We start from the raw sequence: 110,984 nt of genomic DNA on the forward strand, positions 1-110,984 counted from the left end.
AGGTCCTCCACCGGCACCTTGACGTCGTCGAAGAAGAGTTCGGCGGTGTCGGAGGTCTGCAGCCCCAGCTTCTCCAGTTTGCGGCCCACCGTGTAGCCCTCGGAGGAGGTGTCCACCACCAGGATGGAGATGCCGCCGCGCCGGTCCTCCGGCGTGGGAGGCGCGGTACGGGCGCAGACCAGCACCCGGTCGGCCTGGACGCCGCCGGTGATAAAGGTCTTGGCGCCATTGAGGACATAGTGGGTGCCGTCCTCGGAGAGCCGGGCGGTGGTGCGCATTCCGGCCAGATCGGAACCGGTGCCCGGCTCGGTCATGGCGATGGCGGTCATCATCTCGCCGGTGACAAAGGGCGGCAGCCAGCGCCGCTTCTGCTCCTCGGTGGCATAGGCCAGCAGATAGGGCAGGCAGAGCGCGGTGTGCACCCCGCTGCCGCCGAAGCTCACCCCGGCGCGGGCGCACTCCTCGACGATCACCGCCTGGTATTTGAAGCCGGACTCGCCCGCGCCGCCGTACTCCTCGGGCACCTCGATGCCGAACACGCCCAGCTCGCCGAGCTTTTTGTAGAAGTCACGGGGCACCAGGCCGGCCTCGCGCCACTCGTCGTAGTAGGGAACCACCTCGGCGGCGATGAAGTCGCGGATGGTCCGGCGGAACGCCTCATGGTCGTCGTTGAACACGGTGCGACGCACAACTACCCCCTTGGGCGGGCCGGTTCACCGCGACCCGGTGCTGGTGCTAAGCGCTTGCTCAGTAACTCACCGGGAAAGCTACCGGCCGGTCACCTCAACTGTCCAGGATGGAACCATTATTGGGGCACGTCGGCGGACTCGGCGGGCTCTACCGCTCCGGCGGGCTGCGCGCCGCCTGCGGAGAGCGCGGCCAGCGCGCCATGCGCCAGCCGCCGCAGCAGCGCGGCGGTGGCGTCCCGGCCGGGCAGCGCGCCCGGACGGCCCAGGTGCGGGGTGGAGTTGAGCAGGCCGAACACCGCGTGCACCGCCGCCCGGGTGTCGGATTCGGCGACGTCCGGATGCAGCCGCCGCACCACCTCCACCCAGAGCTCCACATACTGCCGCTGGAGCGAACGGACCAGCTTGCGGTCGCTGTCGCGCAGCTGGCCCAGCTCCCGGTCGTGCAGCACGATCAGCGCACGGTCGTCCAGCGCGAAGTCGATATGCCCGTCGATCAGGGAACCCAGCACGGCGGCCGGGCCGTCACCCGCGCCGGTGGCGGCCGCCACCCGCTGCCGGCCCTCGGCCAGCAGCCGCCCGCTGATCCCCACCAGCAGCTCGGCCAGCATGGCGTCCTTGCCCGCGAAGTGGCGGTAGAGGCCGGGGCCGCTGATCCCGACGGCCGCCCCTATCTCATCCACCCCCACCCCATGGAACCCGCGCTCGGCGAAGAGCCGGGCGGCCTCCTGGAGGATCCGCTCACGGCGGCTGGGGGCGGGGGCGGCGGGGAGCAGCGCCCGGGCTCGGCTGGCTTCGTCGTTCACGGAAGAAAGTGTAGACAGTTCCGTTAGCGCGCGTTAACCTGAAGGCGGAGTTAACGCTCATTAACAGAGCTGATCGGCTGATCGTCCGGGCAAGGGGGCTCGTGTCATGCAGCAGGCACCGGTGCTGGCCGGCACCGCAGATCCGGCGTCCGACGCCTGGCGGGCCAATGAGGCCGCCCATCGAGAGCTGGTGGCCGGCCTGCGGGAGAAGCTGGCCAAGGCCCGGCTGGGCGGCGGGGAGCGGGCCCGGCAGCGGCACACCGCCCGGGGCAAGCTGTTGCCGCGGGAGCGGGTGGACGCCCTGCTGGATCCCGGCTCGCCCTTCCTGGAGCTGGCCCCGCTGGCGGCCGAGGGGATGTACGGCGGCGAGGCCCCGGCGGCCGGGGTGATCGCCGGCATAGGGCGGGTCTCCGGCCGTGAGGTGGTGATCGTCGCCAATGACGCCACCGTCAAGGGCGGCACCTACTACCCGATGACGGTCAAGAAGCATCTGCGCGCCCAGGAGGTCGCGCTGGAGAACCGCCTCCCCTGCCTCTATCTGGTGGATTCCGGCGGCGCCTTCCTGCCCATGCAGGACGAGGTCTTCCCCGACCGGGAGCACTTCGGCCGGATCTTCTACAACCAGGCCCGGATGTCGGGGGCCGGCATCCCGCAGATCGCCGCGGTGCTGGGCTCCTGCACGGCGGGCGGCGCCTATGTCCCGGCGATGAGCGACGAGGCGGTCATCGTGCGCGGCCAGGGCACCATCTTCCTGGGCGGGCCGCCCCTGGTGAAGGCGGCCACCGGTGAGGTGGTCACCGCCGAGGAGCTGGGCGGCGGAGAGGTGCACTCCAAGGTCTCCGGGGTCACCGACCACCTCGCCGAGAACGACGCCCACGCCCTGCGGATCGTCCGCACCATCGTCTCCACCCTGGGCCAACGCGCCCCGCTGCCCTGGGCGGTGGAGCCGGCCGAGGAGCCCAAGGCCGATCCCGCCGGGCTCTATGGTGTGGTCCCGGTGGATTCCCGGACGCCCTATGACGTCCGCGAGGTCATCGCCCGGGTGGTGGACGGCTCCCGGTTCGCCGAATTCAAGGCCGAGTTCGGGCAGACCCTGGTGACCGGCTTCGCCCGGATCCATGGCCACCCGGTGGGCATCGTCGCCAACAACGGCATCCTGTTCTCCGAATCCGCCCAGAAGGGCGCCCACTTCATCGAGCTCTGCGATCAGCGCGGCATCCCGCTGGTCTTCCTGCAGAACATCTCCGGCTTTATGGTCGGCAGGGATTATGAGGCGGGCGGGATCGCCAAGCACGGCGCCAAGATGGTCACCGCCGTGGCCTGCACCCGGGTGCCCAAGCTGACGGTGGTCATCGGCGGTTCCTATGGCGCGGGCAACTACTCGATGTGCGGCCGGGCTTACTCCCCCCGCTTCCTGTGGATGTGGCCCAACGCCAAGATCTCGGTGATGGGCGGCGAACAGGCCGCATCGGTGCTGGCCACCGTCAAACGCGACCAGCTGGAGGCCCGGGGCGAGAGCTGGACCGCCGAGGAGGAGGACGCCTTCCGCGCCCCCATCCGCGAGCAGTACGAAACCCAGGGCAACGCCTACTACGCCACCGCCCGGCTCTGGGACGACGGCATCATCGACCCGCTGGAGACCCGGCAGGTGCTCGGCCTCGCCCTGACCGCCTGTGCCAACGCGCCCTTGCCGCAACGGGATCCTGCCTCTCCCGGCTATGGCGTCTTCCGGATGTGAGGGGACAGCTGACCATGTTCGAGACCGTTCTGGTGGCCAACCGAGGCGAGATCGCCGTCCGGGTGATCCATACGCTGCGCAGACTGGGCATCCGCTCGGTGGCCGTCTTCAGCGATGCCGACGCGGACGCCCGCCATGTGCGCGAGGCCGATACCGCGGTGCGGATCGGCCCGGCGGCCGCCGCCGAGAGCTACCTCTGCATTGACCGGCTGCTGGAAGCCGCCGCCCGCTCCGGAGCGCAGGCCGTCCACCCCGGCTATGGCTTCCTCGCCGAGAACGCCGCCTTCGCCCGCGCCTGCCGGGAGGCGGGCCTGGTCTTCATCGGTCCGCCCGCCGAGGCGATCGAGCTGATGGGCGACAAGATCCGGGCCAAGGAGACGGTGCGGGCGGCGGGCGTGCCGGTGGTGCCGGGCTCCTCCGGCAGCGGGCTGAGCGACGCCCAACTCTCCGAGGCCGCCCGGGAGATCGGGATGCCGGTGCTGCTCAAGCCCTCGGCCGGCGGCGGTGGCAAGGGCATGCGGCTGGTGCGTGACCAGGCGCTGCTGGGCGAGGAGATCGCGGCCGCCCGGCGGGAGGCCCGTGGCTCCTTCGGCGATGACACCCTGCTGGTGGAGCGCTGGATCGACCGGCCCCGGCATATCGAGATCCAGGTGCTGGCCGACGGCCATGGCCAGGTGATCCACCTCGGCGAGCGCGAGTGCTCGCTCCAGCGCCGCCACCAGAAGATCATCGAGGAGGCACCCAGCGTCCTGCTGGACCCGGAAACCCGGGCCGCGATGGGCGCCGCCGCGGTGCAGGCCGCCCGCTCCTGCGGCTACACCGGTGCGGGCACGGTGGAGTTCATCGTGCCGGGCAATGACCCCTCCTCCTACTACTTCATGGAGATGAACACCCGGCTCCAGGTGGAGCATCCGGTCACCGAACTGGTCACCGGGCTGGACCTGGTCGAGTGGCAGCTGAGGGCCGCCGCGGGCGAGCCACTGGGGCTGACCCAGGAGGAGGTCACCCTCTCCGGCCATGCGGTGGAGGCCCGTATCTGCGCGGAGGTCCCCGCCCGGGGCTTCCTCCCCTCGGCGGGCACGGTCCGGCTGCTGAGCGAGCCCCGGGGCGAGGGCGTCCGGGTGGACTCCGGCCTGGCCGAGGGCACCGAAGTGGGCACCTCCTATGACCCCATGCTCGCCAAGGTGATCGCCTATGGGCCCGACCGCCCGACCGCACTGAGGCGGTTGCGTGCCGCGCTGGCGGAGACGGTGGTGCTGGGCGTCGAGACCAATACCGGCTTCCTGCGGCGCCTGCTGGCGCACCCCGATGTGGTCTCCGGCGACCTGGACACGGGCCTGGTGGACCGGGACGGGGCCGCGCTGGCCGAGATCCCGGTCCCCGACGAGGTCTATGCGGCGGCCGCGCTGCTACGGCAGACGGAGCTGGAGCCGGCGCCCGGCCCCGGCTGGACCGACCCCTTCTCGGTTCCCAGCGGCTGGCGGCTGGGCGGTGAAGTGGCCTGGACAGCCCATGAGTTCAGGGTTCCCGGCCAGGAGCCGGTGACGGTGCGAGTCCAGGGCCGCGCCGGCGACGCGGAGGTCCTGGTGGAGCCCGGGTCCGGGCAGGCGGGGCCGGGTGCGCACTCGGAGGCAACGGGCGGCGCCGGCTCCCCGGCGGCGATGCGGGCGGCCCTGCGGACCGGCAAGGGCAACGCACCCGGCGCGGCAGCCCACCCGCACCGGCTCGTCCTCGAACTGGACGGTGTCACCCACCACTTCACCAGCGCGCCCAGCCCCATGGGGACCTGGCTCGGCCGGGACGGCGACGCCTGGCATATCACCGATCACGACCCCATCGCCGCCCTCACCGGGGGAACCGCCTCCCATGCGGGGGCGCTCACCGCACCGATGCCGGGCACCGTCACCGTGGTCAAGGCCGGGGTGGGGGACACCGTGACCGCGGGCCAGAGCCTGCTGGTGGTGGAGGCGATGAAGATGGAGCACGTCATCGCCGCCCCCTATGACGGCACCGTGACCGAGCTGGATGTCACCCCCGGAAGCACGGTCGCGATGGACCAGGTCCTCGCCGTGGTCACCGCCACCGCCCCCGAGGAGGAGTCATGACCGAGGGACTGCCCATGGCCGTACCCGACCCGGCCCTCCCCCGCAGGGTCCGCATCCATGAAGTGGGGCCCCGGGACGGGCTGCAGAACGAGCAGGCCACCGTACCGACCGAGGTAAAGGCCGAGTTCATCCACCGGCTGGCGGCGGCGGGTCTGGACACCATCGAGGCCACCAGCTTTGTCCACCCCAAGTGGGTTCCCCAACTCGCCGACGCCGAGCGGCTGATGCCACTGCTCGGCGATGTCGGGGCACATCTTCCGGTGCTGGTGCCCAACACCCGGGGTCTGGAGCGGGCCTTGGCCCTGGGCGTCCGGGAGATCGCGGTCTTCGGCAGTGCCACCGAGTCCTTCGCCAAGGCCAATCTCAACCGCACCGTCGATGAGTCCCTGGAGATGTTCGCCCCCGTGGTGGCCGCGGCCCGGGAGGCCGGGGCCACCGTACGCGGCTATCTCTCCATGTGCTTCGGCGACCCCTGGGAGGGCCCGGTCCCGCCGGCCCAGGTGGTCAGGGTCGGCCGCCGGCTGCTGGAGCTCGGCTGTGACCAGCTGAGCCTGGGCGACACCATTGGCGTCGCCACCCCAGGCCATGTCACCGCACTGCTGACCGCCCTCAACCAGGCGGGAGTGGCGACCGGGCAGCTGGCCGTCCACTTCCATGACACCTATGGCCAGGCCCTGGCCAACACCCTTGCGGCGCTCCGCCATGGCGTCACCACCATCGACGCCTCGGCCGGCGGACTGGGCGGCTGCCCCTACGCCAAGAGCGCCACCGGCAACCTCGCCACCGAGGACCTCGTCTGGATGCTGCACGGCCTGGGCATCGAGACCGGGGTCGATCTCGGCCGTCTCACCGCCACCAGCGTGTGGATGGCCGACCGACTGGGCCGACCCAGCCCCTCCCGCACCGTGCGTGCCCTCTCCCACCAGGAGTCCTAGCCATGCCGCTGGATCACCGCCTCACCCCTGAACACGAGGAACTCCGCCGCACCGTGGAGGAGTTCGCCCACGATGTCGTCGCGCCCAAGATCGGCGACTTCTATGAGCGCCATGAGTTCCCCTATGAAATCGTGCGCGACATGGGCCGGATGGGCCTGTTCGGCCTGCCCTTCCCCGAGGAGTACGGCGGCATGGGCGGCGACTATCTGGCCCTGGGCCTGGCGCTGGAAGAGCTGGCCCGGGTGGATTCCTCGGTGGCCATCACCCTGGAGGCCGGGGTCTCGCTGGGTGCCATGCCCATCTACCACTTCGGCACCGAGGAGCAGAAGCGCCAGTGGCTGCCCCGGCTCTGCTCCGGCGAGATGCTGGGCGCCTTTGGCCTGACCGAGCCCGAGTGCGGTTCGGACGCCGGCGGCACCCGGACCACCGCCCGCCTGGACGAGGCCACCAATGAGTGGGTGATCAATGGCACCAAGTGCTTTATCACCAACTCCGGTACCGACATCACCGGTCTGGTGACCGTCACCGCGGTCACCGGCCACACCGAGGAGGGAAAGCCGCTGATCTCCTCGATCATCGTCCCCTCCGGCACCCCGGGCTTCACCGTCGCCGCGCCCTACTCCAAGGTCGGCTGGAACGCCTCCGACACCCGTGAGCTCTCCTTCGCCGATGTCCGGGTGCCTGCCGCCAATCTGCTCGGCGAACAGGGGCGCGGCTACGCCCAGTTCCTGCGCATCCTGGACGAGGGCCGGATCGCCATCTCCGCCCTGGCCACCGGTCTGGCCCAGGGCTGTGTGGATGAGTCGGTGGCCTATGCCCGTACCCGTATGGCCTTCGGCCGTCCCATCGGCGCCAACCAGGCCATCCAGTTCAAGCTGGCCGATATGGAGATGCGGGCCCACACCGCACGGCTGGCCTGGCGGGACGCCGCTTCCCGGCTGACGCATGGCGAGCCCTTCAAGAAGGAGGCCGCGCTCGCCAAGCTCTACTCCTCGGAGATCGCGGTCACCAACGCCCGGGAGGCCACCCAGATCCACGGCGGCTATGGCTTTATGAACGAGTACCCGGTGGCCCGGATGTGGCGCGACTCCAAGATCCTGGAGATCGGCGAGGGCACCAGCGAGGTCCAACGAATGCTGGTCGCCCGGGAATTGGGACTCACCGGCTGAGCTGCCGCCTGCCGTCGAGTCCGTATCGTCACAACTCGCCCGTCCTGCAAGAATTCCCCCATGGCTGAGATCTTGCAGCGGGACGGCAGTTGGACCTTTGACGGCAGCGCCATACGCATCGTCCCGGGCCGGGAGCGGGGGGTGCACCTGCTCCGCCAGACCCTGGGCGAGCTGGTGGTCCCGCTGGCCGCCCTGGCGGGCGTCTCCTATGAGCCCGGCCGCAAGGGCGGCCGGCTCAGGCTGCGGCTGCGCGAGGGCGCCGACCCGCTGAGCCAGGTCACCCGCGGCCGGCTGCCGGAGGCCGCGGATCCGTACCAGCTGAAGGTGGAGGCCGACCGCTCCGGCGTCGCCGAGTACCTCGCCGAGGAGGTGCGCAACGCCCTGCTGCTGGAGCAGGTGCCCAGCGGCCCGCTGGACCGCTATCTGCTGCCCGGCCCCGCCCTGCCGCTGTCGGTGGCGGCCGGGGACGGCACCGTCTCCTTCGACGGCGAGCGGGTCCGTCTGGAGTGGAACTGGCTCACCGAGGAGAGCAAGTCCTCCGGCGGCCCCCGCACCCTCTCCCTGGCCGAGATCACCGCCGTGGAGTGGGCGCCCGGCGCCGGACTGGAGAACGGCTACCTCCGCTTCCTGGTCCCCCAGGACGCCGGAAAGCTCCCGCCCAAGCACGACCCCCATGCGGTGGAGCTGTTCGGATTCAAGAAGGACGGGCTGATGGCCCTGGTCGCCGCCGCGGTGACGGCCCGGCTGCCGCACCCCCGCCGGCCCCGCGAGGAGCCGGTCTTCCTGGTGCCGCCGCTGCCCGCCGCGCCCTCCGGCCCGGGCCAGGACGGCGGGGCCGGCGGCTCCGATCATGACGCCCTGCTGCGCCGGCTGCGCGAGCTGGGTGAGCTGCATCACAGCGGAATCCTCACCACCGAGGAGTTCACCGCCGCCAAGCAGGCCATCCTCAAGCGCTTCTAGCCCGCCCCGGCCCCTGCCCCCGATCCCCGCAAAGGTCCAGACCTGCCCGAAATCGGGCAGAATTCTTGCGAAAGTAACGCCTACCCCTCAGGATCAACGGGTGCTCGAACGCCGTATGTCCCATGACGACCTGGTGGATCACCTGGTGCGCAGCACGCCGCTTCAGCGCGGCGAGGCCGCCCGGGTGGTCCTGGACGTCCTGGCGTACTTCGACGAGACGACCGAGGAGTTTGTCCGCCGCCGCCACCGCGAGCTGCAGTCCGGCGGCATGGTCAACGCGGAGATCTTCGAACGGATCGCGGCCGAGCTGCCGCACCGCGCGGTGTCCCCGCCCGAACTCTCACTGCGGCAGCTGCGCCGCATCGTCTACGGCTGAGACCGGCGGTCCGTGGCGCCGCACCGCCGCGGACCGCCAGCGAGCACCCCTGAACGCCTGCCCTGGGAGGGTCACCTATGTGTGGAATCGTCGGATACATCGGTAAGCGCGATGTCGCCCCGCTGCTGCTGGAGGGCCTGCAGCGGCTGGAGTACCGCGGCTACGACTCCGCGGGCATCGCCCTGCACTCCGGCGGCAAGACCGGCGGCCTGAAGGCGGCCAAGGCCAAGGGCCGGGTCCGCGAGCTGGAGGCCCGGCTCCCCAAGCGCTTCAACGGCACCACCGGCATCGCCCACACCCGCTGGGCCACCCATGGCGTCCCCAATGACGTCAACGCCCACCCCCACCTGGACGCCGAGGAGAAGGTCGCGGTCGTCCACAACGGCATCATCGACAACGCCGCCGAGCTGCGCACCCGCCTCACCGCCGAGGGCGTCACCTTCCTCTCCGACACCGACACCGAGGTCCTGGTCCACCTCATCGGCCGCTCCCAGGCCGAGACCCTGGAGGAGAAGGTCCGCGAGGCGCTGCGCCACATCGAGGGCACCTATGGCATCGCGGTGCTGCACGCCGACTTCCCGGACCGCATCGTGGTGGCCCGCAATGGCTCGCCGGTGGTCCTGGGCATAGGCGAGAAGGAGATGTTCGTCTCCTCCGACGTCGCCGCGCTGGTCAGCCACACCCGCCAGGTGGTCACCCTGGACGACGGCGAGATGGCCACCCTCAAGGCCGATGACTACCGCACCTACACCACCGAGGGCTCCCGCACCTCCGCCCAGCCGACCACCGTGGAGTGGGAGGCCGAGTCCTACGACATGGGCGGCCACGACACCTATATGCACAAGGAGATCCACGAGCAGGCGGACGCGGTGGACCGCGCCCTGCGCGGCCGGATCGACGACCGCTTCTCCACCGTGCACCTGGGCGGCCTCAACCTGGACGCCCGCGACGCCCGCGCGGTGCGCCGGGTGAAGATCCTGGGCTGCGGCACCTCGTACCACGCCGGCCAGATCGGCGCCCAGATGATCGAGGAGCTGGCCCGGATCCCCTCGGACGCCGAGCCGGCCTCCGAGTTCCGCTACCGCAACCCGGTGGTGGACCCCGACACCCTCTACATCGCGGTGTCCCAGTCCGGTGAGACCTATGACGTGCTCGCCGCCGTCCAGGAGCTCAAGCGCAAGGGCGCCCGCGTCCTGGGCCTGGTGAACGTGGTCGGCTCGGCGATCGCCCGGGAGACCGACGGCGGCATCTATGTCCACGCCGGCCCCGAGGTCTGTGTGGTCTCCACCAAGTGCTTCACCAATATGGTGGTCTCCTTCGCGCTGCTCGCCCTGCACCTGGGCCGCATCCGCGACCTGTCGGTGGCCGACGGCAAGCGGATCATCGAGGGCCTGCGCAAGCTCCCCGCCCAGATCTCCGAGATCCTGGCCAACGAGGAGCAGATCGAGAAGCTGGCCGAGGAGTACGCCGACGCCAAGTCGATGATGTTCATCGGCCGGGTGCGCGGCTACCCCGTCGCCCGCGAGGCCTCGCTCAAGCTCAAGGAGGTCTCCTACATCCACGCCGAGGCCTACCCGGCCTCCGAGCTCAAGCACGGCCCGCTGGCCCTGATCGAGCCCGCCATGCCGACCGTGGCGATCGTGCCGGACGACGACCTGCTGGAGAAGAACCGCGCCGCCCTGGAGGAGATCAAGGCCCGCAGCGGCCGCATCCTCGCCGTGGCGCACCAGGAGCAGGAGAAGGCCGACCACACCATCGTGGTGCCCAAGAACGAGGACGAGCTGGACCCCATCCTGATGGGCATCCCGCTGCAGCTGCTCGCCTACTACACGGCCAAGGCCATGGGCCGCGACATCGACAAGCCGCGCAACCTGGCCAAGTCGGTCACCGTCGAGTAGCCCACCCCCAGAGCCGGGGTGATCGTTTCAGGAGCGGGCCTGTCCCCCGCGGCGATGAACGGTCACCCCGACGGCAGACGGCGCTCCCCGCGCGTGCCACCAAGCGCGCGGGGAGGCCGCCTCCCCGGTGCCGGCGCAGGGCGCCGGCGGTGATGCCGCCGGTCCCGGGAACCGTCACCTCCCGTCCGGCAGCACGCACTTGGCGGAGTTCTACCCGCGACCGGGGCGGCATCCACCCCTACGCACGGGTAGGTTGAGCATCGCGTCATTGACGCCTCGGATCATCACCCTTGCCGCATGGGCAGGTTGACGCCCCGCTCCCCAATGAGCAGGCGCCGGCAGGGAAATACCCCGTCAGGGAATGACGACCACGGGCCGCTGCGCACGCCGCGCCAGCCGCCCCGCCACCGAGCCGAAGATCCGCCCCACGATGCCATGGGTGGTGCCGACCACGATCGCGTCGGCCGCGTACTCCCGCCCCACTTCCTCGAGTTCATGGCAGATGTCGCCGCCGCGCTCCACCAGGATCCAGGGCACCTCGGAGAGATGGTCCGCGCACGCCAGCTCCAGCCCCAGCACCTCGGTGCGGTGATCGGGCACATCGACGAAGACCGGCGGCTCACAGCCCGCCCAGACAGTCGTCGGCAAGCGGTTGGCGACATGGACGATGATCAGCCCCGAGCCCGAGCGCCGGGCCATCCCGATTGCATACGCAAGCGCTCGTTCGCTCGACATGGAGCCGTCGAAGCCCACCACGACACCGTGCTGGAACGCCGGATCGCAGGAATGACGTGATTCTTCCGCCGCTTCGGGGTGCGCCGTCTGATCGGCGACCCGCTTGCGGTCCGCGGGTTCGGGGAATTCGTGACCGGCCATGAGGTGTCTCGGCGAGGGAAGTCCTCTTGCGGAGGGAATCGGCGGTGGACTGTGTGCTGTTGTCGGGCACCCGGTGCGCGACGGACGGCAGGGAGAAAATCCGTCCGGGATTCATCTTTTCAAGCGCTTACCCCCCAGGGTACGGCGCCACTCCTCGGGTGCCCAGGGGCGTGACGGCTCGCGAAGGACGAGCCGGCGGCCCCCCGGGGCCCGTGGCGCCGCCCGGCCGGGGACGCCGGAAGGAGCCGTCGCACCGGCTGCGGTGGGCGGCGGACGCCGGGCCGGCGACTGTGGCACACGGTCCCCCTCGGCGGTGTGTGGGCAGTGACGAGTGAGCGTTCACCGGAGCATGCACGAGCCCGACGCGGAGCGCAATGCCCCGGTCTCACCACCCCTGCCCGCCTCCCGAGTGACCCACACGCCGGGCGGCCGTTGTACTACCGCCAGCAGCCGCCAGCAGGGAGCCGATTGAGTGCCCGGAACCCGTGATGACGCCCAGGACGACACCGCCGAGCGGGAATCGCCCGATCCGGTGAGCGACGTGGTCCGCTGGGCAGTCTTCAGCTGTGTCCTGGTGCCGGTGGTTCTGCTGATGTGCGGTCAGTCCTTCGGTGGCGCCGCCGGCTGCGCGGCCGGGCTGGTGGCCGTCACCTGTGCCTGCCGGGCGCTGCTGCGCCAGGCCGAGCGCGGCGCCGGACGGTCCTGGGCCGAGCAGGCCGCCCCGCACCGCGGCCGGCACGGCCGCACCGGCAATGGAAGCCACCGCGGAGCCCGCCATCCGGGCTCGGGCACCGCATTGGACTGAGCCACCGGCCCCTTCCACCCATAGCTTTTCGGCCAACTTCCGGCCGGTGCCCACAGCTTGGCCCAAGTGCCCCCCAGCAGCCCCTGGACCAGGGAGTAAGGGGCCGTATCGGGCGGTTGCACCCTACGGGGATTGGGCAGGGGCGAGAGGCGTACTTTTCAGCGAGCCCTGCAAGTGCAACGCTTCGTGATCGAACGCTTCGCGCCAAGTTGCCATATCGACATAGAGCCGGGTGGTGAACTGGTCACCGCGACTTCGTCTGACCCAGTAGATTCGATCTTGGCCATGACCGGCGGGGGAACCGTTCAGGACCGAGGGGAAACGTGCAGGACCGAGAGGACTCGACCGCCGAGGGGGGCTTAGCGCCATGAGCCAGGACTCCACGTCCGTACCGGAGACCGTGCGCAAGCTCTCCGGACGCCGCCGCCGTGAGATCGTCGCCGTACTGCTCTTCAGCGGCGGCCCCATCTTCGAAAGCTCCATTCCGCTCTCCGTGTTCGGAATCGACCGGCAGGACGCCGGGGTTCCGCGCTACCGCCTGCTGGTGTGTGCGGGTGAAGATGTGCCATTGCGAACAACCGGCGGCCTGGAGCTGACCGCACCCTATGGGCTGGAGGCACTCGCCAGGGCCGGCACCGTCGTGGTTCCGGCCTGGCGGTCCATCACCCAGCCGCCACCGCCCGCCGCGCTGGACGCACTGCGCCGGGCCCATGAGGAGGGCGCCCGCATCGTCGGGCTGTGCACCGGGGCCTTTGTACTGGCCGCGGCGGGTCTGCTGGACGGCAGACCGGCCACCACGCACTGGATGTACGCACCGACGCTCGCCAAGCGCTATCCCTCGGTCCATGTGGACCCCAGGGAACTGTTCGTGGACGACGGTGACGTACTGACCTCCGCGGGCACCGCGGCGGGCATCGACCTGTGCCTGCACATCGTCCGCACCGACCATGGCGCGGACGCCGCAGGGGCCCTGGCCCGCCGGCTGGTGGTGCCACCGCGGCGCAGTGGCGGCCAGGAGCGCTATCTCGACCGGTCTTTACCGGAGGAGATCGGCGCCGACCCGCTGGCCGAGGTCGTCGCCTGGGCGCTGGAGCATCTCCACGAGCAGTTCGATGTGGAGACGCTGGCCGCCCGTGCCTATATGAGCCGCCGGACCTTCGACCGGCGCTTCCGCTCGCTCACCGGCAGCGCTCCGCTGCAATGGCTGATCACTCAGCGGGTGCTCCAGGCCCAGCGGCTGCTGGAGACCTCGGACTACTCGGTGGACGAGGTCGCCGGGCGCTGTGGTTTCCGTTCGCCGGTGGCACTGCGCGGGCACTTCCGCCGCCAGCTCGGCTCGTCCCCGGCCGCCTACCGGGCGGCCTACCGGGCGCGCCGGCCACAGACCGGGGAGGGCCGGGCGGAGCGGGGGGAACGGGCGGAGCGCGCCGACCGCGCCGAGCGGGGGGAGCGCTTCGACCGGCCGGAGATCGGTGAGCCACGCTCCGGTGAGTCCCCGGCGCTGCCCGGCCGGCGGGCCGCGCTGGCCGCCGCGCACTCCGCTCCCGGGGCACCGCTGGCGGGGCAGCAGCACCACGGCGGGCATGGCCTCCACCCGGGCCAGGGACCGCATGGTCCGGTGCATGGGCTGGGCCATGGAACGAACCCCATGGAACCCGGCAAACCGGATTCCGATCTCTATAGCCCGCACCTGCCCGGCCAGCGAGAACGCCCCGTAGGGTGAGCCATATGAACGATCGCATGGTGTGGATCGACTGCGAGATGACCGGGCTCTCGCTGTCGGACGACGCGCTCATCGAGGTGGCCGCCCTGGTCACCGACTCCGAGCTGAACATCCTCGGCGACGGTGTGGACATCGTCATCCGCCCGCCCGCCGAGGCCCTGACCACCATGCCCGAGGTGGTGCGCCAGATGCACACGGCCTCCGGGCTGCTCGCGGAGCTGGACGGCGGGACCACGCTGGAAGAGGCGCAGCGCCAGGTCCTCGAGTACGTCCGTGAGTATGTCCCGGAGCCGGGCAAGGCCCCGCTGTGCGGAAACTCGGTCGGCACCGACCGCGGCTTCCTGCTGCGGGACATGCCCGAGCTGGAGCGCCACCTGCACTACCGGATCGTCGATGTGTCCTCGGTGAAGGAACTGGCCCGTCGCTGGTTCCCGCGCGCCTACTTCGCCAGTCCCAAGAAGGCGGGCAACCACCGGGCGCTGGCCGACATCCGCGAGTCCATCGCCGAACTGCGCTACTACCGCGAGGCGGTCTTTGTGCCGCAGCCCGGCCCGGACTCCGACACCGCGAAGGCGATCGCGGCCAGGCATGTGGCGGCCGTGCCCGGCGAGTGACGTAGCTCGCTCCCGGCTTGGGCGAAAGCCGGGAGCGAGCACCCCCAAAGACCCTGTAGACTTCTTCTCGGCCGGTGGGAAACACGGAAACAAACGCCGGACATGGTGGGTATAGCTCAGCTGGTAGAGCACCTGGTTGTGGTCCAGGATGTCGCGGGTTCGAGTCCCGTTACTCACCCTGATCAGACCGAGGCCCGGTCCGCACTCGCGGACCGGGCCTCGGTGTTTGCGCGGTGAGGGACCGTCAGCCGCGGACGGCCTTCCCCCAGCGCTGGGACTGGAACTTGTGGCCGAAGGTTCTGCTGAGCTCCCGCTGGCCGTGCCCGGGCGCCAGGGTGAGTGAGCGGCCCTTGAAGTCGCGGTGTTCGAAGACGGTCACCGGGCTGTGGCCGTGGTTGTAGAGCGATTCCACATGGGCCAGGGCGCGGTCGCGGGTGAGGTCCTTGCTGTCGCCGGTCAGCCGGGTGACCGTGCCGGTGTAGCGCAGACCGCTGTAGGCACAGAGGCTGCCGGCCGGGCAGTTGGCCGGGGCCTGCTCGGCCCCGTCGGCCGCGAGGGCGGCGGGACCGGCGGACAGCAGCAGGGTGGTGAGGCCGAGGGCGGCGGCGGTGCGCCACCGAGAGTGATCAGTCATAAGGCAAGAGTTAGCAGAACCGGTTCCGGGGAAACGGTTCGCCGGTGTCCGGTGTTGACCGTGTCACACGTCCGGCCGTCGCGTCCTTGACTCTCCGCCAGGATGCGGCAACCTTTCAGAGCAGATTTCAGAGCAGACCAAGAGCCGCTCCCCAGCAAATCTCCCCGCCCCCAGCCCAGTTGACCGCCCATGCGCCCACCGGGCGCCGGGAAGGACGCCATGCGCGGCAGCATCCGCATCCGCCGGGCGGCGCTGCTGCCGGCCGTGCTGCTGACCGCCGCGCTGCTCGCGGCCTGCGCGCCGGGCGGGGCGGACGGCCGGACGACCACCCTCACGGTGGGCACCTTCGGGGTCTTCGGCTACCGGCAGGCCGGGCTCTACGCCGAGTACGAGCGGCTGCACCCGGGGATCAGGGTCCGGGAGAGCGTGATCGAGCGCAATGACGTCTACTACCCCCAGTTGCTGACCCACCTGGCGGCGGGCAGCGGGCTGGCCGACATCCAGGCGGTGGAGGTGGGTGGCATCCACGATGTGGCGGCCGCCCGCGGTGATCTCTTCGAGGACCTGGGCAAGGCCCCGGGGGTGCGCCGGAGCACCTGGCTGGACTGGAAGTGGGCCCAGGCCACCACCCCGGACGGCCGGACCATCGGGCTGGGCACCGATATCGGCCCGGTCGCCGTCTGCTACCGGAAGGACTACTTCCGGAAGGCCGGGCTGCCCACCGACCGGGCGGCCGTGGGCCGGCTCTGGGTGGGCGACTGGGGCGGCTACCTCCGCATCGGACAGCGGTACCGCGACCGCGCCCCGGCGGGCACCGTCTTCACCGACTCGGCGGCCGGGCTGTTCAACGCCGTGCTGCACGGCTATGCCGAGCGCTACTACGACCGGTCCGGCCGCCCGCGCTTCGCCGACAGCCCGGCCGTACGGGCCTCCTGGGAGCTGGCGGTACGGGCGGTGCGCGAGGGGCTGACCGCGCGGCTGAAGCAGTTCGAGAAGCCCTGGGACCAGGCCTATGCCAATGGCCGCTTCGCCACCGTGGCCTGTCCGCCCTGGATGCTGGGCTATATCAAGGAGAAGTCCGGGGCGGCGGGCCACGGCCGATGGGATGTGGCGGCCGCCCCCCGCCCGGCCAACTGGGGCGGCTCCTTCCTCACCGTGCCCCGGGCGGGCCGGCACCGGGCCGCGGCCATCGCACTGGCCACCTGGCTGACCGCCCCCGAGCAGCAGACCAGGCTCTTTGTGAAGCAGGCCGCCATCCCCTCCACCCCGGCCGCCTACGCCATGCCCCAGGTGGCCTCGGCCCATAACCCCTACTTCGGCGACGCCCCCATCGGGCAGATCTTCGCGGCGGCGGCCCGGGGAGTGCCGACCCTGGTGATCGGGCCGGACGAGCAGCAGATCGGCTCCGCCTTTGTCGATGTGGGCATTCCCCAGGTCGAGCAGCAGGGCAGATCCCCGGCGGCGGCCTGGGCGGCGGTCCAGCGGGAGATCCACAACGCGGTGGACCCATGACCGCCACCGCCCCCGCCCTGGAAGAGCCCGCCGGACCCGGCGAACGGCCCGCCGTCCGGCCACCGGACGCGGCCCCGTCCCGCCGCCGCCCCGGCCGCGCCCACCGGTACACCCCCTATGCCTTTCTGGCCCCTTTCTTCCTCTGCTTTGCCGCCTTCGGCCTCTTCCCGCTGCTCTACACCGGCTGGACCTCGCTGCACCGGGTGGAACTGACCTCCCCGGACCATATGGAGTGGGTGGGGGCGCACAACTATCTTCGACTGCTCCAGGACGACTTCTTCCTCAATGCGCTGCGCAACACCTTTCTGCTGGGGGTGCTCTCCACCGTCCCCCAGCTGCTGATGGCGCTGGGGCTGGCCCAGTTGCTGCACTACCGGCTGCGGGCCGCCACCTTCTGGCGGGTGGCGCTGCTCACCCCGTACGCCACCTCCGTCGCCGCCGCCTCACTGGTCTTCGTCATGCTCTACGGGCGTGACTACGGCCTGGTCAACTGGGCGCTGGGAGCGGCTGGTCTGGGGCCGGTGGACTGGCAGAACGGCACCTGGAGCGCCCGGCTGGCGGTGTCCTCGATCGTCATCTGGCGGTGGACGGGCTACAACGCGCTGATCTATCTGGCGGCCCTGCGGGCGGTGCCCGAGGAGCTCTACGAGTCCGCGGCGCTGGACGGGGCCTCGCGCGCCCGGCAGTTCATCCACATCACGGTGCCCGCCCTGCGGCCGGTCATCGCCTTCACCCTGGTGGTCTCCGCCATCGGCGCCACCCAACTCTTCGGCGAACCCCTGCTGTTCGGCGGGGCGGGCGGCCAGAAGGGCGGGCCCTCGCGACAGTTCCAGACCCTGGGGCTCTATCTCTATGAACAGGGCTGGTTCGACTACCACTTGGGGCGCGCCTCGGCCGTGGCCTGGGCGATGTTCCTGATCCTGCTGGCGGCCGGCGGGCTCTACGCCCTGGCGGCCCGGCGGCCCGCCCGGAGCGCCGGACGATGAGCGCCCGCCGCGCCGGCCGCCGCGCCACCGCCCTGGTCTACGCCGTGCTGGGCCTGTTCACCGCGGGCTCGCTGTTCCCGCTGCTGTGGACGGCCGTGGCCGCCTCCCAGGACAACGCCCGGCTGGCCGCCACCCCGCCGCCGCTGGCCTTCGGCGGCCGGCTGCCGCACAACCTGGGCCGGGCCTGGAGCGAGGCCGGTCTGGGCCGGGCGCTGCTGAACACCACCCTGGTGGCCGGGACCGTCGCGCTGAGCACCGTGCTGTGCTGCACCCTGGCCGGTTTCGCCTTCGCCAAGCTGCGCTTCGCCGGGCGCCGGGCCCTGCTGGCCGTGGTGATCGGCACCATGATGGTGCCGCCCCAGCTCGCCGTGGTCCCGCTCTTTATGATCGTCGCCCGGCTGGGCTGGGCCGACCGGCTGCCCTCGGTGGTGCTGCCCTCGCTGGTGAGCGCCTTCGGGGTGTTCTTTATGCGGCAGTACCTGGTCCGGGCGCTGCCCACCGAGCTGCTGGAGGCGGCCCGGATGGACGGCGCGGGCAGCCTGCGCCTGGTACGGCATGTGGTGCTGCCCGCCGCCCGCCCGGCGATGGCGGTGCTGGGCATGCTCTCCTTCGTCCAGTCCTGGAACGACTTCTTCTGGCCGGTGATCGCCCTGACCCAGCAGAACCCGACCGTCCAGGTGGCGCTCACCGGGCTGGGCCGCGGCTATGTCCCCGACCAGGCGGTGGTGATGGCCGGTGCGCTGCTGGGCACCCTGCCGCTGCTTCTGGCCTTCGCCCTGCTGGGCCGCCATATCACCGGCGGCATCATGCACGGCGCGGTCAAGGGCTGAACCATGTTCCCCCGTCCTCTCCCCCGACCCTCCGGAGCATCGCCATGCCCAGCCAGTTCCCGCACGGTTTCGTCTGGGGCGCGGCCACCGCGGCCTATCAGACCGAGGGGGCGGTCCATGCGGACGGCCGTACCCCCTCCATCTGGGACACCTTCAGCCACACCCCCGGCAGGGTCCGGGCCGGGGACACCGGGGACATCGCGGACGACCACTACCACCGCTACGACCAAGACGTCCGGCTGATGTCCCAACTGGGGCTGGGCGCCTACCGGTTCTCGGTTTCCTGGCCGCGCGTCCAGCCCACCGGACGGGGCCCGGCCAGCCAGGCCGGGCTGGACTTCTACCGGCGGCTGGTGGACGACCTGCTGGCGCATGGCATCCAGCCGGTGCTCACCCTCTACCACTGGGACCTGCCCCAGGAGCTGGAGGACGCCGGCGGCTGGCCCGAGCGGGAGACCGCACACCGCTTCGCCGACTACGCCCAGCTGGTCGCCGGGGCACTGGGCGACCGGGTGCAGGAGTGGATCACCCTCAACGAGCCCTGGTGCAGCGCCTTCCTGGGCTATGCGACCGGGGTGCACGCCCCCGGCCGTACCGATGCCGCCGCCGCGCTGCGCGCCGCCCACCACCTCAGTCTGGCGCACGGCCTGGGCGTCCAGGCGCTGCGCGCCACGCTGCCCCGCCGGGCCAGGGTCGCCGTGGCGCTCAATCCCAATGCGGTACGGGCCAGGAGCGCTTCGGCCGAGGACGAGGACGCCCGGCGCCGGATCGACGCGCTCGCCAACCGGATCTTCACCGGGCCGATGCTGCATGGCGCCTACCCCGCCGACCTGTTCACCGACACCGCCGCCATCACCGACTGGTCCTTTGTCCAGGCCGATGACGCCCGTACCATCCGGCAGCCGCTGGACTGGCTGGGCATCAACTACTACACCCCCTCGGTGGTCTCGGCCGCCACCGGCGACCGGCCGCCCTCCGGCCCCACCGCCTACCCGGGCGCCGAGGAAGTGACCTTCCACCAGCCGCCGGGCACCCGGACCGCGATGGGCTGGACCGTGGACCCCAGCGGGCTCTATGAGCTGCTGATGCGCTTCTGCCGGGAGGTGCCCGGACTGCCGCTGGCGATCACCGAGAACGGCGCCGCCTACGACGACAAGCCCGACGACCGGGGGGCCGTGCACGACCCGGAGCGGATCCGCTATCTGCACACCCACCTGGAGACACTGCTGCGGGCGCTGGCCGACGGGGCGGATGTCTGGGGCTACTTCGTCTGGTCGCTGCTGGACAATTTCGAGTGGGCGCACGGCTACAGCAAGCGGTTCGGGGTGGTGTATGTGGACTACGAGACCCTGGAGCGCGTCCCCAAGACCAGCGCCCGCTGGTACCGGGAGGTCATCCGCACCGGCCAACTGACCGTGGGGAAGCAGAAGTTCAGCTGAACGCCGAGGGCGGGGGCGGCGGAGAGGGACGGGCGGTGGCGTCGGTCACCACGGCGGCGCCACCGGTGAAGTCGTCCAGGGCACGGCCGTGTTCCACCCGGCCCTGCTGGGGGTCGCTCGCACAGCGGCGGGTGAGCTCGGCCACCGGCAGCGGCTGCCCCGCGGCCAGCAGCACCGCGTTGCCGAAGCGCCGGCCGCGCAGTACGGCCGGGTCGGCGGCCAGGCAGAGCTCGGGGAAGACCGAACGCACCGTGGCGATCTGCGCCTTGAGGTGGGCCAGCGGTGGCCCGTCCGCCAGATTGGCCGCATAACGGCCGTCCGGGCGCAGCACCCGCCGTACCTCGGCGGTGAATTCGGCGCTGGTGAGATGGGCGGGGGTACGGGCGCCGCCGAACACATCGGCGATCACCAGGTCCGCCCAGCCCTCGGGGATCCGGGCCAGTCCCGCGCGGGCGTCGGCGGTGCGTATCTTGATCCGCCAGGCGGGATCCAGTGGGAGCTCGCGGCGGACGAACTCCACCAGCGGGCCGTCGATCTCGATGATCTGCTGGGTGGAGCGGGGGCGGGTGGCGGCGATATAGCGGGCCAGGGTGAACGCCCCGCCGCCCAGGTGCAGCACCTTGACCGGGGCGCCGGGCGGGGCGATCAGGTCGGCGATATGGCCCAGCCGCCGCTGGTAGGCGAAGGCGAGGTGCGCGGGGTCGTCCGGATCGACATGGGACTGCGGGGCCCGGTCGATCAGCAGAGTCCGGGCCCGGGGCCGGTCACGATCCGGTTCGAGTTCCGCGAGACCGCCGTTGACCTGGGCGGATGCTATGCCCTCGGCCGGGCGGGCACGTCGTCTTGCCATGCGGCAAGTATCGCCCGTCCCCGGCCGGGGTGGCTCAGCGGCAGTGGTGGCTCAGCGGCAGCGGTGGCTCAGCGGCAGCGGTCCACGGCCTCGATGGTGCGGGCCGCCTCGCCCAGCGCGGCCCGCAGCACCACCGGGTCGGTGGCGGCGGAGAAGGCGGCGTCCGGCGCCACCAGCCAGCCCGTGCCGGAGACCGGCGGCTCGGCGCGGCCGGTGCGGGAGGCCCGGCCATGGGTCTGGGTGCAGGCGCTGCCAGGCACATCCCAGCCGGCGGCGGTGCCGGGCGGCACCAGGAAGCCAAGGGTGTGACAGTCCCCGTCGTGCAGCACGGGGCCCACGCCGTCACGCAGCCGCAGGATGTCAACCGCTTCCAGCCCCTGCCGGGCGGGCACGGTCACCAGGTCACAGGGCGCGTACTCGTCCTCCGCCAAGGGAAACCCCTCCTCCGCACATTTCGCTGCGACTGCGCTTACGTGCTTCAACTGCCCTGGGCCGTCAATGGCTACGGGCTTGTGCCGCCGCAAAGGATGGCAGTTCATGGCGGATGGCGAGTGGGATATCCGGTTTGTAGCCAAACCGGGCGGAGCGGGGGCCGGGAAACCGGTACGGTCGTCTCCGCCGCACCGCCGGTCCGGGCGGCGTCAGCCCGGACCGAAGCAAGAGAGGCGTCCGGCCATGGCTTCCTCCCCGGTCTCCCCGGCTCCGGTACCCAATACGGCGTTCCGTGCCCTGCGCGGGCAGCGCTCACCAGGGGAGTTCGCGGCTGCCGTACGGCGGGCGGCCCGGGAGATCGGAGAACAGGTCTCCTGCGACGCCCGGTACATCGGGCGGGTGGAGTCCGGGGAGATCCGCTGCCCCAACTACGCCTATGAGCGCGTCTTCCGGCATATGTTCCCCGGCCGGGAACCGGCCGATATGGGGTTCCTGCCCCGGGAGGCAGTGCGCGGACGAGGGGCGCGCAACAAGAGGAACGCGCCACCGCCGCGCACCGAAAGCCCTGTGGATGGCCATGCGCCCTTTCCCGGGTACCAGGAAGGGGACAGGGCCCGTCCCGGCGGCGAGGAGAGCGAAGTGTTGCGTCGCGCGTTTATGACCGGCGGCACGGCCGCCATGGCCGCCGCCTCGCTGGGCGGCCTTCCGGGCCTGCCCGGCATTCCGGCCCCCCGCCGGGCCGGGGAGAGCGAGGCCCGGGCGGTGGAAGAGGCAGTGCGGCAGATCCGGCTGCTGGACGACCGGCACGGGGCGGACGCGCTCTACCGGCGGGCCGCGCGTCCGCTGCGGGCCGCCTATGAACTGCTGGACGCCGGGATACGCCGCCAGGAGGTGGCCGACCGGCTGCATATCGGGGCCGGTGAACTGGCCATTTCCGTCGGGTGGTTGGCCCATGACTCGGGGCGGCCGGCGGATGCCCGCTCGCACTACGCGGAGGCGCTGGCCACCGCGCGGGTCGCCGGGGACGCGGGGCTGGAGGCCCATGCCTTCTGCAACACCGCCTTCCTGGCCCGGGATGCCGGGCGCCCCCGCGAGGCGCTGCGCGCGGCACAGGCCGCGCAACAGGCGGCGCGCGGGCTGGGTTCCGCGCGGCTGCTGTCCCTGGCGGCACTGCGGGAGGCCGGGGGCTGGGCCGGGCTGGGCGACCGTACGGCCTGCGAGGGGGCGCTCTCCCGGGCCAGGACCCTCTTCGGCCGCGGCCCGGACGAGGCGGACCCCGAGTGGATGAGCTTCTTCGGGGAGGCGGAGCTGGAGGGGCTTCAGGCGCAGTGCTGGTCCGCACTGGGGGACTGGCCACGGGCGGCGGCGCACGCGGAGCGGGCGGTGGCCCTGCAGGATCCCCACTTTGCGCGCAATATCGCTTTGTACACCGCGCAGTTGGCGGGGGATCTGGTGCGGGCGGGCGAGGTGGAGGCTGCGGCGGAGGCGGGCGGGCGGGGGCTGGATCTGCTCGCCGGTGTCCGGTCGGCTCGCATCCGGGCGATGCTGGCCGATACGACGCGGCGGTTGCGCAGCTATCGGCGCAATTGCCGGGTGGCCGACTTCTTGGAGCGTGCGCCCCTTTAGGGGGCGCGGAGTTGAGGGGTGCCCCCTCCGGGGGCGCGGGGAACTGCGCGCCCAGCCCGATGCGGCCCGCACCCGAAATGTGACGGAGGCACCCCCGAGGGGCGCGGGGAACTGCGCGCCCAGCCCGATGCGGCCCGCACCCGAAATGTGACGGAGGCACCCCCGAGGGGCGCGGGGAACTGCGCGCCCAGCCCAGTGCGGCCCGCACACAAGATGTAACTGGCGCCCAGCGGCGCTGCGTTGTTTTCCGGGTGCGGGCCGCACTTTGGCCGGTCGCGCAGTTCCCCGCGCCCCTGACGGGCACCGGTCGAGTTCCGGGTGCGGGCCGCACGTGGCTGGGCGCGCAGTTCCCCGCGCCCCTGGCGGGGCGGGCGGTCAGCCGAAGTGGCCCGTGTCGTTCCAGCGTTCGATGGCCGGCGCGTCATACGCCCAGCCCAGAATGGACAGCGAGGTCGGGTCCAGGCGGATGCGAGCCGCGAAGGACGCGTCCAGCCCCAGCCAGCGCGCCCCGATGGTGCGCAGAATGTGACCGTGGGCGAAGATCAGCACATCGCGGTCCGCCGAGCGCGCCCAGGCGATCACCTCGTCCGCCCGGGCGGAGAGCTCGGCAAGGGTCTCCCCCTCCGGCACCCCGTCCCGCCAGATCAGCCAGTCCGGCCGGTCCGCCTTGATCTCGGCCGGGGTCATCCCCTCGTACGCCCCGTAGTCCCACTCCAGCAGCGCGTCCCACTCGGTCGCCCGGTCCCCGAAGCCGGCCAGCTCGCAGGTCTCGGCCGCGCGGAGCAGCGGGCTGGTGCGTACCTCCACGTCCGGCAGGCCGTCCCAGGGGGCCCGGTGCAGCCGCTCGCCCAGCAGCTTGGCGCCGCGCCGGCCCTCGTCCAGCAGCGGGATGTCGGTACGGCCGGTGTGCTTGCCGGACCGTGACCACTCGGTCTGCCCATGCCGGGCCAGCAGGATGCGGGGTGCGGGTGCCGCGGACGCCATCGGAGAGTGCCCCCTGGAGCTTGGTGATGTTTGCTACGGACCGCCGCCAAGGAAACGCCGCGAATCATGACATTCGGCGCGGGTCCGTTCAGCCTCTATCATCACTCACTTGCCCATCGGACAACCTCCGGGGCCCGAACGGGCGTCCTAAACCCATGCCCCTCGCCAGCGGGCCGCCAACGGCGGACGAACTCGGCATTTCCGGGAAGCCGCGGGGCGGTGTGCGACCAATGTGGCGTACACCGTACGGTTGCTTGCGCGCTACTGGCCGCCTGAACACATGGAGAGCGTTTCGGATGTACCGCACCGCACCACTCGGGAAGCGGCCGCGCTGGTGGACCGAACTGCCCCTGATAGCCGTCGTGTACGGGATGTACTCGGCAGGCCGGCTTCTCGCCCGGGGGGACGTACAGTCGGCGGTCGGCCATGGTCTGTCGATCCTCGATCTTGAGAAAACGTTTCGAATAAACCTGGAGCACCCGCTCAACCGGGTTTTCACCAACAACCCCGTGCTGGGTGTGCCGGCCGACTTCGCCTATGCCTCGCTGCACTATGTACTGACGCCCGCCGTCCTGGTCTGGCTCTTCCGCCGCCATGGGGAGCACTACCGCAAGCTGCGCACCTGGCTGCTGATCTCCACCATGATCGGGCTGATCGGGTTCACCCTGCTGCCCACCTGCCCGCCCCGGCTGCTCGACCCGGCCAATGGGTTTGTGGACACCATGCAGCACTACTCCTCGTACGGCTGGTGGGGGGCCGACGCCAGTGCGCCGCGCGGCTTCGGCGGGCTGACCAACCAGTACGCGGCCATGCCCAGCCTGCACGTCGGCTGGGCGCTGTGGTGCGGGGTGGCGCTGTGGCGGCACGCCCGGCACACCTGGGTCAAGGTGGCCGGTGCGGCCTACCCGCTGCTGATCGCCCTGGTGGTGATGGGCACCGCCAATCACTACTTCCTGGACGCCGTCGCCGGGGTGGGCGTGATGGGCCTGGGGTATCTGCTGGCCGCCCCCGCGCTGCGGCTGGCCGGCGCGCTGCGCTCCCGGCTGTCCCGCTCCGGGACCGGTGAATCCGCCCGCTCCGGGACGGGTGAATCCGCCGGGACGCCCACGACTGTCGGTGCCGGATGCGAGACTGCGGCTCATAGCGCTCGTAGTGCTCCCGGTGCTCCTGGTACTCGTAGCGCTCGTAGTGCACGTACCGCACAGCCGGAGACCCTTCGCGAGGCGGATCCCAGTGACCCCATCCCTCGACAGCTCCCCCGCCAGGCCGTCCGGGGCGAGGCCGCCGACAACACCCCCGACGGCAGCCCCGACGGAGCTGCTACGGCGGCTCGCTGAGCTGCGCGGCCCCGCCGTGCCCCCGCGTCCGCTGGACGCCCGGGCGCTGGCCGCGCTGGCCGCCAACCCCGGCTGCCGGCGCCGGGCGCTGCTGGACGGCGCCGGGGTGGACAAGGGGGCGCTCGCCCAGGCGCTGGGCGCCCCGGCCGCCTTCGGCCGCTCCCAGTTCGCCTTCGTCCGCGGCCATGCCTTTGAGTCCCGGGTCAAGGCGGACGGCGGCGCCGAACTGGTCCGGCTGCTGAGCGAGCAGCTGGGCCACAAACCACCCGAACCGGATGAGGTGGATGTACCCGAGCTGACCGCGGCCGGCCCCGAGGGCCGTACCGCCCGCACCGCGCTGGCCCTGCGCCAGGCCACCGGGGCCGGCCGCTGGGCCCTGCTGGACCACCCCATGCTGGCGCTGACCATCGCCGGCACCCCGGCCTATCTGGAGCCGGACGCGGTGGTGGTCGGGCCGGACGGCGGCTGGACGGTGGTGGAGATCAAGTCCTTCGCCATGATCGACGGCGCCGCGGACGCCGCCAAGGTGGGCGCCGCCGCCCGCCAGGCCGCCGTCTACGCGCTGGCCCTGCGGGGCGTGGCGGACCGGCTGGCCGCCGGGCGGGTGAGCGAACAGGCCCTGCTGGTCTGCCCCAAGGACTTCTCCAACCTGCCCACCGCCGCCCTGATCGACCTCCGCAAACCGCTGGCCACCACCCGCCGCCAGCTCTCCCGGCTGGTCCGGGTGGAGGAGATCGCCGCCGGACTGCCGGAGGGCGTCTGCTTCGACCCGGACCGCCCGGCCGCCGAGCTGGCCGCCGCCGTGGCGGCGGTGCCCGCCGCCTACGCCCCGGACTGCCTGGCCGGCTGTGAGCTGGCCTTCCACTGCCGGGAACGGGCCCGGCAGGCGGGTCTGGTGGAGCGGCTGGGCCGCTCGGTACGGGCCGAGCTGGGCGGGCTGGCCACGGTGGAGTCGGTGCTGGCCGCCGCCGGGGGCGACGGGGGCGACCCGGACGACCCGGCGGTGGCCGCCCTGCGCCGGGCCGCCGCGCTGCGCGCCGAGGCGCTGGGCCGGGAGGCGGCGCCATGTCGCTGATCACCACCCTGGCCCGGTTCGAGGCGGTACGGGACGGACGCGCCCGGCCGGTCGCCACGGTGCGGCACCGGCACCTCGCCGAACGGCCGTTGGTGCTGGTGCCGCTGACCACGGCGGGCGAGACCGGCGCCCCGCTGGGCGCGCTGGTGGGCACCGAGCGGACGGCGCCCCGGCTGCTGACGGTCTGCCAGCCGCGCGACCGCGACCAGCGCGCCGCCTTCCTGGCCGCCCTGGCCGAGGAGGTGCTGCCGCATATCGAGGGCTTCGCGGCGGAGGTGACCACCGAGGAGCGCACCGAGACCGACCCGGCCACCGGCCGGCGCACCCCGGTCCGGGTGGAGCTGTGCACCGACGCCCCGCAGCTGCTGGTGCCCAGCGCGGCGGGCGTGGAGTATGTACGGCTGCTGGGCCGCTCCATGCGCTTCCGGCGCACCGCCGAGCAGGACCCGGCCGCCGCCTTCCCGGCCCCGCCCCGGGTGCCGATGCTGGGCCGCTGGCTGACCCACTTCGCCGAGCGCGCCCAGGTCCCCGGGTCCTCGCTGCTGCTGTCCATGACCGGGCTGCTCACCCGGCACTGGGCCACCGGCCAGAGCCCGCTGGAGGACCAGCATCTGGGCTCGCTGCTGGCCTGGATCGACCCGCCGGACGGACTCTCCGGCGCCGAGGCCGCGCTGCGGGTGGAGCTGGAGCGGGACGCCGAGGGGCTGCTGTGCCACCCGCCCGCCGGGCCGGCCACCGACCCCGCCTTCGACAACAAGCGGCTGGCGCCCGCGCTGGCCCGTTACGACCGGGCCCGGGCGGTGGGCCGGGGCGTGGAGCGGGCCGCGGCGGAGATGGCGGAACTGCTGGCCACCCAGCTGCGCCCGGCCTGGGACGCCGTCTGGCACGGCCTGGATCTGCTGCGCGCCCTGCCGGAGGGGGCGCATGTGGCCGAGCGCTGGAAGCGGGACCGCTGGTCCTACACCGCCCACCGGGACCGGATCCGGGCCGGGGAGCCCCCGCAGCCCCGGCGCGACGACGCGGTGACGGCCGCCCGCAAGCTGGCCTCCCGGGAGACCGCGCAGGCCCGGCTGGAGGCCCAGGAGGCACTGGACGATCCGCTGGTGATGGCCGGGCGGCGGCTGGCCGGCGAGGCGTTCGCCGGAGAGGTCACCGCGGTGGTGATGGAGTACACCGAGGCCAAGGTGCCCCGGCCGCGCCCGCTGGTGACGGTGCGCACCGAGGACGCCCCGCATCTGGCGGAGGGCGCCCGGGTGCACCGGCTGCTGGCCGATGGCCGGACGCAGACCGGTGAGTTCACGGCGGCCGGGCCGGACAGGCTGACCGTCCGGCTGACCGGGGGCATGGGGCGCGGCAGACAGCCGGAGCCGGGCACCGTGCCGGAGCCCGGCGAGCGGGTGTGCTGGACGCTCTTCGAGCATGCGCCCAGGGGCGGTCCGGCGCTGCCCGAGCCGGAGCACACCCCCTGGACCCATGGCGGCCCGCCTGGCGCCATGGCCGACGAGCCCGACCCGGTGACCGCGGAGGACTACCTGTGACCACCGTGCCCCAGGCGCGCACCGGCGGCTTCGACCCGGCCGCGGCGGCCTCCGCCGCCACCGAGGCCATCCTGCGCGACACCCTCGATCCCCGGCACCGCGGTGTGGTGGTGGACTCCCCGCCCGGCGCCGGGAAGTCCACCCTGGTGGTCCGGGCGGCGCTGGAGCTGGCCCGGGCGGGCCGTCCGCTGATGATCGTCGCCCAGACCAACGCCCAGGTGGACGACCTGGTGCTGCGGCTGGCAGAGCAGGACGGCCGGCTGCCGGTGGGCCGGCTGCACAGCAGTGAGCCGCACCCCTACGACCCGGCGCTGGACTCCCTGGAGTCGGTGGTGACCTCGGCCAAGGTCGCCGAACTGGCCGGGCTGGAGGTGGTGGTCTCCACCGCGGCGAAGTGGGCGCACACCAAGGTGGCCGAGCCCTGGGGCCAGGCGATCGTGGACGAGGCGTACCAGATGCGCTCGGACGCGCTGCTGGCCGTGGCGGGGCTGTTCGAGCGGGCGCTGTTCGTGGGCGATCCCGGACAGCTGGATCCCTTCAGCGTGGTGGGGGCCGAGCAGTGGGCGGGGCTGTCCTACGACCCCTCGGCCAGCGCGGTGTCCACCCTGCTGGCCCACAACCCGGAGCTGCCGCAGCACCGGCTGCCGGTCTCCTGGCGGCTGCCCGCCTCGGCGGCGCCGCTGGTCTCGGACGCGTTCTACCCCTACACCCGGTTCCGCAGCGGCACCGGGCCGGGCGAGCGGCGGCTGGCCTTCGGGGTGCGCTCGGACGGTTCCGGGCCGGACCGGGTGCTGGACGAGGCGGCCGAATCCGGCTGGGGCCTGCTGGAGCTGCCCGCCCGCAATACGCCGCGCACCGACCCGGAGGCGGTGCGCGCGGTGGCTCTGGTGGTGCGCCGGCTGCTGGACCGGGGCGGGGCGGTGACCAGTGAACGCTCCCCGGACCCGGTGCCGCTGACCGCCGGCCGGATCGCGGTGGGCACGGCCCACCGGGACCAGGCGGCGGCCGTCCGGGAGGCGCTGCACGGGCTGGGGGTGTCCGGGGTCACGGTGGACACCGCCAACCGGCTGCAGGGCCGGGAGTTCGATGTGACGGTGATGCTGCACCCGCTGTCGGGGCGCTCCGACGCGACCGCTTTCCATCTGGAGACGGGGCGGCTGTGCGTGCTGGCTTCCCGGCACCGGCATGCGTGTGTGGTGGTCTGCCGGGCGGGGGTGGACCGGCTGCTGGACGAGCATCCGTCCACGGAGCCGGTGCGGCTGGGGGTGGCGGTGAAGTTTCCCGATGGGTGGGAGGCGCATCATGCGGTGCTGTCCCATTTGGCGGAGCACCGGGTTTTCTGGCGCCCTTGAGGGCGCCGGGCTGCTTGCGGCTCCGCCGCGGGTCCGGCTGTCTTTGACCGTTCGCGGGTTCCCCACGCGCCCGCGTCTGCCGACGACCGCCGTCGCCCGTCCACGGGCCGTGGGTGGTTGCTCGCGCAGTTCCCCGCGCCCCTGACAGGGCGCACCCGGCAAGAAAACGGCGTCTGCCGACGACCGTTGCCGGTCGGCCGCAGGCCGTGCGTGGCTGGTCGCGCAGTTCCCCGCGCCCCTGGGCGGGGCGTCCCGCCGTCGATCGGCCGCAGGCCGGGGGCTGGGCGGGCAGTTCCACGCGGCGTGGCGAGCGCTCTTGCGTGGGGCGCGACAATGGATGGCGGCTGACGATCCTGGAGGTAAGTACATGTGCGAGCCGAAGCAGGCTCCCGGCGCGAACGACGGCGGCCGTCGCCGCCTGAGGCCCGCCCCCCTGCTCTTCGAGCCACCCGAGTCCGTGGCCGATGCCGAGCACTTCTTCGACCTTGAGTCCATCGAGGACCCGCGCGAGCTGCTGGCCCGTTCCACCGAGCTGGCGCTGGCCTTCCGGGCCGCGGCGGACCGGGCGACCGAGTACCAGGCGGTGGCGGCGGCCCAGCTGGCCGACCCCCGGCGCTTCGACCGCCTGCCCACCTCCGTGATCGCGGAGCGCGCCGAGTGGAGCGAGGACTACGCCAGGAAAATGGTCGAGTTCGGCCGCGATCTGATGCGCGGCAGCAGGACCCCGGACTGAGCGGACCGGAAGGTCCGTACCCCCAGCACGGCTCATGGCCCGGAACCATGAGCCGTTGGCATATGCGGCGCGTAATTTAGCGCACCCCGCTCCGCCCTGTCCCGAGTTCCGGCAACAACGCCGAACGCCCCCGGCCGCCCCGCCGACCATGGGTTTATGGACACCAGGCCGCGCATCCCCCACCCCGCGTTCCCCGCCGCCGCCCGGGTCAGCCCCGCCGGCGCCGACTGGCTCGCCTCGGCCAGCCCCTTCCCGCGCAGCGTGCTGGCCCTGTGGGCGGACAACCCCCACGCCCCCATGGTGCTGCCCTGCGGCCGGGCCTTCGATGTGATCGCGATGCCGGCGCTCTTCGGGCGCCGGGTGCTGGACCGGCTGTGGTCGGCCGGTCCCGGGTCCGGCCCGGTCGCCGCCCAGCAGGGCCGGCTGCTGCTGTTCACCGCCCCCGGCACGGCCCAGCGGCTGCCCGCCCTGCTGCGCTGGGAGGAGTGGGGCGGCAGGGAGCGGCCCGAGGTGCCGCCGCTGCTGTGCCATGGCCCCGGCGACGCGGTGACCGTCCCCCCGCTCTGGCCGCCGGACGAGACCGAGCCCACCCCGCCCGCCACCCGCTGGCTGGTCGCCCCGGAGGAGCGGCGTCCCCGGCTGCCCGGCCCGGAGACCCTGCTGTGGGCCTGTGTACGCACCGCGCGCACCGCCCGCCCGCGCCCCCGCACCACCCCCCTGACCAGCGCACCCGCGCTTCCCCGGGGCTGAAACATACGGATTTTCATTCCCCCGGAAGGGGGTGCTACAGTCTTCCACGTCAGCAGGCGCCGCTAGCTCAGTTGGTTAGAGCAGCTGACTCTTAATCAGCGGGTCCGGGGTTCGAGTCCCTGGCGGCGCACAGACAGCGAGAGGCCCCTCACTTCGGTGAGGGGCCTCTCGCGTGCTCCGCTCAGTCCCGGCTGACCCGCACCGTCCAGGCCCCGCCCGGCGTGTGCCCGGTCACCGTCACCCGTACCCCGTCCATCCCGCTGGACAGCGACTCCCCCACCCCCAGCGGCGCGTCCGCCAGCGGCGGATAGACCGCCTGGCCGGGGCAGGCCCGGCTGCCGGGGTGGCCGTTGAGCACCTGGATCGGCCCGGCGCCGGAGGGGGTGTCGCTGCGCACCCGGTAGACCAGCACTCCTTCCGCGCAGGTGGTGGTGTCATTGCCGGAGGCGGTACGGGCCTCCATGGCCAGCGCGCTGGTCAGGCCGGTGCGCACCACCACCAGCCGGGTGCGCTCATCGCTGCCGGGCCGCATCGGGGCCTCCAGCGGCTCGATGCCGTGCTCGCTCTCGCCGCGTCCGGTGACACAGGCCACCTGGCGCCGGCTGATCCAGCCGAGCTTCCACTTGTGCCAGGCGAAGGGGTCGGCCGCCAGTCCGAACTGGCTGCCCATGAGGTCCCAGTCGCCGACATGGGTGTCCCAGTCGCCCTTGCCCTCAGTGGGCCGGTGATAGAGGTCCGGCAGGTCCAGGACATGGCCGGTCTCATGGGCGAGCACATTGCGGTCCGGCGGATGGTGCTCGAAGACGGTGACCACCCGGCGCAGTTCGGTGCCGTCCACCCGCAGCGGCCGGTCCAGGTTGACCACCTTGGTGGCGTCCGAGTCCACTCCCGGGGCGTCCGGGTCGGCGACCAGGTAGACCAGCCCGTAGTCGGAGAAGTCCACCCTGCCGCGCACGGCGGCGATGGCGTCCCGCAGATAGGCGGAGCGCAGTTCGCCGTCCCAGTCCCGCTGTATGTGGTACGCAGTGGACGGCCGGGGCATCCGGAACCAGCGGTTCAGGGGGTGCGGGCGCACCGAGAACCGCCCGTAGGAGGCCCGTTCGAAGAACCGTGAGGTGGCCGGGAAGTGGTCGGCGACCAGCTGGCCGGGGGTGGTGACGGGCCGGGAGTCCGGGAAGGCCAGGAAGACCATCAGCGCGTCCAGCCGTCCGTCGGGACGCGGATAGGCCGGGTTCCAGCTGTCCAGGCCCTCGGAGTGGTGGGCCTGGGTGCGGGGCAGCGCACAGGGGCCGCCCGGCGCGATGGCCCGAGCCGGGCCCGCCACCACGGTCGCGGCGATGGCGCTGAGCGCGGTGAGCACGGCCCCGGCACGGCGCAGCAGAGGCCGGTCCACTCCCAGGGGTGTCGGGGGACGCACCACATCGACCTCCGCGGACGGATTGGGGACGCCTCACCCACCCTCCGGCGATTTGTGGTGCTATGCCCTGTTCCAGTCCCCCAGTCGAGTGACTGGGCCGACTTCTGGGTACATCACACTCAGTCACGGATGGTCAATCAACAAGTCGCGGCCGGACAGCCTCAGACGGGAGCGCACATGGCCGTGCAGGGACGCACAGAAACGGTCAGACCCGGGACGGCGGCCCCACCGGGCGCGGCCAAGCCGCTGGAACGGTCACCGCGCGAGCTCTATGATCGCCACATTTAACAGCATGGAATCCCCCCAACAAGCAGCCAAATACGGCCATTTCGACCACGCGCAGAACAACCGTGAAAGCCGCACCCTCACAGTGCGGACCGAATGCCACGCGGGAGCGAGCGGTGAGCGGAACCCTCGACGGCCAGGGCGGTGCACCGGCGTCGGCCGTCACAGATTGTGACGTCAACTCGAATGATTTCCGTGCCGCCTTCCAGGCCGCGCACCTCGGGATGGCCCTCGTCGGCCGCGACGGCCGGGTACGCATCGCCAATGAAGCGCTGGGCGCGCTGCTGGGCACCGAACCGGCCCGGCTCCAGGGCTGCCCGGTAACCGAGTTCGCCGGGCTGCGCGAGGATCCGCGCAGCCGGCTCGCCTGCCGGGAAGTGCTGCTGGGCCGCCGGGAACGGCTCAGCTGCACCCGGCGGCTGCGCCGGCCCGGCGGCCGTACGGTCTGGGCGGAGGTCAGCCTGGCACCGCTGCCGGACAGCTGTGATGTCCTGCTGTCGGTGGCCGACATCACCGAGCAGCGCGAATTACGGGCCAGGCTGCGGCACTTGAGGATGCACGATCCGGTGACCCGGCTGCCCAATCGCAGCCTGTTCTTCGAGCGGCTGGCCGCGGCGCTGACCGCGGCCGCCATGAACCGGCGGGACGGCGGCCGGATCGGCCTGTGCTACCTGGACCTTGACGGCTTCAAGGCGGTCAATGACACCCTGGGCCACCGGGCAGGCGACCGGCTGCTGAGCGCGGTGGCCCGCCGGCTCACCGAGTGCGCCGCGTCCGGCGGGCATCTGGTGGCCAGACTGGGCGGTGATGAATTCGCCCTGCTGGTCGAGGAGTCCACCGGCACCGATCAGCTGGTGCGGCTGGCCGGCGCGGTCCAGGCCGCGCTCCAGCGGCCGTTCGAGGTGGCCGGGCAGCGGCTGTCGGTCTCGGCCAGCATCGGCGTGGTGGAACGCCCGGCCGCCGGCACCCATGCCACCGAGCTGATGCAGGCCGCTGATACCACGCTCTACTGGGCCAAGGCGGACGGCAAGGCCCGCTGGGCACTCTTCGACCCGGAGCGCAACGCCCACCGGATCACCCGCCAGGCACTCTCCAGCACTCTGCGCCCGGCGGTCGAACGGGGCGAATTCGCCCTGCACTACCAGCCCTTGGTAGGCCTTGGCGACGGCGTGGTACGAGGAGTCGAGGCGCTGGTGCGCTGGCGGCACCCGCAATTCGGCACGCTGGCCCCCAACCGCTTCATCGGGCTGGCCGAGGAGACCGGGGCCATTGTGCCGCTGGGCCGCTGGGTGCTCAGAACCGCCTGCCGTCAGGCCCGCGCCTGGCAACTGGCCCGGCCGCACAGACCGTTGGTGGTCTCGGTCAATGTCGCGGTGCGGCAGGTCTGGGACTCCGACCTGGTGGCCGATGTGGCGGCGATCCTGGCCGAGACCCAACTGCCGCCCCGGCTGCTGCAACTGGAGCTCACCGAGTCCGCGGTGATGGGCTCCTCCGGGCGCCCGCTGCAACAGCTGCGCGCGCTCAGCGAGATGGGAGTGGCCATCGCCATCGACGACTTCGGCACCGGCTACTCCAACCTCGCCTACCTCAGCCGGCTGCCGGTCTCCACGCTCAAGCTGGACGGTTCCTTTATGCGCGGCTTCCGGGCCGGCGAGCCGCCGAATCCGGCGGACGAGACCATCGTCGAAGCACTGGTCCAGCTCGCCCACCGGCTGGGCCTCACGGTCACCGCCGAGTGCGTGGAGAGCGCCGAACAGGCGGAACGCCTGGGCCGCATCGGCTGCGACACGGGCCAGGGCTGGTTCTACTCCCGCCCCCTCCCCCCGGACCGCATCCCCGAACTCATGGGCCCCCCTTGAGCGCCGCGCGCCCCCTCAAGGGGCGCGGGGAACTGCGCGAACAGCCACGGGCGGCCCGCACCCGAAACGCAGGAGCCGCGCACCCTCACCCCCGCGGCAGCCCATACGCATCCGCCACCAAGTCATAACTCCGCAACCGCGCCTCCACACCATGCACATTCGCAGTGAGCATCAGCTCATCCACCCCGGTCCGGGCGACCAGCGCGTCCAACCCGGCCCGTACCTCGTCCTTCGTTCCGAAGACCACCGTGCGCAGCCGGTCGTCGAGGAACTCCCGTTCCACCTCCGTGGGCTGGTAAGCCTCCGCCTCCTCAGGCGAAGGCACCAACCCCGGCCGCCCCATCCGCAACCGCAGCATCGCCAGTGCCCCCGTGAGCACCTGCCGCCGCGCCTGCTCCGCGCTGTCCGCGGCCACCACCTGTACGCCGATCTTGGCGTACGGCCGCTCCAGCACCGCCGACGGCCGGAAGGACTCCCGGTAAAGCTCCAGCGCCGGCACCGTATTGGCCGGCGAGAAGTGATGGGCGAAGGAGAACGGCAGTCCCAGCGCTCCGGCCAGCCGGGCACTGAAGCCCGAGGAGCCCAGCAGCCATACCGAGGGCCGGTCCGCCCGCTGCACCCCGCCGGCCACCCGCCCCTGGACCGGGCCGGGCACGGCATGGATCCCGGCATAGGGGTGGCCCTCGGGGAAATCGTCGTCCAGGAAGCGGATCAGCTCCGCCAGCTGCCGGGGGAAGTCATCGGCCCCCTCCGACAGGGAGCCGGTCCGGCGCAGCGCCGCCGCGGTCGCGCCATCGGTGCCCGGGGCGCGCCCCAGGCCCAGGTCAACCCGCCCCGGCGCCAGCGCCTCCAGCGTGCCGAACTGCTCGGCGATCACCAGGGGCGCATGGTTGGGCAGCATCACCCCGCCCGAGCCCAGCCGGATCCGGCTGGTGTGCGCGGCCAGATGCGCCAGGATCACCGCCGGGGACGAGCTGGCGATGCCCGGCATCGAGTGGTGCTCGGCCACCCAGAAGCGGTGGTAGCCCCGCCGTTCGGTGAGCCGCGCCAGCTCGACGGTGGAGCGCAGCGCGTCCCCCGCGGTCCGTCCGCTGCCCACCGGAGCCAGGTCCAGTACCGACAACGGCACCGGAGCGCTTCCCCGCGCCATCGCCCGGATGCTCTCGTCCTGCGCTCTGGTCACTCTCAGCCGCCTCTCTCCCACTGGCCCCTGGCCCAACTGGCCCTCCCGGCCCACCGGGCTCACCGGTCGGGTGATTAACCGGAGAGCTTCTCCGTTTTATTCCCGGCCCACCCCGGCCGGATAAGAGCCAATGGCATATGCCGAGATCACCCAGGGCTGGACAGCGGTCACCCCGGCTCGCGATTCTGCTCAAGGCCCGCTGCCGGCAGGCAACTTGGCCTCTATCGTGGAGCAGGGGACCCAACGCGACCCGCAAGGGGGGAACCGTGGCGCTCAAGCCCGAGCCGACCGCACCACTGCGCTCGGTGCGGCACGCCCTGCGGGTGCTGGAGTCGGTGGCCCGGCATTCCGGCGGCGTGGCCGAGTCCCAGCTGGCCAGGGAGACCGGCCTGCCCGCCGGACAGTTGTCCCGGCTGCTGCTGATGCTTCGCGAGGAGGACTACCTCCGGCACACCGAGGACGGCGGCTATGTGGTCGGCGACTCCCTGGTCCTGCTGGGCTCCGGAGCCGCCCGCGAGCAGGCCCTGCGGCAGAAGCTCCAGCGCTCGCTGTGCAGGCTGCGCGACACCGTGGGCGCCGCCGTCTACCTCAGCGCCTATGTGGACGGCGAGGTCCGGATCACCCAGTACGCGGACGGGCCGGGCACCCCCAAGGTCAACGAATGGGTGGACTTCCGCACCGCCGGGCACGCCCTGGCGGTGGGCAAGTGCCTGCTCACCCAGCTCGACCACGACGAGCGGCGCGAGCATCTGTCCCGGCACCGCACGGCCCGCTTCACCTCGCACACCATCACCAGCGAGAAGGCTCTGCTGCACAAGCTGGCCGCCCAGCCCGCCACCGTCCCGGTGCTGGACCTCCAGGAGTACGCGGTGGGCACGGTCTGCGCGGCGGTGCCGGTCACCGCCGGGTCGGCGGTGGGCTCGCTGGCCCTCTCGCTGCCGATGTCCGAGGCCCACCGGCTGCGCGAGGCGGCCGACCTGCTCAACCGGCACGCCGCCCCGATGCTGCTCTCACTGGTCCTGTGACGGCCCTCCGCCTGCCCTCCGGCGGCCCCCCGCGGGGCAGTGGTCGGGAGCACCCCCGGGACCAGGTAGTATTTATCCCGTCAGCAGGCGCCGCTAGCTCAGTTGGTTAGAGCAGCTGACTCTTAATCAGCGGGTCCGGGGTTCGAGTCCCTGGCGGCGCACAGACGGTAAAAGGCCCCTCACTCCGGTGAGGGGCCTTTTGCGTTGATCCGCCACCATCCGCTGCCACCGCCCATGACTTATGTCATCGCCGATGGGTGACCGAACGAATCTGCCGCCGCGGCACGCCCCCGGACAGAATTTTGGTCATGGACACCGCGACCGCCAACGCCACCGTCACAGCAGCCCCCACCGGGCAGACCACCGGCCGGACCACCGAGCAGGCCACCGACATCAAGCCGCTCCCGGTCTGGTTCTTCGTCTTCGAGGGAGCTTTGTCCGCCTCCTTCGACCTGTTCAAGGCGAACCCCCACGCCCTGGTGGTGCTCGCCGTGCTGGGCGCCGTCAATCTGATCGCCTCGCTGACCGTGCTGCGCTCCCGGCTGCGCCTGATGAAGGGGCTGCTGCGCAACAAGGGCACCCGCAAGGTGGCCATCGGCCTGATCGCCCTGCGGTTCGGTGTGCACCTGATCATGGGCGCCATCGGCTGCCAGGCCACCTCGGCCGTCGCGCACTACGCCTTCGCCGCCGCCATGACGGCGACCACCGTCACCCTGCTGTGGTTCTCCCAGCGCACCGCCCTGCGCGCGGTGGCCGCCACCCGCGCCTGAGCGGGCGGCGAACCCCGGCTCGTAGCGGCCCGTAGCATGGAGGCCGCCCGCCCGGCCGCGACAGAACAGGAAAGCCAGTGCCCCAGCGCCGTCGCCCGACGACCGCGGCCGCACTCGCCCTCCTGCTCCTGGCGGTGCTCTTCGCCCCGTCGGCCACCGGAATCCGGGCTTCCGCGGACCCCGCCCCGGCCCGCGCCACGCTCGCCCAGCAGGCGCACCCGGACACCGGCCCGCGCGCCGGCGCCCCCGGCTCCGGCGGCAGCTGCCGCCCCCTGGACCTGCCGGTCAAAGGCACCGAGGCGGTCCTGCCCCATGCTCAGCCGGACCCGCTGACCACCCCGGGCGCCACCCGAGCCCCGCTTGCCCAGACACATCCCGCCCCGGCGGGACCGTCCCGGGCCCCGCCGCCCCCGGTCGCCGGGCGCGCCGCGCTCCTGCCCGTCCTGCGGATCTAGACCCGCCCGCACGGCCCCCGCCGGGCCGTGCTTCGGCATGTCCGGATTCCCGTAAGACGCATGGAGATATACCGCCTTATGTCCGAGAAGGCCGCAAAAAAGGCCCCTGCCAAGACCCCCGGGAAGACTCCCAGGAAGTCCCCTGCCAAGGGCCCCGGGAAGCCCGCCCTCACCCCCGCCCGCCGCCTGGCCGCCATCGGTGCCGTCCTGGCCCTGCTGGTCGCCGTGGTCGCGGCCGGCATCGCCATCGCCGGCGGCTCCGGCAAACACCGGCCCGCCGCCGGCTCCTCGGCCGATCCCCAGCAGAAGGTCTACGACCAGGTGGAGCGGACCACCAGCCGCCGGGAGAAGGCCGACCCGCTGGCCCTCGGCCGCGCCGACGCCCCGGTGGTCCTGGTCGAGTACGCCGACTACCAGTGCTCCTTCTGCGGCCGCTTCACCAGGGAGAGCCAGCCCGAGCTGATCAAGAAGTATGTGGACACCGGGGTGCTGCGCATGGAGTTCCGCAACTTCCCGATATTCGGCGAGCCTTCCTCCCGCGCCGCCCGCGCCTCCTGGGCCGCCGGGCAGCAGGGCCGGTTCTGGCAGTTCCACGACGAGCTCTACGCCAAGACCCGCAAGGGCGCGGCGCTCGCCGAGGACAAGCTGGTGGACCTCGCCCGGGATGCCGGGATCAAGGACCTGGACCGGTTCCGCACGGATATGAACGGCTCCGCCGCCGAGGCGGCCGTCAACAAGGACCAGGAGGAGGGTTACCGGCTGGGCGTCCAGAGCACCCCGTCCTTCCTGGTGGGCGGCCGCCCGCTGGCCGGCGCCCAGCCGATGTCCGAGTTCGAGCAGGCCATCGAGCAGGCCAAGGCCGCGGCCGGGGCTAAGAAGTGACCGACATCGGCTACCTCGCCGCCTTCCTGGGCGGCGCCCTCGCCCTGGTCAGCCCGTGCAGCGCGCTGCTGCTCCCGGCCTTCTTCGCCTACTCGCTGGCGAGCCCCGGCCGGTTGCTGCTGCGCACCTGCGTCTTCTATCTGGGTCTGGCCACCACCCTGGTGCCCCTGGGCGCCGCCTCCACGGCGGCCAGCCGGCTCTTCAACGGCCACCGGGAACTGCTGATCACCATCGGCGGCTGGACGGTGATCGCCCTGGGCGCGGCCCAGATCGCCGGCCTGGGCTTCGCCTCCCGTACGGCCCAGCGGGCGGCCGGCCGGATCACTCCGCGCTCGGCCGCCGCCACCTTCCTGCTGGGCTGTGTCTACGGCCTGACCGGGTTCTGCGCGGGCCCCATCCTGGGCGCGGTGCTCACCGTGACCGCCGTCCAGGGCAACCCGGTGTACGGGGCCTCCATGCTGGCGGTGTACGCCCTGGGTATGGCGCTCCCACTGTTCGTACTGGCCCTGTGCTGGGACCGCTTCCAGCTGGGCACCCGCGGCTGGCTGCGCGGACGGGAGCTACGGCTGGGACGGCTGCGGCTGCACACGACCTCCCTGGCGTCCGGGCTGTTCTTCATCGCCATCGGGGTGCTCTTCCTGCGCTATGACGGCACCACCGGCCTGCCCGGAGTGCTCGACGCCGACCAGGAGTTCCACCTGGAGGAGCTGGCTTCCCGGGTGGGCAACGCGGTACCGGACTACGCGCTGCTGGCGGTGCTCGCCCTGCTGGTGGCGGGCGCCCTGGCCCGGTACGCGCTGCGCGGCCGGGCGCCCGCTGCCCCGGATGCCGATCGGCAGCACCGCACCGATCCGCACCGCACCGATCAGAACTGCACGTCGGAGCAGGCGTAGAAGGCGTTGCCGGTGTCCGCGATGGTCCACACCGCGAGGATCAGCTGCCGCCCGGACTTCCCGGCCGGAATGGTCCCCTGGTGCTCCACGATCGCGGACTCCGGCACCCGCCCGTCGTAGGGCACCGTCAGGAACGGCTCCGGCTCCAGCTCGGAGCGGGTCAGCGGCTGAGTGGGGTCATAGCTGTCATTGGTGATGTAGTAGCGGAAGTCTGTGGTGGCATGCCGGGCCGTCAGCCGCCAGCGGAAGGTGTAGTCCTGGCCCGCCGTGAGGCTGGTGGCCGGCCAGGCGCCGCCGCGGGGGTCGTCGAGTTCGGCGAAGCGGCTGTTGCCGCCCGCGCAGAGGGTGCCGTCGGAGGGGCCGGCGTCCGGAAAGCCCTTGGGGCCCTCGACGCTCTGCGGCTCCCACTGGATCTCACCGCAGTCCGGCACCGTGCCATTGGCACAGAACTCCTGGCGGCTGGTGGGGGCGTCGGCGTAGCCGTGGCTGCTGGCCGTACCGGCGGTGGACAGCACCGATACACAGGCGAGTGAGCAGCCGACGATCACCGCACTGATCTTTTTGCGCATGCTGCGCTCCTCAGGAACGCGGGGGGTTCTTGAGTCCGATAGGGAAGTGCGGTCTGGACCAACCAGGAGGTTAGACCCGGCCAATCATCATGTCCAGGCCAACTGCCCAGGACAGCCGCGGCCAACACGCGACCGTCAGTCGCAGCCCTCGTCGTCGTCCTCATCGCAGGGATCCGGCGGATCCACCCGCCCATAAAGGTTGGGGTTGTACCGCGAGAAAGTACTGACCCGCACCTTGGTGCCCGGTCTGGCCGCCTCCAGATACCGCTGATCACCCAGGTAGATGGCCACATGATGGACGCCGGACGCCCGGCCGTTGCTGGACCAGAAGACCAGATCCCCCCGGCGCAGGGCCCCGCGCTTGATGCGCCGGGTGGCCCGGTACTGGTCGGCGGCGACCCTCGGCAGCTTCACCCCCACCCGCAGATACGCCTGCTGCACCAGTCCGGAGCAGTCCCAGCGGTGCGGACCGGTGCCGCCCAGCGCATAGGCGTCGCCCAGATGCGCCAGGGCGTAGGCGACGGCGGGCTCCAGGGGCCCGGCCGGCTTGGGTGCCTCCGGGAGGCCACCATCCAGGGCCGCCGGGCTGGCGGCGGCCTCCGGCTGCCCGCCGGCGGCCACCGGGCCGGGCCCGGCCAGCACCGCCGCCCCCACGGCGACAACGATCACTCCGCGGTCGGCAGCCCGCATATTCCGGCCCCTTTCGCGCACAGTTCGTACGCAGCCTCTCAGCCCCCACCCCGCCCCGCACCGTGAGAGGCCCGGCCGGATGACCCTTGGCCCCCGGCGGCACCGGCCCCAGCGGCCCCCACCAGGGGCGTACTCCACCGGGATGGTCGGGAGCACCCCTGGGAGTGAGGTAGAGTTTTCTCTGTCAGCAGGCGCCGCTAGCTCAGTTGGTTAGAGCAGCTGACTCTTAATCAGCGGGTCCGGGGTTCGAGTCCCTGGCGGCGCACAGACGGTTTAGGGGCCTCTCACCACTGGTGAGGGGCCCCTAAGCGTTACCCAAAGCTTAGGTGTGCTGGCCAAGCGGATCCCGGCAGGGCACAGTCTCCCAATGGCGAGCGACCTGCTGGAGCGGATCAAGGAGCTGATCATCGACCGGCGGCTGCCGCCGGGGGCGCCCATGCCCTCCGAGCGGGAGCTGACCGAGCTGCTGGGCACGGGCCGTACCTGTGTCCGGGAGGCGCTCAAGGCGCTGCAGGCCATGGGCATCGTGGACATCCGGCACGGCTTCGGCACCTATGTGGGGCCGATGTCCATGGCACCGCTCACCGAGGGCCTGGCCTTTCGCACCGTCGCCGGCCACTACCGGGGCGAGGACAGCCTGCTCCAGTTGCTGGAGCTGCGCGAGGCGCTGGAGACCGGCCTGGCCGGGCGGCTGGCCGGACGGCTGGCGGAGGCGGACCTGGCCGAGCTGGACGCCCTGGTGGCCCGCATGGAGGAGGAGGCACTGGACGGAGCGGTGCGAGTGGAGACCGACCGGGCCTTTCACGCCGCCCTCTGCCGGGGCCTGGACAACCCCCTGCTGAGCGAGGTGCTGGAGGCGTTCTGGAGCGCCTACCGCCGGGTACGCGCCGATCTGCCCGAGCAGCGCTCCGCCGATCCGCGCGCCTCCTGCGCCCGGCACCGCGAGATCGTCGCCGCAATCAGGGCCGGCGACTCGCTTCGAGCACAAGCGGCCATTCGCGACCACTTTTGCAACATTCGCAGCCACCTTCGGCTGACGTACCGCTTTGCCCGGTAAACAGGTCGTTTAGCCCTTGTGATCATGATGGGCCGTCAGAGATCCTGAACCAGCCGACTCTGCCCAACATCACGATCACCGAGGCGAGTTGGACGGTGCCGGAGGGAGCCGGCGCCCGGGTGGCCGCGCCCGCCGAGGGGTCCGGCCGAGGCCCGGGAAACGCACACATCACGCAGCATGGCCTGCGTGCGGGGGGAACGACTGATGACATCCACGCCTGCCGATGCCCGGCGGCACACCCTTGATCCATCCGGACTCGATACATCCAGGACCACCAGAGTGCGGGTCCCGGCCCCGGCCGCCCCGGACGGCCGGCGGTATCCACCGGTCCCCCGGCCCGTCCGCCTGTCCCACCCCAGAACCCGCCCACGCTATGACTATGAGCACCACAGCCGCCTGGCCGGGCCGCTGACCGACCCCGGCCCGGGCCCCTACCGGGTCCGCTACCGCAGCCTGCTGGCCGAGGAGCCGCACCGCGTCCGGGCCGCCCTGCTGCTGAGCCTGGCCCCGGTGGTCTCGCTGGCGCTGCTGATCTGGCTGATGCAGCCCGCGCACTGGACCCACCGGCAGAACGGCACCCTTCTGATGCGGACCCTGGACACCGTGATGCTGGTGTCCATCGGCCTCATCGAGCTGTTCCGCACCATGAACGTAGCCTCCAACGCCCATGCCACCCTGGTGGCCCGGGATCCGATACCCGTGGTCCCGCAGAGCGGTACCAAGGTCGCCTTTCTCACCTCCTTTGTCCCCGGCAAGGAACCCATCGAGATGGTGACCCGCACCCTGCAGGCCGCCATGCGGGTGCGCCACCGGGGCCCGGTGCATGTCTGGCTGCTGGACGAGGGCGACGACCCCGAGGTCAAGGACATCTGCCGGCGGCTGGGCGTACGCCACTTCACCCGCAAGGGAGTGGCGAAATGGAACCAGCCCAAGGGCCCGCACCGGGCGAAGACCAAACACGGCAACTACAACGCCTGGCTGGACGCCCATGGCGACGAATACGACTTCTTCGCCTCGGTGGACACCGACCACGTTCCGCTGCCCAACTTCCTGGAAAGGATGCTGGGTTACTTCCGTGACCCGGATATCGCCTTTGTCGTTGGACCACAGGTGTACGGGAACTACCAGGCGGCCGTCACCAAGGCCGCGGAGAGCCAGCAGTTCCTCTTCCACGCCCTTATCCAGCGGGCCGGCAACCGCTATGGCGCCCCCATGTTCGTCGGCACCAACAATGTGGTGCGTATCAGCGCCCTCAAGGGCATCGGCGGCCTCTATGACTCCATCACCGAGGACATGGCCACCGGTTTCGAACTGCACCGCCACCGCAACCCGGCCACCGGCAACCGCTGGCGCTCCGTCTACACCCCGGATGTACTGGCGGTGGGAGAGGGCCCGAACGCCTGGACGGACTTCTTCACCCAGCAATTGCGCTGGTCCCGGGGCACCTACGAGACCATCCTCAAGCAGTTCTGGAGAGCTCCGTTCAGCCTTTCCCCGGGGAAGTTCCTCAACTACTCGCTGATGGTGATCTACTACCCGATGACCGCGGTCAACTGGATGCTGGGCGCGCTGAGTTGTGCGCTGTTCCTGGGGCTGGGCGCCTCCGGCATCAGAATCGACTCCTCGGTCTGGATGATGCTTTACAGTGACGCCGCCGCCCTTCAGATCGGCCTCTATATCTGGAACCGCCGGCACAATGTCTCCCCGCATGAGCCCGAGGGCTCCGGCGGCCTGGCCGGGATGGTGATGTCCGCGCTCTCCGCACCCATCTACGCCCGTTCGCTGATGGACGCCGTGCTGCGCCGCAAAAGCCGTTTTGTGGTCACCCCCAAGGGAGACTCGGCCAGCCCGGACACCCTCTTCGGCACCTTCCGCATCCATCTCTTCTTCCTTGCGGTCTTCGGCGGTTCGCTGGTGGCCTCGTTCTTCCTGGGCCACACCCATGCGGCCATGCGCACCTGGGCGGCGCTGGCCGTGCTGATCTCGCTGGCGCCGGTGGCGGCCTGGCAGTGGTCCCTGCACTTCGGCAAGCAGCAGCCCGAGGGGGCCACCCGATGAAGTTCCGGTCGATCACCTTCCGGTCGATCAGGTTCCGTCCGGTCAGCTTCCGGCCGTACCAGATCAGCCGCCGCACCCGGCGCACCGCCGGAGGTGCGGCGGTGGTCCTGGTGCTGGCGGGCATGAACGGACCGGCGATCTGGGGCTACGCCTCCGGCCAGTACCGCCAGTACAAGATCAACCAGCCCGCGTACAAGGCGAGGAACGGCCACTGGGAAGCGGTGGACGTCCCCGACGAGTACCGCATCAACACCATTCACGCCGCCCTGCTGCACACCGGCAAGGTCCTGCTGGTGGCCGGTTCCGGCAACAATGCCGCCAACTTCAAGGCCAAGACCTTCCGTACGATCCTCTGGGACCCGGTGAAGAACACCTTCAAGAACATCCCCACCCCCAAAGACCTGTTCTGCGCCGGGCACACCCAACTCCCGGACGGCAAGCTGCTGGTGGCCGGCGGCACCCAGCGCTATGAGAAGCTCCAGGGCGATGTCACCAAGGCCGGCGGCCTGATGGTGGTGCACAACGAGAACCCCGACAAACCGATGACCTTCCCCGCCGGCACCCGCTTCACCGGCGGCCGCACCGGCAAGACCTTTGAGTCCAAGGACCCGGTGCTGGTCCCCCGGGCTCAGAAGAACACCGACAAGGACGGCAAGGTCAAGGTCACCGCCAGCACCGCCCGGGTCTATGTGGAGGCGCTGCGCAAGGGCCCCAAGTACGAAACCGGGCTCACCGACAACTACCGCATCGAGGGCCTCACCGGCGATGACGCCCGTAACTCCTATGGCATCGCCAATAAGTTGTCCTTCGACAAGAAGGATTTCCAGGGCATCAAGGACTCCTTTGAGTTCGACCCGGTGGCCGAGCGCTATCTCCCGGTGGACCCGATGAACGAGGCCCGCTGGTACCCCACCCTCACCACCCTCCCGGACGGGAAGGTGCTCTCGGTCTCCGGCCTGGACGAGATCGGCCAGGTGGTCCCGGGCAAGAACGAGATCTTCGACCCCAGAACCAAGAAGTGGACCTATCTGCCCCAGCAGCGCTTCTTCCCCACCTATCCGGCGCTCTTCCTCACCGAGAAGGGCCGGATCTTCTACACCGGCTCCAACGCCGGCTACGGCCCGGCCGACCAGGGCCGGGACCCTGGGCTCTGGGACCTGCAGACCAACAGCTTCACCCCGGTCCCCGGCATCAGCGACCCGGACATCCTGGAGACCTCGATGTCCGTACTGCTGCCGCCCGCCCAGGACCAGCGCTATATGGTCCTCGGCGGTGGCGGGGTGGGCGAGGACAAGAAGGTCACCGCCAAGACCAGGATCGTCGATCTGCGCGACTCCAGTCCGCGCTTCCATGACGGCCCCGACCTCTATGCCAAGGTGCGCTATCCCAGCAGTGTCATCCTCCCCGATGACACCCTGCTCACCACCAATGGCTCGGGCGACTACCGGGGCCGCAGCGCCTCCAATGTGCTGCGGGCGGAGATCTACGACCCCAGGGCCAACTCCTCGCGCCCGGTGGCCGATCCGCTGGTGGGCCGCAACTACCACTCCGGCGCCCTGCTGCTGCCGGACGGGCGGGTGATGACCTTTGGCTCCGACTCACTCTTCGGCGACAAGGACAACACCATCCCCGGCACCTTCCAGCAGGAGATCGACCTCTATACCCCGCCGTACCGCTTCCGGGCCGACAAGCCGGAGATCAAGGACACCGGGGACCGCACGGTGAAGCTGGGCGGCAGTTCGCACTACCGGATCGACTCGGTCCATCCGGTGGCCAAGGCCCGGCTGATCCGGCCGGGTTCCTTCACCCATGTCACCAACATCGAACAGCGGTCGATCGCCCTGGACTTCAGCAGGACCCCCGACGGCATCACCGTCACCCTGCCCAAGGACCCCTCGCTGGTGCCGCCCGGCTGGTACATGCTGATGGTGGACGACGACCGGAACACACCCTCCGAAGCGGTGTGGATCAGGGTGCCGACAGCCGACGAGCGGTAACCACCCGCTCAGCCATGGGCGTTGCGGGCCAGTTCCAGGGCGTAGCTCTCCCACCACTGGCCCGCCTCGGGGCCGCCCTTGCAGGTGCCGTCCGACTCCCCCGGCCGCTTGACCCAGAGATAGGCGTCCACCAGCTTGTCGCCGGTCGCCTTGGTCGGCGGGGTGCCCAGGGCCCGGCCGGAGGGGTTGCACCAGGCCTTCTCATGGTCATCGCCGTCGGAGAGCGGGCCATTGCCGTTGCGGCTGGTGTCGATGACAAAGTGCTTGTCGTCCAGCAGGGCGGAGAGGGTGCGGCCGTACTCCTTGCTGGCCTCGGTGGTCTGGAAGTTGGAGACATTGAGGGCGAAGCCATCGGCGTCCTCGATGCCGGCCCGGCGCAGCGGCTCGGCCATCCGGTCGGCGGGGGTGACCCAGCTGGGATTGCCGGCGTCCAGGTAGACCTTGGTGTGCGGCTGCCGCTTGAGCCGGTCCACGGCGTCCCTGAGCAGCGAGTAGCGCTCCTCGTGGAACTTCTGCGGGGTGCAGCCGTCCTCCATGTGCGGCAGGGCGTCGGGTTCCAGGATGACCGTGGCCCGGCGGTCGCCGATGCCCCGGGCCGCCTTGTCCACCCAGGCCCGGTAGGAGTCCCCGTCGGAGGCGCCGCCCTGGGAGTACTGGCCGCAGTCGCGGTGCGGGATGTTGTAGAGCACCAGCAGGGCCTCGCGGTCGGCCTTGGCGGCGGCCTCGGTGAAGCCCAGGGTCTGGCCCTCGGGGTTGTCGGCGCCGATCCACTCGGCCATTGGCTGCTCGGCGATCCTGGCGATCAGCTGGGCGTCCTGGCTATGGCCGGACTGCAGCAGCCTGGCCTCCGCCTTGGCGGCGGTGCCATCGGGGTTCACCCAGAACGGGGACTGCTCCTTGGGGCGCTGGGCGGGCGGCGGTACGGCCGTGGTGGCGGCGGGCGTGGGCCGGGCGGAGTTGCTGTCGAAGGAGCAGCCGGCGAGCAGCAGCAGCAGTGCTCCCGCCGCCGTTCCCGCCCGTGCCAGGACCGCACGGGCCGAACGGGTGTGGCCGGTGTGACTGCCGTACATCCACTCCCCCTTGGGTGTACCGCCGGGAGGCTTTGGGAGCGCTCCTCGGGACAACGACCGGGTCGTCCCATGCTGGCACAGCGCCCGGGAACGCCGTGTGCGATCAGACGATGACATCGTGTGGAATCGCCCTCTCGGAGCACCTGCGCTCATCGGAGTTCACCGCGGTCCATGGGAGTTCACGGGGGTTCACCTGGTGGCCTCAGTGCCGTCCGCTGCCCGTCAGATAGGCGGAGACCACCACATTGGCGCGGTAGGAGTGGCGGTCACGGTCGTACTCGCCACCGCAGGTGATCAGCCGCAGCTCGGCCCGGTCCCGGTGATGGGGGCCGTAGACCCGTACCGGGTCGAAGCGGTCCTTGGCCACCACCGAGACCTCCTCCACGGTGAAGTCGGCGGTGGAGCCGTCGGCCCGGTCGATGCTGACGGTGTCGCCGCGCCGGAGGGAGCCCAGGTCGTAGAAGACGGCCGGGGCGCGCTCGGTGTCCACATGGCCGACCAGCACCGCGGCGCCGCGGCTGCCGGGCCGGGTGCCGTCCCGGTACCAGGCCACCGCGCCCGGCCGCTGATAGGGCGGCGGCTCCACCGCGCCCTGCGGGGTCAGCCCATGGCCCTCGACCGGGGCGTGCAGGCCCAGGGTGCGGATGGTGAGCGCGCTGGGCGGGGCGCCGGGCAGCGGGCGGTGCGGTGGTGGCAGGGCCCGGCCGGGCGGACGGCCCGCGGCGGCCACATCGCCGGTGGCGGGGGCCCCGGCGCTGGGCCCTTCGGTGGCCTCCCGCCCCCATAGCCACAGGGCGAGCAGCAGTATGGCCCAGGCCGCTCCGGTCAGCAGCCGGCCATGGCCCCGGGTGCGCGGTTCCGACGACATGGCGGGACCGTCTCCCTCAGCGCTTGCCGGTGTCGTTGCCGTCGGCCGCGTTGCCGCGGCGGCGGTGCCAGATCAGCCCGCCGGCGATCAGCACTCCGGTGCCGCCGACGATCAGTCCGGGCATGCCGGGGGCGTCATCGGGGGCCATCCGCGCGGCGCCGCCACCGCCGGCCGGTTCCGGGGCCACCGGCATCCGGCCCTCATGACGCTCGTGCTCCCCCTCGGAGAAGTCGTCCTCGCGGCTGTCCTCCCGACCGCCGTCCTCGCGGCCGTCCTCCCGGGCGTCCTCGCGGCCGGGCGGCGCCGGGTAGGAGTCAGGTTCATGGTGATGCCGGTCCCGGCCGTCGTGTTCGACCACGGTGAGCTCGCCCCGGGCCACCCCGTCGTGTCCGTCGCAGTCGATCCGCACCGGATAGCTGCCGGGCCGCACATCGGAGCGGACGGTGGCGTCGGCGACATGCCCGATGGCGTCCCGGGCCAGCGGGGCCCGGGCCACCAGGGCCTCGGAGACGGCGGTGGCCCGCTCCCCCATACAGCCGGACACCCGGATCTTCACCTCGGAGCCCGGCCGGCTGGCGACGGGATAGAAGTCCACGGCGCCCACCCGGATATACGGCTCGTCCAGTGCGTGGGCGGGTACGGCGCCGAAGGCCAGGAGCGTCAGGGCGCCGCACAGGGCGGAACGGACTGAGAGCATGGCGAACCTCCTGATTCAGAGGTTCACCCGGCGGAGCGGTGCACCGCATCCGCTCCGCTACCGGGTTACTCCATTCAGTGACCGTACGCGCGCTCCGGCGGCCCTCAGACCAGCTCGACCAGATCGGCGATGGAGTCCACGACCCGGGACGGCCGGAAGGGATAGCGGTCGATCTGGTGGCGGCCGGTCAGCCCGGTGAGCACCAGGAAGGTCTCCATCCCGGCTTCCAGTCCGGCCAGCACATCGGTGTCCATCCGGTCACCGATCATGGCGCTGGTCTCGGAATGGGCGCCGATGGCGTTCAGCCCGGCCCGCATCATCAACGGATTGGGCTTGCCCACGAAGTAGGGCTCCCGGCCGGTGGCCTTGGTGATCAGGGCGGCCACCGAGCCGGTGGCGGGCAGGGCGCCCTCGGCGGAGGGCCCGGTCTCGTCGGGGTTGGTGGCGATGAACCGGGCGCCATTGTTGATCAGGCGGATGGCCTTGGTGAGGGCCTCGAAGGAGTAGGTGCGGGTCTCCCCCAGCACCACATAGTCCGGGTCGGCGTCGGTAAGGACATATCCGATGTCGTGCAGGGCGGTGGTCAGCCCCGCCTCGCCGATGACAAAGGCGGTGCCGCCGGGCCGCTGGTCGTCCAGGAACTGGGCGGTGGCCAGGGCGGAGGTCCAGATGTTGGCCACCGGAACGTCCAGCCCGATGCGGAGCAGCCGGGCCTGGAGGTCGCGGGGGGTGTAGATGGAGTTGTTGGTCAGCACCAGAAAGGGCTTGCCGGACTCCCGGAGCCGTTTGATGAAGGTGTCGGCACCCGGGACCGGGATTCCCTCGTGCATCAGCACACCGTCCATATCGGTGAGCCAGGATTCGATCGGCTTGCGCTCTGCCACTGCGTGACTCCAGGGGTGCCCGAGGGAGGGGATACGCCGGGACGGCACCACTCGTGCGCCGCCCCGGTACTTCCCAGGGTAATCAGCTCCCGGTGGCGGCTTTCCAGGCGCCGACGCAGGCGCCGGGGTTCTTGCCGATGCCGTTCCGCTGCGGTTCCGCCGGCGTTTGCGGTTCCGCTGCCGTTCCGGGGCCGTTCCGGGGGCGCCGGGACACCGCCACCCCGTGCGTGATCCTCGCCGGGGCGGTGTGGCTGCGATCGCCGTTGACGGGCGAGAGTTCCGCCCTGCCGGCCCTGGGCGCGAACTGGGCGGTGGCCGTGCAGTTCGCGGAGTTGAGGCCGTCGGCCCGGTAGACGGTGGTCTCCTTGGCACCGGCGGCGGCCGGTCCGTCGCGGGCGGTCAGGGTGGCGGGAGGACGATCGGGCCCAGGGCGGTGGTCTTACCCGACCCGGAGGAGCCCAGGAGGGCCATCACCTTGCCCGGCTCCACGTTGCGGTGCAGAGAGTCCGGCACCGCCTGGCTGCCGTGGGTGACGGCCGCCCCCTCGGAGCGGTGCCGGGCACCGGCTGCCCTCCGGGGTCCGTGCCAACTGAGCCGGCTTCTCGGGGAGTTCGGCGACCGGGGCCGTACCGGGTCGGCGCCCGGGGCGTGGCGGCGGCATGGGTGCCGGTGAGCACCCCGGCCGCCAGGCGGGGGCGTCACCCGGGAACCGCGATCCGCCGCACCCGTGCGCAGCGGTGCGGTGAGCGCCAGGCCGTCCCGGCCGAGTGCGGCCGGGATGGCGGCGCGGGCGAAGCCCCCGGCGCGCAGCCGCTCAGTGGCGGCGCGGGCAGCGGGCAGGCACCGGTGCGGAGTGGCCGTTCGCCGTCAGCCGCGTGCCCCACGCCGCACCCTCCGGGTGCAGTATGGGCGCCGGGTTCCGGCCAGCAGGGCGGCGCCGCCGGTGATCAGGGCGAAGCCCAGCGCGGCCAGGATGAGCAGCAGGCGGCCGCGGCCGGTGCTGGCGAGCTCGGGCAACGGCTCCTCGGCGGAGCCGGAGCCGGGGGTGGGGGTGGGGGTGGGGGTGTCGGCGGCCGGCCCGGGCCGGCGCTCGGGTGTCCGGGAGGCGGCCGGAGCCGGCTGCTCGGCGGGCGGCCCCACGGTGAAGGTGTAGTCGCCGGACTGCCCCACCCAGGCCCCGTCGGCGCCGCGCCGCTGCACCGCCGTCACATTGGCGGTGACCGGCCCTCGCGCGGCCTGGCCGGTGAAGCCCAGCCGCAGCGGCACCACCACGGCGCCATGGGCGGGGACGGTGAAGCCGGGGAAGCCGGTCCCGTCCAGCACTCCGACGTTCTCCGCCTCCTCGGTCCGCTCGAAGCGCACCGGGCGCCAGTGGGCGGTGCCCCGGTCGTAGAAGTCCAGTTGGATCTGGTCCGGGCGCAGGGCGCGGCCCTGGTCGGCGAGCACCGCGACCGGGTGGACGGCCCGGCACTCGGCACCGGTGGCATTGCGCAGCTCCAACTGCCAGGTGTGCGGCGCCTCTCCGGGCTCATAGGCGGCCGGGCCGCCGGCCAGCCGGGAGGCGATGGGGAACTCGGAGCGGCCCGGTTCACCGCACCCCGGCTGGGCGCCGGCGGGCGGCGGAGCTGCCGGGGCGAGCAGAAATGCGGCGGCGGTGGCCAGGGCGAGGAGCATGGGTCAGCCCTACCCGGCACGCGTGGCGGTCCCTCGACCGGCGGCGGTTTCCCGCCCGATGGGACCAGGCGGGATGGGCCGATCGGGGGTCAGCCCGGGCTCGCGGAACCGGGGATCGGATTGCCACCCGGCTCCCCTTCGGGGCTCCCCTCACCCCCGGCCGAACACCGGTGCGAGCACCAGCTCCGCGGCCCCCTCGGCCACCGTCCGGGCTCCGGAGGGGCTGAGTCCGACCGGGACCGACTCGCCCACCGCCGCGCGTACCCCCTCCAGATAGGCCCCCGGCTCCGCCAGCACCCGCTCGCCACCCAGCACCACCCGGTCGATGTCCAGCAACCGCACCAGATTGGCCGCGCCGACCCCCAGCAGCCGGGCCGCCTCCGCAGCATCCCGGGCACCCAGGCAGAGCGCCTCCAGGCAGCCTCGTCTCCCACAGCCGCATGGGGGCCCGTCAAGGCTCAGCACCTGGTGTCCGAACTCCCCCGCCCCCGTGCGCGGCCCCCGGTGCACCGCGCCGTCGAAGACCAGGCCGGCGCCGAGACCGGAGCCCAGGTGCAGATAGGCGAAGGAATCCGTCTGGCGCGGCCCGCGCAGCACCAGTCCCAGCGCGGCCGCGTTGGTGTCCTTGTCCACGACGACCGGCATGCCCAGGCGCCCGGCGAGTGCCTCGCGCAGCGGAAACCCCTCCCAGTGAGGGAAGCCGGTCACCGGGCCCAGCACCCCGGCCCGGTGGTCCAGCGGGCCCGGAGCGGCCACCCCCACGCCCAGGACCGACCGGCCGGGCGCCGCCAGCGCCGTCACCTCGGCGGTCACCGTGTCCAGCACCGTCCCGGAGTCCGCGCCGAAGGACAGCGGAAGGGTGCGTTCGGCGACCACCGCGCCGGTCAGATCCACCAGGGTGGTCCTCAGCACGGCACGGTCCAGATGCACCCCGACCGCATGGGCTCCCTCCGGGACCAGCCGCAGCACCGTGGCCGGCTTTCCGCCGGTGGAGGCGCGCCGCCCCGCCTCGGTGACCAGGCCGGCCTCCCGCAGCCGGGCGGTGATCTTGCTGACCGCCTGGGGGGTCAGCCGGGTACCCCGGGCCAGCTCCGCACGGCTGGCCCCGGCCTCACCGGCGTCCCGCAGCAGCCCCAGCACCACCTGGCCGTTGTGGTCCCGCAGGGCGGCCAGGTTGGCCCCATGCCCCTCTTCCGCGCCGGCGCGATTCCTCTTCACCCGCCCATTCTCAGCACCCCGCTTGCGCTTTTGCAACGCCGTTGTCAAAGTGGCTCCCATGGATGGCATGGACGACATGGACCGCACCGACCACACCGACCGCACCGCCGCCGAGGGCACCCCCGGCGCCCCGCTGCGCGTCGGGCTCATCGGCTATGGCGTAGCAGGCTCCTTCTTCCACGCCCCGCTGATCGCCGCCACCGAGGACCTGGTGCTGGACACGGTCGTCACCGCCAACCCCGAGCGGCAGCGGCAGGTGCTGGCCGAGCATCCCGGGGCCCGGACGGCGGAGGACGCCGAGGCGCTCTTCGCCCGCGCCGGGGAACTGGATCTGGTCGTCGTCGCCTCCCCCAACCGCACCCATGTACCGCTCGCCCGGCAGGCCCTGGAGTGCGGACTGCCGGTGGTCGTGGACAAGCCGCTGGCGGCGACGGCCGCCGAGGCCGAGCAGCTGGCCGTACTCGCCGACGCCCGGGGCCTGTTGCTCAGCCCCTTCCAGAACCGCCGCTGGGACGCGGACTTCCTCACCCTCCGCAGTCTGCTCGCCGAGGGCACCCTGGGCCGGGTGCAGCGCTTCGAGTCCCGCTTCGAGCGCTGGCGGCCGCACCCCAAGGGAGGGTGGCGCGAGTCCGGTGACCCCGCCGAACTGGGCGGCCTGCTCTATGACTTGGGCAGTCACCTGGTGGACCAGGCGCTCACCCTCTTCGGCCCGGTCAGCTCGGTGTACGCCGAGGCCGATATGCGCCGGCCGGGCGCCGAGGCGGACGACGACACCTTTGTCGCCCTCACCCACGCCAATGGCGTCCGCTCCCATCTCTGGATGAGCGCCACCACGGCCCAACTCGGCCCGCGCTTCCGGGTACTGGGCAGTGACGCGGGCTATGTGAAGTACGGCCTGGACCCACAGGAGGCCGCGCTCCGCGAGGGCCTTCGGCCGGGAGACGGCCCGCACGCCTGGGGCACCGAGCCCAGGTCGTCCTGGGGGCGGCTGGGCGCCGGGGAATCCCCGCTCACCGGCGGCGGGGAGCCGGTGCCGACGCTGCCGGGCGACTATCCCGCCTACTACTCGGCCATCGCCCGGGCGCTGCGCACGGATGGGCGGCCGCCGGTCACCGCACTGGAGGCCGCGGCGGCGCTGCGCGTTCTGGAGGCCGCCCGCATGTCCGCCGCGGAGGGGCGCGCCGTTTCCCTCGACTGAGCGAAGCGGCTCAACTCGCCGGGTACGCAGGGCTATTGCGGTGCGGGCCGCGCGGTCGCATTGCTCGCCGTTGCATTGCGGGTGATGCGTCATGTGCGGGTTGACTGTGGCTGGTCGCGCAGTTCCCCGCGCCCCTGAAGGGGCGCGCGGCGGAGCCGCGTATCGGACAGCCGCCCCGCGCCCCTCATGGGTCCCCCAGCACCTCCCGCAGCCGGGTGGTCACCCCCGTCTTCCAGCCGCCGCCCATGATGGAACGGGCCCGCTGCTGAAGGGGGTTGCCCGGGTCGAAGCCCTCGTGGGCGAGGGACAGCCGGGTGCCCTTGCGCTCCGGGGCCAGGGTCCAGGTGATGGTCCAGTCGGCGCCGCCGGCGGCCTCGGGGTCGGCGTCCCGCCAGCGGAGCTTGAGCATCCGCTCCTGCTCGAAGGCCAGGACCTCCGCCTGGATCACCCCGGAGAACCCGGTGGCGGGCATCGGCATGGCGCGCATGGTGTACCGGTGCCCCGCCGCCAGCCGGAAGTCGCCGGGCATCAGCCACCGGGCCAGCAGTTCCGGTTCGGTCAGGGCCCGCCAGACCTGGGCGGGCGGATACGGCAGGAACTCCTCCAGACGGACGGCCGTCAGGTCGTCAGCGCTCATGCGGGGGAGGACGAGGAGCGGTGCGGGATGAAGACCTTGCTGACGAACTCCGCCAGCTGGTCGTCGCTCACATTGCGGGCCAGGTCCGACTCGCTGATCAGACCGACCAGTTGACGGTTTTCATCGATCACCGGGAGCCGCTTGATCTGGTACTGCTCCATGACATCCAGCACGTCCCGGACATCCGCCCCGGCGTCGATCCATCGCACCTCGCCCCGCAGTTCGCCCGCGGTGACCCCGGAGACGTCGCGGCCCTCGGCGCAGCACTTGGTCACGATGTCGCGGTCGGTGATCATTCCCTTGAGCTTGTTGTCATCGCCGCAGATGGGCACGGCGCCCACATCCAGCTCGCGCATCATCCGGGCGGCATCCTGGAGCGTCTGGTGTTCGCCGACGCACTGCACCGGGTGGTGCATGATGTCGCGGGCCTTGAGGTTTTGGTTTCCAGCCATGATCGGCACGTCCTTTTGCTCGCAAATATCTGTGCCTGCCCTTCGATCACAACACGGAGTCCAGGGCCGCGCCACCGCGCGGGAGGGCCGTTCTCAGCCCGGCCTGGAGCGGTAGAGGACGGCCAGCGCGACGCCCGAACCCACCGCCACCAGTGCCGCCCCCAGCAGCATGTCGCTGCTCATCGGAGGGCCGCTGCGGGCCGGTTCATGGCCGTCACCGGCGACCGGGAGGGCGGAGACCGGGGCGACGGTGATGGGCTGCTGCGCCGCCCGGGCCAGCGGGTCCCCGGTCGGCCCGGCGGACCAGGGTACGTCCGCCTGCCCGCCGTTGCGGCCGTTGTCGGGCGCGGCCACCGGCCGGCCGGAACCGGGCACCATAAAGGCGAAGAGCAGCAGCGCGCCCAGCACCGTGGTCAGCGCGACCAGGGTCAGCGCGGTGAGGGCCGCCCTGGTGGTGGAGGGGATCTGACGGTGACGCCCAGGCGAGGGGTAGCGCATGAATGACGATAAGCACATAAGGCGGACAGGCGGTCGTCAGCACACGCGACGGGTCCCCCGAACGCACCCGGGAGCGGTCAGGCGTCCTTGAGCCGCTGCCGCTGCCGCCCCAGCCCATCGATCTCGATCTCCACCAGATCCCCGGCACGCAGATACGGCTTGGGGTCCGGACGCCCCAGGGCAACCCCGGCCGGGGTGCCGGTGTTGATCACATCGCCGGGGTACAGGGTCATAAACCGGCTGATATAGGCGACCAGTTGGCCCACCGGGAAGATCTGGTCGGCGGTGCTGCCGTCCTGCATCAGCCGGCCGTTTACCCAGGTCCGGATCCGCAGCGCCTGTGGGTCCGGGACCTCGTCGGCGGTCACCAGCCAGGGGCCCAGCGGATTGAAGGTCTCGCAGTTCTTGCCCTTGTCCCACTGCCCGCCGCGCTCCAACTGGAAGGCGCGCTCGGAGACATCGTTGGCCACGGTATAGCCGGCGACCGCCGCCAGGCCCTCCTCCTCGCTGCGGGCATGGCGCAGGGTACGGCCGATGACCACCGCCAGCTCCGCCTCCCAGTCGGTCCTGGTGCTCCCGCGCGGCACCAGCACGGTGTCCTCGGGGCCGGTGACAGTGTCCGGAGCCTTGAGGAAGAGGACCGGCTCCATGGGCATCCGGGCGCCGATCTCCCGGACATGGGAGCGGTAGTTGAGGCCCACGCACACGATCTTCCCGGGCCTCGCCAGGGGCGGGCCGGTCCGCAGGCCGCGGCCGTCCAGCTCGGTGAGCACCCGCGCCCCCGCCGCGGCCCGGACATAGGCCAGCGCGGCCTGGTCACCGAGGAAGGCACCATCGATATCGGAGATCACGGCGGACAGGTCGCGCAGCGTCCCGTCCTCCTCCAGCAGCGCCGGGCGTTCCGCCCCCGCCGGGCCGACACGCAGTAGCTTCATCGGTACAACTCCCCCTGGAACGCGGTCGGCTCCGACTGATCGTCCAAGATCGAACCGGACGCGGCAAGGGCCGTTTCGGTCTTCGGACGGCTACTTCCCGTCCGCCGGGACCGGCTTGACCTCCAGACACGCCCGTTCCACAGCGGACCACACGCTACTCGTCACCACATACAGCGCGGCGGCCAATGGCACCACGGCCACCGTGACCAGGGTGCCGAAGGACAGCCAGCGGCCGGCCTTGGCCACCGCGCCCGCACCGGGCGGAAGGTCCCCGGCGGAGGCGGGGACGGGGGGTGTGCGCCGGACGTTCCAGGTGGCCACCGCGGCCACCAGGAGGAACAGACCCAGATAGACCCCCCAGTGAGCGGCCGAGCAGTGGCCGTTCAGCGGGGCGCCCAGCAGGGTGTGGGTCAGCGGGCCGCCGGCACCGGAGCCGGTGGCGAACAGGTGGTACATCACATAGAAGGCGGGCAGCTGGGCCAGCGTGGGCAGGCAGCCGGCCAGCGGTGAGACGCCCGCCTCGGCGTAGACCTCGCCCAGCGCGCGCCGTAGCCGCTCCGGGTCCTTGCCGTGCCGGCGCCGCAACTCGGCGATCCGCGGCGCCAGCCCGGCTTTGGCCCGCTGCCCGCGGGCGGCGGAGCGGGCCAGGGGGTGCAGGGCCAGGCGTACACACAGGGTGAGCAGGACGATCGCGGCGGCGGTGGCGGAGGCGCCGAACAGCGGGCGCAGCAGCTCGGCCAGTTGGGAAAGCAGCGCGCCAAGTGTGGTGAAAAGGGACATGGTTGAGCCCTCCGGGGGTCTCGTTCAGCCGGAAGCAGCCAGAAGCAGACAAAACTGGTTTCGGCGTGACGAGCCGCGCGGGGCTCCGGGGAGCCGTTACGCGGCCGTCGGAACGAGACGGCCGGGAGCCCGGGGCCGTCGCCGGCCCCGTGCGTCGGGATCGCGCTGGGCGAGGAAGGCCGTGCGCAACTCCCGGTCCCTCAGGGCGGTGCGTATTCGGGTGGGCGTCAACGGCCCCGGGGAATGGGCGGATGCCAGCAGCACCGTGCACAGCAGCAGCGCCGCGGACACGGCGGCCGTGGCGGCCAGGGCCGCCACGGTGCTCAGCAATCCGCTCTCGGCGAGCAGCAGTTGGGCCAGCAGGAGGAGCAGCACGCGGACATGGGTGCGGAACAAGGTGTTCACCATGCCGCTCCTCCCCCGGGCCGGATTCCCGCGCACGTCCCCGCGTACGTTCTTCGATCGGTCGGTAACGATCCTAGACCGGGCCACTGACAACGGCCTCGGCCGGGCCGGGATCGCGGGCCAGCACCTCGGAGTCCGGCCGGTCGTCGGCCGGTTGCGGCCCCAGCCAGGACACCGCCAGGGCGACCAGGAGGTTCACCCCCAGCGCCAGCGCCCCCGCATTCACCCCCCACACCGGGTCGCGGCCGGTGAAGACCAGAAAGCAGACCAGCGCCCCGCCCGCCAGCAGCCCGCCGAGCGCACCCCAGAGCGTCAACTTCCGCCAGACCAGGCCCAGCAGGACCATCGGCACCAGCTGCGCCATGCCCTCATAGGAGATCAGCGACAGCCGCACCAGGGTGTCGGGCCGGGTGTAGGTGAGCACCAGGGCGAGCGTCCCGGCCGCCACCACCACCGCCTGCGCCGCCAGCCGCTGCCGCTCCGGGCTGCCGGCCAGCGCGGGGACGGCACCCAGCACGCTGCGTCCCCACATGGTGCCGATCACCAGCATGAACACCGCCATCGGCACAATCGAGGAGAGCGCCCCGGCCACTCCGACCACCCCCACCGCCCAGGCCGGCAGCGAGTCCACCACCAGCTTGAACAGCGCCAGATTGGAGCCCGCGCCGGTGAGCGAGGGGACGATGAACAGGGCCGCCATGCCCAGCAGCATGGGCACATAGAGCAGCACATTGTAGAAGGGCAGCGCGATGGCGTTGCGGCGCAGGGCGTTGGCGCTGCGGGCGCCCAGATAACCGGCCACCGTGGTGGGAAAGATGACCACGGTAAGGGAGTTGAGGAAGCTGGTGGTGATGAACCAGGTGCGTCCCAGCCCGCTGCCGCCGTGTCCGCTGAGCGTCAGCCACTGCGGCTTCTCGGCCGTCAGCCTGTGCAGAAAGGGACCGTAGCCGCCGAAGTAGTGCAGGGGTACATAGACCGCCAGAAAGCCCAGGGTTCCGATGACCAGTACGTCCTTGAGCACCGAGACCCAGGCGCTGCCGCGCAGACCGCTGATCACCACAAAGCCGGTGGTGACCGCGAAGCCGATGAAATAAGCCTGGTCGAGGCTGATGGCGCCATAGGAGATGGTGGAGACCACCACTCCCATGCCGGTGATCTGGAGCTGGATATAGGGCAGCAGGCAGATGGTGGCCAGCACCGCCACCAGGGCGCCCAGCCAGGGACGGCCATAGCGGTGGGCGACCATATCGGTGATGGACACCAGGCCGTGCCGGCGGGCGTACGACCAGAGGGTGGGGCCCACCAGATAGCCGATGGCATAGCCGCAGGAGAGATAGGCGACCACATAGAGCACCGGGGCACCGAAGTTGTAGCCCCAGCCGGCCGCGCCCAGATAGCTGAAGCTGGTGTAGCCCTCACCGGCCATCAGCACCCAGACAAAGACGGTGCCCAGGCTGCGGCCGCCCACCGACCACTCGGTGATGCCACCGCCCCGGCCATGGCCGCGGGCCGCCAGCAGCCCCAGGGCCACGGTCAGCAGCATAAAGACGCCGAAGACGGTGGTGGCGACGGTGGCGTTCACACCCGGCCCCGCTTCCGGTCGCTGCGGTAGAGCAGGAAGACCGCCGCCGGGGTGAGCAGGGTGGCCAGCAGCAGCCACCAGAAGAGGAAGGGCAGGCCCAGCGCGGTGGGGTGGATGCGGTCGGCCAGCGGCAGCGCCCCCAGGTAGAGCACATAGGGGACGAGCAGCCAGAGGACGGCGGGTCGTTTCTTCAGCGTCGTCAGCTTCAGCGTCTTCAGCACGTCTGCCGACCCTATGGGGTCGGCACTTGCCCGCGGGCCTCCGGCAAGGCCCCGCCGGGTCAGCCGCCGACCAGCCGGGAGGCCGTATAGATCAGCAGGCCCGCCAGGGCGCCCACCACCGTGCCATTGACCCGGATGAACTGGAGGTCACGGCCGATATGCGCCTCCACCTTGCGGGAGGTCTGCTCGGCATCCCAGCCGGCCACCGTCTCGGTGATCAGCGAGGTGATCTCGTCCTGATAGGTGGTCACCACATGGACGGCGGCGTCCTCCAGCCAGCCGTCCACCTTGGCCCGCAGCCGGTCGTCGGCGGTCATCCGGGCGCCCAGCGAGAGGATGGCGGCGCGGGCGCGCAGCCGCAGTTCGCTGCGCTCGTCCTCGGCGGCGGCCACCACCATGGCGCGGACCGAGTTCCAGGCGGAGGTGATCAGGTCCTGGACCTCGCCCCGGTCCAGGACCTCGGACTTCAGCCGCTCCACCCGGGCCCGGGTGTCCGGGTCGGACCGCAGGTCCCCGGCGAAGTCGGTGAGGAAGCGGTCCACCGCGCCGCGCGCCGGATGGTCCGGCATATCGCGCATCTCGGTGACAAAGCGCAGCAGTTCCCGGTAGACCCGCTCGCCGACCTTGCGGTCCACAAAGCGCGGGGTCCAGCCGGGCGCCCCGCCGGTGACCGCCTGCATCACCGAGTCGCCATGTGTCACCAGCCAGTCGTGGGCCCGTACACAGACCAGGTCCACCACCTTGCGGTGGCCGCCCTTGGTGACGATCTGCTCCAGGGCGGAGCCCAGGGCCGGGGCGATCTCCTGGGCGTTGGCGCGGCGGGTGATGGCCTCGCCGACCACCGCCCGTACATCCGAGTCGCGCAGCACGGTGAGCGCGCCGCGCAGGGCGGCGGCCAGTTCGGCGGTGACCCGGTCGGCGTGTTCCGGCCGGGCCAGCCAGGCGCCCAGCCGGGAGCCGATGCCCACCGCGCGCAGCCGGCGCCGCACCACCTCGCCGGAGAGGAAGTTCTCCCCGACGAACTCGCCCAGGCTCACGCCCAGTTGGTCCTTTTTGGTGGGGATGATCGCGGTATGCGGGATGGGCAGTCCCAGGGGCCGGCGGAACAGCGCGGTGACCGCGAACCAGTCGGCCAGCGCACCCACCATGCCCGCCTCGGCGGCGGCCGCCACAAAGCCGGCCCAGGCCCCGGCGCCCGCCGCCTGGGCCCATTTGGCCAGTGCGTAGACCAGGGCCACGGCCAGCAGCAGCCCGGTGGCGAAGGTCTTCATCCGGCGCACCCCGCGCCGGCGTTCCTCATCCGCGAGGGCGGAGGAGGTGAGTCCGGGCGGCGCCTTGGGCATCACTTCCTCGGCGTCCGGCGAATTCTCACCTTGCGACCGTTTCATCCACCTCACCCGTTCCGGCCGTCCTCTTCTGCATTGTCCCTACCGGACGACTCGGCAGACGGCCGTAGAGTTCCCGCCGGGTCCCGACGGGTCCCGCCGGCTGAAGAGCCCGCCGGGAAAGCTTGGTGGGATCATGGAACGGCGAGCAGCGCCGCTCTCGGTTCCGCCCGCCCCGCCGTACCAGGAGACTCGCATGACCAGGCCCCTGCCACGCGGCACCGCCTACACCCTGTCGGCCGCCCTGGCCGCGGTGCTGATACTGGTCTCCACCGCCGTGCTGCTGGGCGGCGCCCGGCAGCACGGCCGCTCCCGCGGTCCGGTGGACGAGACCGGGCAGTCCCCGGCGGGCGACTGGGTGGGCACCTGGGCGGCCGCGCCGGCCTTCGCCGAGCCCAACACCGCCCATGGCCTGCCGGGCTTCTCCATCCGGGATGTGGTGCACACCAGTGTGGGCGGCAGCGCGGCCCGGGTGGAGCTCTCCAATCTCTTCGGCAACCGGCCGCTGGCCATTGGCGACGCCTCACTGGCGGTGGCGGCCGGGCGCGGCGGTACGGCCGCGGCGGCGCCGGGGAGCATGCGCCGGCTGACCTTCGGCGGACAGCGCTCGGTGACCGTGCAGGCCGGCCGGTCCGTACTCAGCGACCCGGTGCCGCTGACCGTGCGTCCGGCCACGGACCTGCTGGTCAGCCTGTACTCCCCGGTGCCTTCCGGCCCGGTGACCCTGCATCCGCACGCCCGTCAGATCTCCTATCTGGCCCGGGGCGAGCACACCCTGGACGGCGGCGGCGCGGCCTACACCGGCCGGACCTCCTACTGGCGCTATGTCACCGGCGTCGATGTCTGGACGACCCAGGCACAGGGCACGCTGGTGGCCTTCGGCGACTCGCTCACCGACGGAGTGACCTCCACCCCGGGCGCCGACCACCGCTGGCCGGACTTCCTGGCGGACCGGCTGCGGCGGGAGCCGGGGGCGCCCCGCTATGGCGTGCTCAACGAGGGCATCAGCGGCAACCGGGTGCTGCTGGGCAACCGCGGCCGGACCCCGCAGAACAACCCCAGCGGGCTGGACCGGTTCGACCGGGACGTACTGCGGCGCACCGGAGTGCGGGTGGTGCTGGTGGATCTGGGCATCAATGACATCCTGCGGATGCCCCGGCAGCTGGACGCCCAGCGGATCGTGGCCGGGCTGCGCCAGCTGACCGCCCGGGCGCACCAGCGGGGCCTGCGGGTGCTCGGGGCGACACTGATGCCCTTCGGCGGGCACTGGGGGGTGGTCGCCGATCGGCAGGAGCCGGTACGGCTGGCGGTGAACGAACAGATCCGCTCCGGTGGCGTATTCGACGCGGTGGTGGACTTCGACCGGGCGCTGCGGGACCCCGCCGACCCCCAGCGGCTGCTGTCCGCCTATGACAGCGGAGACCATCTGCACCCCAATGACGCCGGGTACCGGGTGATGGCGCGGTCGGTGGACCTGGCCGCGCTGCGGACGGGGGTGGCGGGGTAGGCGCCCCATATCTTCGGTCGCGTGTCACGTGCGGGCCGTCTGGGGCTGGTCGCGCCCACGCGGCGGAGCCGCATATGAACCCGCCCCGCGCCCCTTACGGGGCGCTCCCGTACATACGGGCGATGACCTGCTCGATATCCGGCTCGCGCACCGAGAGATCAGCCAGCGGATAGCGCTCCGCCAGCGCCGCCACCAGGGGTGCCGCGCTCTGCCCGGCGGGGAAGGCCAGCCACTGCCGGGGGCCCTCCACCCGCACCGGACGGGCGCCCGGCAGGTCCTCGATGGGCGGGAACTCGCGCTCCAGGTCCACCACCAGCATCCGCTCGCTCTCGCCGACCGCGTGCAGCCCGGCCAGGGCGCCGTCGTAGACCAGCCGTCCCTGGTCGATCACCATCACCCGCTTGCAGAGCTGTTCGATGTCGGTGAGGTCATGGGTGGTCAGGAGCACGGTGGTGCCCTGCTCCGCATTGACCTTGCGCAGCACCTCGCGCACCTTGGCCTTGCTCACCACATCCAGCCCGATGGTGGGCTCGTCGAGGTAGAGCACATCCGGGTCGTGCAGCAGCGCGGCCGCGATGTCGCCCCGCATCCGCTGCCCCAGGGAGAGTTGGCGCACCGGCACCTCCAGCAGCCCGCCCAGGTCCAGGAGTTGGACGCAGCGCTCCAGATTGACGTGGTAACGGGCGTCAGGGATGCGGTACATACGGCGCACCAGGGCGAAGGAGTCGCCCAGCGGCAGGTCCCACCACAGGGTGGTGCGCTGCCCGAAGACCACTCCTATCCGGCGGGCCAGCCGGGTGCGTTCCCGCGACGGGTCGATGCCCGCCACCCGCAGCCGGCCGGAGCTGGGGGTGAGGATGCCGGTGAGCATCTTGACGGTGGTGGACTTTCCCGCCCCATTGGGGCCGATATAGCCGACCATCTCCCCGCGGGGCACGGTAAAGCTCAGTCCGTCCACCGCCCGCACCTCGCGCCGCTCCCGGCGCAGCAGGCCCGTCCGGCGGTGTACCTCGAACACCTTGCACACCTCGTGGAGTTCGATGAATGCCGCTTGGTCTTCCCGCACTCTCAGCTCCCCGTACTCCGGTAACTCCGCAGCCCCGCCCGCCAGATCAGCCCTGCGGCGGTCAGCGCGGCCACCGCCACCAGCGGACCGCAACAGGACACCCAGCCGGGCAGGCCCAGCGGGTCCTCGCGGCCCAGCAGACGTAGCGCCGGCAGCCAGTTGACAAAGGCCAGCGGGACCACAAAGGTCACTCCGCGCACCAGTTCCCGGGCGAACACGGTGGGCGGGTACTGCAGCAGGGTGCAGCCGCCGTAGGTGAAGGAGTTGGACACCTCGGAGGCTTCCGCCGCCCAGAACTGGAAGGCCGCCCCGGCGATGAACACCGCCGAGAAGATGGCCGCCCCGCTGATCACCATCACCACCGTGAACAGGGCTTTGCCGATGGTCCAGTTGACGTCCACCCGGCTGATCCCCCAGCCCAGCACCAGCAGCCCCTGGACGATCCGGCCCAGTCTGCGCGGTGCGAAGCGGTCCGCGGCGGCCTGGGCCAGCACCGGCACCGGGCGCAGCAGCAGGATGTCAAAGCTGCCGTCGCGCACCCGCTGTCCGATCCGGTCGGCATTGCCCAGCAGCAGATCGGCCAGTCCGAAGGAGGAGCAGGTGGCGCCGTAGAGCAGGGCGATCTCGGGGAGGCCGAAGCCGCCGAGCGCATGGATATGCGAGAACATCAGCAGGAGGGCGACGAAGTCCAGGCCGGTGACAAGGAAGTTGCCCAGGGTGTTGATGATGAAGGAGGTGCGGTAGACCATGGTGGCCCTGATCCACATGGCCACGATCAGGCCATAGCCCCGCAGTCCGGACGCCCAGCGCTCAACCACCCTGCACCACCACCTTTGTGGTGGCCCGCGCCTGGGTCAGCCGCCCCAGGCCCAGCAGCGCCACCGCCCAGCCCGCCTGGAAGGCCAGCGCCCCGGCCAGTGACCATCCGGTGTGCCGGCCCAGCAGGACATCCAGCGGGACCTGGAGCACCGAGGCCCAGGGCAGCATCCGGACGATCTCCCCGAAGACGCCGGGGAAAAGGGTGAGCGGCAGCAGCATCCCGGAACAGAACACCCCCAGCAGCATGCTGATCACATTGACCCCGGAGCCGTCCAGCAGCCAGAAGGCGCACAGCGCCACCAGATAGCGCAGCGCAAAGCTCACCAGCAGGCCCATAAAGACCGCCAGCAGAAAGGACAGCCAGCGCAACGGCGCGGCGGGCAGGTCGAGTTGGAAGCAGAGCGCCCCGGCGGCCAGCGGCACCACGCCCCGGCCCAGCAGCTGGAAGGCGGCCCGCCCCAGATCGGCGGACAGCCACCACAGTTGGAGGTCGGCCGGACGGTAGAGGTCGATGGCGATGTCCCCGGTGCGGATGCGCTCCTGGAGCTCGGTCTCGAAACCCCCGCCCAGCAGCGCCGCGGTGGCCAGCAGCGCCTGGCTGACCCAGACAAAGGTCAGCGCCTGCGCCTGGTCGTAACCGCCCAGGCGGGGGCGCTCGGCCCAGAGGGCGGTGAAGGTGTAGGCGAGGATGAACCCGAAGACCGTATTGGTGAACACCCCGGCCGCGGTGGCCATCCGGTAGGTGGCGTACCGCCGGAAGCCGCTCACCGCGACGGCGGCGTACAGCCGCATCCCGCGCCCCCCGCTCTCGTTGAACTTTGTTAGTCCGCCGAGTTGGTCAGCCGACTGGTCGGGCCGAACCCGAAGCGCAGGAGCATAGCCGTAGGCGTCCGTCCCGGTACAGGCAATTTTCTCACCCCGAGGGGTGGTGGACCTGACCCGAAAGGGGTCACCGTGCTGCCAAAGGTGCGCCGCACCCTCAGCCGGAACCCGCGGTGCGACAGTGTTTCGCGGGCGTACGGCACGGCTTCGACACCCGCCGCCGAGGAGTCCCAGGAGACATGAGCGACGAGCAGTCACCGCAGCGTCCGCAGGGCTGGGCGCCCAAGGATGCCCATGGCCGCAAGCGCACCGGCTGGCGTCGGCTGCTGCCCACCTGGCGGCTGGTGCTGGGTGGCTTTCTGCTGGTCGTACTGCTGATCGCGGGCGGTCTGATCGCCGGTTACATGCTGGTGGACATCCCGCCGGCCAATAAGGCGGCCACCGCCGAGAGCAATGTCTTCCTCTACGCCGACGGCACCCAGCTGGCCCGGGACGGCGAGGTCAACCGGGAGAGCGTGCCGCTGAGCAAGGTGCCCAAGGACGTCCAGCACGCGGTGCTGGCCGCCGAGGACCGGGACTTCTACTCCGAGTCGGCGGTCAACCCCGAGGCCATGGTGCGGGCGGCCTGGAACACGGTGACCGGCAAGGGCAAGCAGTCCGGCTCCACCATCACCCAGCAGTACGTCAAGAACTATTACCTGGGCCAGGAACAGACCATCAGCCGCAAGGTGAAGGAGTTCTTCATCGCCATCAAGCTGGACCGGGAGTCCAGCAAGGACGACATCCTCGAGGGCTATCTCAACACCAGCTATTTCGGCCGCAATGCCTATGGCATCCAGGCCGCCGCCCAGGCGTACTACGGCAAGGACTCCGACAAGCTGGACCTGGCCCAGGGCGCCTATCTGGCCACCCTGCTCAACGCCCCCAGCGCCTATGACGTGGGCGCGCACCCGGAGAACAAGGGCCGGGCGACGGCGCGTTGGAACTATGTGCTGGACGGCATGGTCAAGAAGAAGTGGCTGAGCGCCGCGGACCGGGCCCGGATCACCTTCCCGCTGCCGGGCAAGGCCCGGGCCCGCAACGGGATGTCGGGACAGCGGGGTTACCTGGTGGAGGCGGTCAAGGACTACCTCACCAGCAACAAGCTCATCGATGAGACCACGCTGGCGGCCGGCGGCTACCGCATCACCACCACCATCGACCGCAAGAAGCAGGACGCCTTCGTCAAGGCCGTCAAGGCCCAGCTGATGGACGAGTTGAGCGACTCCCGCAAGGTGGACTCCTATGTACGCGCCGGGGGCGCCTCCATCGACCCCACGACCGGCAAGGTGGTCGCCCTCTACGGCGGCATCGACTACACCCGGCAGTACGTCAACAACGCCACCCGGCGCGATTACCAAGTGGGCTCCACCTTCAAGCCATTTGTCTTTACCGCGGCGGTGCAGAACGACGCCACCACCCAGCAGGGCCGCACCATCACCCCCAACACCATCTACGACGGCACCAACAAGCGGCCGGTGCAGGGGCCGGACGGTCCGGTGGGCTATGCGCCCGCCAATGAGGACGACAAGAGCTACGGTCCGATGACCGTCACCAAGGCCACCGACCTCTCGGTCAACGCGGTCTATGCGCAGATGGCCGAGGACGTGGGCCCGGGGAAGGTGAAGAGCACCGCCCTGGCGCTGGGTCTCCCGGCCCGTACGCCGGATCTGACGGCCACCCCCTCGATCGCGCTGGGGCCCGCCACGGCCAGTGTGCTGGATATGTGCCAGGCCTACGCCACCCTGGCCAACCATGGCCGGCACGGCCCGTACAGCCTGGTGGAGAAGGCCAGCAAGGGCGGCGAGGAGGTCCAGCTGCCGGACCGCAACGACCGGCGGCAGGCGGTGAGCCGGGAGGCCGCGGACACCACCACCTCCATCCTGCAGAGCGTGGTGGACAACCCGGGCGGCACCGGGGCGGCGGCCCGCGCCTCGGGCCGCCCCTCGGCGGGCAAGACCGGTACCGCGGAGGAGGACAAGGCGGCCTGGTTCGCCGGCTACACCCCCGACCTGGCCACCGTGGTGGCGGTGATGGGGCAGGACTCCGACACCGGCGAGCAGAAGTCGCTCTACGGGGCCACCGGGCTGCCCCGGATCAACGGGGGCGGCTACCCGGCGCAGATCTGGGCCGCGTACACCGCCGACGCGCTGGCGGGCACCGAGCCCACCGACTTCGACCTGGAGCTGCAGAACGGGGCGGGCACCCCGCCGCCGGAGGCGCCGGCCTCCTCGGCGCCGCCGGCCAGCAGCAGCGCCCCGCCGGTCACCTCGGCGCCGCCCGAGCTGCCGCCGACCACCACCCCGCCCCGGCGGCCCACCCTGCCGCCCGGACCGCCGACGCCCAGCGGGCCGCCGTCGGGGCCGATCATCAGCCTCCCGCCGTACGGCGGCCGGGAGGGGCGGCAGGGCGACCACTCCTCGCACGATCTGCTGGGATACGACTACTGATACGGCTACTGAGCCGAGGTCAGTTTGAGGCCGACCACGGAGACCAGCAGCAGGACCACGAAGAACACCCGCCACCCGGACACCGGTTCGCCCAGCAGCAGCATGCCCAGCACCGCCGCACCGGCCGCGCCGATGCCCACCCAGACGCCATAGGCGGTGCCCACCGGCAGCGTCCGGGCGGCCCTGGCCAGCAGCAGCATGCTGGCGGCGATGCCCAGCAGGGTGAACACGCTGGGCCACAGCCGGGTGAAGCCCTCGGTGTACTTCATGCCGACCGACCAGCCGACCTCCAGCAGGCCGGCGATGACGAGCAGGATCCATGCCATGACGGCACCTCCACAAGGAATCGACCTCAGGGGTGCGTCGTCTTGTCCTGACCCGGTACGGCGCGTCTCGTCGGGATGACCCAGGCTACCGCTACAGGTAAAGGCCCGTGGAGTCCTCCGAGCCCTCCAGCCGCTCGGCGGCCACCGCGTGCAGGTCCCGCTCACGCATCAGCACATAGGCCACGCCGCGGACCTCCACCTCGGCCCGGTCCTCCGGGTCGTAGAGCACCCGGTCACCGGGCTCCACGGTGCGTACGCTCTGTCCGACCGCCACGACCTCGGCCCAGGCCAGGCGCCGGCCCACCGCGGCCGTCGCCGGAATGACGATGCCGCCGGTGGACCGGCGCTCGCCCTCGGGAATGTCGGTCCGGACCAGCACACGGTCGTGGAGCATCCGGATGGGCAGCTTGTCGTGGGTCGTGTTGGTACTCACGCCACGACGGTACCTGCCCGCGGGCCGGTCCGGAGCCGGAGGTAGGGATCCGGTGATACGGATCCCATGAACCGCCGGGCTAGGAACGGCGGCGGCGGGCGACGGTGAGCAGGCCCACCACGCCCACGGCCAGCATGGCCGCCGGAATGATCCGCTCCAGGCGCGGCACCCCCTCGTCGGTGACGAACTGGGCACGTACCTCCGCGGCGATCCGGCCGGCCGTCGCACAGGCCCGGCCGGCGGTCTGGTCCACCTTCGAGGTCACCTTGGCCTTGGCGTCCCCGATGATCGTGCTCGGGTGCAGCCGCACACCGATCTCGTCGAGCGTCACGGCGAGCTCACCGCGCCTGCGGGCGATGTCCGCCTCGATCTGCGCAGGGGTCCTGGCTTCCGGCACCGCGCTGCCTTTCGTCGTCGCAATAAGTGTGATGAAGAGTGATGACCACAGTCTGTCAGCTCCCGGGGCCCGGCGCCCCATGGCATCCCGGTACCGGCGGAGCGCATACGCTCGGGGGCCTGGCACGCAATCGACACAGCCCCTAGGAGAGCCATGAGCGAGCGACTGAGTCCCGGCGACACCGCCCCCGACTTCTCTCTCCCGGACGCGGACGGCGCGCAGGTCTCGCTCGCCGGCTTCCGGGGCCGCAAGGTGATCGTCTACTTCTACCCGGCCGCCCTCACCCCGGGCTGCACCAAGCAGGCCTGCGACTTCACCGACAACCTGGACCTGCTGGCCGGGCACGGCTACGAGGTCATCGGCATCTCCCCGGACAAGCCGGAGAAGCTGGCGAAGTTCCGGGAGAAGGAGGACCTCAAGGTCACCCTGCTCGCCGACCCGGAGAAGAAGGTGCTGGAGGCCTATGGCGCCTTCGGCGAGAAGAAGCTCTACGGCAAGACCGTGACCGGCGTCATCCGCTCCACGGTGATCGTGGACGAGGACGGCAGGGTCGAGCGGGCCCTCTACAACGTCAAGGCCACCGGCCATGTCGCCAAGCTCATCAAGGACCTGGGGCTCTGAGCTCCCCGGACTGATCCCCGGGCTCCGGTCCGTCCACGGCCTCCGGCAGGTCCAGGACGGCCTGGGCACCGCCGCCCGGCGCGGTCCCGAAGGCCAGCCGGGCGCCCAGCACCGCCGCCTGCCCCACCGCGATGGTCAGGCCCAGGCCATGGCCGGTGCCGCGCTCCGGGGCGGCGGTGCGGAACCGGCGCGGCCCCTGGCTCACCAGGTCCGGCGGATAGCCGGAGCCATGGTCGCGCACGGTGATCCGGGTGCCCTCGACCGTCACCTCGATCGGCGGCTTACCGTGCTTGGCCGAGTTGGCCAGGATGTTCACCAGGATCCGCTCCACCCGGCGGGCGTCGGTGGCCACGATCCGGCCCTCGCCGACCACCTCGACCGCCACATCGTCCACCCCGCGCTGGCCGCGGGCCCGTTTGACGATGCCGTGCACCAGCGAGGGCAGTTCCACCGGGTCCAGCTGGGCGCTCTCCACCCCGGCGTCCAGCCGGGACACCTCCAGCAGGTCCTCCACCAGGCCGCGCAGGGTCTGCGCCCGCTCCTGCACCATCTCCACCGCCCTTGGATGCGGCAGCAGTTCGGCCGAGGCCACCAGGCCGGCCACCGGGGTGCGCAGCTCATGCGCCACATCCGCGGTGAACTCGCGCTCGGCCTCCACCCGGGCGGCCAGCGAGGCGGCCATGGCGTGCACCGAGCGCTCCAGTTCGGCCACCTCGTCCCGGCCCCGGCCCCGGCCGCCGGGCGCACCGGCTTCCGGAGTGCCACCGTCCGCTATCCGGCGGGCCGAGGCGGCGCTGTCCCGCAGCCGCCGGGACAGCCCCTGGGCGACAAACCAGGCCACCACCGCCATCAGTCCCACGGTGGCGGCACCGGCCACCACCAGGGCCCGGTCCAGCGCCTTCTGCAGCGGATCGCGCTTGGGGAAGGAGGTGGAGACCGACAGCACCCGGTCGCCCACCCGGGTCGCCGCCCATACCCGGGGGTCCTCGCCGCCGCTGATATAGGTCCGCGGCCCCTTGGCCACCGCCTTGGCCAGCGGGGCGGGCAGCGCGGCGTCCAGCTGGGCGCCCAGCACCAGCTGCCCGTCCCGCCGGTAGATCTGCAGTGCCGAGCTGAGCTGTTCGTCCTGCTGGGACATCGCCTTGCGGTCCCGCTCCAGGCCGGAGATGTGATGCACCGCCACCCCCAGCAGCACTACGGCCAGGGCGGTTACGGAAGAGATCGCCAGGGCGATCCGGCCACGGATACCCATCACGCGATCGAGTAGGTCTCCGTCTGCTTGCCGACGGGGGTCATACCGGTGTAGCGGACCTCCAGGGAGGTGAAGGCCGGGCGGCCGTCCACGATCCGGGGGGCGAGCAGGGTGAAACGGGCGGGGAAGGAGGTACGGGCGGTGCCGCCGGCGCCGCCGGTGACCTGGACCACTCCGGTGCCCTCGGCCTGGTCCCGGCCGTACTGGTCCCAGTGGATATCGCTGGCCACCGTGCCGGAGTTGGCGCAGGTCAGCGTGATGATCTTGGGTTCCGGAACCGGCTCCCCGAAGCCGCAGTCCCGCACTCCCGGCAGCTCACCCGCCGCCCCGCCGGCGCTGCCGGCGTCCGCCGCGCGGTCGCCCTCCTCACGCTGTGCCGCCGCGGTCTTGGGCGCCTCGGACACCGTCCGCGAACGGTCCGCGGCCCGGCCCGCCCAGACGCCGCCCAGCGCCAGCACCGTGACCACCGCGAAAACCACCAGGGCGGATCTCCTGCTGACCCGGCTGGGGGCGGCGCGGTCGGTCATGGGGGCGTCCTCGGTACGCGGAGGGAATCCGGCCGGTTTTCGGCCTTCGGTGTGAGGGACGGCCAAAACGGCCGGCGCGTTCCGTTCGGGCGGTATGAGCTTCGCCGGGCCCGCCGTTGCAGGGGTACGGGCCCCGGCCGGCCGGCGGCGGCCGCACAGTAGAGTAGGCGTGTTGGGCCCGTACCCCAGCTGGCCAGAGGGCGCCGGTTTAGGTCCGGTGTGTCGTGGGTTCGAGTCCCACCGGGCTCACCGGTATGGCGTGGCACCGCTGAACGGTGCCGCGCCATACGTGTGTTACGGGCGCCATCGCGCCTCAGGCCAGCAACTCCCGTACCACCGGCACCAGTTCGCGGAACGCCTGGCCCCGGTGGCTGATGGCGTTCTTCTCCTCGGCGGTGAGCTCGGCGCAGGTGCGGGTCTCGCCCTCGGGCTGGAGGATGGGGTCATAGCCGAACCCCCCGGCGCCTGCGGGGCGGTGGCGCAGGGTGCCGCGGAGCCGGCCCTCCACCACTCGCTCGGTGCCGTCCGGCAGGGCCAGGGCGGCCGCACAGGCGAAGTGGGCGCCGCGGTGCTCGTCCGCGATGTCCGCGAGCTGGGCCAGCAGCAGCTCCAGATTGGCCCGGTCGTCACCGTGCCGGCCGGACCAGCGGGCGGAGAAGATGCCGGGGGCACCGCCGAGCACGTCCACACAGAGCCCGGAGTCGTCGGCGATGGCCGGCAGGCCGGTGGCCCGGGCCAGGGCGTGCGCCTTGAGCAGAGCGTTCTCGGCGAAGGTGACGCCGGTCTCCTTGACATCGGGGATCTCGGGGTAGGCGTCGGCGCCGACCAGTTCGAAGTCCAGCGAGGCGGCGGCGAGAATGGCCCGCAGCTCGGTGACCTTGTTGGCATTGCGGGTGGCGAGGATCAGGCGCTTCATGGGCACCGATTATCTCCGGTGCGGGTGGCCTGCCTCCGGCCCGTACGCCCCGGCCGGCGCCGACGGCCCGGGGGCAGGCCGTCGCTCAGCCCGCGGCGCAGGCCTTGTTCAGTGCGGCCACCGCGTTTTTCAGGGGGCCGGGTGCCGGGTGTTCGCCGTCGGCGATGCCGTCCTGGATGTCGCTGACCGCGGCGGCGATCTCGGTGGTGGCGCCCTTGACCGAGGAGTCGTCGCCGTCCTGCTTGCTGAGCTTGTCCAGGTCGCGGTTGATCCGGTCAACGAACTCCTGCGCGCCCTGCGGGTCCTTGGAGTCGTCGCCCATGGCCTGGCCGAGCCGGTCCGCGTCCTCGCCTATGGTCCTGGCCAGGGAGCCGCAGTCGGTGTCGTCCCGGCCGCCGGAACAGCCGGTGACCAGCGGCAGCGCGAGGACCCCGGCGAGCAGGGCCGCCAGTGCGGCGGTTCGGCGGCGGGCTGCCATGACGTCTTCCCCCAAGTGGTTCGCGGGGGTACGGAACCGGCCCGTACCCCCGTGCATCTTAGGGCGTCGGTGTTAAGAGAGGGTGCGGGCCAGCGCCTCGTGCTGGGCGGCCGTCAGCTCGGCGCAGCCCTGGACGGCCAGGTCCAGCAGGGAGTCGAGCTCCTCGCGGGCGAAGGGCTGGGACTCGGCGGTGCCCTGCACCTCCACAAAGCGCCCGTCGCCGGTGCAGACCACATTCATATCGGTCTCCGCGCGGACGTCTTCCTCATAGCAGAGGTCCAGCAGCGGGACGCCGTCCACGATGCCCACGCTGACCGCGGAGACGGTGCCGGTCAGCGGCTGCTTGCCGTGCTTGACCAGCTTCTTGGCCTGGGCCCAGGCGATGGCGTCGGAGAGCGCCACATAGGCGCCGGTGATGGCGGCGGTGCGGGTGCCGCCGTCGGCCTGGAGCACATCGCAGTCCAGGACCACGGTGTTCTCGCCGAGCGCCTTGTAGTCGATGACGGCGCGCAGCGAGCGTCCGATCAGCCGGGAGATCTCATGGGTGCGGCCGCCGATCTTGCCGCGGACCGACTCCCGGTCGCCGCGGGTGTTGGTGGCCCGGGGCAGCATCGCGTACTCGGCGGTGACCCAGCCCTCTCCGGAGCCCTTGCGCCAGCGGGGCACGCCCTCGGTGACGCTGGCGGTGCAGAAGACCTTGGTGTCGCCGAAGGACACCAGCACGGAGCCCTCGGCGTGCTTGCTCCAGCCACGCTGGATGGTCACCGGGCGGAGCTGGCCTGGGGTACGGCCGTCGATGCGAGACATGGTGCCGAGCCTATCCGGGAATGCCGCGGGCCTCGTCCACAGCTGTGGACGAGGCCCGCGGCGCGGAGCGCGAGGCTCACATCATGTCTTCGATCTCACCGGCGATCGGGTCGGCGTCGGTGCCGATGACGACCTGGATGGCGGTGCCCATCTTCACCACGCCATGGGCGCCGGCGGCCTTGAGCGCGGCCTCATCTACCAGGCTGGGGTCGGCGACCTCGGTACGGAGGCGGGTGATGCAACCCTCGATCTCCTCGATGTTGTCGATCCCACCCAGTCCGGCGACGATCTTCTCAGCCTTGGAAGCCATGTGCACTCCTGCGTTGTCCGGGCCCTTCGGCTCTCTCGCCGACCGGCTTTCACACGGTAACCCACGTTCAGAGCAACTCTGCGGGCTTTTGTCCGCCCACTGGCAAAGGATGGCGGTCAAGGCCCGCAGCGCCCCATAAGTGGTCTACACCAGTATGCGGCATCCAAGGAGCAGGCATGAGTTCGCACGCTGCCGCCGCTCCCCTGCGCTCCTGGTGGCAGGGGTTCTTCGGCGGACTGCAGAAGATGGGACGCAGCCTTCAGCTGCCCATCGCGGTGCTGCCGGCGGCCGGGATCCTCAACCGGCTGGGGCAGCCGGATGTCTTCGGCCGGGACGGCCTGGGCTGGGACGACGCGGCCAGGATCTTCGCCGGGGCGGGCGGCGCGCTGCTGGACTCCGCGCTGGGCCTGCCGCTGCTGTTCTGTGTGGGCGTGGCCATCGGCATGGCCAGGAAGGCGGACGGCTCCACCGCGCTGGCGGCGGTGGTGGGCTTCCTTGTCTACTACTCGGTGCTCCACCAGTTCCCCGAGCACTGCCCAGGGCTGGCCCACTTCAGCGGGACCGGGCTGTGGAGCGGGGTGTGCGTCACCGGCAACGGGGTGGCCACGGTGGCGGTCTACCAGAACCCCGGGGTCTTCGGCGGCATTGTGATCGGCCTGCTCAGCGCCTGGTTCTGGGTGCGCTTCCACCGGGTGCGGCTGGTGGACTGGCTGGGCTTCTTCAATGGCCGCCGGCTGGTGCCGATCATGATGTCCTTTGTGGCACTGGCCTTCGCGGTGGCCTGTCTCTGGGTGTGGCCGCCGGTGGGCCGGGGGCTGACCACCTTCAGCAAGTGGCTGACGGACATCGGCTGGGCGGGCTCCGGGGTCTTCGGCCTGGCCAACCGGGCACTACTGGTGATCGGTCTGCATCAGTTCCTGAACACCTTTATGTGGTTCCAGTTCGGCGACTACACCAGGCCGGACGGCACGGTGGTGCACGGCGATATCAACCGCTTCCTGGCCGGAGACCCCACGGCCGGGCAGTTCACCTCCGGCTTCTTCCCCATCATGATGTTCGCGCTGCCCGCCGCGGCACTGGCCATCACCCACACCGCCCGCCCGGCGCACCGGCCGATGGTGCGGGGCATGATGCTCTCGGTCGGGCTGACCTCGCTGGTGACCGGGGTCACCGAGCCGATCGAGTACTCCTTCCTCTTTGTCGCGCCCCTGCTGTACGCGCTGCACGCGGTGCTCACCGGTGTCTCCATGGCGGTCACCTGGGGGCTGGGGGTGCATGACGGCTTCAGCTTCTCCGCCGGACTGATCGACTATGTGATCAACTGGGGCCTGGCAACCAGACCTTGGCTGATCATTCCGATCGGGCTGGCCTTCGCGGCCGTCTACTACGCGGTGTTCCGGTTCGCCATTGTGCGGTTCGATCTGGCCACCCCCGGCAGGGAACCCGAGGAAGTGGCCTCCGGGATCGAGCGCGAGGCGGTTGAATAGCACCCGGCCGGTCAACATCCGCCGAGCGGCACCCGGTTCACCGCCGGTTAACAGGGCTCTGGCAGCATGCCGCCCTGTGATCCAGCGCACCCGGAGGCGCGGATTCCTTTATGCCCGCTTGACGTGTTACAACAGGTCTAAACCACTTGTGGTTTAGACCAAAAGCGGGCCGTCCCCCCAACCCCCGAGCGCCCGCCTCACCTGGAGGAATCCGATGAGTACGGCTAGCGCTGCCGAAAAGCAGGGCTTCGGAAAGAACGCGATGGCGGTAGCCCAGCGCATCGGCCGCAGCCTGATGCTGCCGGTCGCCGTGCTGCCCGCCGCCGCGCTTCTGGTCCGGCTCGGCCAGGACGACATGCTGGGCAAGCCCGCCCTGGGCCATGTCCTGAACAAGATCGCCTCATTTATGGCGGCCGGCGGCGGCGCACTTCTGGACAATATGCCGCTGCTCTTCGCGGTCGGCGTGGCCATTGGCTATGCCAAGAAGTCCGACGGCTCCACGGCGCTGGCCGCGGTCGCCGGTTACCTGGTCTTCAGCAAGGTCCTGGGCACCTTCACCGACAGCTCGCTGCCCAAGGTCGCCAAGGTCGTCAACGGCAAGATAGTGATGACCGCGGCGCCCGCCGACGCCAAGGTGCTCGGCGGCATTGTGGTGGGCCTGGTGGTCGCCCTGCTCTACCAGCGCTTCTACCGGACCAAGCTGCCCGAGTGGCTGGGCTTCTTCGGCGGCCGCCGCCTGGTCCCGATCCTGTCCTCCTTCGCCGGTCTGCTGCTGGGCATCGTCTTTGGCTACATCTGGCCGGTCCTGGGCTCCGGGCTGCACAACTTCGGTCAGTGGCTGGTCGGTTCGGGCGCCGTCGGCGCCGGCATCTTCGGCGTGGCCAACCGTGGCCTGATCGCCATCGGCATGCACCACCTGCTCAACTCCTTCCCCTGGTTCCAGGCCGGTGACTTCACCAAGCCGGACGGCACCGTGGTGCACGGCGACATCGCCCGCTTCCTCAACGGCGACCCGCACGCGGGCCAGTTCATGACCGGCTTCTTCCCGATCATGATGTTTGCGCTGCCCGCCGCCTGCCTGGCGATCGTGCACTGCGCCCGCCCGGAGAACCGCAAGGTCGTCGGCGGCATGATGTTCTCGCTGGCGCTGACCTCCTTTGTCACCGGCGTCACCGAGCCCATCGAGTTCACCTTTATGTTCATCGCGCCGGTGCTGTACGCGATGCACGCGGTGCTCACCGGTGTCTCCATGGCCCTGACCTGGGCGCTGGGGATGAAGGACGGCTTCGGCTTCTCGGCCGGTGCCATCGACTTCCTGCTCAACTGGGGCAAGGCCAGCAAGCCGCTGCTGCTGGTGCTGGTGGGGCTGTGCTTTGCGGCCATCTACTATGTGGTCTTCCGCTTCGCCATCCTCAAGTTTGACCTCAAGACGCCCGGTCGTGAGGTCGAGGGTGAGGAGCTGGCCGCGGTGGACGCGCCGGTGAAGTCCGCCCCGGCGAAGACGGCCCCGGTCAAGGAGGTCGCGGTCAAGGCCGAGGCCAAGACCCCGGTCAAGGCCGGTGCGACTGCGACTGCGACTCCGGCCAAGGCCGGTGCGGGGGCCGGGCGTCCGGCCGGATCCCGCCCGAAGGGCAACGGCGGTAAGTCCCGCAACAAGAAGCGCCGCTGAAACTCGCGTTGACCGAACGCCCCCGGAACCGTCCCTGGTTCCGGGGGCGTTCGCCATTGCCGCTCGCCGCGTGGGCTACAGCTCGTACACCGCGCCCGCGTGGGCCAGTTCGGCCGGTCCGTCATAGACCGAGCGCGCGTCCCGGAGGTTGGTCAGCGGGTCCGTCCACGGCGGGATATGGGTGAGCAGCAGCCGCCCCACCCCGGCCCGGGCCGCGCACTCGCCGGCCTGGCGGCCATTGAGGTGCAGATCCGGGATGTCCTCCTTGCCATGGGTGAACGAGGCCTCGCACAGCAGCAGATCGGCCCCCTCGGCCAGGGTGTCCAGCGCCGGACAGGGGCCGGTGTCCCCGGAGTACACCAGGGCGGTGCCCCGGTGCTCCACCCGGAAGGCGAAGGCCTCCACCGGGTGGCAGACCCGCTCGGCCCGGACGGTCAGCGGCCCCAGGGCGAAGGCGCCCGGGCTCAGCGTGCGGAAGTCGAACACCTCGCTCATACACGCCTCGTCCGGAACGTCCCCATAAGCGGTGACCAGCCGGCGTTCGGTCCCGGCCGGGCCATAGACCGGAATGGCGTCGGCGGGCCCGCCCTCATGCCGGTAGTAGCGCGCCACGAAGTAGCCGCACATATCGATGAAGTGGTCGGGGTGCAGATGCGAGAGCAGCACGGCATCCAGGTCGTAGAGGCCGATATGGCGCTGTAGCTCGCCCAGGGCGCCATTGCCCATGTCGAGCAGCAGCCGGTAGCCGTCGGCCTCCACGAGGTAGCTGGAACACGCCGATTCCACGGAGGGGAAGGACCCCGCGCATCCGACGACGGTGAGCTTCATGGGGGCCTGAACCTCCGGGCTGGTGACGGGGGGCTGGTGGCCGTGCGGTGCGTCCGAGGGTAAGGCGGGATGGATACGGCCGCTCCCGTGCGGAGGGGGTGTGTGGCTGGAATCACCAGGACGGACCCGCCGGGACGGGGCGCGGCCCCGTCCGCGCCGTTGACGCGCGTACGGGGCCGCGGGTGCGTAAGTGGGTGCGTAAGCCGGGGCGCTAAAGGGACCGGTGGCGCTCGGCCCGGTCGAGGGTGTCCATAAAGCGCTGGAAGCGCTCGGCGGACTCCTTGCTGCCGGCCGTCACCGTGAACTCCTCCGGCGAGATGCATCCCGCCAGCCGTTCCCGGGTCTCAGGGGCGAGCGCCTCCCATGCCGCCCGGTCCAGCTGTGACCGCTCCGCAGCTTCCGCACTGCCAGTTTCCATTGTTGAGTTGCCTCATGTCCGAAGATCCACATGCGGGACAGTTCATGTGCGTCTCCTACGGGATGATGTCAGCCGCTCGACAACATCGGTAGGGGCAGTCCATCTGTGCACGTTTCCGCCCCTCTGTGTCGTTGAATGACCGGTTCCGCTATCTGCTGGGTCTAGGCCCAGAGTTGACCGTGCAGGGCCCGGACGGCGCTCTCGGTGTCGGGGGCGGTATAGACGCCGGTGGAAAGGTACTTCCAGCCCCCGTCGGCCACAATGAAGGCGATATCCGCGCGCTGTCCGGCCCGTTGGGCCTTGCGGGCCACCCCCAGCGCGGCATGCAGCACCGCGCCGGTGGACACCCCCGCGAAGATCCCTTCCTCGGCGAGGAGTTCACGGGTGCGGCGCACCGCGTCCTCGGAGCCCACCGAGAAGCGGGTGGTGAGCACCGAGGCGTCATAGAGCTCGGGTACAAAGCCCTCGTCCAGGTTGCGCAGCCCGTAGACCAGGTCGTCATAGCGCGGCTCGGCGGCCACGATGCTGATCTCCGGCCGGTGTTCCCGCAGATAGCGGCCCACCCCCATCAGAGTGCCGGTGGTGCCCAGTCCGGCGACGAAGTGGGTGATCTCCGGGAGGTCGGCCAGGATCTCCGGGCCGGTGGTGGCGTAGTGCGCCCCGGCGTTGTCGGGGTTGCCGTACTGGTAGAGCATCACCCAGTCCGGGTTGCGGGCGGCCAGCTCCTTGGCCACCCGTACCGCCGTATTGGAGCCGCCCGCGGCGGGTGAGCCGACGATCTCCGCACCCCACATGGCGAGCAACTGCCGCCGTTCCTCACTGGTGTTCTCCGGCATCACACACACCATGCGATAGCCCTTGAGTCTGGCGGCCATGGCCAGGGAGATGCCGGTGTTGCCGGAGGTGGGCTCCAGGATGGTGCAGCCGGGGGTGAGCCGGCCCGCCTTCTCGGCCTGCTCGATCATGTACAGCGCGGGGCGGTCCTTGACCGAGCCGGTGGGGTTGCGGTCCTCCAGCTTCGCCCAGATCCGCACCTCGGGGGAGGGCGAGAGCCGGGGCAGCCGGACCAGCGGGGTGTTCCCCACCGCGGCCAGGGGGCTGTCATAGCGCATCTCCGGTCAGCGCATTCCGCCGGCCACCGCCGGCAGGATGGTCACGCTGTCGCCGTCCCCGAGCTCGGTGGCGATCCCGCCCAGGAACCGGACGTCCTCGTCATTGAGGTAGACATTGACGAAACGGCGCAGCTCACCGCTGTCGTCCACCAGCCGCTCACGGATGCCGGGGTGCCGGGACTCCAGATCCTTGAAGAGCGCATCGAGGGTGGCGCCGCTGCCCTCGACGGTCTTCTGCCCATCGGTGTAGGTGCGGAGGATGGTGGGGATGCGGACCTCGATGGCCATGGGAGTGCTCCTGTTCGGAGTGCGAAGTGGTGGCGGTACGCGATACGGGCCGGTCGCCGGCGGCCGGGCGTCAGGCCGCGAGACGGCACAGGTCAACGTGGATGCGCGCGACGAGCCGCCGGCCCGGCGCCCGCTCGGCCACGTCAAGGGGAACCATGGGCGCATCGTATCGATTCCCCGTGCGCGGCCCGTATGTTCGTCCCGGTATCCGGACCGTGCCGTCTCGGTGTTCAGTACGCCTCGACGACCCGTACCTCCTCCTCGGTCACCTCGCCGTCCAGGATCCGGAAGGAGCGGAACTCAAAGGGCCCGGCGCCGTCGGTGTCGGCGGTGGAGACCAGAACATAGTGCGCGCCGGGCTCATTGGCGTAGGAGATGTCGGTGCGCGAGGGATAGGCCTCGGTGGCGGTGTGCGAGTGGTAGATGATCACGGGTTCCTCGTCCCGGTCGTCCAGCTCGCGGTAGAGCTTGAGCAGATCCATGGAGTCGAACTCGTAAAAGGTGGGCGAGCGGGCCGCGTTGAGCATTGGGATGAACCGCTCGGGCCGTCCGCTGCCGGCCGGGCCGGCCACCATCCCGCACGCCTCGTCGGGGTGGTCGGCGCGGGCGTGCGCCACGATCTTCTCGTACAGGGCCTGGGAGATGGTCAGCATGCGGCCAGCATAAGCAGGGCCCGGAAATGCCTGAGGGCCCGTCCGCACGGGGGGAGTGTGCGGACGGGCCCGGGTTACCCGGCGGGGGGAGCCGGGAGTCAGGCGGCCTTCTCGACCTCGGGCTCGGGGGCCGAGTAGTCCTTGCGGGCAAAGGCCTGCGGGTTGCGGGCCTTGAGGACAAAGTACGAACCGGCCATGATCGCGCCCCAGATGGGAGCGCAGTACAGCGAGATCCGGGAATCCTTGTCGATGCCCATCAGCACAATCACCATGCCGATGAAGGCCAGTGCGAACGCGCTGGTCCAGGGGGCACCGGGCGCCTTGAACTCCGACTGCGGCAGCTCGCCCCGGTCCGCCTTGCGGCGGTAACGGAGCTGGCAGGCAAGGATCATGATCCAGGCCCACATACCGGAGATGGTGGCGAAGGAGACCACATAGTCGAACGCCTTGCCCGGCCACTGGTAGTTGATCCACACACCGACCAGCATCAGCGCGGCCGAGATGGTGGTGCCACGCATGGGCAGGCCCTTGGGCGAGAGCTGCGCCAGGAACTTGGGGCCCTGGCCGTTGAGCGACAGGTCGCGCAGCATCCGGCCGGTGGAGTACATACCGGAGTTGCAGGAGGACAACGCGGCGGTCAGCACCACGAAGTTGACGATTCCTGCGCCGAACGGCAGGCCGATCTTGGCGAAGGCGGCGACAAACGGGCTGACGCCCGGCATGAATTCGGTCCACGGCACCACGGCCAGGATGATGATGAGCGCACCGACATAGAAGACGGCGATCCGCCAGGGCACCGTGTTGATGGCCTTGGGCAGGGTCTTCTTGGGGTCGGTGGCCTCGCCCGCGGTGACACCCACCAACTCCACGGCCAGGAAGGCGAACATCACGATCTGCAGCGTCATCAGGGTGCTGCCGATGCCATTGGGCATAAAGCCGTGGTGCGACCAGAGCTGGCTGAACGAGGCGGTGTCACCGGCCTTGGAGAAGCCCAGGGTGATAACGCCGACGCCGACCAGGATCATGCCGATGATGGCGGTGACCTTGACCATCGAGAACCAGAACTCCAGCTCACCGAAGAGCTTTACGGAGATCAGGTTGGCGAAGTAGAGGATGACCGTGAAGACCAGTGCCGAAGCCCACTGCGGAATATGGGGGTTCCAGAACTGCACATACTTCGCGGCCGCGGTGACCTCGGTGATGCCGGTGACGACCCAGAAGAGCCAGTACGTCCAGCCGGTGACATATCCCCAGAAGGGGCCGAGGAATTCCCGCGCGTAGTCGGAGAAAGACCCGGAGACGGGGCGGTACATGAGCAGCTCGCCCAGCGCCCGCATGATGAAGAAGATGACCAGCCCGGCTATCGCATAGGCCAGGATCAGGCTGGGGCCCGCCTTGTGAATGGCCGTGCCCGCGCCGAGGAAGAGGCCGGTGCCTATCGCGCCGCCAATGGCGATCATCTGGATCTGCCGGTTGCCCAGTCCCCGCTGGTAACCCTCGGAAGCTTCCTGTCCGCTTCCGTCCCGCGCCTCGGCTGCGCCTGGGGCACGGTCCGCGACCTGCTCAGAGGCCATGAGTGGAACGCCTTTCTCCATACCGATCCGGTCACTCCGGATCGGGTTCCGATCCCCCCGGATGGAGTCCTGCATATGTGCCGACGGTCGGCCGGCCAAGCGTTCCTGCCGTGACAGGGGTGGCGTCACAGAGCAGGTCTCGCAGGTTTATCACGGGTAACGCGGAGATCGCAGAGGCGAATATGGCGTGGATGTGGCCCAGCTCACGGGAAAATTAGGACAAATGTAAATTGAGGCGACAAAGGTCGCCACTGCGGTGATGCGATCGTTATTCGGAATTGAGCGTCCGCTGAGCGAACACCTTGTGAACATGTCATGAAGGAAGGCCCAGCCCACCGCTCAGGACATCAGCGCTTCGACCAGCGTCTCCTGGAGCCCGCCCAGCCAGAGGTAGGCCATCACCATCGGCTTGCGCGGATCGTCGTCCGGCAGCCCGAAGAGCGCCTCCCCGTCGTCCTCCTCGGTGATCTCCAGCCGGGTCCCGATGGTCAGCCGGAGGTCATTGAGCGCGCCCAGCCACTGCCGGCACTGCTCGGGGGTGAGCCGCAGCACCGCCGCCCGGTCCCCGGCCACGCTGAGCGAGTCCAGCGAGCGCACCACGGCCAGGGCGTCCTCGCGCTTACGGGCCCGCAGGTCGTTCTCGGTGTAGCGGCGGAACTCGGCGGCGTACGCCCGCTGCTGCCGGTCCTGCTCGGCGCCCGGCGTGCCATAGGCGTCGGGGAAGAGCCGGGCCAGCGCCGGGTCGGCGGGCGGCTCGCTGGGCCCCTCGGCGAACAGCCGGGCCAGCGGGTCGGCGGCGTCCGGGCCCTGCTCCTCCCCCGGCCCGATCAGCTCCAGCAACTGGACCGCCAGGCTGCGCAGAATGGAGATCTCCACCTCGTCCAGGGCAACCGCCGCCCCGCCGCCGGCCAGCGGCTCGAAGTGCCCGGCCATCAACGGTCCTGCGACAAGGTCGCCCACAGGCCGTATCCGTGCATCGCCTGCACGTCCCGCTCCATCTCCTCGCGCGTACCGCTGGAAACGGTGGCACGGCCCTTGTGGTGGACGTCGAGCATCAGTTTGCGGGCCTTGTCCTTGGAGTAGCCGAAGTAGCTCTGGAAGACATACGTCACATAACTCATGAGGTTGACGGGGTCGTTGTGGACCAGGGTCACCCAGGGCACATCGGGTTCCGCGACCGCGTAGGCGGACTCGCCCGTCTCGGGACGTTCGATCTCGACCGGTGCAACGCTCACGGAATCCATGCTGCCACTCGGCACCGGGCGGTGCACAAACGACCCCCAGAAATCGTCAGACTGACGAGTAAGGGAGGTAGCATCCCTTCGACACCTGTTGGGGATTGCGAGGTAGGGCCAAGTGAACGCTGCGGACCTTGGGCTGCCGGTGGCTGTGCCGTCAACGGCCCTCTTCACCGACCGCTATGAGCTCACCATGCTGCAGGCCGCGCTGCGGGCCGGCACGGCCGACCGGCGCTCGGTGTTCGAGGTCTTCACCCGGCGGCTGCCCGAGGGCCGCCGCTATGGCGTGCTGGCGGGCGTGGGCCGGGTGCTGGACGCGGTGGAGAACTTCCGCTTCGACCCGGCCGTGCTGCGCTTCCTGGCCGAGCACGAGATCGTGGACGAGCCCACCCTGGAGTGGCTGGCCGACTACCGCTTCCGCGGCGACATCTGGGGCTACCCGGAGGGCGAGGTCTACTTCCCCGGCTCCCCGGTGATGCGGGTGGAGGGCACCTTCGCCGAGGCGGTGCTGCTGGAGACGGTGATCCTCTCCATCCTCAACCATGACTCCGCGGTGGCCGCGGCCGCCTCCCGGATGGCGGTGGCCGCCGGGGACCGCCCGCTGATCGAGATGGGCGCCCGCCGCACCCATGAGCTGGGCGCGGTGGCCGCCGCCCGGGCCGCCTTCGTGGGCGGCTTCACCTCCACCTCCGACCTGGCGGCCGGCTTCCGCTACAACATCCCCACCGTGGGCACCAGCGCCCATGCCTTCACCCTGCTCCACGACAGCGAGCGGGACGCCTTCAGGGCCCAGGTGGACTCGCTGGGCGGCCGGACCACGCTGCTGGTGGACACCTATGACGTCACCGAGGCGGTCCGGCTGGCCGTGGAGGTGGCCGGCAAGGAACTGAGCGCGGTCCGCATCGACTCCGGCGACCTGCTGCTGCTCGCCCACCGGGTACGCCGCCAGCTGGACGAGCTGGGCGCCACGGGCACCGGGATCGTGGTCACCAGCGACCTGGACGAGTACGCCATCGCCTCGCTGGCCGCCGCCCCGGTGGACGCCTATGGCGTGGGCACCCAGCTGGTCACCGGCAGCGGGCACCCCACCTGCTCCATGGTCTACAAGCTGGTGGCGCGGGCGGACGGCCCCGGCGCCGACGCCCCGCTGCGGCCGGTGGCCAAGAAGTCCATGGGCGGCAAGATGTCCCTGGGCGGCCGCAAGTGGGCCGCCCGTCGGCTGGACGAGCACGGCGTGGCCGAGGCCGAGGTGGTGGGCACCGGAGAGGTGCCCGCCGAGCTGGCCGACCGGCAGCTGCTGGTGGAGCTGGTACGGGCGGGCAAGGCCGTCGGCCGGGAACCGCTGGAGACGGCACGGGCCCGGCACGCGGCCGCCCGGGAGGGCCTGCCGATGTCGGCGACCCAGCTCTCCCGCGGCGAGCCGGTGCTGCCCACGGAGTACGTCCACGGCGCCGCGTAGGGCCGGGAGCGCAGGGGCCCCGGGAGCGTAGGGGCCCGAAGCGCAGGGCCGGGAGCGCTCCTCCCGCGTGCCCTCCCGTCGCACCGGCGGAGTCACTACCCTCGGTCACAGAAGACGATCCGCACCGTCGGCCGAGCGCCCTTCACAAAGGATCCGCACCATGCACCGTGCATTGATCATCGTCGACGTGCAGAACGACTTCTGCGAGGGCGGCAGCCTCGCGGTGGCCGGCGGCGCCGACGTGGCCGCGGCCATCACCGACCTGGTGGGCGACGCGGCCGTGGCGTATGCGCACATCGTGGCCACCCGGGACCACCACATAGACCCCGGCGACCACTTCTCCGACCACCCCGACTATGAGCACTCCTGGCCCCCGCACTGTGTGGCGGGCACCGAGGGCAGCGGCTTCCACCCCAACCTGGCCCCGGTGATCGCCTCCGGCGCCCTGGACGCGGTCTTCGACAAGGGCGCCCACTCGGCCGCCTACAGCGGCTTCGAGGGCCGCGACGAGCATGGCACCGCGCTGGCGGACTGGCTCCAGGAGCGCGGGGTGACCTGGGTCGATGTGGTGGGCATCGCCACCGACCACTGTGTCCGCGCCACCGCGCTGGACGCGGTGCGGGCGGGGTTCGACACGGAGGTCCTGCTGGACCTCACGGCCGGTGTCGCGCCCGCCACCACGGAGCGCGCCCTGGTCGAGATGGACCGGGCGGGGGTCCGGCTGACCGGCAAGCCGGTGGTTATTTCCGGGTAGCCGGGTGCGGGATGTTTTGTGGCTGGTCGCGCAGTTCCTCGCGCCCCTGAGGGGCGACCGGTTTCGTTGCCGGGTGCGGGCCGTCGCTGGCCGGGCGCGCAGTTCCCCGCGCCCCTGGCGGCGCGCGCTACGCCGCCCCCAGCGTGCGAGGTCGCAGCAGGCGCCGTATCGGGCGCCAGCCCGCCGTCTCCCGTTCCGTCACCGACCGCCACACCAGCCCGTCCGGGTGGTACAGCACCGCGCTTATCTCGTCCGGCGTCGGCGGCTCGGTGTTGCCGCGCAGATAGACCGCCCGGAGCCCCAGGTTCCGGAGCCGGGTCAGCGCCCGCTGCCGGTTGACGGCATGCACCAGCACCCGCACCCGCGACCCCGGCGCTCCCCCGCCGCCGGGTGGACTGGGCAGCGACAACGCGACGATCACGCTGCCATCGGGAAGCCTGGCGAACCCACCGCCTGCCATCCGCATCACTCACCCTTCCGGGACCTGTGTCAATAAGGACGCCCCCCACAGGCATCTAATCGCCCTCCCCGGCGACCCGCCAGAGGTTTCCCAAAGAACCCCTATGACCTGCGTCGATATACCGAGTCAATGGATCTTGAGGCCGGGCTGCGGCCGGACCGCAGCCCCGCCCGGCGCCTCCCGGTCACCGAGGGTGTCAGTAACGACGGCGCGTTCGCCGCTTCCCCCGGACGGGGCAGTGACTCCCCGTGCGCCCCAGTGCTTCCGAGCCCTGGGCAAGGGCACGCTTATCTGCTGTTCCCCTCGGGCAGAGAGGACCGTAGAGTCTTTTTGCGGTACTCATCTGTCGGCTCTGCACCCGGCTCTGCACCCCCACAACGTCGCCCCGAGGACGGATACCGTCATGCCGCGTCCGACTTCCGCACAGATCGCCTATGGCTCGGCCACCGTAGTGTTCTCCACCCTCGCCATGCTGCTGCTGTCCCAGACCCGTTCGGGGGTCGGCGTGGCGGTGGTCGCCCTGGGCGCCCTGGCGCTGGGCCTGCTGGTGGCCGTCACCGTCCCCATGCCACACGGGAGTTCACGCACCGTGGCCCGGGGCAGCGCCCAACTCCCCCGGCAGCGCACGGTGGTTGACGCCGAGCCCGCCACCACCCGGGTGAACTCACTGCCGGGTTGACACCACCACGGTCTTGGCCGCCTTGTCGTGGACGCACTGGTGGTACGGGCTGTCCCAGGTGCACCACAACACATTGACCAGCCAGAAGAGAAACCCGCAACAGGGCACGATCTGCGGCAGGTTGTAGACCGCGGCCCGGATCCAGCCCGGACTGCCCTCGGGCACGGCCCCGTTCTCCAGCATCGCCACCCGGAGGTTCATCGCCATCTTGCCGACGGTCTGCCCCCGGGTGGTGAGCATCAGACCCTCGTAGATGAAATAGACCACCGAGATCAGGATGCTCAGCCCGGTGGTCTTGGTCTGGTCGTTCTGCGGGTCCCAGTGGTGCCAGTTGACGGCCGCGAACACCAGGCTGACCGGAATGGACACAATCAGGCCGTCGATGATCCGGGCCACCAGCCGCTTGAAGCGGTTGCCCAGGGGTGGCATACCGGCCAGCGGGTCCGGCGGCCCATACCCCTGATCGCCGCCATAGGGCGGGCCCCCGTAGGGCGGGCCCTCATACGGCCCACCGGGGCCGCCCGGGGCGCCGGGGCCGGGCCCATAGGGTCCGCCGGGGCCGGGCCCATAGGGTCCGCCGGGGCCGGTCCCGTACGGGCCGCCGCCCTCCGGCCCCTGATACGGCGGCAGGTCACCCGGCGGGGGCGGCTTGCGGAAGGGGTCCTCACCCTGTGGCTGGTCGGTGCTCATGGCCCGAGTAGACCGCAGCGTCCCCATCCGCGCACCCGCCATTGTGCCGTTCGAGTTGCCGGAGCGCCTCAGTCCACGGACCCGGCCGCCACAAAGGTCCCGGCGGCCTTGTCATGCCAGCACTGCCGCCAGGGCCGGTCGAACAGCCCCCAGAGCACATTGAGCACCCCGATGGCCAGCGCCCCCAGCAGCCCGTAGACCAGCCAGCGGCGCAGCGCCTCCCCCAACGAGGGGGTGTCATGGGACTCGATGCCCAACACCCGCACCCCGCACAGCTTCTTGCCCAGCGTACGGCCCCACTTGGCGGTGGGCAGCGCCTCATAGAGCACCCCGGCGAGCAGCAACACCCCCAGCACGATGGCCAGATAGGTGCCGGTGGTGCCGTCCAGCAGCCAGACGGTCACCGTCTGGCCGGAGCGCTTGGCCTGGTCCACCTTGTCGTCGATATGCGCCACCGACTTGTTCCACAGCGGGACCGCCACCGTGCTCACCGCCCCGCCCAGCACCAGGCTGTCCACCAGCCGGGCGGCCAGCCGCCGGGCCAGCGGCGCCGGACGGCCCTGCCGCTGGGCGGCGGCCAGGAAGGGATCCAGCACCGGGGGCTTCCAGGGCGCGGGCGCCGACTCCGCGGGCCCCGGCAGGGGTTGGGACTGCTGGGGCTGCGACGGGGGTGCCTGCTGGGCGAGTTGATGCACCTGCTGTGCCCAGCCCACCTGCGGCGGCTGGGGCTGCGGTGAGAGCTGGGGCTGGATCTGCTGTGGCTGGGGCTGCTGCGGCTGGACCGCCGGAGCGGGCCGGGCCGGAGGCTCCGGGCGGGGCGCCTCCTGCCCGCCGGGCCAGGGCCGCGGCACCAGCGACTCGGCCGGCGGCGGGCCGGGCCGCGAGGGGGTGGCCGGTACGGGCGCGGACTCGGCACGCAGCGCCAGCGTCCCCTCCGCGCGGGGCCGGGGTTCGCCGAACCCGGGGGTCCCTTCCCCGGCCGCGGGCGCCGCCGTGGCCGGTACCGGGGCCGGGGGCACCTCCGCCGCCGGGCCCAGGGGCCGGGCCAGCCGGGGATCCCTGGGCGGCGGCACCGGCCTTCCGTCACCGATCTCCTGCGGCTCCTCGTCCAGGAACACCGGCCCGGTCTCCTCCGGCAGCGGCCGGGAGCTGCGCGCGGCCGGCGGCACGGGGGCAGCCGGGGCCGGGGCCGGCAGGGGTGCGGGGACCACTCCGGGCGGCGGGCCGGGCATCGGCTCCCCCTCCGCCGGGGCCGGCCGGCTGGTCCCGGGTACCCAGGCGGTGCCACTCCAGTAACGGATATAGCCGGGGATGGACGGGTCGGGGTAGAAGCCCGCGCCGGGGCTGCTGTCGGCGGATCCCGGGATGGGTGCGCTCATGGTCTCCGGTGTCCCGTATTCTGCTCGGCCGTTCTGGAATGTCCTGGCAGTCTGCCGCACGCGCGGGGGGCCGCGCGATGGGGTGGTGAACCGCCCGTCGTATGAACCGCTCCGGGCCCGTGGTGGTGACGCCCTGACGTCAATGCGCAAAAGGCAACCCGTAGCGGGGTCAACAGGTCTACCAGACGGCCCACCTCGGTGCCGCCCCGATACCCAGGGGACCACTCGCACGTGCGACCGGTGAGTCAAGCCCGGCGGGTGTGGCCTCAGTGGCCGGGAACGGGGAAGGAGACCGTCCCGAAGGATGCGAAGCCGCGTTGTGGGCGCGGCCCTGACACAGCCGAGTGGAGAGGTCGCACTTGATGCATACGGTGCTGGAAGAAGAGCTGGAGACCGAACTGGTGCTGTCGCCGGAACACGGGATTCCGCTCGCCGCCCGGGTGTCCTACCGGACGGACGACCCCTATGCCGTGCGCTTCACCTTCCACCTCGGCGACGGGACCCCGGTGGACTGGACATTCGCCCGGGAACTGCTGATGGAGGGGGTGCGGCGGCCCTGCGGGCAGGGCGATGTACGGGTGTGGCCGATGCTGTCCCGGGGGCGGGCGGTGGCCTGTGTGGCCCTGGTCTCGCCGGATGGGGAGGCCCTCTTGCGAGTGCCGCTGCGGAAGTTGCGGGAGTGGCTGGACCGTACGTTGCAGGTGGTGCCCGAGGGGCAGGAGGGGCAGTGGCTGGGCCTGGACGAGGCGCTGCGAGTCCTGCTGGCCCCGGCAGCGGGCGAGGAAGGCGCCCCGTAGGGGCGCCCCTCAGGGGCGCGGGGCAGCTGCGATATGCGGCTCCGCCGCGTGGGCGCGACCAGCCGAAACGCACCCCGCACCCACACCACAACGCGAACCCCCGTAACCCCCTCAAAGCACCTTGCCGGGATTCAGCAGACCCAGGGGATCGAAAACCCCCTTGATCCCCCGCTGCATCTCCATGCTCACCGGCCCCGCCTCCCTGGCCAGCCACTCCCGTTTGAGAAGCCCCACCCCATGCTCCCCGGTGATGGTGCCGCCCAACTCCAGCCCCAGGGCCATGATTTCCTCGAAGGACTTCTTGGCCCGCCGGGCCTCCTCCGGGTCTGCGGGGTCGAAGCAGACCACCGGGTGGGTGTTGCCGTCGCCCGCGTGGGCGCAGACCCCGATGGTCAGGCCGTGCCGCTCAGCGATGGCGGCGGTGCCGTCCAGCATCTCGGCCAGCCGGCCGCGCGGCACACAGACGTCGTCGATCATGGTGGCCGGGCGCAGGGCCTCCAGCGCGGGCAGCGACATCCGGCGGGCCTTGAGCAGCAGTTCGGACTCGGCGGCGCTGTCCGCGGGCACCACCTCGGTGGCCCCGGCCTCGGTGCACAGTTCGCCCACCGCCGCCAGGTCCGCCTGTGCCCGTGGAGTGTCGAAGGCGGCCAGCAGCAGGGCCTCGGTGCTCTCCGGAAGCCCCATTTTCCCCAGGGCGTTGACCGCCCGTACCGTGGTGCGGTCCATCAACTCCAGCAGACAGGGCGCGTGTCCGCGGGCCATGATGCGGCGTACCGCCTCACAGGCGGTGGCGGTGGACGGGAACTCGGCGGCCAGCGCCAGCTGTTGTGGTGGCGCGGGCTTCAGGGCCAGTACCGCCCGTACCACCACTCCGAGGCTGCCCTCGGATCCCACGAAGAGGCGGGTGAGGTCATAGCCGGCCACTCCCTTGGCGGTGCGGCGTCCGGTGGTCAGCAGCCGTCCGTCCGCCAGGACCACCTCCAGGCCCAGCACATACTCGGCCGTTACGCCGTACTTGACGCAGCACAGCCCGCCGGAGCCGGTGCCGATATTGCCGCCGATGGTGCACTGTTCCCAACTGGAGGGATCGGGCGGGTAGTAGAGGCCGTGCTCGGCCACCGCCCGGGACAACACCGCGTTGACCACGCCGGGTTCGACCACCGCGATCCGCTCCACCGGGTCGATCTCGATGATCCGGTCCATCTTCACCAGGGAGAGCACCATGCAGCCCTCGGTGGCATTGGCCGCGCCGGACAGGCCGGTCCGGGCTCCCTGGGGCACCACCGGCACCCGTAGCTCGGTGGCGGTGCGCATCACATGCCGTACCTCCTCGACGGTGCGCGGCAGCACCACCACCGCCGGATTCCCGGCGGCGCAGAAACCGGCCATATCGGTGGCGTAGGAGGCGGTGACATCGGGGTCGGTGAGGACGGCCTCGGCGGGCAGCCCCTTGCGCAGCAGCCTGATCAGATCACCCATGGCCCCACCCTGCCACCGCCCGCTCCGGCGGGGAAGATCGCACACCGCGGCCCCGCCGGGAAAGGACGGGGCCGCGGGGCGGGGGGCTGGGAAAGGGGTCAGAGGTTGCCGCGCTTGGCCTGTTCGCGCTCGATGGCCTCGAACAGCGCCTTGAAGTTGCCCTTGCCGAAGCCCATGGAGCCATGCCGCTCGATCATCTCGAAGAAGACCGTCGGCCGGTCCTGCACCGGCTTGGTGAAGATCTGCAGCAGATAGCCGTCCTCGTCCCGGTCCACCAGGATCTTCAGCTCGCGCAGGGTCTCGATGGGCACCCGGGTCTCGCCGGCCCACTCGCCAAGGGTGTCGTAGTACGAGTCGGGGGTGTCCAGGAACTGGACTCCGGCCGCCCGCATGGCCCTTACCGTGGCCACGATGTCATTGGTGGCCAGCGCGATGTGCTGGAGCCCCGGGCCGCCGTAGAACTCCAGATACTCGTCGATCTGCGACTTCTTCTTGGCGATGGCCGGCTCGTTGAGCGGGAACTTCACCTTTCGGGTGCCGTCCGCGACCACCTTGGACATCAGGGCGCTGTACTCGGTGGCGATGTCGTCGCCCACGAACTCCTTCATATTCGTGAAGGCCATCACCTTGTGGTAGAAGTCCACCCACTCGTCCATCTTGCCGAGTTCGACATTGCCCACGCAGTGGTCGATGGCCTGGAAGTTACGCCGGGCCGGGGGCTCCACAATGGGGTCGGCGGCGACGAACCCGGGCAGGTAGGGGCCGTCATAGCCGGAGCGCTCCACCAGGGTGTGCCGGGTCTGGCCATAGGTGGCGATGGCGGCCAGCACGACGGTGCCGTGCTCGTCCTTGAGCTCGTACGGCTCCTCAAGACCCCGGGCACCGTGTTCCACCGCGTAGGCGTAGGCGGCGCGGGCGTCCGGCACCTCGATGGCCAGGTCCACCACGCCGTCACCGTGCTCGAAGACATGCTGGGCCAGGAAGCGGCCGCGCTCGGTGCTCGCCTTGATGACGGTGGTGAAGACAAAGCGGGCGCGGCCCGACTCCAGGACATAACTCGCGGTCTCGCGGCTGCCGTTCTCCGGTCCGGAGTACGCGACCAGCTTCATACCGAAGGCGGTGGAGTAGTAGTGCGCGGCCTGTTTGGCGTTGCCGACGGCGAAGACGACCGCGTCCATTCCCTTCACCGGGAAGGGGTCCGCCTGCCGAGCGGTGTGGGGAGTGTGATCCGTGGTCTGCGTCATGCGCGCAGCGTCTCGCCGATCCACAAGGTGCGCAATAGTTTGTGCATTCGCTGGGCATAATGCACAGCGGTGCCGCCGATTTGGCAGGCGTTCTGTACATGCTGACCACGAGGGGCCGACCATGGCGATCGATCGTTTGGACGGCAGGCTGATCGAGCTGCTGGCACAGGAGCCCAGGATCGGGGTGCTGGAGGCCTCGCGGCGGCTGGGGGTGGCCCGCGGCACGGTGCAGGCCCGGCTGGACCGGCTCCAGGCCCAGGGGGTGATCAGGGGCTTCGGGCCGGATGTGGACCCGGCCGCGCTGGGCTATCCGGTGACCGCCTTCGCCACGCTGGAGATCAAACAGGGGCAGGGCTCGGATGTGCGGACGCATCTGGCGACGGTGCCGGAGGTGCTGGAGCTGCACACCATTACCGGGCACGGTGACATGCTGTGCCGGCTGGTGGCCCGCTCCAATGCGGATCTGCAACGGGTGATTGACCGGGTGGTCGGCTTCGAGGGGATTGTCCGGGCCTCGACGGCCATCGTCATGGAGAACGCGGTGCCGCTGCGGATCATCCCCTTGGTCCGAGCCGCCTCCGACGGCTGAGGGTGCGGCCTTAGGGGCGCGGGGAACTGCGCGACCGGCCACGCACGGCCCGCACGCGACATGCAACCGGAGGTTTGGGGGCCCTTCACCTCGCCGTGGGCGATCAGGCTTCGTCGCCGGGTGCGGCATGTCGTGGGCTGGTCGCGCAGTTCCCCGCGCCCCTGGTGGGGCAACCGGTTTCGTCGCCGGGTGCGGGCCGCCATCGGCTGAGCGCGCAGTTCCCCGCGCCCCTAAAGGCGCACCCTCAGCAGTGAGGGACCGGCTGGCCCGCGGTGAGGGCCCGGAGCGAGGCGACCGCATCGGCCAGCTTGGTCACCGGAACCAGGCGCAACCCCTTGAGCCGCACGGCCTCCGCATCGGCGCACTCCGCCTTCGGGACCAGGAACACCGTCGCCCCGTCCCGCTTCGCCGCCTGCGTCTTCAGCGCCACCCCGCCGACCGGGCCGACCGAGCCGTCCGGGTCGATGGTGCCCGTACCGGCGATGGTCCGCCCGCCCGTGAGCTCACCGCCCCGGCCATCGCCGTCGATCTTGTCCACCACACCCAGCGCGAACAACAGCCCCGCGCTGGGCCCGCCGATGTCCGGCAGGCTCAGCGAGATCTTGACGTCCTTGGGCGAGCGGTGCAGATAGCCCAGGGCCGCGCCGACCGCCGAGTCCTGGGACTTCTTCATATCGGCCACATTGTGCCGCTCGATCTGCTGGTCGGTCTGGCCCGAGGGAAAGACCGCCTCCCTCGGCATCACGGCCCGGTCGGTGCGGAACCAGCCGTCCACCACATCGGCCAGCGAGACATCCACCCGCGGCCCGGTCGCGATGATGGTGACCATCCTCAGCTGCCCGCTGGTCCTGCGGGCGCCGATACCGCTGATGCTGATCACCGGCTTGCGCTCATGGTCGGCGAGCACATTGACCGTGGTGCCCGGCCGCGCGATGGCGAAGGGCAGCGGCGCGAACGCGGCGGTCAGCAGCAGGGCCAGCACGGGCACGGCGCAGAGGACGAGCGTACGGACCCGGCGGGACCGGCGAGGCGGATTCGGCATGCCGTCGAATCTAATTCACCGCGGCCCCACCCGGCACCGAGGGCCTAGCGGAGCGCGTCCGCCACTTCCTTGGCCGCCTCCATCACCCGGGTCCCGACCCGCTCCGGCACACAGTCGGTGAGCAACACCACACCCACGCTGCCCTCGATTCCGCTCACCCCCAGCAGGGGGGCGGCGGCGCCGCTGGCCCCGGCCTCCAGTTCGCCGTGTGTCAGCGCGTACCCGGGGTTGTCCACCTCGCCCCGGCGGGCGGCCAGGATGGCCCGGCCCGCCGCGCCCCGGTCCAGTGGATGCCGGAACCCGGTGCGATAGGCCACGTGGTAGTCGGTCCAGGTCGGCTCGACCACGGCCACGGCCAGTGCCTCGGCGCCGTCCACCAGCGTCAGATGGGCCGTTGCCCCCAGATCCTCGGCCAGGGCCCGCAGAGCGGGCAGGGCCGCCTCGCGGACCAGTGGGTGCACCTGGCGGCCCAGCCTGAGCACGCCCAGGCCCACCCTGGCCCGGCCGCCGATGTCACGGCGCACTAATTCATGCTGCTCCAGGGTGGCCAGCAGCCGGTAGACCACCGTGCGGTTGACCCCCAGGCGGACCGACAACTCGGTGACGGTCAGCCCATGGTCGGTCTCCGCGAGCAGCTTGAGCACGCGCAGCCCTCTGTCGAGCGTCTGCGAAGTCTCCGCGGTCACGACGCCCCTCCTCCGATGAAAGGCGGGCACTCACCGCGGTGGGGCGCCGCCGGTCCCGTTCCGGCGGCGCGCGGGGAGAGACCGCCGGGTCGCTTGACGCGGCCGCGCTCCGCGGCGGCGCTGCCACGGGGCGTGTACGTGACCGGCACGGTAGCGAGCAGGTCCGCTTCGCGGAAGAGTCTGCCCACAATCCGGGCTCGGCGCATATGAATTGCACCTTGCCGCGGAGGACCCGGCGGGGCTCAGCGCATCCTGGTGGCCCACTCCCGCACCTTGTTGATGCGCTCGGTGAGCTGCCCCGCGGTGGCCTCCGCGCTGGGCGGTCCGCCGCAGACCCGGCGCAGTTCGGTGTGGATCACGCCATGCGGCTTGCCGCTCTGGTGGACATAGGCACCCACCAGGGTGTTCAACTGCTTGCGCAGTTCCAGGAGTTCCTTGTGGGTGACCACCGGCCGCCGCTCGGCCGGGATCTCCAGCAGGTCCGCCTCCTGGTCCGGCTTGCGGCGGCTGTGCGCGATCTGCCGCGCCTGCCGCTTCTGCAGCAGCAGTTGGACCTGCTCGGGCTCCAACAGCCCCGGAATTCCCAGGTAGTCCTGCTCCTCCTCGCTGCCCGGATGCGCCTGCATGCCGAACTCGGCGCCGTCATAGAGCACCCGGTCGAAGACCGCGTCCGACTCCAGCGCCTCAAAGGGCAGCATGTCCTGCTCGCCGGTGTCCTCGTCCTGCTGCTTCTCCGCCTCCGCCAGGAGCTTTTCCTCCTCGGCGTAGGGGTTCTCCTCCTCGCCCTCCTTCTTGGGCTTGTCCAGGACGTGGTCCCGCTCCACCTCCATCTCATTGGCGAAGGTCAGCAGGGTGGGGATGGTCGGTACGAACACCGAGGCGGTCTCGCCGCGCCGCCGGGAACGGACAAAACGGCCCACCGCCTGGGCGAAGAACAGCGGGGTGGAGATGGTGGTGGCATACACCCCGACCGCCAGCCGCGGTACGTCCACCCCCTCGGACACCATCCGGACGGCGACCATCCACCGCGAGTCACCCTGGGAGAAGTCGTCGATGCGCTGGGAGGCGCCGGAGTCGTCGGAGAGCACCACCGTGGGCCCCTCCCCGGTGATCTCCCGCAGCAGCTTGGCGTACGAGCGGGCCGAGTCCTGGTCGCTGGCGATCACCAGCGCCCCGGCGTCCGGGATGGACTTGCGCACCTCGGTCAGCCGCTGGTCGGCGGCACGCAGCACATTGGGCATCCAGTCGCCGCGCGGGTCCAGCGCGGTCCGCCAGGCCTGGGAGATGGCGTCCTTGGTCATCGGCTCGCCGAGCCGGGCCGAGAGCTCGTCGCCCGCCTTGGTGCGCCAGCGCATATTGCCGCTGTAGGAGAGGAAGATCACCGGCCGGACAACGCCGTCGGCGAGCGCGTTGCCATAGCCATAGGTGTAGTCGGCCGCCGAGCGCCGGATCCCGTCGTTGCCCTCCTCATAGGTGACAAACGGGATGGGATTGGTGTCGGAGCGGAAGGGCGTACCGGTCAGACAGAGCCGGCGGGTGGCCGGTTCAAAGGCTTCCAGACAGGCGTCGCCCCAGGAGCGGGAGTCGCCGGCGTGGTGGATCTCGTCCAGGATCACCAGCGTCTTGCGCTGCTCACAGCGGTTGCGGTGCAGCATGGGGCGGACGCCGACACCGGCGTAGGTGACGGCGACGCCGTGGTACTCACGGCCCAGCGGGCCGGCGCTGTACTCCGGGTCCAGCTTGATACCCACCCGGGCCGCGGCCTCGGCCCACTGCTTCTTCAGATGCTCGGTGGGTGCGACCACCGTCACCTGCTGCACCACATGGTGGTGCAGCAGCCAGGAGGCCAGGGTCAGCGCGAAGGTGGTCTTTCCGGCGCCCGGGGTGGCCACGGCGAGGAAGTCGCGGGGCTGGGTCTGGATGTACTTGTCCATGGCGCCCTGCTGCCAGGCGCGCAGCTTGTTGGCGGTACCCCAGGGGGCCCGGCCGGGGAAGGCGGGCGAAAGGTGATGGTTGGCGGTGGTGGTAGTCACGGTCTCCGTCGGCGGTCTCGGGGATCGGCAACCGCGTCAGCCTACCGGTGCCCGCCCGCACGCCCCGGGGGACGAGCCCGGCTCACCCCCCGGTGGGACTGAGGTCACATTCCGCCCCACCGTGCAGGGCGCGCAGCGCGGCGGAGATCTCCCCGACCTCGCGTATCGCCCCGGTGGTCACACCGATCACCAGGCGCTCGGCGGCGTCGATGTCCGGGCGGAGCTGGACGCCGTGCAGGGCGAGGAAGGTGACACAGGACAGCCATGCGGTGCGCTTGTTGCCGTCCACCAGGGGGTGGTTGATCGCTATCCCCTGGAGCAGGGTTTTTCCTCGGCGCCTCATGTGCCGGGTGCGGGCCGTATGCGGTTGCTCGCGCAGTTCCCCGCGCCCCTTACGGGGCGCCCCACCAGGGGCGCGGGGAACTGCGCGAGCAACCCACCACCGGCCCGCGGGTGACACACAACCCACTCTCACGCAGGGGCAACCCCCGGAGTCACTCGTCGGACGCGAGCCACGCGCAGCCAGGGACGGCTCGGGCCAAGCACAGGGGGCGCCCCAATAGGGGCGCGGGGAACTGCGCGAACAACCGCATACGGCCCGCACATCGCACCCGGGCCGCACCGGCGACTCCCCCGTCAGCGCAGGCCAACTCCCGCCAAGCACCCAGCCCCCCGCACCCTCAACGCGCGCCGCGCAGACGCGTGGCCGTCCACGCGCCAACCACCGCCATCCCGGCCAGCGCCAGGAAGACGGCGGCAAAGGCGGTCGCACCAGCCCCCCGATCCGCCCCACCCACCGCACCGAAGAGCACCCCACTCGCCCCCACCAGCACAATGTTCCCCAGCGCGTCGGAGATCTGGAGCGCCGCCGAGTTGGCGCCCTCCTGGCCCGGACGGGACAGTTCCAGAACCAGCACGCTGCCACCCGAGATCGTCAGCCCCATGCCATAGCCGCCGATCACCCAGGACACCGCCACCACCCAGGCCGGCACCCCATCCACCAGCACCGTGCTCACCAGGGCGATGGCAGCGGTGATCAGCACCATCCCCAGAAACATCAACTGACGCCGGTACCGCTGGAGTCGGCCCCGGCTCTGGGTGAACGAGCCCAGCGCCCAGGACAGTCCACCACCGGTGAGCGAGAGTCCGGCGGCCGTCGGCGAGAACCCCCGCTGGGTGACCAGCATCAGCGGAATAAAACTCTCCGCCCCCAGGAAGGCCCCCGCCGCGATACCCCGCAGCAGCACCACCGCCGGCAGGCCCCGGGCGGCCCGGAACGTACCGCGCGGCAGCAGCCGCACTATGGACGGCGCCAGCAGCGCCAGGCCGGCCAGCGCGGGCAGCAGGGAGAGCCACTCGCGCCGCTGCCCGGCGTACTGCAGCAGCGCCGCCCCGAACGCCACCGCCAGTGCCAGGACGATCCGGCGCCGCCCAATGCGCCGCGCGCTCCCCGCGATGCCGGCCGCGCCCCCCGTACCAACCGTCCCGACCTGACGAAGTGCGGGCAACATCACCAGCAGCGGCGGCACCACCAGCACCGGTATCGCCAGGAATACCCAGCGCCAGCTCAGCCGCTCCGCCACCGCCCCGGCGACCGGCGGTCCCACCAGCACCGGGACCACCCAGGCCGCCGAGAACGCGGCCATCACCTTGGGCCGCAGCCGCTCCGGGTAGGCCCGGCCGACCACCACATACAGGGCGACCAGCACCAGCCCGCCGCCCAGTCCCTGCACCGCCCGCGCTGCCACCAGCAGCCACATCCGGGCGGCGCTGCCCGCCAGTACCAGCCCGGCGGCGAAGCCGGCGATGCCGGTGAACAGCGGGGCCAACGGCCCCGAGCGGTCGCACCATTCGCCGGACAGCGTCATGGAGAACAGGCTCGCGGTGAAGTACGCGGAGAAGGCGAAGGCGTACATCCCCACGCCGTCCAGCGCCCGCGCCGCCACCGGCATGGCGGTGTTGATGGCGCTCGCCTCAAAGGCGATCAGTGAGACAACGGAGATGATGCCCAGGGTCAGTGCCCGATGGCGGCGGCCGAGGACGCCCTCGGCCGGGCCGCCCGGAGCGGTCCCGGAGTCGGAGCCGGAGCCGGAGGTGAGCGGAGTGGTCATAGCAACCGAGCGTAAGGAGCGCAGCTCAGAAGCGCCCCTGTCAGGAGAACCAGATCCGCTGGTCCTTCCGTCCTAGGGATCATCGACGCGGCACGAGTGAGGCATGAACATGCCATACACTCACCGCGCTCAAGCACTCCGCCCCGGCTCCGGGGCTGCACAACCAGGGGGATCGAGATTTCCGCTCGACGCATGCTCACCGCCGCGCTGCTCATCACCGGCGCGCTCACCATGACCGCCTGCGGTCCGGACGACAGCGGCAAGAAGGACGACGCCTCGTCCTCGGCATCCAGCACCGCCGCCCCGTCCAACGGCAAGGAGAAGCAGGACGGTTCCGCGGACAAGAAGAAGGGCGACTGCCCGGTCATCGCCAAGGGCCACAAGGTCATCCAGGTCACCGGCGTCGAAGGCGCCATGAACAACGTCCTCGCCAAGGACGCCAAGATGGCCTGCAGCCCGTCGATGAACGAGGGCGCCTCCTACCACCCCTCCGGTCCGGTGAAGACCTACCACTGGACCCCCCAGGCCAAGATGACCGTCATCACCAAGGACGGCCCCAAGCAGGTGGACGCGCATGGCATCGGCCATGTGAAGACCTGCGCCGACCCGGACGGCAAGCAGTACGACGGCGGCCAGACCAAGCCGCAGGACCGGGCCAAGGAGTTCTGCAACGGCGGCAACTTCTATGACGTGGTGGTCGGTTCGGGCGACACCATCACCGAGATGACCGAGCTCTACTCCTCCTGAGCCGGGCGGGGCCCGGCCGGCGCCGGGCCCCGTACCGCAAGCGCCGCACCGCGGCCCCGTATCAGGTGGTCAGCAGAACACCCCCGTACGAAACCCCCGCGACCACCACCCAGGAGCACAGCCCCAGCGCGGCCACCCGGGCCCCGGTCCGGGTCAGCGAGGGCAGATGCACCGCGCTGCCCAGCCCGAACAGGGCGGCGGCCAGCAGCAGTTCCTGAATGTGCTGGGCGGCGTCCAGCACGCTTCCCGGCACCCGGCCCGTACTCCGCACCAGGACCATCGCCAGGAACCCCAGCACAAACAGCGGCACCAGGGCCGGGCGCTTCCCGGAGACCGCTGCGCCCCGGCGGCGCCGGCGCGCCGCCACCGCCACCGCCGCCACCAGCGGCGCCAGCAGCGCCACCCGCATCAGCTTCACCAGCACCGCCTCACCGAGCGCCGAAGGCCCGGCGGTCTGGGCGGTGGCCACCACCTGTCCCACATCGTGCACACTGGCGCCGGCCCAGCGGCCGAACTGCCCGTCACCCAGCCCCAAGGGGTGGTGCAGCAGCGGAAGTACGGCGATGGCCAGGGTGCCGCACAGGGTCACCAGCGCCACCGAGGTGGCCACATCCTCCTCATCACTGCCGGACACCTCGCTGACCGCGCCGATCGCCGAAGCACCGCAGATCGAGTAGCCGGTGGCGATCAGCAGCGGCTGGTCACCGCGCAGCCCCAGCTTCCGCCCCAGCCACAGCGTGCCGAAGAAGGTGGCGGCGACCACCGCGAACACCATGGCCACCGTCGCCCAGCCCAGGCCCAGCACATCGTGCAGGCTGAGCTTCAGCCCCAGCAGCACGATGCCCACCCGCATCAGCCGCTTCCCGGCCAGCGTCAGCCCCGGCCGCCCGGCGCCCCGTACCCACTGCCGTACGCCCGGCAGATGGGCGGCCGTGATGCCCAGCACCACGGCCGCGGTGAGCAGCGGCACCGCCGGTACCAACCAGTGCACCGCCCAGGCCAGGGCGACCCCCGCGGCCGCCATGGCCAGACCGGGCAGCTTGCCCGGAGCGGGCGGCTTGCCGGCCGAGGCACGGGGCGCGGACGATGTCCGCGCCCCGGCAACTCCCGTACGGGTACGTGCCGTCTTCGCCCGTCCCGGATCTACGACCGCCATCAGATCTCGTCGGCCGGCAGGTCGTACACCCGACGCACACTGGAGCCCAGCCGGACCACGTCGGCACCGTAGATATGGATCGAAATCGCCTTCTTGGTACAGGAGTTGCGGACCCGGTGGATATCACCGGGCGGCGCGAAGGCGCTTACCTCGCCCTTCGCATTGGTCACATCCGCGGTGGCGACCAGCCGGGCGGTGGTGCCGTCCGGCACCAGGCGGTAGCGCCGCTCGCTCTCCGCGCCCCGGTGCACCCCGGCCACGCCCCAGGAGACATGGTCATGGATGCAGGTCTGCTGCCCCGGCAGCCAGACCAGCGCCACCACCGAGAAGCTGCCGTCCGGCTCGGTGTGCAGCACATGCTGGCGGTAGCGCTCGGGGTCGCCCTCGCACTGTTCCTCGGTGAGCAGGTCCTCGGCGCCCAGGTGGGCCGCGAGCCGTTCACCGGCCAGATAGGCCGTGATGTCGGGCGGCAGGCCGCGGCCCACCGCCTCCCGGATGTCCTCGACGAGCCGGGCGAGCCGGGCGGTCGTCACGGGTGCGGTGGTAGTGGTCATACCCGCAGCGTCGGACGCCCGATCCATCACGTCCAACGACGATCTGTTGACCGGCCCCCAACTCCCGCTTATGGATGGCCGATCGGCGGATACGCTCAGCACCCGACCCGTCGCTCCGCGGCGGCTTTCAGCTCGTCCAGAACCAGCGCGGTGGCCGGCACCCGCAGATGCTCACGCAGCACATAGGCCGACACCTGGCGCCGGGAGGCCGGGTCCAGCGCCCGGACCGTCACCTTGTCGTGCCGCAGGAAGGACAGCACCAGGCCCGGCATCATCGCCACCCCCAGCCCCTCCGCCACCAGCGACTGCACCACCAGATTGTCATCCGTGGTGAAGGCGATGTCCGGGGCGAAGCCCACCTCGGCGCACTCATGCAGAAAGTTGGTACGGCAGCGCAGGCACCCGGCGATCCACCGCTCCTCCATCAGGTCCGCCAGCTTCACCGCCCGGCGGCGGGCCAGCGGGTGCCCGGCCGGCAGCAGCACCGTCAGCTGGTCCTCCAGCAGCGGTATCTCCGCCAGCTCCTCCGGGACCTCCTCATGCAGCCCCGGATAGGTGAAGGCCAGGGTGATGTCGCACTCCCCGCGCACCAGCCGGCGCAGCGAGTCCGGCGGCTCCCCCTCCAGCAGCTCCACCCGCACACCGGGGTGGTCCGCCGCCAGCCGGGCCAGCGCCTCCGGTATCAGGGTGGCCCCCGCGCTGGGGAAGGCGCACACCCGCACCCGCCCCGCCCGCAGCCGGGTCAGCGAACTCATCTGCTGCTGCGCCACGGTGAGGCTGTGGAGAATGGTCTCCGCGTGCCGGGCCAGCGCCTCTCCGGCCTCGGTCAGCCGCATACCCCGCCCCACCCGGGTGAACAGGGGCGTGCCCACGGACCGTTCGAGCGCCTTCATCTGCTGGGTGACCGCGGGCTGGGTATAGCCCAGCACCCGGGCGGCCGCCGAGTACGACCCGGCCGTCACCACCGCGTGGAAGGTCTTGATGTGCCGGGAGTCGAACACACCTGAATCATAAGCGGAATTTGGGATAGACGAGTGAGTGCCCGGGGGTTGCTTCTGGATACCCCACCATCAACTCCGGCAACCTTGGACCTATGCCGCATACCTCTAGCTCTCACAGCTCCGATGGCCCCCATAACCCTTCCGGCCCCCATAACCCTTCCGGCCCGCGGAACTCCTACAGCTCTTACGACGGCGCCGAACTCGCCTACCACCTCCGCCCCGCCCGCGACGGCGCCGCCACCCCGCCCGTGATCTGCCTGGCCGGCGGCCCCGGCCGGGACGCGGCCTACCTGGGCGACCTCGGCGGCCTGGACGCCCACCACACCCTGGTCATCCCGGACAGCCGGGGCACCGGCGCCTCCCCCGCCGCGCCCGACCCACTGGCCTATGCCTTCCCGGCCCTGGCCGAGGACGTGGAGTCGCTCCGCGCCCACCTCGGCCTGGAGCGCTTCGCCCTGCTCGCCCATGACGCCGCCTGCGCCACCGCCCAGGCGTACGCGGCCTCGTACCCGCAGCGCCTCAGCCGTCTGATCCTGGTCACCCCCGGCTCCCGCCTTCAGGGCGAACTCCCCACCGACGCCGAGGAGATCTTCGAATCCCGCGCCGACGAGGACTGGTGGGTGGACGCCTATGTCGCCGTCCACTCCCTCCCCGAAACCCGCGACTTCACCGAGGCCCGTGCCCTGCGGCTGCGCGCCGCGCCCATGGCGTACGGCCGCTGGGACGCCCCCCAGCGCGCCCACGCCGCCACCGAGCCGGACCAGTTGCACCCGGTCCCCCGGGCCGCCTTCTGGCAGGGCGTGGACGAGGCCGCCTGCCAGGCCGTCCTGGAACACCTCCGCTATGTCCAGTGCCCCGTACTGGTCATCACCGGCGACCGCGACGCCGTCACCGGCATGCGCGCCGGCGAACTGGTCGCCCGCTCCTTCCCCGCGCGCACCACACATCTGCGACCGCTGTACGGAGTGGGCCACTACCCCTGGGTGGACGAGCCGGAGCTGTTCCGCCCCCTGATCGAGGGCTTCCTGGCGGGCCGGGAGCCCGTATGAACGCGGCATGTCGGCCCGTGTCGGCCTCGTGGCGGCGGAGCCGGGAGCGTTGTGCGCCCTCCCCCGGCCCCCTATGGTCATAGCCGAAGCACCAACCACCCATCACTGATCACAACTTGGCCGTGTGCCCGAGTGGTTGAGGGGCTCGCCTGCAAAGCGAGTTACGCCGGTTCGATTCCGGTCACGGCCTCTGCGCAATACGGGGTGCCCTGCGCTGTGCGGGGCACCCAGCCCATCTGAGTATCCCTACTCATGTGCGGGCACCGCCCTCGCCCATACCGTCCAGGGCATGACCTCAACTCACCACTCCCCCAGCGGGCGTCCACCCCGCCTTGGCGCGCGCCGGCCTTCCCAGCCGCGCCGTCCACGCCCCGGGTGACTCAGGGCCCTTGAGCCTTGCCCGCGCCGGGCGCGGCACCTGACGGCTATACGTCCGAACGACCCGTCCACGGCCGGTCCCTCAGCCCCCGCCTCCCTCACGGGACCCCGCACTGTTGCCGGCACCGCGCCTCCGCGCCGGAAAACCCTTCGCCCGCAGGCCCATTCGGCCACGGATTCCCAACTCTGAGTGGCGCGAGGACAGCCGGCCCAAGGATGCCTCAGCTCGCCCACCGACTTGATCCGCCGGCCGGGGCGTGGCGGCGTCGGCCCCCCGGACCCTCTTCCCACCGCGACGGAGACCAGCCACAACGTCGCACCACGGCGCTGCGGAACAGGCCGCCTTCCCTGCTCCAACTCCCACAACCCACCGACCCCGAACACGGACTTCCCATGACCACGCCCACACCACCCCCACCCTCATCCCACTTCCCCGGCTCCACCGCCATCAAGTGCCTCATCGCACTCGCCACTTACGCCTTCGCTCTCATCACCTTCATCGTCCTCCCCTTCTCCGTCATGGCCAGCGACAACTGCGACTCTCCCGACCCCCGCCTGATCTGCTCGCCCACCGGCCAGAACATCGTCGCCTGGACCCCCATCGCCACCGCCCTCACGGCCGTAGTCCTGACCACCTGGGGCCTGGTCTCCCGCCGCGAATCCGCCCCAGCGGGCCTGGTCGGCGCACTGACCCTCCTGGTCGCCGCGTGGGCCGTGGTCGGGGGCATCACCGGATGAGCATCCAGTCACCGTCGCGCCCCAACGCCACCGCGGTCCGGCAATCCCGCCGCACGGCTTGGACAGCCTTGTTCATGGGTCTTGTCTCCGTGGCTCTGATGCTGTGGCACTCCTTCAGCGCCCCCTTGGCCTTCGCCCCCGGTTTCGCCGCCCTGCTCCTCGGCCTTCAGGCGGGCCGCCACCTCAAACAGAGCCGGAACCCCAACGACCGCTTCCTGGCGATCACCGCCACCCTCTTCGGCGTGGCAACAGCCGCCATCTCCTTCGTCCTCACCGTCAAGCTCGCCTTCCTCGTCGTCGTTCTCATCCTCTGGGCCATGACCGCAACCGCCGAGTAGGAATCGCCCCCTGGCCGTCGCCGCCCCTCCCCCACCCGCGAAACTTGATCGCAACGGCCCGACGACCAGCCGACGAGGACCCCCGCATGACGATGCCCCCGCCCCCGCCCACACCTCCGCAGCAGCCCTACCCGGCAAACCCCTACGGAGCGGCGGCCCCGCCCTACCCCCATCCCCAGCCCTACCCCTGGGGCGGCCCGCCGGTCCCCCCACCCCGGCGCGGACTGGGCCCCGGGGCCATCACCGCCATCGTCCTCGGCTCCATAGCCGGCGTCGTCTGCCTCGGCCTCCTCGCAACCGTCCTGCTGGCCCACTCCGACGACACCTCCTCCCCGCGCTACCGGCTCACCGTCCCCAAGTCCCTGCTGCACGGCCGGTACACACTGGACGAGGACATGAGCCAGACCCTGGCCGACCACCTCGGCAGTCGCTCCGGCCCCAATGAACGCCATATGAAGGCAGCGGCGGGCAAATACTCCTCCTCCGGGGACCCTCAACTCCTCCTCGCTTCCGGCCTCTACGGCCAAATCCGCAACCCCAAGCGCGCGCTCGCCAGCATGCTGAAGGGCATGAGCGAGGCCGACGGCGCCCATATCAACACCGCACCCCGCGAGTTGACCCCCTCCGGCACCGAAGAACCCATCACCTGCGAGGTACTCGGATACACCCGCTACGGCGCCCCCGGCACCCTGACCGTATGCGGCTGGAGCGACCACAGCACGGTGGCCACGGTCTCCTCCCCCGACTCCCACCACCCGGACCTCCAGGCGGCGGCCAAGCGCGCGGCGGACGTCCGGAACGAGATGCGGGTGCCGCTGCAATAGGGGCACCCAACCGGCTTTCTGAAATTGCAAGGAATTCCAGTGCGGGCATGGAATCGATAGCCAAGTCCAAACCAATATCCAACGCGGTCAGGAGTGCCTCCGGCGGGACAAATATCGTCCACTGCTGAATCTTCGACCATCACACAGGAGGCATCAGGTGATCCAGAAGTTCAACGCTTTCACCGTCATACCTAAATACCGCCGCTCCCAGACCGCATTCGACGTGCATGTGGACGGAGTACGCGCACCAGTAGCCCGGGCAAGGAAGGACAGTTCCTTCGGCAGTCTCTCCAGATATACGGTCCACAGTGAGCCACAACTGGAGTTCGAAGGTTTCGTCACTCCTTTCAAGGCAACGATTCCCGGTTCCGGGGAAGTCGGCAGCGTGGACCACAGGGTACCGATATTGGGGAAAACTCAATGGATATTCGCCCAGAAGAACATGCCTGAACTGAGAGGCGTTCCGTCAGGCATCAACAGCACTGTTCGGCACACCTTCCCGATCAGCATCGTCGGCGACAATTCGCTTCTCGATGCTGTCTTCTCCTTTCGCCTCCATTTCCGTGCACCCGAATCCGACGGCTTCGAACTGACTCGCCTAGCCGGCGCCCGGGCACGTTTCAGGGTCAAGGTCCACGACGACCGCGTCAGCCGTCTGCTCATTCTTTGCAGTGTCGTGCACTTCGCCCGTTACGCGACCGCGGACCCCGTCGAGTACGCCGTTTCCCTGACCTCATTCGACTGATCCCACTCCGGCGTCCAACTAGCGGAAGTATCCACCCTCTCTGATGGGATGAGGCCACCGCGATTCCGTAGCGGTGATCGCAGTCAGCGTTCCCTGTTTGCCGATGAAACCCAGCGAACAGGGCACAAAGACCGCTCAATTAGCTCGCGAGAACTTACCGCCCTCGCCGCATAGTTGAGGAGCATTGTCACTGCTGGGCACGGGGCTCTGAGTGCACCGCAGCATCCCGGATCGGCGCCTGCAATAGTTGACTTGGAGACGGGAGCGGAGGGGCCGTCGTCTTATAGCCAAGTGCACGCCCCCCAACCAACAGTCCAGCACACGCGTCGCGTAACACGTGGAACGCAATGGCTCTACTCCCTCATTCCTCTGACGATCGGCGTGTCCTTCCTCGGCTTCGGCGTGTACGGTCTCCGCCGAGCCGGCGTGCTTCGCCGCATAGGCGTCACTGCCAAGGCTCGGTGAGATGGGAAGCCCGGGCACCTTGGACAGCCAGCTCATCAAGCTGCTGAAGACAGCGAAGTTGCCTCACGTACGCCTGCGGGTCCTCCCATTCAGCTCAGGCGCGCACACCGGCATCGACGGTTCCTACACGATCTTCAGGTTCGACGCAGGGGAGCCGATCGTCGCCGTGGAACCGATGACAACCTCCGTCTATCCAGGTGGAGATGACCACGTCGGCCAGTACGACTCAGCGTTCAGCCGAGTCCTCTCGCAGGCGCTGGGCCCGGCCGAATCACACAAGTCATCAAAAACCTGATCAGAGGTGGCGCTCAACATGTGCACTGCGCATAGAAACGCTACGTTCAAGAAGGCCAGTTACAGCTCGGGCGGTCAGAACTGTCTCGAAGTCTCCGCACCTGACAATGCCGGCAACATAGTTATACGCGACTCCAAGGCCCGAAGCCGGCTGTTGCACTTCTCGACATCGACATGGCGCCACTTCATAGCAGAAATATGCACTGGCAGAGATTGAGTTACCGGTGCTCAACACCTGAGACGCCGGCGTTTTCTCGACCGCCCAAACCACCCGCTGCGAGGTTGTCGCGCATGACAACACTTTCCTGCGGGTGGCTTCCCCGGCATTGGGCAAACCATCCCCTACCCCTGCGGCCCGATTCAGTAGCTCAGCACGGTGCAGCTCGACTCCTCCCATGTTTCACCATGTTGGCTCGGAGACGGCCACCATCGCCAACTCGTCGAGCGGGCCGCAGGGCTTCGCGCTCGAAGGGCCAGCGTCTTATCACTTGATCCATGCAATCACCAAAGGAACTTGAGAAGTGACTCGCATGTCCGAGGTCCGATGGCAGTGTCCTCTGTGAGGGGCAGCCAAGCTTTTCGCCCCAGTCAGTTCCTTCGAAAGAAACGACCCCGAGAGCCGGACCTGTCCGGATGACTGTCAGCCGGCTCAGAAGCCACTTCTTGCTCCTCCGAGTAGACAAGTTCGGCGACGCTGACTCGGAAGTGGCGGACTCGACCGGCCAGTCGGAGCTCCGTAAGCCAAGTTCCATCCGCCAGCTTGAAGACCAAGCGCTCGGGAGCCTCCGACGAGCGGACGCGCCCATGTCCCCCTGGAAGGTACGTCCGCGCCACCTCCTCAGCCAATATCAGAGCTCGTTCCCGGCCACCCGGCACAGGCTTCCTGACGGCTAGCCTCCACCGATGAAAAACTTCGGAGCGAAGAGACTCCACATACTCGGCATTTAGATAATCCTCTTCCACAAGCACATGCCAGCTTCCATCCATCACTATTCTCAAGAGCCTTTCTACTCAATGATCATTGCAACCGCAGGAATGCCCCTCCGGAGTGGTCGGAGCCAGAGGCCGGGCGCCTGCTGAACGACAATGAGCATCCCTCTCCAGCCCCCAATGAAAGCTATCCCGGAAGAGCATCAATCGCCGCTTGCCATGGGTACGCATCCACGTCGCCCTGCCGCGGGTGATGCGGAACGAATCCGCCCTCGCCCAACAGAACGGTGACGCCCGCCGACCGCAACGTCTCAACGCTTCGCGCGACCGCCGGGTGCTTGCCCTGGGCGGCGTTCCAGTGTGGCAGGGCGACGATGGGCAATCCCAGACCGATGCCCTCGGTGATGAGCCCCAAGGCCAGGGTGTCACTGATCCCAGCCGCCCACTTGTTGAGGGAATTCGAGGTCAGCGGAGCCACCAGAATTGCGTCCGGGGCGGGCAACACGTCTTCCTCGGACGGCAGCTTGTACTGATGGCGGACGGGGTGCCGGGTCAGTCTCTGCAAGCGATCGATCTCCCCCTCCATGTCCTCGATGGCCCAGCGGTAGGCATACGGCGTCAGGATCAGGCAAACGTCCCAACCGGCTTTCTGGGCAGCCTGGATGGGGACATCGATCCGGCGAACCGGCGGCGCGGCACCGGCGACGAGGTAAAGAGTCCGGTTGTTCATGCGGAAAGTCCACAACGCCCGGCCAGCGCCCGCAAGCGTCCCTCGGCAACACCCGCACCGAGCAGCCGCAGATCCTCGACGAGCCGGCGGGTACGCGGCCGACAGCGCACTTCTTCCGCCACCTCATGCTCCGCTTCCAGCAAGGTGTCCACCGCTTCCTCGCGGCGCCCCACCTGGGTGTACGCACGAGCCAGGTCGGCGAGATGGTGGGCACGGCGCTCACGCGGCAGCGCCGCGCGGGCAGCGTCAGGAATGCCCTGGGCGACGGCCACCGCATCAGCTCCCTGCGCAAGCTGCACATGCGCGGCAACGCGGTGGAGGGCAACATTCGTCGGCCCGAAAGCTGTCCACATGGCGTTTCCGTCACCACCGAGTTGTGCGGCCCTCCCGGCCGCCTCCTCAAGCAAGGCAGGAACGGCGGCTTCGGCCGATCCCGCATAACGGTCGCCAGACCGGGCCACTGTCGCCTGTGCCATCGCCGCCTTGAGGTACAGCATCCCAAGAACGCTTACTCCGTCCCGGCCCCGAGTGAGCAACTCAGCCTCCAGCCGGCCAGCCGCCGTCGTGGCGAACTCGGCCGCAGCCCTCGCGTGTCCACGGTGGTTCATGGCATCCGCCAGGTGCCGGGCCGCGGACGCCATGACCACCACATCGCCGGACCGCCCGGCTGCCGCCACCGCCCGGTGTCCGGCCAGCCATGCCAAGTCATAGTCGCCGTACTTGATGGCGGCCGCCTCGGCCAGTTCCAAAGTCAGCGACAGCACCCGGAACGAGGCCAGTTGCTCATCTCCACCATGCCGAGCCGCCGCACGATTGGCATCAAGCAATAGCTCGGGTACCAAACGTCCAAGGCTCGCGAAGTGACCCGCCTGGAAAGCGCTCCTGCTGTAAGCCAGATTGCGGCACAAAAGGTCAACGGGCATCGGCTCGGCGTCACTGTTGTCACAGGTACCGGCGATGAGGTCGTGCCCCTGGAGCACAGCCCAAATCCGCTGGATCTCCACGGGCCCCGCGCATTCACCCCCAACAGTGACGGTGTCGGACAGCAGTCGCTCCAACGGAACCCCCAGCACCTGGGCGGCCCGCTCCACCACCGACAGCCGGGGGTCCTGTTGCCGCTGGCCACCCTCCAGGTCCTGTACCCAACGCCGCGACTGGCCCATAAGCGCACCGAAGTCGGCCTGTGTCATGCGTCGATGAGTACGCCAGTAGGCGATCCGCCGACCGATGCCCCTTGTGTCCATCTGGCCCCCGGAGAGTCGCATCACAAGGCACGCACTCCGCATGCCCACTCACCGTTATACCGCCCTTACGGTGAGAGACCTCGCGACCGTGCAAGCGGCCCAGCTCGTAGCCAACCACCGGATAGGAGCACCGACTTGATCGCCCTCATCCCTCACTGTGCCACCAGGACGAAAGCAGCCATCCGAACGGACCGCCAGGACGAGGCCAGCCCGCAACCAACGCCCGGGAGAAGCGCCATCCTTCCGCGCCGCGTCCTGGGTCCCGAGGTGGGTACGTGAGCACTCCGGATCAGAGCAACCACCAGAAGTTTCCAAAAGGCACGTTGGCGATGGACAACGCACGCGGCCGAATCGGCCAGGTGATGGACCACCTGGAGAACCGCATTCAACTCCGGCCAGTCCAGGGAGGGCTCGAGTGGGACGCCACGCTGGAAGACCTGCGACCGGCAACGCCCTCGGAGGAATTGAGCGCCAAGGTCAAGGCCATCAACTCCGCTGCGAAGTTGGGCGGATGACCGAGCACCCCACCGCCCCGCTCAATCACTTGACGTCCGCCCTCGTCAAGATCATGGGCGTGCCGGAAGTCACCCATGAACTGGAATGCCTGACCTGCTCCGCCCGTTCTGGACAGAACAAAGAGCTCGAACCAACCCGCGGCTGGGCCCGTCGGCACTCTGCGGGTATCCCCTCGCACACCACTTACCGAGAAATCGTGCACCGGTACTGGCAGGCATCTCTTCTGAAATGACCGCCCTGGCTTGACACAGCCCCAGCCCGCGGCACCCTCGCATTGTCCAACGGCTGGGGCCGTACTACTGCTTTCATCAACTGGTGCGCGCGCACCAGCCAGTCAGAGCTTGAACAGTACTCCGCGCCAGATCCATCCCGCGTCCAGGACCGTCTTCTGCAAAGGGATCTTCATCTCAGCAGGGTCGAAGCGGAAGGTCTCCTTCATATGCCGACGTCCATCGGGTCCCCGCTCGACCACCCAATGCCGGGATACCGCCCTCACCTGCCCACGGGACCACTCCCCTCCGAAAGCCAGCCTGGGTGGGTTACCGATCCACGTGACCTCCCGTTGCTCGTCAACGGTGCGGACTTCGTGGCTCTCATGGACAAAGCGCATGCGGGTCTTGAGCGTCCGGTCCAGCTGGTTGCGCTGGAAGAAGCCACGCCATGCAGGCTCCAGGACCCGCCACTCCGCCACCAAGTCCGCCCGCTCATTGGCGGCCGCGCTGCGCACGACCCACGGCACGTCGGGCCCATTGAGCGCGAGCAGCGCGTCCCGTACCTGCCAGCCGGGGAGCGGGGTGACTCCTTCGGGGTATTTGGTGCCGTTCAATCTGTCGAGAAAGCCCATTGACCAAGCCCTTCCTGAGCTTCCGCCCCAGCGTCCGAACGCACCGTGCGCACACCGCGTGGCGGTCAAAGCCCCAAGTATCTTTTACGTTGCCGCACATATATCAAGCGCTGCTTTGGCAGTCTTTTCACCAGGAAAGTCGCGACAGAGCGTCGAGAGGAACATCGCGAGCATCATCCCTGCGAGAAGAGGGAGAACCAGCGGCAGCACAAATGGACCAAGTATCTGCATTGAGGCAAACCCGAACCCGCCATGGCCCTGTCCTGCTGTTAGCGGCTTAAACCCATGGATTCGCAGCCTCCACCACATGCGTCCAAACTCGGCTGCAACGACGAGCGCCACCAGTACAGATACCGCAGCGCACAGAGGCCAAGGGTAGCCGTCCCACAGCTTGACAAGCGGGACGGCAAATACGGCATCGACCATCACACAGAGAAAAAACTGGACCATGGACCACGCAACTCGACGCAGCCAGTACGACCCGCCTCGATCAATCCAAGTGCGCCCAAGAACTCCTATCTCAGGCCGGCCTCGGTACAGCAGCCTCCATTGCTCGAGCTGCGCATCCCAGCGCGCATC

General features: G+C 70.8%; 114 protein-coding genes, 6 tRNA genes, 1 pseudogene and 1 riboswitch (1 of these 122 only partly in view). Of the genes and pseudogenes, 57 read left to right on the forward strand and 64 right to left on the reverse strand.

The window, feature by feature from the left end:
* Positions 1–689: the 5' portion of an acyl-CoA dehydrogenase family protein gene (locus CV755_RS18110; RefSeq protein ID WP_109281260.1), read on the reverse strand. It extends 469 nt beyond the left edge of the window; the window shows 689 of its 1,158 coding nt (coding positions 1–689); its start codon is at positions 687–689; the stop codon falls past the left edge of the window.
* Between the two features lie 116 nt (positions 690–805).
* On the reverse strand, positions 806–1,462 hold the full coding sequence (locus tag CV755_RS18115; protein ID WP_109281947.1) for an SACE_7040 family transcriptional regulator: 657 nt from the start codon (positions 1,460–1,462) through the stop codon (positions 806–808).
* A 136-nt stretch (positions 1,463–1,598) separates the two neighbouring features.
* On the opposite strand from CV755_RS18115, the gene CV755_RS18120 reads away from it, so the two are divergent.
* From CV755_RS18120 to glmS, 7 genes are all read left to right on the forward strand, one after another.
* Positions 1,599–3,230, forward strand: a complete 1,632-nt coding sequence (locus CV755_RS18120) for a carboxyl transferase domain-containing protein (protein WP_109281261.1) — start codon at positions 1,599–1,601, stop codon at positions 3,228–3,230.
* Between the two features lie 14 nt (positions 3,231–3,244).
* Positions 3,245–5,335, forward strand: coding sequence for an ATP-binding protein (locus CV755_RS18125; protein WP_109281262.1), 2,091 nt, complete (start codon positions 3,245–3,247; stop codon positions 5,333–5,335).
* Positions 5,332–6,270, forward strand: a complete 939-nt coding sequence (locus CV755_RS18130; RefSeq protein ID WP_109281263.1) for a hydroxymethylglutaryl-CoA lyase — start codon at positions 5,332–5,334, stop codon at positions 6,268–6,270. The genes CV755_RS18125 and CV755_RS18130 overlap by 4 nt, the downstream gene beginning before the upstream one ends.
* A gap of 8 nt (positions 6,271–6,278) precedes the next feature.
* Positions 6,279–7,439, forward strand: a complete 1,161-nt coding sequence (locus tag CV755_RS18135; RefSeq protein WP_109281948.1) for an acyl-CoA dehydrogenase family protein — start codon at positions 6,279–6,281, stop codon at positions 7,437–7,439.
* A 60-nt stretch (positions 7,440–7,499) separates the two neighbouring features.
* Entirely contained in the window at positions 7,500–8,399 is a 900-nt protein-coding gene (locus CV755_RS18140; protein ID WP_109281264.1) for a DUF4429 domain-containing protein, read from the forward strand.
* A gap of 100 nt (positions 8,400–8,499) precedes the next feature.
* Positions 8,500–8,775 (forward strand): hypothetical protein, encoded by a 276-nt coding sequence (locus CV755_RS18145; protein WP_109281265.1) that lies wholly within the window; start codon positions 8,500–8,502, stop codon positions 8,773–8,775.
* Positions 8,776–8,852: 77 nt separating this feature from the next.
* Complete coding sequence (gene glmS, locus CV755_RS18150; protein WP_109281266.1) at positions 8,853–10,673, forward strand: glutamine--fructose-6-phosphate transaminase (isomerizing); 1,821 nt, start codon at positions 8,853–8,855, stop codon at positions 10,671–10,673.
* A gap of 354 nt (positions 10,674–11,027) precedes the next feature.
* Here the strand turns inward: glmS and CV755_RS18155 are convergent, their stop codons facing one another.
* Positions 11,028–11,549, reverse strand: coding sequence for a universal stress protein (locus CV755_RS18155; RefSeq protein WP_109281267.1), 522 nt, complete (start codon positions 11,547–11,549; stop codon positions 11,028–11,030).
* Between the two features lie 472 nt (positions 11,550–12,021).
* Here CV755_RS18155 and CV755_RS18160 point away from each other — a divergent pair, with 472 nt between their 5' ends.
* The 4 genes from CV755_RS18160 to CV755_RS18175 all read left to right on the forward strand — a co-directional run bounded on the left by CV755_RS18160 (position 12,022) and on the right by CV755_RS18175 (position 14,869).
* On the forward strand, positions 12,022–12,354 hold the full coding sequence (locus CV755_RS18160; RefSeq protein WP_422070564.1) for a hypothetical protein: 333 nt from the start codon (positions 12,022–12,024) through the stop codon (positions 12,352–12,354).
* A 367-nt stretch (positions 12,355–12,721) separates the two neighbouring features.
* Positions 12,722–14,077, forward strand: a complete 1,356-nt coding sequence (locus CV755_RS18165) for a GlxA family transcriptional regulator (RefSeq protein ID WP_109281268.1) — start codon at positions 12,722–12,724, stop codon at positions 14,075–14,077.
* A gap of 5 nt (positions 14,078–14,082) precedes the next feature.
* On the forward strand, positions 14,083–14,691 hold the full coding sequence (gene orn / locus CV755_RS18170; protein ID WP_109281269.1) for an oligoribonuclease: 609 nt from the start codon (positions 14,083–14,085) through the stop codon (positions 14,689–14,691).
* Between the two features lie 105 nt (positions 14,692–14,796).
* A tRNA-His gene (locus tag CV755_RS18175) sits at positions 14,797–14,869 on the forward strand.
* A gap of 66 nt (positions 14,870–14,935) precedes the next feature.
* Here CV755_RS18175 and CV755_RS18180 read toward each other — a convergent pair.
* On the reverse strand, positions 14,936–15,325 hold the full coding sequence (locus CV755_RS18180) for a peptidase inhibitor family I36 protein (protein WP_109281270.1): 390 nt from the start codon (positions 15,323–15,325) through the stop codon (positions 14,936–14,938).
* Between the two features lie 219 nt (positions 15,326–15,544).
* On the opposite strand from CV755_RS18180, the gene CV755_RS18185 reads away from it, so the two are divergent.
* The 4 genes from CV755_RS18185 to CV755_RS18200 are packed head-to-tail and all read left to right on the forward strand — an operon-like array spanning position 15,545 to position 20,092.
* A complete protein-coding gene (locus tag CV755_RS18185; RefSeq protein WP_109281271.1) occupies positions 15,545–16,837 on the forward strand; it encodes an ABC transporter substrate-binding protein in 1,293 nt (430 codons plus the stop codon).
* A complete protein-coding gene (locus tag CV755_RS18190; protein WP_109281272.1) occupies positions 16,834–17,823 on the forward strand; it encodes a carbohydrate ABC transporter permease in 990 nt (329 codons plus the stop codon). Before CV755_RS18185 ends, CV755_RS18190 begins: the two co-directional genes overlap by 4 nt.
* Positions 17,820–18,653, forward strand: a complete 834-nt coding sequence (locus tag CV755_RS18195) for a carbohydrate ABC transporter permease (protein ID WP_109281273.1) — start codon at positions 17,820–17,822, stop codon at positions 18,651–18,653. Before CV755_RS18190 ends, CV755_RS18195 begins: the two co-directional genes overlap by 4 nt.
* A gap of 44 nt (positions 18,654–18,697) precedes the next feature.
* Positions 18,698–20,092 (forward strand): GH1 family beta-glucosidase, encoded by a 1,395-nt coding sequence (locus CV755_RS18200; RefSeq protein ID WP_109281274.1) that lies wholly within the window; start codon positions 18,698–18,700, stop codon positions 20,090–20,092.
* Here the strand turns inward: CV755_RS18200 and CV755_RS18205 are convergent.
* A complete protein-coding gene (locus tag CV755_RS18205; RefSeq protein WP_109281275.1) occupies positions 20,085–20,942 on the reverse strand; it encodes a spermidine synthase in 858 nt (285 codons plus the stop codon). The two genes, CV755_RS18200 and CV755_RS18205, sit on opposite strands and share 8 nt — an antisense overlap.
* Positions 20,943–21,010: 68 nt before the next feature.
* A complete protein-coding gene (locus tag CV755_RS18210; protein WP_422070565.1) occupies positions 21,011–21,481 on the reverse strand; it encodes a hypothetical protein in 471 nt (156 codons plus the stop codon).
* A 136-nt stretch (positions 21,482–21,617) separates the two neighbouring features.
* On the opposite strand from CV755_RS18210, the gene CV755_RS18215 reads away from it, so the two are divergent.
* Entirely contained in the window at positions 21,618–23,000 is a 1,383-nt protein-coding gene (locus tag CV755_RS18215) for an NsdA family TPR-like regulatory protein (RefSeq protein ID WP_109281277.1), read from the forward strand.
* A 375-nt stretch (positions 23,001–23,375) separates the two neighbouring features.
* Here CV755_RS18215 and CV755_RS18220 read toward each other — a convergent pair whose 3' ends face one another.
* Positions 23,376–23,984, reverse strand: a complete 609-nt coding sequence (locus CV755_RS18220; protein ID WP_109281278.1) for a histidine phosphatase family protein — start codon at positions 23,982–23,984, stop codon at positions 23,376–23,378.
* A 296-nt stretch (positions 23,985–24,280) separates the two neighbouring features.
* Here CV755_RS18220 and CV755_RS18225 point away from each other — a divergent pair, with 296 nt between their 5' ends.
* From CV755_RS18225 to CV755_RS18255, 7 genes are all read left to right on the forward strand, one after another.
* Complete coding sequence (locus tag CV755_RS18225; protein ID WP_109281279.1) at positions 24,281–25,321, forward strand: phosphatase PAP2 family protein; 1,041 nt, start codon at positions 24,281–24,283, stop codon at positions 25,319–25,321.
* A complete protein-coding gene (locus CV755_RS18230; protein ID WP_422070566.1) occupies positions 25,218–26,396 on the forward strand; it encodes a hypothetical protein in 1,179 nt (392 codons plus the stop codon). The genes CV755_RS18225 and CV755_RS18230 overlap by 104 nt, the downstream gene beginning before the upstream one ends.
* Complete coding sequence (locus CV755_RS18235; RefSeq protein ID WP_109281280.1) at positions 26,387–27,934, forward strand: hypothetical protein; 1,548 nt, start codon at positions 26,387–26,389, stop codon at positions 27,932–27,934. The genes CV755_RS18230 and CV755_RS18235 overlap by 10 nt, the downstream gene beginning before the upstream one ends.
* The gene (locus CV755_RS18240) at positions 27,931–29,286 is read left to right on the forward strand and encodes an AAA domain-containing protein (RefSeq protein ID WP_241561271.1); all 1,356 of its coding nucleotides are present in this window, start codon (positions 27,931–27,933) and stop codon (positions 29,284–29,286) included. Before CV755_RS18235 ends, CV755_RS18240 begins: the two co-directional genes overlap by 4 nt.
* Before the next feature lie 367 nt (positions 29,287–29,653).
* On the forward strand, positions 29,654–30,019 hold the full coding sequence (locus CV755_RS18245; protein ID WP_109281281.1) for a hypothetical protein: 366 nt from the start codon (positions 29,654–29,656) through the stop codon (positions 30,017–30,019).
* Positions 30,020–30,175: 156 nt separating this feature from the next.
* Positions 30,176–30,769 carry a bifunctional DNA primase/polymerase gene (locus tag CV755_RS18250; protein WP_109281282.1) on the forward strand — a complete coding sequence of 198 codons (594 nt, stop codon included), beginning with the start codon at positions 30,176–30,178 and terminating at the stop codon, positions 30,767–30,769.
* Between the two features lie 56 nt (positions 30,770–30,825).
* Positions 30,826–30,899, forward strand: a tRNA-Lys gene (locus CV755_RS18255).
* Positions 30,900–30,950: 51 nt separating this feature from the next.
* Here the strand turns inward: CV755_RS18255 and CV755_RS18260 are convergent.
* Positions 30,951–32,189: a M6 family metalloprotease domain-containing protein gene (locus CV755_RS18260; protein ID WP_164503300.1), complete on the reverse strand. Its 1,239-nt coding sequence runs from the start codon at positions 32,187–32,189 to the stop codon at positions 30,951–30,953.
* A 347-nt stretch (positions 32,190–32,536) separates the two neighbouring features.
* Between CV755_RS18260 and CV755_RS18265 the strand changes: the two genes are divergently transcribed.
* Positions 32,537–34,330, forward strand: a complete 1,794-nt coding sequence (locus tag CV755_RS18265) for a putative bifunctional diguanylate cyclase/phosphodiesterase (protein ID WP_422070567.1) — start codon at positions 32,537–32,539, stop codon at positions 34,328–34,330.
* A gap of 85 nt (positions 34,331–34,415) precedes the next feature.
* Here CV755_RS18265 and CV755_RS18270 read toward each other — a convergent pair whose 3' ends face one another.
* A complete protein-coding gene (locus CV755_RS18270) occupies positions 34,416–35,480 on the reverse strand; it encodes an LLM class flavin-dependent oxidoreductase (protein ID WP_109281284.1) in 1,065 nt (354 codons plus the stop codon).
* A 299-nt stretch (positions 35,481–35,779) separates the two neighbouring features.
* Here CV755_RS18270 and CV755_RS18275 point away from each other — a divergent pair, with 299 nt between their 5' ends.
* The 6 genes from CV755_RS18275 to CV755_RS18300 all read left to right on the forward strand — a co-directional run bounded on the left by CV755_RS18275 (position 35,780) and on the right by CV755_RS18300 (position 39,538).
* Positions 35,780–36,538: an IclR family transcriptional regulator gene (locus tag CV755_RS18275; protein ID WP_109281285.1), complete on the forward strand. Its 759-nt coding sequence runs from the start codon at positions 35,780–35,782 to the stop codon at positions 36,536–36,538.
* 87 nt (positions 36,539–36,625) lie between these two features.
* Positions 36,626–36,699, forward strand: a tRNA-Lys gene (locus CV755_RS18280).
* A 147-nt stretch (positions 36,700–36,846) separates the two neighbouring features.
* Positions 36,847–37,308, forward strand: a complete 462-nt coding sequence (locus CV755_RS18285) for a hypothetical protein (RefSeq protein WP_241561272.1) — start codon at positions 36,847–36,849, stop codon at positions 37,306–37,308.
* Between the two features lie 77 nt (positions 37,309–37,385).
* Complete coding sequence (locus tag CV755_RS18290) at positions 37,386–37,763, forward strand: hypothetical protein (protein ID WP_109281286.1); 378 nt, start codon at positions 37,386–37,388, stop codon at positions 37,761–37,763.
* Positions 37,764–37,841: 78 nt separating this feature from the next.
* The gene (locus tag CV755_RS18295) at positions 37,842–38,645 is read left to right on the forward strand and encodes a DsbA family protein (RefSeq protein WP_109281287.1); all 804 of its coding nucleotides are present in this window, start codon (positions 37,842–37,844) and stop codon (positions 38,643–38,645) included.
* Positions 38,642–39,538 carry a cytochrome c biogenesis CcdA family protein gene (locus CV755_RS18300; protein ID WP_109281288.1) on the forward strand — a complete coding sequence of 299 codons (897 nt, stop codon included), beginning with the start codon at positions 38,642–38,644 and terminating at the stop codon, positions 39,536–39,538. The genes CV755_RS18295 and CV755_RS18300 overlap by 4 nt, the downstream gene beginning before the upstream one ends.
* On the opposite strand, the gene CV755_RS18305 is transcribed toward CV755_RS18300, so the two are convergent.
* Entirely contained in the window at positions 39,511–40,107 is a 597-nt protein-coding gene (locus CV755_RS18305; RefSeq protein WP_109281289.1) for a lytic polysaccharide monooxygenase auxiliary activity family 9 protein, read from the reverse strand. The genes CV755_RS18300 and CV755_RS18305 overlap by 28 nt on opposite strands.
* 135 nt (positions 40,108–40,242) lie before the next feature.
* Positions 40,243–40,797 carry a C40 family peptidase gene (locus CV755_RS18310; protein WP_109281290.1) on the reverse strand — a complete coding sequence of 185 codons (555 nt, stop codon included), beginning with the start codon at positions 40,795–40,797 and terminating at the stop codon, positions 40,243–40,245.
* Between the two features lie 191 nt (positions 40,798–40,988).
* On the opposite strand from CV755_RS18310, the gene CV755_RS18315 reads away from it, so the two are divergent.
* The 4 genes from CV755_RS18315 to glxA all read left to right on the forward strand — a co-directional run bounded on the left by CV755_RS18315 (position 40,989) and on the right by glxA (position 45,909).
* Positions 40,989–41,062, forward strand: a tRNA-Lys gene (locus tag CV755_RS18315).
* Between the two features lie 102 nt (positions 41,063–41,164).
* Positions 41,165–41,854: a FadR/GntR family transcriptional regulator gene (locus CV755_RS18320; protein WP_109281291.1), complete on the forward strand. Its 690-nt coding sequence runs from the start codon at positions 41,165–41,167 to the stop codon at positions 41,852–41,854.
* Between the two features lie 204 nt (positions 41,855–42,058).
* Positions 42,059–43,912, forward strand: a complete 1,854-nt coding sequence (locus CV755_RS18325; RefSeq protein WP_109281292.1) for a glycosyltransferase family 2 protein — start codon at positions 42,059–42,061, stop codon at positions 43,910–43,912.
* Positions 43,909–45,909: a radical copper oxidase GlxA gene (gene glxA, locus CV755_RS18330; protein ID WP_109281293.1), complete on the forward strand. Its 2,001-nt coding sequence runs from the start codon at positions 43,909–43,911 to the stop codon at positions 45,907–45,909. Before CV755_RS18325 ends, glxA begins: the two co-directional genes overlap by 4 nt.
* 8 nt (positions 45,910–45,917) lie before the next feature.
* Here the strand turns inward: glxA and CV755_RS18335 are convergent, their stop codons facing one another.
* The 7 genes from CV755_RS18335 to CV755_RS18365 all read right to left on the reverse strand — a co-directional run bounded on the left by CV755_RS18335 (position 45,918) and on the right by CV755_RS18365 (position 52,320).
* Positions 45,918–46,979: a glycoside hydrolase family 6 protein gene (locus tag CV755_RS18335; protein WP_109281294.1), complete on the reverse strand. Its 1,062-nt coding sequence runs from the start codon at positions 46,977–46,979 to the stop codon at positions 45,918–45,920.
* Positions 46,980–47,181: 202 nt separating this feature from the next.
* Positions 47,182–47,847 (reverse strand): class F sortase, encoded by a 666-nt coding sequence (locus CV755_RS18340; RefSeq protein ID WP_109281295.1) that lies wholly within the window; start codon positions 47,845–47,847, stop codon positions 47,182–47,184.
* Positions 47,848–47,863: 16 nt separating this feature from the next.
* On the reverse strand, positions 47,864–48,544 hold the full coding sequence (locus CV755_RS18345) for a hypothetical protein (RefSeq protein WP_109281296.1): 681 nt from the start codon (positions 48,542–48,544) through the stop codon (positions 47,864–47,866).
* A gap of 104 nt (positions 48,545–48,648) precedes the next feature.
* Positions 48,649–49,428 (reverse strand): HAD-IIA family hydrolase, encoded by a 780-nt coding sequence (locus CV755_RS18350; RefSeq protein WP_109281297.1) that lies wholly within the window; start codon positions 49,426–49,428, stop codon positions 48,649–48,651.
* 399 nt (positions 49,429–49,827) lie between these two features.
* Positions 49,828–49,941, reverse strand: coding sequence for an ATP-binding cassette domain-containing protein (locus CV755_RS34240; RefSeq protein WP_153068695.1), 114 nt, complete (start codon positions 49,939–49,941; stop codon positions 49,828–49,830).
* Positions 49,942–50,295: 354 nt separating this feature from the next.
* Complete coding sequence (locus tag CV755_RS18360; RefSeq protein WP_109281299.1) at positions 50,296–51,102, reverse strand: hypothetical protein; 807 nt, start codon at positions 51,100–51,102, stop codon at positions 50,296–50,298.
* 150 nt (positions 51,103–51,252) lie between these two features.
* Positions 51,253–52,320 carry an ROK family transcriptional regulator gene (locus tag CV755_RS18365; RefSeq protein WP_241561273.1) on the reverse strand — a complete coding sequence of 356 codons (1,068 nt, stop codon included), beginning with the start codon at positions 52,318–52,320 and terminating at the stop codon, positions 51,253–51,255.
* A 76-nt stretch (positions 52,321–52,396) separates the two neighbouring features.
* Here CV755_RS18365 and CV755_RS18370 point away from each other — a divergent pair, with 76 nt between their 5' ends.
* The gene (locus CV755_RS18370; RefSeq protein WP_109281954.1) at positions 52,397–53,518 is read left to right on the forward strand and encodes a Gfo/Idh/MocA family protein; all 1,122 of its coding nucleotides are present in this window, start codon (positions 52,397–52,399) and stop codon (positions 53,516–53,518) included.
* 184 nt (positions 53,519–53,702) lie between these two features.
* Here CV755_RS18370 and CV755_RS18375 read toward each other — a convergent pair whose 3' ends face one another.
* The 9 genes from CV755_RS18375 to CV755_RS18415 form a co-directional block, all read right to left on the reverse strand.
* The gene (locus CV755_RS18375) at positions 53,703–54,155 is read right to left on the reverse strand and encodes an SRPBCC family protein (RefSeq protein ID WP_109281301.1); all 453 of its coding nucleotides are present in this window, start codon (positions 54,153–54,155) and stop codon (positions 53,703–53,705) included.
* Positions 54,152–54,607: a CBS domain-containing protein gene (locus CV755_RS18380; protein WP_109281302.1), complete on the reverse strand. Its 456-nt coding sequence runs from the start codon at positions 54,605–54,607 to the stop codon at positions 54,152–54,154. Before CV755_RS18380 ends, CV755_RS18375 begins: the two co-directional genes overlap by 4 nt.
* Before the next feature lie 93 nt (positions 54,608–54,700).
* Entirely contained in the window at positions 54,701–55,105 is a 405-nt protein-coding gene (locus tag CV755_RS18385) for a hypothetical protein (RefSeq protein ID WP_109281303.1), read from the reverse strand.
* Between the two features lie 77 nt (positions 55,106–55,182).
* A complete protein-coding gene (locus tag CV755_RS18390; RefSeq protein ID WP_109281304.1) occupies positions 55,183–56,040 on the reverse strand; it encodes a fumarylacetoacetate hydrolase family protein in 858 nt (285 codons plus the stop codon).
* 90 nt (positions 56,041–56,130) lie between these two features.
* Positions 56,131–56,820: a YidC/Oxa1 family membrane protein insertase gene (locus CV755_RS18395; protein WP_109281305.1), complete on the reverse strand. Its 690-nt coding sequence runs from the start codon at positions 56,818–56,820 to the stop codon at positions 56,131–56,133.
* Positions 56,821–56,916: 96 nt separating this feature from the next.
* Positions 56,917–57,228, reverse strand: a complete 312-nt coding sequence (locus CV755_RS18400; protein WP_109281306.1) for a DUF6412 domain-containing protein — start codon at positions 57,226–57,228, stop codon at positions 56,917–56,919.
* A 70-nt stretch (positions 57,229–57,298) separates the two neighbouring features.
* Positions 57,299–58,807, reverse strand: a complete 1,509-nt coding sequence (locus tag CV755_RS18405; RefSeq protein ID WP_109281307.1) for a sodium:solute symporter family protein — start codon at positions 58,805–58,807, stop codon at positions 57,299–57,301.
* Positions 58,804–59,028: a DUF3311 domain-containing protein gene (locus tag CV755_RS18410; RefSeq protein WP_241561274.1), complete on the reverse strand. Its 225-nt coding sequence runs from the start codon at positions 59,026–59,028 to the stop codon at positions 58,804–58,806. The genes CV755_RS18405 and CV755_RS18410 overlap by 4 nt, the downstream gene beginning before the upstream one ends.
* Positions 59,029–59,087: 59 nt before the next feature.
* Complete coding sequence (locus tag CV755_RS18415; RefSeq protein WP_241561339.1) at positions 59,088–60,371, reverse strand: DUF445 domain-containing protein; 1,284 nt, start codon at positions 60,369–60,371, stop codon at positions 59,088–59,090.
* Positions 60,372–60,609: 238 nt separating this feature from the next.
* On the opposite strand from CV755_RS18415, the gene CV755_RS18420 reads away from it, so the two are divergent.
* A complete protein-coding gene (locus CV755_RS18420) occupies positions 60,610–61,920 on the forward strand; it encodes an SGNH/GDSL hydrolase family protein (protein ID WP_109281309.1) in 1,311 nt (436 codons plus the stop codon).
* A 94-nt stretch (positions 61,921–62,014) separates the two neighbouring features.
* Here CV755_RS18420 and CV755_RS18425 read toward each other — a convergent pair whose 3' ends face one another.
* Genes CV755_RS18425 through CV755_RS18435 form a run of 3 tightly spaced genes read right to left on the reverse strand, consistent with a single transcriptional unit; the run spans position 62,015 to position 64,597 of the window.
* Positions 62,015–62,986, reverse strand: a complete 972-nt coding sequence (locus CV755_RS18425; RefSeq protein ID WP_161968717.1) for an ABC transporter ATP-binding protein — start codon at positions 62,984–62,986, stop codon at positions 62,015–62,017.
* A 2-nt stretch (positions 62,987–62,988) separates the two neighbouring features.
* Complete coding sequence (locus CV755_RS18430; RefSeq protein ID WP_109281957.1) at positions 62,989–63,753, reverse strand: ABC transporter permease; 765 nt, start codon at positions 63,751–63,753, stop codon at positions 62,989–62,991.
* 43 nt (positions 63,754–63,796) lie between these two features.
* Entirely contained in the window at positions 63,797–64,597 is an 801-nt protein-coding gene (locus CV755_RS18435; protein WP_109281310.1) for an ABC transporter permease, read from the reverse strand.
* 269 nt (positions 64,598–64,866) lie between these two features.
* Here CV755_RS18435 and CV755_RS18440 point away from each other — a divergent pair, with 269 nt between their 5' ends.
* Positions 64,867–67,116 (forward strand): transglycosylase domain-containing protein, encoded by a 2,250-nt coding sequence (locus tag CV755_RS18440; RefSeq protein WP_109281311.1) that lies wholly within the window; start codon positions 64,867–64,869, stop codon positions 67,114–67,116.
* Positions 67,117–67,121: 5 nt separating this feature from the next.
* Here the strand turns inward: CV755_RS18440 and CV755_RS18445 are convergent, their stop codons facing one another.
* The 3 genes from CV755_RS18445 to CV755_RS18455 all read right to left on the reverse strand — a co-directional run bounded on the left by CV755_RS18445 (position 67,122) and on the right by CV755_RS18455 (position 68,272).
* Complete coding sequence (locus CV755_RS18445; protein ID WP_109281312.1) at positions 67,122–67,442, reverse strand: DMT family transporter; 321 nt, start codon at positions 67,440–67,442, stop codon at positions 67,122–67,124.
* 31 nt (positions 67,443–67,473) lie between these two features.
* Positions 67,474–67,533, reverse strand: a riboswitch (guanidine-III (ykkC-III) riboswitch).
* A complete protein-coding gene (locus tag CV755_RS18450) occupies positions 67,534–67,836 on the reverse strand; it encodes a GroES family chaperonin (RefSeq protein WP_048831771.1) in 303 nt (100 codons plus the stop codon).
* Positions 67,837–67,954: 118 nt separating this feature from the next.
* A complete protein-coding gene (locus CV755_RS18455) occupies positions 67,955–68,272 on the reverse strand; it encodes a DUF3618 domain-containing protein (protein ID WP_109281313.1) in 318 nt (105 codons plus the stop codon).
* A gap of 153 nt (positions 68,273–68,425) precedes the next feature.
* Here CV755_RS18455 and bcp point away from each other — a divergent pair, with 153 nt between their 5' ends.
* Positions 68,426–68,893: a thioredoxin-dependent thiol peroxidase gene (gene bcp / locus CV755_RS18460; protein ID WP_109281314.1), complete on the forward strand. Its 468-nt coding sequence runs from the start codon at positions 68,426–68,428 to the stop codon at positions 68,891–68,893.
* Here the strand turns inward: bcp and CV755_RS18465 are convergent.
* Complete coding sequence (locus CV755_RS18465; RefSeq protein WP_109281315.1) at positions 68,874–70,145, reverse strand: sensor histidine kinase; 1,272 nt, start codon at positions 70,143–70,145, stop codon at positions 68,874–68,876. The two genes, bcp and CV755_RS18465, sit on opposite strands and share 20 nt — an antisense overlap.
* Positions 70,145–70,672, reverse strand: a complete 528-nt coding sequence (locus tag CV755_RS18470) for a hypothetical protein (RefSeq protein WP_109281316.1) — start codon at positions 70,670–70,672, stop codon at positions 70,145–70,147. The genes CV755_RS18465 and CV755_RS18470 overlap by 1 nt, the downstream gene beginning before the upstream one ends.
* Before the next feature lie 174 nt (positions 70,673–70,846).
* Here CV755_RS18470 and CV755_RS18475 point away from each other — a divergent pair.
* Positions 70,847–70,921: transfer RNA gene (locus tag CV755_RS18475), tRNA-Leu, on the forward strand.
* A gap of 64 nt (positions 70,922–70,985) precedes the next feature.
* Here CV755_RS18475 and rdgB read toward each other — a convergent pair.
* The 4 genes from rdgB to CV755_RS18495 all read right to left on the reverse strand — a co-directional run bounded on the left by rdgB (position 70,986) and on the right by CV755_RS18495 (position 73,303).
* On the reverse strand, positions 70,986–71,588 hold the full coding sequence (gene rdgB, locus CV755_RS18480) for an RdgB/HAM1 family non-canonical purine NTP pyrophosphatase (protein WP_109281317.1): 603 nt from the start codon (positions 71,586–71,588) through the stop codon (positions 70,986–70,988).
* 85 nt (positions 71,589–71,673) lie between these two features.
* Positions 71,674–72,066 carry a hypothetical protein gene (locus CV755_RS18485; RefSeq protein WP_109281318.1) on the reverse strand — a complete coding sequence of 131 codons (393 nt, stop codon included), beginning with the start codon at positions 72,064–72,066 and terminating at the stop codon, positions 71,674–71,676.
* 72 nt (positions 72,067–72,138) lie between these two features.
* The gene (gene rph / locus CV755_RS18490; protein WP_109281319.1) at positions 72,139–72,873 is read right to left on the reverse strand and encodes a ribonuclease PH; all 735 of its coding nucleotides are present in this window, start codon (positions 72,871–72,873) and stop codon (positions 72,139–72,141) included.
* A gap of 76 nt (positions 72,874–72,949) precedes the next feature.
* Positions 72,950–73,303, reverse strand: coding sequence for a PTS sugar transporter subunit IIB (locus CV755_RS18495; protein ID WP_277751828.1), 354 nt, complete (start codon positions 73,301–73,303; stop codon positions 72,950–72,952).
* Positions 73,304–73,359: 56 nt separating this feature from the next.
* Between CV755_RS18495 and CV755_RS18500 the strand changes: the two genes are divergently transcribed.
* Positions 73,360–74,670 carry a PTS transporter subunit EIIC gene (locus CV755_RS18500; RefSeq protein ID WP_109281321.1) on the forward strand — a complete coding sequence of 437 codons (1,311 nt, stop codon included), beginning with the start codon at positions 73,360–73,362 and terminating at the stop codon, positions 74,668–74,670.
* Positions 74,671–74,884: 214 nt separating this feature from the next.
* Positions 74,885–76,339, forward strand: a complete 1,455-nt coding sequence (locus CV755_RS18505) for a PTS transporter subunit EIIC (protein WP_241561275.1) — start codon at positions 74,885–74,887, stop codon at positions 76,337–76,339.
* A 75-nt stretch (positions 76,340–76,414) separates the two neighbouring features.
* Here the strand turns inward: CV755_RS18505 and CV755_RS18515 are convergent, their stop codons facing one another.
* The 8 genes from CV755_RS18515 to clpS all read right to left on the reverse strand — a co-directional run bounded on the left by CV755_RS18515 (position 76,415) and on the right by clpS (position 82,456).
* Positions 76,415–77,167: an MBL fold metallo-hydrolase gene (locus CV755_RS18515; RefSeq protein WP_109281322.1), complete on the reverse strand. Its 753-nt coding sequence runs from the start codon at positions 77,165–77,167 to the stop codon at positions 76,415–76,417.
* Positions 77,168–77,511: 344 nt separating this feature from the next.
* Entirely contained in the window at positions 77,512–77,631 is a 120-nt protein-coding gene (locus CV755_RS37205; RefSeq protein WP_109281323.1) for an eL43 family ribosomal protein, read from the reverse strand.
* 115 nt (positions 77,632–77,746) lie between these two features.
* Positions 77,747–78,697 carry a PLP-dependent cysteine synthase family protein gene (locus tag CV755_RS18525; RefSeq protein ID WP_109281324.1) on the reverse strand — a complete coding sequence of 317 codons (951 nt, stop codon included), beginning with the start codon at positions 78,695–78,697 and terminating at the stop codon, positions 77,747–77,749.
* Between the two features lie 6 nt (positions 78,698–78,703).
* Positions 78,704–78,985, reverse strand: a complete 282-nt coding sequence (locus CV755_RS18530; RefSeq protein WP_109281325.1) for a MoaD/ThiS family protein — start codon at positions 78,983–78,985, stop codon at positions 78,704–78,706.
* Between the two features lie 230 nt (positions 78,986–79,215).
* Positions 79,216–79,638 carry a M67 family metallopeptidase gene (locus CV755_RS18535; RefSeq protein ID WP_109281326.1) on the reverse strand — a complete coding sequence of 141 codons (423 nt, stop codon included), beginning with the start codon at positions 79,636–79,638 and terminating at the stop codon, positions 79,216–79,218.
* Positions 79,639–79,736: 98 nt separating this feature from the next.
* On the reverse strand, positions 79,737–81,212 hold the full coding sequence (locus CV755_RS18540) for an amino acid permease (RefSeq protein ID WP_109281958.1): 1,476 nt from the start codon (positions 81,210–81,212) through the stop codon (positions 79,737–79,739).
* 339 nt (positions 81,213–81,551) lie between these two features.
* Positions 81,552–82,145, reverse strand: coding sequence for a DUF2017 domain-containing protein (locus tag CV755_RS18545; protein WP_109281327.1), 594 nt, complete (start codon positions 82,143–82,145; stop codon positions 81,552–81,554).
* Positions 82,145–82,456 carry an ATP-dependent Clp protease adapter ClpS gene (gene clpS / locus CV755_RS18550; protein WP_193553423.1) on the reverse strand — a complete coding sequence of 104 codons (312 nt, stop codon included), beginning with the start codon at positions 82,454–82,456 and terminating at the stop codon, positions 82,145–82,147. The genes CV755_RS18545 and clpS overlap by 1 nt, the downstream gene beginning before the upstream one ends.
* A gap of 112 nt (positions 82,457–82,568) precedes the next feature.
* Between clpS and CV755_RS18555 the strand changes: the two genes are divergently transcribed.
* The gene (locus tag CV755_RS18555) at positions 82,569–83,909 is read left to right on the forward strand and encodes a nicotinate phosphoribosyltransferase (RefSeq protein ID WP_109281329.1); all 1,341 of its coding nucleotides are present in this window, start codon (positions 82,569–82,571) and stop codon (positions 83,907–83,909) included.
* A gap of 160 nt (positions 83,910–84,069) precedes the next feature.
* A complete protein-coding gene (locus CV755_RS18560) occupies positions 84,070–84,663 on the forward strand; it encodes an isochorismatase family protein (RefSeq protein WP_109281330.1) in 594 nt (197 codons plus the stop codon).
* 127 nt (positions 84,664–84,790) lie between these two features.
* On the opposite strand, the gene CV755_RS18565 is transcribed toward CV755_RS18560, so the two are convergent.
* Positions 84,791–85,123 (reverse strand): hypothetical protein, encoded by a 333-nt coding sequence (locus CV755_RS18565; protein ID WP_109281959.1) that lies wholly within the window; start codon positions 85,121–85,123, stop codon positions 84,791–84,793.
* 403 nt (positions 85,124–85,526) lie between these two features.
* Here CV755_RS18565 and CV755_RS18570 point away from each other — a divergent pair, with 403 nt between their 5' ends.
* Entirely contained in the window at positions 85,527–85,802 is a 276-nt protein-coding gene (locus CV755_RS18570) for a hypothetical protein (protein ID WP_193553456.1), read from the forward strand.
* Here the strand turns inward: CV755_RS18570 and CV755_RS18575 are convergent.
* Complete coding sequence (locus CV755_RS18575; protein WP_109281331.1) at positions 85,788–86,492, reverse strand: RDD family protein; 705 nt, start codon at positions 86,490–86,492, stop codon at positions 85,788–85,790. The two genes, CV755_RS18570 and CV755_RS18575, sit on opposite strands and share 15 nt — an antisense overlap.
* 68 nt (positions 86,493–86,560) lie before the next feature.
* Positions 86,561–87,871 carry an RDD family protein gene (locus CV755_RS18580; protein ID WP_109281332.1) on the reverse strand — a complete coding sequence of 437 codons (1,311 nt, stop codon included), beginning with the start codon at positions 87,869–87,871 and terminating at the stop codon, positions 86,561–86,563.
* Between the two features lie 362 nt (positions 87,872–88,233).
* Between CV755_RS18580 and CV755_RS18585 the strand changes: the two genes are divergently transcribed.
* Positions 88,234–88,668: an SsgA family sporulation/cell division regulator gene (locus tag CV755_RS18585; RefSeq protein WP_109281333.1), complete on the forward strand. Its 435-nt coding sequence runs from the start codon at positions 88,234–88,236 to the stop codon at positions 88,666–88,668.
* A gap of 111 nt (positions 88,669–88,779) precedes the next feature.
* Here CV755_RS18585 and CV755_RS18590 read toward each other — a convergent pair whose 3' ends face one another.
* Together CV755_RS18590 and hppD are read right to left on the reverse strand one after the other, a co-directional pair.
* On the reverse strand, positions 88,780–90,147 hold the full coding sequence (locus CV755_RS18590; protein WP_109281334.1) for an FAD-binding oxidoreductase: 1,368 nt from the start codon (positions 90,145–90,147) through the stop codon (positions 88,780–88,782).
* Between the two features lie 98 nt (positions 90,148–90,245).
* Positions 90,246–91,391 carry a 4-hydroxyphenylpyruvate dioxygenase gene (gene hppD, locus CV755_RS18595; protein WP_109281335.1) on the reverse strand — a complete coding sequence of 382 codons (1,146 nt, stop codon included), beginning with the start codon at positions 91,389–91,391 and terminating at the stop codon, positions 90,246–90,248.
* Positions 91,392–91,512: 121 nt separating this feature from the next.
* Between hppD and CV755_RS18600 the strand changes: the two genes are divergently transcribed.
* Positions 91,513–91,980: an Lrp/AsnC family transcriptional regulator gene (locus CV755_RS18600; RefSeq protein ID WP_109281336.1), complete on the forward strand. Its 468-nt coding sequence runs from the start codon at positions 91,513–91,515 to the stop codon at positions 91,978–91,980.
* A gap of 244 nt (positions 91,981–92,224) precedes the next feature.
* Here the strand turns inward: CV755_RS18600 and CV755_RS18605 are convergent, their stop codons facing one another.
* From CV755_RS18605 to CV755_RS18625, 5 genes and pseudogenes are all read right to left on the reverse strand, one after another.
* Entirely contained in the window at positions 92,225–93,022 is a 798-nt protein-coding gene (locus tag CV755_RS18605; protein ID WP_109281337.1) for a S16 family serine protease, read from the reverse strand.
* Between the two features lie 44 nt (positions 93,023–93,066).
* Positions 93,067–93,708 (reverse strand): IclR family transcriptional regulator, encoded by a 642-nt coding sequence (locus CV755_RS18610; RefSeq protein ID WP_109281338.1) that lies wholly within the window; start codon positions 93,706–93,708, stop codon positions 93,067–93,069.
* Positions 93,709–93,950: 242 nt separating this feature from the next.
* Complete coding sequence (locus tag CV755_RS18615) at positions 93,951–95,741, reverse strand: DEAD/DEAH box helicase (protein ID WP_109281339.1); 1,791 nt, start codon at positions 95,739–95,741, stop codon at positions 93,951–93,953.
* An 82-nt stretch (positions 95,742–95,823) separates the two neighbouring features.
* Positions 95,824–96,075: pseudogene (locus CV755_RS18620) on the reverse strand (type II toxin-antitoxin system death-on-curing family toxin); the annotation flags it as partial.
* Positions 96,076–96,421: 346 nt separating this feature from the next.
* Complete coding sequence (locus CV755_RS18625; protein WP_109281340.1) at positions 96,422–97,852, reverse strand: MFS transporter; 1,431 nt, start codon at positions 97,850–97,852, stop codon at positions 96,422–96,424.
* Between the two features lie 192 nt (positions 97,853–98,044).
* Between CV755_RS18625 and CV755_RS18630 the strand changes: the two genes are divergently transcribed.
* Positions 98,045–98,599 carry a hypothetical protein gene (locus CV755_RS18630; protein ID WP_109281341.1) on the forward strand — a complete coding sequence of 185 codons (555 nt, stop codon included), beginning with the start codon at positions 98,045–98,047 and terminating at the stop codon, positions 98,597–98,599.
* Positions 98,600–98,660: 61 nt separating this feature from the next.
* Here CV755_RS18630 and CV755_RS18635 read toward each other — a convergent pair whose 3' ends face one another.
* From CV755_RS18635 to CV755_RS18645, 3 genes are all read right to left on the reverse strand, one after another.
* On the reverse strand, positions 98,661–99,755 hold the full coding sequence (locus tag CV755_RS18635; protein WP_422070568.1) for a YeiH family protein: 1,095 nt from the start codon (positions 99,753–99,755) through the stop codon (positions 98,661–98,663).
* Positions 99,755–100,309 (reverse strand): cysteine dioxygenase family protein, encoded by a 555-nt coding sequence (locus tag CV755_RS18640; RefSeq protein WP_109281343.1) that lies wholly within the window; start codon positions 100,307–100,309, stop codon positions 99,755–99,757. The genes CV755_RS18635 and CV755_RS18640 overlap by 1 nt, the downstream gene beginning before the upstream one ends.
* A gap of 95 nt (positions 100,310–100,404) precedes the next feature.
* A complete protein-coding gene (locus CV755_RS18645) occupies positions 100,405–101,310 on the reverse strand; it encodes a LysR family transcriptional regulator (protein WP_109281344.1) in 906 nt (301 codons plus the stop codon).
* 92 nt (positions 101,311–101,402) lie between these two features.
* Between CV755_RS18645 and CV755_RS18650 the strand changes: the two genes are divergently transcribed.
* From CV755_RS18650 to CV755_RS37210, 8 genes are all read left to right on the forward strand, one after another.
* Entirely contained in the window at positions 101,403–102,359 is a 957-nt protein-coding gene (locus CV755_RS18650) for an alpha/beta fold hydrolase (RefSeq protein ID WP_109281345.1), read from the forward strand.
* 118 nt (positions 102,360–102,477) lie between these two features.
* Positions 102,478–102,549, forward strand: a tRNA-Cys gene (locus CV755_RS18655).
* 581 nt (positions 102,550–103,130) lie between these two features.
* Entirely contained in the window at positions 103,131–103,475 is a 345-nt protein-coding gene (locus CV755_RS18660; protein ID WP_109281346.1) for a hypothetical protein, read from the forward strand.
* A gap of 74 nt (positions 103,476–103,549) precedes the next feature.
* Complete coding sequence (locus tag CV755_RS18665; protein WP_109281347.1) at positions 103,550–103,813, forward strand: hypothetical protein; 264 nt, start codon at positions 103,550–103,552, stop codon at positions 103,811–103,813.
* A gap of 86 nt (positions 103,814–103,899) precedes the next feature.
* Positions 103,900–104,637 carry a hypothetical protein gene (locus tag CV755_RS18670; protein ID WP_109281348.1) on the forward strand — a complete coding sequence of 246 codons (738 nt, stop codon included), beginning with the start codon at positions 103,900–103,902 and terminating at the stop codon, positions 104,635–104,637.
* A 157-nt stretch (positions 104,638–104,794) separates the two neighbouring features.
* The gene (locus tag CV755_RS34245) at positions 104,795–105,382 is read left to right on the forward strand and encodes a hypothetical protein (protein WP_153068696.1); all 588 of its coding nucleotides are present in this window, start codon (positions 104,795–104,797) and stop codon (positions 105,380–105,382) included.
* A gap of 466 nt (positions 105,383–105,848) precedes the next feature.
* Positions 105,849–106,142, forward strand: a complete 294-nt coding sequence (locus CV755_RS18680) for a Scr1 family TA system antitoxin-like transcriptional regulator (protein WP_109281350.1) — start codon at positions 105,849–105,851, stop codon at positions 106,140–106,142.
* An 18-nt stretch (positions 106,143–106,160) separates the two neighbouring features.
* On the forward strand, positions 106,161–106,358 hold the full coding sequence (locus CV755_RS37210; protein ID WP_109281960.1) for a DUF397 domain-containing protein: 198 nt from the start codon (positions 106,161–106,163) through the stop codon (positions 106,356–106,358).
* A gap of 900 nt (positions 106,359–107,258) precedes the next feature.
* Here CV755_RS37210 and CV755_RS18695 read toward each other — a convergent pair.
* Positions 107,259–107,801: a flavoprotein gene (locus tag CV755_RS18695; protein ID WP_109281352.1), complete on the reverse strand. Its 543-nt coding sequence runs from the start codon at positions 107,799–107,801 to the stop codon at positions 107,259–107,261.
* Entirely contained in the window at positions 107,798–108,991 is a 1,194-nt protein-coding gene (locus CV755_RS18700; protein ID WP_241561277.1) for a helix-turn-helix transcriptional regulator, read from the reverse strand. Before CV755_RS18700 ends, CV755_RS18695 begins: the two co-directional genes overlap by 4 nt.
* 329 nt (positions 108,992–109,320) lie before the next feature.
* Here CV755_RS18700 and CV755_RS18705 point away from each other — a divergent pair, with 329 nt between their 5' ends.
* The gene (locus tag CV755_RS18705) at positions 109,321–109,560 is read left to right on the forward strand and encodes a hypothetical protein (protein WP_241561278.1); all 240 of its coding nucleotides are present in this window, start codon (positions 109,321–109,323) and stop codon (positions 109,558–109,560) included.
* Complete coding sequence (locus tag CV755_RS34250) at positions 109,557–109,793, forward strand: DUF7848 domain-containing protein (RefSeq protein ID WP_153068698.1); 237 nt, start codon at positions 109,557–109,559, stop codon at positions 109,791–109,793. Before CV755_RS18705 ends, CV755_RS34250 begins: the two co-directional genes overlap by 4 nt.
* A 102-nt stretch (positions 109,794–109,895) precedes the next feature.
* Here the strand turns inward: CV755_RS34250 and CV755_RS18710 are convergent, their stop codons facing one another.
* Positions 109,896–110,405, reverse strand: a complete 510-nt coding sequence (locus CV755_RS18710) for a hypothetical protein (RefSeq protein WP_109281354.1) — start codon at positions 110,403–110,405, stop codon at positions 109,896–109,898.
* Positions 110,406–110,489: 84 nt separating this feature from the next.
* Positions 110,490–110,831, reverse strand: a complete 342-nt coding sequence (locus CV755_RS34255; RefSeq protein ID WP_153068699.1) for a hypothetical protein — start codon at positions 110,829–110,831, stop codon at positions 110,490–110,492.
* Positions 110,832–110,984 lie beyond the last annotated feature (153 nt).

Origin of the sequence: Streptomyces orinoci (genome assembly GCF_003121295.1) — a bacterium.
Lineage (GTDB): Bacteria > Actinomycetota > Actinomycetes > Streptomycetales > Streptomycetaceae > Streptomyces > Streptomyces orinoci.

Bases quoted from the DNA above. Each gene is read 5' to 3' on its own strand.
- CV755_RS18565 (WP_109281959.1), bottom strand. From the start codon at position 85,123: ATGGCAGGCGGTGGGTTCGCCAGGCTTCCCGATGGCAGCGTGATCGTC.
- CV755_RS18585 (WP_109281333.1), top strand. From the start codon at position 88,234: ATGCATACGGTGCTGGAAGAAGAGCTGGAGACCGAACTGGTGCTGTCG.
- CV755_RS18630 (WP_109281341.1), top strand. From the start codon at position 98,045: ATGCTCACCGCCGCGCTGCTCATCACCGGCGCGCTCACCATGACCGCC.
- CV755_RS18215 (WP_109281277.1), top strand. From the start codon at position 21,618: ATGGCTTCCTCCCCGGTCTCCCCGGCTCCGGTACCCAATACGGCGTTC.
- CV755_RS18515 (WP_109281322.1), bottom strand. From the start codon at position 77,167: ATGAAGCTCACCGTCGTCGGATGCGCGGGGTCCTTCCCCTCCGTGGAA.
- CV755_RS18450 (WP_048831771.1), bottom strand. From the start codon at position 67,836: ATGCTCCACGACCGTGTGCTGGTCCGGACCGACATTCCCGAGGGCGAG.
- CV755_RS18680 (WP_109281350.1), top strand. From the start codon at position 105,849: ATGGGAAGCCCGGGCACCTTGGACAGCCAGCTCATCAAGCTGCTGAAG.
- CV755_RS18710 (WP_109281354.1), bottom strand. From the start codon at position 110,405: ATGGGCTTTCTCGACAGATTGAACGGCACCAAATACCCCGAAGGAGTC.
- CV755_RS37205 (WP_109281323.1), bottom strand. From the start codon at position 77,631: ATGAACTGTCCCGCATGTGGATCTTCGGACATGAGGCAACTCAACAAT.
- rph (WP_109281319.1), bottom strand. From the start codon at position 72,873: ATGTCTCGCATCGACGGCCGTACCCCAGGCCAGCTCCGCCCGGTGACC.
- CV755_RS18390 (WP_109281304.1), bottom strand. From the start codon at position 56,040: ATGAAGCTACTGCGTGTCGGCCCGGCGGGGGCGGAACGCCCGGCGCTG.
- CV755_RS18375 (WP_109281301.1), bottom strand. From the start codon at position 54,155: ATGAGCGCTGACGACCTGACGGCCGTCCGTCTGGAGGAGTTCCTGCCG.
- CV755_RS18650 (WP_109281345.1), top strand. From the start codon at position 101,403: ATGCCGCATACCTCTAGCTCTCACAGCTCCGATGGCCCCCATAACCCT.
- CV755_RS18535 (WP_109281326.1), bottom strand. From the start codon at position 79,638: ATGCTGACCATCTCCCAGGCCCTGTACGAGAAGATCGTGGCGCACGCC.
- CV755_RS18270 (WP_109281284.1), bottom strand. From the start codon at position 35,480: ATGGCGCGGGGAAGCGCTCCGGTGCCGTTGTCGGTACTGGACCTGGCT.
- CV755_RS18700 (WP_241561277.1), bottom strand. From the start codon at position 108,991: ATGACACAGGCCGACTTCGGTGCGCTTATGGGCCAGTCGCGGCGTTGG.
- orn (WP_109281269.1), top strand. From the start codon at position 14,083: ATGAACGATCGCATGGTGTGGATCGACTGCGAGATGACCGGGCTCTCG.
- CV755_RS18380 (WP_109281302.1), bottom strand. From the start codon at position 54,607: ATGGCTGGAAACCAAAACCTCAAGGCCCGCGACATCATGCACCACCCG.
- CV755_RS18530 (WP_109281325.1), bottom strand. From the start codon at position 78,985: ATGGCCATCGAGGTCCGCATCCCCACCATCCTCCGCACCTACACCGAT.
- CV755_RS18435 (WP_109281310.1), bottom strand. From the start codon at position 64,597: ATGCGGCTGTACGCCGCCGTCGCGGTGAGCGGCTTCCGGCGGTACGCC.
- CV755_RS18430 (WP_109281957.1), bottom strand. From the start codon at position 63,753: ATGTGGATCAGGGCCACCATGGTCTACCGCACCTCCTTCATCATCAAC.
- CV755_RS18305 (WP_109281289.1), bottom strand. From the start codon at position 40,107: ATGCGCAAAAAGATCAGTGCGGTGATCGTCGGCTGCTCACTCGCCTGT.
- CV755_RS18600 (WP_109281336.1), top strand. From the start codon at position 91,513: ATGGCGATCGATCGTTTGGACGGCAGGCTGATCGAGCTGCTGGCACAG.
- CV755_RS18505 (WP_241561275.1), top strand. From the start codon at position 74,885: ATGAGTACGGCTAGCGCTGCCGAAAAGCAGGGCTTCGGAAAGAACGCG.
- CV755_RS18660 (WP_109281346.1), top strand. From the start codon at position 103,131: ATGACCACGCCCACACCACCCCCACCCTCATCCCACTTCCCCGGCTCC.
- CV755_RS18155 (WP_109281267.1), bottom strand. From the start codon at position 11,549: ATGGCCGGTCACGAATTCCCCGAACCCGCGGACCGCAAGCGGGTCGCC.
- clpS (WP_193553423.1), bottom strand. From the start codon at position 82,456: ATGGATTCCGTGAGCGTTGCACCGGTCGAGATCGAACGTCCCGAGACG.
- CV755_RS18635 (WP_422070568.1), bottom strand. From the start codon at position 99,755: ATGGCGGTCGTAGATCCGGGACGGGCGAAGACGGCACGTACCCGTACG.
- CV755_RS34250 (WP_153068698.1), top strand. From the start codon at position 109,557: ATGACCGAGCACCCCACCGCCCCGCTCAATCACTTGACGTCCGCCCTC.
- CV755_RS18605 (WP_109281337.1), bottom strand. From the start codon at position 93,022: ATGCCGAATCCGCCTCGCCGGTCCCGCCGGGTCCGTACGCTCGTCCTC.
- CV755_RS18165 (WP_109281268.1), top strand. From the start codon at position 12,722: ATGAGCCAGGACTCCACGTCCGTACCGGAGACCGTGCGCAAGCTCTCC.
- CV755_RS18395 (WP_109281305.1), bottom strand. From the start codon at position 56,820: ATGTCCCTTTTCACCACACTTGGCGCGCTGCTTTCCCAACTGGCCGAG.
- CV755_RS18420 (WP_109281309.1), top strand. From the start codon at position 60,610: ATGACCAGGCCCCTGCCACGCGGCACCGCCTACACCCTGTCGGCCGCC.
- CV755_RS18195 (WP_109281273.1), top strand. From the start codon at position 17,820: ATGAGCGCCCGCCGCGCCGGCCGCCGCGCCACCGCCCTGGTCTACGCC.
- CV755_RS18220 (WP_109281278.1), bottom strand. From the start codon at position 23,984: ATGGCGTCCGCGGCACCCGCACCCCGCATCCTGCTGGCCCGGCATGGG.
- CV755_RS18190 (WP_109281272.1), top strand. From the start codon at position 16,834: ATGACCGCCACCGCCCCCGCCCTGGAAGAGCCCGCCGGACCCGGCGAA.
- CV755_RS18200 (WP_109281274.1), top strand. From the start codon at position 18,698: ATGCCCAGCCAGTTCCCGCACGGTTTCGTCTGGGGCGCGGCCACCGCG.
- CV755_RS18370 (WP_109281954.1), top strand. From the start codon at position 52,397: ATGGACCGCACCGACCACACCGACCGCACCGCCGCCGAGGGCACCCCC.
- glxA (WP_109281293.1), top strand. From the start codon at position 43,909: ATGAAGTTCCGGTCGATCACCTTCCGGTCGATCAGGTTCCGTCCGGTC.
- CV755_RS18120 (WP_109281261.1), top strand. From the start codon at position 1,599: ATGCAGCAGGCACCGGTGCTGGCCGGCACCGCAGATCCGGCGTCCGAC.
- CV755_RS18500 (WP_109281321.1), top strand. From the start codon at position 73,360: ATGAGTTCGCACGCTGCCGCCGCTCCCCTGCGCTCCTGGTGGCAGGGG.
- CV755_RS18125 (WP_109281262.1), top strand. From the start codon at position 3,245: ATGTTCGAGACCGTTCTGGTGGCCAACCGAGGCGAGATCGCCGTCCGG.
- CV755_RS18590 (WP_109281334.1), bottom strand. From the start codon at position 90,147: ATGGGTGATCTGATCAGGCTGCTGCGCAAGGGGCTGCCCGCCGAGGCC.
- CV755_RS18400 (WP_109281306.1), bottom strand. From the start codon at position 57,228: ATGGTGAACACCTTGTTCCGCACCCATGTCCGCGTGCTGCTCCTCCTG.
- CV755_RS18385 (WP_109281303.1), bottom strand. From the start codon at position 55,105: ATGCGCTACCCCTCGCCTGGGCGTCACCGTCAGATCCCCTCCACCACC.
- CV755_RS18325 (WP_109281292.1), top strand. From the start codon at position 42,059: ATGACATCCACGCCTGCCGATGCCCGGCGGCACACCCTTGATCCATCC.
- rdgB (WP_109281317.1), bottom strand. From the start codon at position 71,588: ATGAAGCGCCTGATCCTCGCCACCCGCAATGCCAACAAGGTCACCGAG.
- CV755_RS18440 (WP_109281311.1), top strand. From the start codon at position 64,867: ATGAGCGACGAGCAGTCACCGCAGCGTCCGCAGGGCTGGGCGCCCAAG.
- CV755_RS18250 (WP_109281282.1), top strand. From the start codon at position 30,176: ATGGACACCAGGCCGCGCATCCCCCACCCCGCGTTCCCCGCCGCCGCC.
- CV755_RS18185 (WP_109281271.1), top strand. From the start codon at position 15,545: ATGCGCGGCAGCATCCGCATCCGCCGGGCGGCGCTGCTGCCGGCCGTG.
- CV755_RS18695 (WP_109281352.1), bottom strand. From the start codon at position 107,801: ATGAACAACCGGACTCTTTACCTCGTCGCCGGTGCCGCGCCGCCGGTT.
- CV755_RS18245 (WP_109281281.1), top strand. From the start codon at position 29,654: ATGTGCGAGCCGAAGCAGGCTCCCGGCGCGAACGACGGCGGCCGTCGC.
- CV755_RS18525 (WP_109281324.1), bottom strand. From the start codon at position 78,697: ATGCGCTATGACAGCCCCCTGGCCGCGGTGGGGAACACCCCGCTGGTC.
- glmS (WP_109281266.1), top strand. From the start codon at position 8,853: ATGTGTGGAATCGTCGGATACATCGGTAAGCGCGATGTCGCCCCGCTG.
- CV755_RS37210 (WP_109281960.1), top strand. From the start codon at position 106,161: ATGTGCACTGCGCATAGAAACGCTACGTTCAAGAAGGCCAGTTACAGC.
- CV755_RS18295 (WP_109281287.1), top strand. From the start codon at position 37,842: ATGTCCGAGAAGGCCGCAAAAAAGGCCCCTGCCAAGACCCCCGGGAAG.
- CV755_RS18665 (WP_109281347.1), top strand. From the start codon at position 103,550: ATGGGTCTTGTCTCCGTGGCTCTGATGCTGTGGCACTCCTTCAGCGCC.
- CV755_RS18445 (WP_109281312.1), bottom strand. From the start codon at position 67,442: ATGGCATGGATCCTGCTCGTCATCGCCGGCCTGCTGGAGGTCGGCTGG.
- CV755_RS18360 (WP_109281299.1), bottom strand. From the start codon at position 51,102: ATGCTCCTCGCCCTGGCCACCGCCGCCGCATTTCTGCTCGCCCCGGCA.
- CV755_RS18225 (WP_109281279.1), top strand. From the start codon at position 24,281: ATGTACCGCACCGCACCACTCGGGAAGCGGCCGCGCTGGTGGACCGAA.
- CV755_RS18310 (WP_109281290.1), bottom strand. From the start codon at position 40,797: ATGCGGGCTGCCGACCGCGGAGTGATCGTTGTCGCCGTGGGGGCGGCG.
- hppD (WP_109281335.1), bottom strand. From the start codon at position 91,391: ATGACGCAGACCACGGATCACACTCCCCACACCGCTCGGCAGGCGGAC.
- CV755_RS18210 (WP_422070565.1), bottom strand. From the start codon at position 21,481: ATGAACTGCCATCCTTTGCGGCGGCACAAGCCCGTAGCCATTGACGGC.
- CV755_RS18625 (WP_109281340.1), bottom strand. From the start codon at position 97,852: ATGACCACTCCGCTCACCTCCGGCTCCGGCTCCGACTCCGGGACCGCT.
- CV755_RS18465 (WP_109281315.1), bottom strand. From the start codon at position 70,145: ATGGGTATCCGTGGCCGGATCGCCCTGGCGATCTCTTCCGTAACCGCC.
- CV755_RS18345 (WP_109281296.1), bottom strand. From the start codon at position 48,544: ATGCTCTCAGTCCGTTCCGCCCTGTGCGGCGCCCTGACGCTCCTGGCC.
- bcp (WP_109281314.1), top strand. From the start codon at position 68,426: ATGAGCGAGCGACTGAGTCCCGGCGACACCGCCCCCGACTTCTCTCTC.
- CV755_RS18470 (WP_109281316.1), bottom strand. From the start codon at position 70,672: ATGACCGACCGCGCCGCCCCCAGCCGGGTCAGCAGGAGATCCGCCCTG.
- CV755_RS18285 (WP_241561272.1), top strand. From the start codon at position 36,847: ATGGACACCGCGACCGCCAACGCCACCGTCACAGCAGCCCCCACCGGG.
- CV755_RS18340 (WP_109281295.1), bottom strand. From the start codon at position 47,847: ATGTCGTCGGAACCGCGCACCCGGGGCCATGGCCGGCTGCTGACCGGA.
- CV755_RS18130 (WP_109281263.1), top strand. From the start codon at position 5,332: ATGACCGAGGGACTGCCCATGGCCGTACCCGACCCGGCCCTCCCCCGC.
- CV755_RS18320 (WP_109281291.1), top strand. From the start codon at position 41,165: ATGGCGAGCGACCTGCTGGAGCGGATCAAGGAGCTGATCATCGACCGG.
- CV755_RS18335 (WP_109281294.1), bottom strand. From the start codon at position 46,979: ATGTACGGCAGTCACACCGGCCACACCCGTTCGGCCCGTGCGGTCCTG.
- CV755_RS18485 (WP_109281318.1), bottom strand. From the start codon at position 72,066: ATGGCAGCCCGCCGCCGAACCGCCGCACTGGCGGCCCTGCTCGCCGGG.
- CV755_RS18570 (WP_193553456.1), top strand. From the start codon at position 85,527: ATGCCGCGTCCGACTTCCGCACAGATCGCCTATGGCTCGGCCACCGTA.
- CV755_RS18180 (WP_109281270.1), bottom strand. From the start codon at position 15,325: ATGACTGATCACTCTCGGTGGCGCACCGCCGCCGCCCTCGGCCTCACC.
- CV755_RS18140 (WP_109281264.1), top strand. From the start codon at position 7,500: ATGGCTGAGATCTTGCAGCGGGACGGCAGTTGGACCTTTGACGGCAGC.
- CV755_RS18235 (WP_109281280.1), top strand. From the start codon at position 26,387: ATGTCGCTGATCACCACCCTGGCCCGGTTCGAGGCGGTACGGGACGGA.
- CV755_RS18415 (WP_241561339.1), bottom strand. From the start codon at position 60,371: ATGCCCAAGGCGCCGCCCGGACTCACCTCCTCCGCCCTCGCGGATGAG.
- CV755_RS18545 (WP_109281327.1), bottom strand. From the start codon at position 82,145: ATGGCCGGGCACTTCGAGCCGCTGGCCGGCGGCGGGGCGGCGGTTGCC.
- CV755_RS18670 (WP_109281348.1), top strand. From the start codon at position 103,900: ATGACGATGCCCCCGCCCCCGCCCACACCTCCGCAGCAGCCCTACCCG.
- CV755_RS18575 (WP_109281331.1), bottom strand. From the start codon at position 86,492: ATGAGCACCGACCAGCCACAGGGTGAGGACCCCTTCCGCAAGCCGCCC.
- CV755_RS18640 (WP_109281343.1), bottom strand. From the start codon at position 100,309: ATGACCACTACCACCGCACCCGTGACGACCGCCCGGCTCGCCCGGCTC.
- CV755_RS18540 (WP_109281958.1), bottom strand. From the start codon at position 81,212: ATGGCCTCTGAGCAGGTCGCGGACCGTGCCCCAGGCGCAGCCGAGGCG.
- CV755_RS34255 (WP_153068699.1), bottom strand. From the start codon at position 110,831: ATGGTCGATGCCGTATTTGCCGTCCCGCTTGTCAAGCTGTGGGACGGC.
- CV755_RS18205 (WP_109281275.1), bottom strand. From the start codon at position 20,942: ATGGCAAGACGACGTGCCCGCCCGGCCGAGGGCATAGCATCCGCCCAG.
- CV755_RS18560 (WP_109281330.1), top strand. From the start codon at position 84,070: ATGCACCGTGCATTGATCATCGTCGACGTGCAGAACGACTTCTGCGAG.
- CV755_RS18580 (WP_109281332.1), bottom strand. From the start codon at position 87,871: ATGAGCGCACCCATCCCGGGATCCGCCGACAGCAGCCCCGGCGCGGGC.